Annotated in this window: 84 protein-coding genes (2 of these 84 cut by a window edge); 42 read left to right on the top strand and 42 right to left on the bottom strand. The window is 66.5% G+C overall.

Annotation, left to right across the window (positions count from 1 at the left end):
* Nucleotides 1-1,173: the 5' portion of a hypothetical protein gene (locus OXG33_13060; GenBank protein MCY4114847.1), read on the bottom strand. 1,014 nt of this gene lie to the left of the window's left edge; only the first 1,173 of its 2,187 coding nucleotides appear in the window; its start codon is at nucleotides 1,171-1,173; the stop codon falls past the left edge of the window.
* Between the two features lie 680 nt (nucleotides 1,174-1,853).
* Here OXG33_13060 and OXG33_13055 point away from each other — a divergent pair.
* From OXG33_13055 to OXG33_13045, 3 genes are all read left to right on the top strand, one after another.
* Nucleotides 1,854-4,715, top strand: a complete 2,862-nt coding sequence (locus OXG33_13055; protein ID MCY4114846.1) for a hypothetical protein — start codon at nucleotides 1,854-1,856, stop codon at nucleotides 4,713-4,715.
* 278 nt (nucleotides 4,716-4,993) lie between these two features.
* Entirely contained in the window at nucleotides 4,994-5,131 is a 138-nt protein-coding gene (locus OXG33_13050) for a hypothetical protein (protein ID MCY4114845.1), read from the top strand.
* Between the two features lie 605 nt (nucleotides 5,132-5,736).
* The gene (locus tag OXG33_13045; GenBank protein MCY4114844.1) at nucleotides 5,737-7,017 is read left to right on the top strand and encodes a hypothetical protein; all 1,281 of its coding nucleotides are present in this window, start codon (nucleotides 5,737-5,739) and stop codon (nucleotides 7,015-7,017) included.
* A gap of 641 nt (nucleotides 7,018-7,658) precedes the next feature.
* Here OXG33_13045 and OXG33_13040 read toward each other — a convergent pair.
* Nucleotides 7,659-8,054, bottom strand: a complete 396-nt coding sequence (locus tag OXG33_13040; GenBank protein ID MCY4114843.1) for a VOC family protein — start codon at nucleotides 8,052-8,054, stop codon at nucleotides 7,659-7,661.
* Entirely contained in the window at nucleotides 8,051-8,341 is a 291-nt protein-coding gene (locus tag OXG33_13035) for a helix-turn-helix domain-containing protein (protein ID MCY4114842.1), read from the bottom strand. The genes OXG33_13040 and OXG33_13035 overlap by 4 nt, the downstream gene beginning before the upstream one ends.
* A gap of 706 nt (nucleotides 8,342-9,047) precedes the next feature.
* Here OXG33_13035 and OXG33_13030 point away from each other — a divergent pair.
* On the top strand, nucleotides 9,048-10,886 hold the full coding sequence (locus tag OXG33_13030) for a serine protease (GenBank protein MCY4114841.1): 1,839 nt from the start codon (nucleotides 9,048-9,050) through the stop codon (nucleotides 10,884-10,886).
* 239 nt (nucleotides 10,887-11,125) lie between these two features.
* On the top strand, nucleotides 11,126-11,923 hold the full coding sequence (locus OXG33_13025) for a hypothetical protein (GenBank protein ID MCY4114840.1): 798 nt from the start codon (nucleotides 11,126-11,128) through the stop codon (nucleotides 11,921-11,923).
* 126 nt (nucleotides 11,924-12,049) lie between these two features.
* On the opposite strand, the gene OXG33_13020 is transcribed toward OXG33_13025, so the two are convergent.
* Genes OXG33_13020 through OXG33_13010 form a run of 3 tightly spaced genes read right to left on the bottom strand, consistent with a single transcriptional unit; the run spans nucleotide 12,050 to nucleotide 18,247 of the window.
* Complete coding sequence (locus OXG33_13020) at nucleotides 12,050-15,241, bottom strand: helicase-related protein (GenBank protein MCY4114839.1); 3,192 nt, start codon at nucleotides 15,239-15,241, stop codon at nucleotides 12,050-12,052.
* Entirely contained in the window at nucleotides 15,238-17,040 is a 1,803-nt protein-coding gene (locus OXG33_13015; protein MCY4114838.1) for a hypothetical protein, read from the bottom strand. The genes OXG33_13020 and OXG33_13015 overlap by 4 nt, the downstream gene beginning before the upstream one ends.
* Entirely contained in the window at nucleotides 17,027-18,247 is a 1,221-nt protein-coding gene (locus OXG33_13010; protein ID MCY4114837.1) for a DUF6361 family protein, read from the bottom strand. The genes OXG33_13015 and OXG33_13010 overlap by 14 nt, the downstream gene beginning before the upstream one ends.
* Before the next feature lie 155 nt (nucleotides 18,248-18,402).
* On the opposite strand from OXG33_13010, the gene OXG33_13005 reads away from it, so the two are divergent.
* Together OXG33_13005 and OXG33_13000 are read left to right on the top strand one after the other, a co-directional pair.
* A complete protein-coding gene (locus OXG33_13005) occupies nucleotides 18,403-22,044 on the top strand; it encodes a TM0106 family RecB-like putative nuclease (protein MCY4114836.1) in 3,642 nt (1,213 codons plus the stop codon).
* A 76-nt stretch (nucleotides 22,045-22,120) separates the two neighbouring features.
* The gene (locus OXG33_13000) at nucleotides 22,121-22,543 is read left to right on the top strand and encodes a hypothetical protein (GenBank protein ID MCY4114835.1); all 423 of its coding nucleotides are present in this window, start codon (nucleotides 22,121-22,123) and stop codon (nucleotides 22,541-22,543) included.
* On the opposite strand, the gene OXG33_12995 is transcribed toward OXG33_13000, so the two are convergent.
* A complete protein-coding gene (locus tag OXG33_12995) occupies nucleotides 22,544-23,578 on the bottom strand; it encodes a D-2-hydroxyacid dehydrogenase (GenBank protein ID MCY4114834.1) in 1,035 nt (344 codons plus the stop codon).
* Between the two features lie 512 nt (nucleotides 23,579-24,090).
* On the opposite strand from OXG33_12995, the gene OXG33_12990 reads away from it, so the two are divergent.
* Entirely contained in the window at nucleotides 24,091-25,068 is a 978-nt protein-coding gene (locus OXG33_12990; GenBank protein MCY4114833.1) for an amidohydrolase family protein, read from the top strand.
* 163 nt (nucleotides 25,069-25,231) lie between these two features.
* Here the strand turns inward: OXG33_12990 and OXG33_12985 are convergent, their stop codons facing one another.
* The gene (locus OXG33_12985; protein MCY4114832.1) at nucleotides 25,232-25,519 is read right to left on the bottom strand and encodes a DUF1330 domain-containing protein; all 288 of its coding nucleotides are present in this window, start codon (nucleotides 25,517-25,519) and stop codon (nucleotides 25,232-25,234) included.
* 68 nt (nucleotides 25,520-25,587) lie between these two features.
* On the bottom strand, nucleotides 25,588-27,414 hold the full coding sequence (locus tag OXG33_12980; protein ID MCY4114831.1) for a hypothetical protein: 1,827 nt from the start codon (nucleotides 27,412-27,414) through the stop codon (nucleotides 25,588-25,590).
* Nucleotides 27,415-27,416: 2 nt separating this feature from the next.
* On the opposite strand from OXG33_12980, the gene OXG33_12975 reads away from it, so the two are divergent.
* From OXG33_12975 to OXG33_12955, 5 genes are all read left to right on the top strand, one after another.
* Nucleotides 27,417-27,980, top strand: a complete 564-nt coding sequence (locus tag OXG33_12975; protein ID MCY4114830.1) for a GNAT family N-acetyltransferase — start codon at nucleotides 27,417-27,419, stop codon at nucleotides 27,978-27,980.
* Nucleotides 27,981-28,038: 58 nt separating this feature from the next.
* Nucleotides 28,039-28,902 (top strand): phytanoyl-CoA dioxygenase family protein, encoded by an 864-nt coding sequence (locus tag OXG33_12970; GenBank protein MCY4114829.1) that lies wholly within the window; start codon nucleotides 28,039-28,041, stop codon nucleotides 28,900-28,902.
* Between the two features lie 187 nt (nucleotides 28,903-29,089).
* A complete protein-coding gene (locus OXG33_12965) occupies nucleotides 29,090-31,558 on the top strand; it encodes an FAD-dependent oxidoreductase (GenBank protein MCY4114828.1) in 2,469 nt (822 codons plus the stop codon).
* Nucleotides 31,559-31,631: 73 nt separating this feature from the next.
* On the top strand, nucleotides 31,632-32,873 hold the full coding sequence (locus tag OXG33_12960) for an aminomethyl transferase family protein (GenBank protein MCY4114827.1): 1,242 nt from the start codon (nucleotides 31,632-31,634) through the stop codon (nucleotides 32,871-32,873).
* A 449-nt stretch (nucleotides 32,874-33,322) separates the two neighbouring features.
* Complete coding sequence (locus tag OXG33_12955) at nucleotides 33,323-42,748, top strand: SwmB domain-containing protein (protein ID MCY4114826.1); 9,426 nt, start codon at nucleotides 33,323-33,325, stop codon at nucleotides 42,746-42,748.
* A 124-nt stretch (nucleotides 42,749-42,872) separates the two neighbouring features.
* On the opposite strand, the gene OXG33_12950 is transcribed toward OXG33_12955, so the two are convergent.
* Nucleotides 42,873-43,562, bottom strand: coding sequence for a peptidylprolyl isomerase (locus tag OXG33_12950; GenBank protein ID MCY4114825.1), 690 nt, complete (start codon nucleotides 43,560-43,562; stop codon nucleotides 42,873-42,875).
* Between the two features lie 90 nt (nucleotides 43,563-43,652).
* The gene (locus OXG33_12945; protein ID MCY4114824.1) at nucleotides 43,653-44,393 is read right to left on the bottom strand and encodes a hypothetical protein; all 741 of its coding nucleotides are present in this window, start codon (nucleotides 44,391-44,393) and stop codon (nucleotides 43,653-43,655) included.
* 274 nt (nucleotides 44,394-44,667) lie between these two features.
* Between OXG33_12945 and OXG33_12940 the strand changes: the two genes are divergently transcribed.
* Together OXG33_12940 and OXG33_12935 are read left to right on the top strand one after the other, a co-directional pair.
* A complete protein-coding gene (locus tag OXG33_12940; GenBank protein ID MCY4114823.1) occupies nucleotides 44,668-45,195 on the top strand; it encodes a c-type cytochrome in 528 nt (175 codons plus the stop codon).
* Between the two features lie 77 nt (nucleotides 45,196-45,272).
* The gene (locus tag OXG33_12935; GenBank protein ID MCY4114822.1) at nucleotides 45,273-45,800 is read left to right on the top strand and encodes a cytochrome c; all 528 of its coding nucleotides are present in this window, start codon (nucleotides 45,273-45,275) and stop codon (nucleotides 45,798-45,800) included.
* 118 nt (nucleotides 45,801-45,918) lie between these two features.
* Here OXG33_12935 and OXG33_12930 read toward each other — a convergent pair whose 3' ends face one another.
* Both OXG33_12930 and OXG33_12925 read right to left on the bottom strand, forming a co-directional pair.
* The gene (locus OXG33_12930) at nucleotides 45,919-47,109 is read right to left on the bottom strand and encodes an ABC transporter substrate-binding protein (GenBank protein MCY4114821.1); all 1,191 of its coding nucleotides are present in this window, start codon (nucleotides 47,107-47,109) and stop codon (nucleotides 45,919-45,921) included.
* Nucleotides 47,110-47,379: 270 nt separating this feature from the next.
* Nucleotides 47,380-48,366 carry a DUF4268 domain-containing protein gene (locus OXG33_12925; protein MCY4114820.1) on the bottom strand — a complete coding sequence of 329 codons (987 nt, stop codon included), beginning with the start codon at nucleotides 48,364-48,366 and terminating at the stop codon, nucleotides 47,380-47,382.
* Between the two features lie 141 nt (nucleotides 48,367-48,507).
* On the opposite strand from OXG33_12925, the gene OXG33_12920 reads away from it, so the two are divergent.
* The 5 genes from OXG33_12920 (at nucleotide 48,508) to OXG33_12900 (ending at nucleotide 54,600) form a co-directional block, all read left to right on the top strand.
* Nucleotides 48,508-49,713: a Gfo/Idh/MocA family oxidoreductase gene (locus OXG33_12920; protein ID MCY4114819.1), complete on the top strand. Its 1,206-nt coding sequence runs from the start codon at nucleotides 48,508-48,510 to the stop codon at nucleotides 49,711-49,713.
* Nucleotides 49,710-50,681, top strand: a complete 972-nt coding sequence (locus OXG33_12915) for a sugar phosphate isomerase/epimerase (protein ID MCY4114818.1) — start codon at nucleotides 49,710-49,712, stop codon at nucleotides 50,679-50,681. Before OXG33_12920 ends, OXG33_12915 begins: the two co-directional genes overlap by 4 nt.
* The gene (locus OXG33_12910) at nucleotides 50,678-51,475 is read left to right on the top strand and encodes a sugar phosphate isomerase/epimerase (protein MCY4114817.1); all 798 of its coding nucleotides are present in this window, start codon (nucleotides 50,678-50,680) and stop codon (nucleotides 51,473-51,475) included. Before OXG33_12915 ends, OXG33_12910 begins: the two co-directional genes overlap by 4 nt.
* 276 nt (nucleotides 51,476-51,751) lie before the next feature.
* On the top strand, nucleotides 51,752-52,864 hold the full coding sequence (locus OXG33_12905) for a Gfo/Idh/MocA family oxidoreductase (protein ID MCY4114816.1): 1,113 nt from the start codon (nucleotides 51,752-51,754) through the stop codon (nucleotides 52,862-52,864).
* Between the two features lie 209 nt (nucleotides 52,865-53,073).
* Nucleotides 53,074-54,600 carry an LpqB family beta-propeller domain-containing protein gene (locus tag OXG33_12900; protein ID MCY4114815.1) on the top strand — a complete coding sequence of 509 codons (1,527 nt, stop codon included), beginning with the start codon at nucleotides 53,074-53,076 and terminating at the stop codon, nucleotides 54,598-54,600.
* A 1-nt stretch (nucleotide 54,601) separates the two neighbouring features.
* Here OXG33_12900 and OXG33_12895 read toward each other — a convergent pair whose 3' ends face one another.
* The 4 genes from OXG33_12895 to OXG33_12880 all read right to left on the bottom strand — a co-directional run bounded on the left by OXG33_12895 (nucleotide 54,602) and on the right by OXG33_12880 (nucleotide 59,001).
* Complete coding sequence (locus OXG33_12895; GenBank protein MCY4114814.1) at nucleotides 54,602-55,492, bottom strand: class I SAM-dependent methyltransferase; 891 nt, start codon at nucleotides 55,490-55,492, stop codon at nucleotides 54,602-54,604.
* Between the two features lie 189 nt (nucleotides 55,493-55,681).
* A complete protein-coding gene (locus OXG33_12890) occupies nucleotides 55,682-56,419 on the bottom strand; it encodes a decarboxylase (GenBank protein ID MCY4114813.1) in 738 nt (245 codons plus the stop codon).
* Nucleotides 56,420-56,601: 182 nt separating this feature from the next.
* Nucleotides 56,602-57,705, bottom strand: coding sequence for a Xaa-Pro peptidase family protein (locus tag OXG33_12885; protein ID MCY4114812.1), 1,104 nt, complete (start codon nucleotides 57,703-57,705; stop codon nucleotides 56,602-56,604).
* A gap of 288 nt (nucleotides 57,706-57,993) precedes the next feature.
* A complete protein-coding gene (locus OXG33_12880; protein ID MCY4114811.1) occupies nucleotides 57,994-59,001 on the bottom strand; it encodes an aldo/keto reductase in 1,008 nt (335 codons plus the stop codon).
* Between the two features lie 385 nt (nucleotides 59,002-59,386).
* Here OXG33_12880 and OXG33_12875 point away from each other — a divergent pair, with 385 nt between their 5' ends.
* Nucleotides 59,387-60,487: a phytanoyl-CoA dioxygenase family protein gene (locus OXG33_12875; GenBank protein MCY4114810.1), complete on the top strand. Its 1,101-nt coding sequence runs from the start codon at nucleotides 59,387-59,389 to the stop codon at nucleotides 60,485-60,487.
* Between the two features lie 248 nt (nucleotides 60,488-60,735).
* A complete protein-coding gene (locus OXG33_12870; protein MCY4114809.1) occupies nucleotides 60,736-61,827 on the top strand; it encodes a sialidase family protein in 1,092 nt (363 codons plus the stop codon).
* Between the two features lie 326 nt (nucleotides 61,828-62,153).
* Here the strand turns inward: OXG33_12870 and OXG33_12865 are convergent, their stop codons facing one another.
* The 3 genes from OXG33_12865 to OXG33_12855 form a co-directional block, all read right to left on the bottom strand.
* Nucleotides 62,154-62,756 carry a hypothetical protein gene (locus OXG33_12865; protein MCY4114808.1) on the bottom strand — a complete coding sequence of 201 codons (603 nt, stop codon included), beginning with the start codon at nucleotides 62,754-62,756 and terminating at the stop codon, nucleotides 62,154-62,156.
* A 12-nt stretch (nucleotides 62,757-62,768) separates the two neighbouring features.
* Entirely contained in the window at nucleotides 62,769-63,248 is a 480-nt protein-coding gene (locus OXG33_12860; protein ID MCY4114807.1) for an NUDIX domain-containing protein, read from the bottom strand.
* A 61-nt stretch (nucleotides 63,249-63,309) separates the two neighbouring features.
* On the bottom strand, nucleotides 63,310-63,909 hold the full coding sequence (locus OXG33_12855) for a hypothetical protein (GenBank protein ID MCY4114806.1): 600 nt from the start codon (nucleotides 63,907-63,909) through the stop codon (nucleotides 63,310-63,312).
* Nucleotides 63,910-64,088: 179 nt separating this feature from the next.
* Here OXG33_12855 and OXG33_12850 point away from each other — a divergent pair, with 179 nt between their 5' ends.
* From OXG33_12850 to OXG33_12840, 3 genes are all read left to right on the top strand, one after another.
* Nucleotides 64,089-65,312: a Xaa-Pro peptidase family protein gene (locus OXG33_12850; GenBank protein ID MCY4114805.1), complete on the top strand. Its 1,224-nt coding sequence runs from the start codon at nucleotides 64,089-64,091 to the stop codon at nucleotides 65,310-65,312.
* 66 nt (nucleotides 65,313-65,378) lie between these two features.
* The gene (locus OXG33_12845; protein ID MCY4114804.1) at nucleotides 65,379-66,434 is read left to right on the top strand and encodes a Gfo/Idh/MocA family oxidoreductase; all 1,056 of its coding nucleotides are present in this window, start codon (nucleotides 65,379-65,381) and stop codon (nucleotides 66,432-66,434) included.
* Between the two features lie 35 nt (nucleotides 66,435-66,469).
* Nucleotides 66,470-67,096 (top strand): GNAT family N-acetyltransferase, encoded by a 627-nt coding sequence (locus OXG33_12840; GenBank protein MCY4114803.1) that lies wholly within the window; start codon nucleotides 66,470-66,472, stop codon nucleotides 67,094-67,096.
* 83 nt (nucleotides 67,097-67,179) lie between these two features.
* On the opposite strand, the gene OXG33_12835 is transcribed toward OXG33_12840, so the two are convergent.
* Entirely contained in the window at nucleotides 67,180-68,055 is an 876-nt protein-coding gene (locus tag OXG33_12835; GenBank protein ID MCY4114802.1) for a DUF3179 domain-containing (seleno)protein, read from the bottom strand.
* A gap of 211 nt (nucleotides 68,056-68,266) precedes the next feature.
* Nucleotides 68,267-69,838 (bottom strand): AAA family ATPase, encoded by a 1,572-nt coding sequence (locus OXG33_12830; protein MCY4114801.1) that lies wholly within the window; start codon nucleotides 69,836-69,838, stop codon nucleotides 68,267-68,269.
* 218 nt (nucleotides 69,839-70,056) lie between these two features.
* Here OXG33_12830 and OXG33_12825 point away from each other — a divergent pair, with 218 nt between their 5' ends.
* The 3 genes from OXG33_12825 to OXG33_12815 are packed head-to-tail and all read left to right on the top strand — an operon-like array spanning nucleotide 70,057 to nucleotide 71,803.
* Nucleotides 70,057-70,383, top strand: a complete 327-nt coding sequence (locus OXG33_12825; protein ID MCY4114800.1) for a rhodanese-like domain-containing protein — start codon at nucleotides 70,057-70,059, stop codon at nucleotides 70,381-70,383.
* Between the two features lie 44 nt (nucleotides 70,384-70,427).
* Nucleotides 70,428-71,267: a molybdopterin-synthase adenylyltransferase MoeB gene (gene moeB, locus OXG33_12820; protein MCY4114799.1), complete on the top strand. Its 840-nt coding sequence runs from the start codon at nucleotides 70,428-70,430 to the stop codon at nucleotides 71,265-71,267.
* 47 nt (nucleotides 71,268-71,314) lie between these two features.
* Nucleotides 71,315-71,803, top strand: a complete 489-nt coding sequence (locus OXG33_12815; GenBank protein ID MCY4114798.1) for a VOC family protein — start codon at nucleotides 71,315-71,317, stop codon at nucleotides 71,801-71,803.
* Between the two features lie 338 nt (nucleotides 71,804-72,141).
* Here the strand turns inward: OXG33_12815 and OXG33_12810 are convergent, their stop codons facing one another.
* From OXG33_12810 to OXG33_12800, 3 genes are all read right to left on the bottom strand, one after another.
* The gene (locus tag OXG33_12810; GenBank protein MCY4114797.1) at nucleotides 72,142-73,188 is read right to left on the bottom strand and encodes a Gfo/Idh/MocA family oxidoreductase; all 1,047 of its coding nucleotides are present in this window, start codon (nucleotides 73,186-73,188) and stop codon (nucleotides 72,142-72,144) included.
* Between the two features lie 51 nt (nucleotides 73,189-73,239).
* Nucleotides 73,240-73,881, bottom strand: coding sequence for an alpha/beta hydrolase (locus OXG33_12805; protein MCY4114796.1), 642 nt, complete (start codon nucleotides 73,879-73,881; stop codon nucleotides 73,240-73,242).
* 403 nt (nucleotides 73,882-74,284) lie between these two features.
* Nucleotides 74,285-75,373 (bottom strand): hypothetical protein, encoded by a 1,089-nt coding sequence (locus OXG33_12800; GenBank protein MCY4114795.1) that lies wholly within the window; start codon nucleotides 75,371-75,373, stop codon nucleotides 74,285-74,287.
* A gap of 143 nt (nucleotides 75,374-75,516) precedes the next feature.
* Between OXG33_12800 and OXG33_12795 the strand changes: the two genes are divergently transcribed.
* From OXG33_12795 to OXG33_12780, 4 genes are all read left to right on the top strand, one after another.
* Complete coding sequence (locus tag OXG33_12795) at nucleotides 75,517-76,566, top strand: GDSL-type esterase/lipase family protein (GenBank protein ID MCY4114794.1); 1,050 nt, start codon at nucleotides 75,517-75,519, stop codon at nucleotides 76,564-76,566.
* A gap of 295 nt (nucleotides 76,567-76,861) precedes the next feature.
* Nucleotides 76,862-77,719, top strand: coding sequence for a dihydrodipicolinate synthase family protein (locus OXG33_12790; GenBank protein ID MCY4114793.1), 858 nt, complete (start codon nucleotides 76,862-76,864; stop codon nucleotides 77,717-77,719).
* Nucleotides 77,716-78,603, top strand: coding sequence for a dihydrodipicolinate synthase family protein (locus tag OXG33_12785; protein MCY4114792.1), 888 nt, complete (start codon nucleotides 77,716-77,718; stop codon nucleotides 78,601-78,603). Before OXG33_12790 ends, OXG33_12785 begins: the two co-directional genes overlap by 4 nt.
* A 17-nt stretch (nucleotides 78,604-78,620) precedes the next feature.
* Nucleotides 78,621-79,508, top strand: coding sequence for a dihydrodipicolinate synthase family protein (locus OXG33_12780; GenBank protein ID MCY4114791.1), 888 nt, complete (start codon nucleotides 78,621-78,623; stop codon nucleotides 79,506-79,508).
* 35 nt (nucleotides 79,509-79,543) lie between these two features.
* Here the strand turns inward: OXG33_12780 and OXG33_12775 are convergent, their stop codons facing one another.
* Together OXG33_12775 and OXG33_12770 are read right to left on the bottom strand one after the other, a co-directional pair.
* Nucleotides 79,544-80,776 (bottom strand): MFS transporter, encoded by a 1,233-nt coding sequence (locus OXG33_12775; protein MCY4114790.1) that lies wholly within the window; start codon nucleotides 80,774-80,776, stop codon nucleotides 79,544-79,546.
* A 526-nt stretch (nucleotides 80,777-81,302) separates the two neighbouring features.
* Complete coding sequence (locus tag OXG33_12770) at nucleotides 81,303-82,808, bottom strand: MFS transporter (GenBank protein ID MCY4114789.1); 1,506 nt, start codon at nucleotides 82,806-82,808, stop codon at nucleotides 81,303-81,305.
* A gap of 279 nt (nucleotides 82,809-83,087) precedes the next feature.
* On the opposite strand from OXG33_12770, the gene OXG33_12765 reads away from it, so the two are divergent.
* Together OXG33_12765 and OXG33_12760 are read left to right on the top strand one after the other, a co-directional pair.
* Nucleotides 83,088-84,923 (top strand): family 10 glycosylhydrolase, encoded by a 1,836-nt coding sequence (locus OXG33_12765; protein ID MCY4114788.1) that lies wholly within the window; start codon nucleotides 83,088-83,090, stop codon nucleotides 84,921-84,923.
* Between the two features lie 13 nt (nucleotides 84,924-84,936).
* Nucleotides 84,937-86,703 carry a family 10 glycosylhydrolase gene (locus OXG33_12760; GenBank protein ID MCY4114787.1) on the top strand — a complete coding sequence of 589 codons (1,767 nt, stop codon included), beginning with the start codon at nucleotides 84,937-84,939 and terminating at the stop codon, nucleotides 86,701-86,703.
* Nucleotides 86,704-86,717: 14 nt separating this feature from the next.
* Here the strand turns inward: OXG33_12760 and OXG33_12755 are convergent, their stop codons facing one another.
* The 9 genes from OXG33_12755 to OXG33_12715 form a co-directional block, all read right to left on the bottom strand.
* Nucleotides 86,718-87,950 carry a pentapeptide repeat-containing protein gene (locus OXG33_12755; GenBank protein ID MCY4114786.1) on the bottom strand — a complete coding sequence of 411 codons (1,233 nt, stop codon included), beginning with the start codon at nucleotides 87,948-87,950 and terminating at the stop codon, nucleotides 86,718-86,720.
* A 60-nt stretch (nucleotides 87,951-88,010) separates the two neighbouring features.
* Nucleotides 88,011-89,036, bottom strand: a complete 1,026-nt coding sequence (locus OXG33_12750) for a Gfo/Idh/MocA family oxidoreductase (GenBank protein ID MCY4114785.1) — start codon at nucleotides 89,034-89,036, stop codon at nucleotides 88,011-88,013.
* Nucleotides 89,037-89,078: 42 nt separating this feature from the next.
* Nucleotides 89,079-89,690 (bottom strand): ureidoglycolate lyase, encoded by a 612-nt coding sequence (locus OXG33_12745; GenBank protein MCY4114784.1) that lies wholly within the window; start codon nucleotides 89,688-89,690, stop codon nucleotides 89,079-89,081.
* 59 nt (nucleotides 89,691-89,749) lie between these two features.
* Nucleotides 89,750-90,877, bottom strand: coding sequence for a Gfo/Idh/MocA family oxidoreductase (locus OXG33_12740; protein MCY4114783.1), 1,128 nt, complete (start codon nucleotides 90,875-90,877; stop codon nucleotides 89,750-89,752).
* Nucleotides 90,878-91,024: 147 nt separating this feature from the next.
* Nucleotides 91,025-92,020, bottom strand: coding sequence for a sugar phosphate isomerase/epimerase (locus OXG33_12735; GenBank protein ID MCY4114782.1), 996 nt, complete (start codon nucleotides 92,018-92,020; stop codon nucleotides 91,025-91,027).
* 33 nt (nucleotides 92,021-92,053) lie between these two features.
* Nucleotides 92,054-93,253 carry a sialidase family protein gene (locus tag OXG33_12730; protein ID MCY4114781.1) on the bottom strand — a complete coding sequence of 400 codons (1,200 nt, stop codon included), beginning with the start codon at nucleotides 93,251-93,253 and terminating at the stop codon, nucleotides 92,054-92,056.
* A gap of 97 nt (nucleotides 93,254-93,350) precedes the next feature.
* Nucleotides 93,351-94,517, bottom strand: a complete 1,167-nt coding sequence (locus OXG33_12725) for a sialidase family protein (GenBank protein MCY4114780.1) — start codon at nucleotides 94,515-94,517, stop codon at nucleotides 93,351-93,353.
* A 54-nt stretch (nucleotides 94,518-94,571) separates the two neighbouring features.
* On the bottom strand, nucleotides 94,572-95,768 hold the full coding sequence (locus OXG33_12720; GenBank protein ID MCY4114779.1) for a sialidase family protein: 1,197 nt from the start codon (nucleotides 95,766-95,768) through the stop codon (nucleotides 94,572-94,574).
* 12 nt (nucleotides 95,769-95,780) lie between these two features.
* Nucleotides 95,781-96,989: a sialidase family protein gene (locus OXG33_12715; GenBank protein ID MCY4114778.1), complete on the bottom strand. Its 1,209-nt coding sequence runs from the start codon at nucleotides 96,987-96,989 to the stop codon at nucleotides 95,781-95,783.
* 248 nt (nucleotides 96,990-97,237) lie between these two features.
* Here OXG33_12715 and OXG33_12710 point away from each other — a divergent pair, with 248 nt between their 5' ends.
* Nucleotides 97,238-98,206: an ABC transporter permease gene (locus tag OXG33_12710; GenBank protein MCY4114777.1), complete on the top strand. Its 969-nt coding sequence runs from the start codon at nucleotides 97,238-97,240 to the stop codon at nucleotides 98,204-98,206.
* A 73-nt stretch (nucleotides 98,207-98,279) separates the two neighbouring features.
* Nucleotides 98,280-99,197, top strand: coding sequence for an ABC transporter permease (locus OXG33_12705; protein MCY4114776.1), 918 nt, complete (start codon nucleotides 98,280-98,282; stop codon nucleotides 99,195-99,197).
* 137 nt (nucleotides 99,198-99,334) lie between these two features.
* Here the strand turns inward: OXG33_12705 and OXG33_12700 are convergent, their stop codons facing one another.
* On the bottom strand, nucleotides 99,335-100,273 hold the full coding sequence (locus tag OXG33_12700; GenBank protein MCY4114775.1) for a dihydrodipicolinate synthase family protein: 939 nt from the start codon (nucleotides 100,271-100,273) through the stop codon (nucleotides 99,335-99,337).
* Between the two features lie 111 nt (nucleotides 100,274-100,384).
* On the opposite strand from OXG33_12700, the gene OXG33_12695 reads away from it, so the two are divergent.
* Nucleotides 100,385-101,989, top strand: coding sequence for a sialidase family protein (locus OXG33_12695; protein ID MCY4114774.1), 1,605 nt, complete (start codon nucleotides 100,385-100,387; stop codon nucleotides 101,987-101,989).
* Nucleotides 101,990-102,031: 42 nt separating this feature from the next.
* Here OXG33_12695 and OXG33_12690 read toward each other — a convergent pair whose 3' ends face one another.
* On the bottom strand, nucleotides 102,032-103,843 hold the full coding sequence (locus OXG33_12690) for an ABC transporter substrate-binding protein (GenBank protein MCY4114773.1): 1,812 nt from the start codon (nucleotides 103,841-103,843) through the stop codon (nucleotides 102,032-102,034).
* A gap of 213 nt (nucleotides 103,844-104,056) precedes the next feature.
* On the opposite strand from OXG33_12690, the gene OXG33_12685 reads away from it, so the two are divergent.
* Both OXG33_12685 and OXG33_12680 read left to right on the top strand, forming a co-directional pair.
* Nucleotides 104,057-106,642: a family 78 glycoside hydrolase catalytic domain gene (locus OXG33_12685; protein MCY4114772.1), complete on the top strand. Its 2,586-nt coding sequence runs from the start codon at nucleotides 104,057-104,059 to the stop codon at nucleotides 106,640-106,642.
* 11 nt (nucleotides 106,643-106,653) lie between these two features.
* Nucleotides 106,654-108,306: a sulfatase-like hydrolase/transferase gene (locus tag OXG33_12680; GenBank protein ID MCY4114771.1), complete on the top strand. Its 1,653-nt coding sequence runs from the start codon at nucleotides 106,654-106,656 to the stop codon at nucleotides 108,304-108,306.
* A gap of 8 nt (nucleotides 108,307-108,314) precedes the next feature.
* Here the strand turns inward: OXG33_12680 and OXG33_12675 are convergent, their stop codons facing one another.
* Nucleotides 108,315-109,346, bottom strand: a complete 1,032-nt coding sequence (locus OXG33_12675) for a Gfo/Idh/MocA family oxidoreductase (GenBank protein ID MCY4114770.1) — start codon at nucleotides 109,344-109,346, stop codon at nucleotides 108,315-108,317.
* 72 nt (nucleotides 109,347-109,418) lie between these two features.
* On the bottom strand, nucleotides 109,419-110,360 hold the full coding sequence (locus OXG33_12670; GenBank protein ID MCY4114769.1) for a D-2-hydroxyacid dehydrogenase: 942 nt from the start codon (nucleotides 110,358-110,360) through the stop codon (nucleotides 109,419-109,421).
* A gap of 287 nt (nucleotides 110,361-110,647) precedes the next feature.
* On the opposite strand from OXG33_12670, the gene OXG33_12665 reads away from it, so the two are divergent.
* Nucleotides 110,648-111,472, top strand: a complete 825-nt coding sequence (locus tag OXG33_12665; GenBank protein ID MCY4114768.1) for an aldolase/citrate lyase family protein — start codon at nucleotides 110,648-110,650, stop codon at nucleotides 111,470-111,472.
* A gap of 3 nt (nucleotides 111,473-111,475) precedes the next feature.
* Here the strand turns inward: OXG33_12665 and OXG33_12660 are convergent, their stop codons facing one another.
* The gene (locus tag OXG33_12660; protein MCY4114767.1) at nucleotides 111,476-112,318 is read right to left on the bottom strand and encodes an amidohydrolase family protein; all 843 of its coding nucleotides are present in this window, start codon (nucleotides 112,316-112,318) and stop codon (nucleotides 111,476-111,478) included.
* Nucleotides 112,315-113,265 carry an NAD(P)-binding domain-containing protein gene (locus tag OXG33_12655; protein MCY4114766.1) on the bottom strand — a complete coding sequence of 317 codons (951 nt, stop codon included), beginning with the start codon at nucleotides 113,263-113,265 and terminating at the stop codon, nucleotides 112,315-112,317. Before OXG33_12655 ends, OXG33_12660 begins: the two co-directional genes overlap by 4 nt.
* Nucleotides 113,266-113,391: 126 nt before the next feature.
* Here OXG33_12655 and OXG33_12650 point away from each other — a divergent pair, with 126 nt between their 5' ends.
* Nucleotides 113,392-114,549, top strand: a complete 1,158-nt coding sequence (locus tag OXG33_12650; GenBank protein MCY4114765.1) for a mandelate racemase/muconate lactonizing enzyme family protein — start codon at nucleotides 113,392-113,394, stop codon at nucleotides 114,547-114,549.
* Nucleotides 114,546-115,343, top strand: partial view of a dihydrodipicolinate synthase family protein gene (locus tag OXG33_12645; GenBank protein MCY4114764.1) — the 5' portion only. 114 nt of this gene lie beyond the right edge of the window; only the first 798 of its 912 coding nucleotides appear in the window; it begins with the start codon at nucleotides 114,546-114,548; the stop codon falls past the right edge of the window. Before OXG33_12650 ends, OXG33_12645 begins: the two co-directional genes overlap by 4 nt.

Here is a 115,343-nt window from a genome sequence, read left to right as displayed (position 1 = left end):
GGCGCCGAGCCGGTCAATCGCGGCCCGCGGTCCGGGATTCACCGCCGAGGAATAGAATCTGGAGTTTAACCCATCAAGCACGTGCCGTTCGTCGGGGCTGATGCCATCGTGGAGCCACGGGCGTTTTAGGAGCACCTCCACGGTCGCGGGGAAAATGAAGGCGAAGTCGTAGAGAATCCGCGCGGCCAGATGCTCGAAATCGGTGAGGCCGTCCTGAACCCAGGGGAGGCTGGCAATCTCGACGGCGCGGTGCAGGCCGTCCAGAGTGGCGGCGGTCAGGGGACGGGGCAGGCTGATGGGGGCGATGTCGGGTGCGTTGGGGTGGCGTAGCCGACGCAGATCGATCTCGTAGAGGAGGTACGCAAACAGATCGGGAAAGTCACGAGCCATGCGCACCAGGCGGTCGACGGCGTGGCGCTCGACGAGGGTCAGGCCATCCCGCGCCCAGGGCAGCTCGGCGATGGCCGGGAGGACGTCGGGCGGCGGCGCATAGAGGGGCTGTTTCACCCGGTCCGGGATGATCACGTCGCTGAGCTGCTTGACCTTGTCGGGGACGTTCTGGAGGTTGACGCGGCCGACGGTGGTGCCGGGCGCAGGCACGTTCCAGATGACGAACACGGTGCGCTGGGCGCGCAGAATTTGGAGGCCCTGGGGATGGCCGTCGACCTCGCGTTCCTCGTAGCGGATGGGGAGGCCGTAGAGGTTGAGCCAATCCGGCTCGCTGAGGAACCGCTCCTTGATGGCCGGGTTCTGGTCCAGCAGCGCCAGATGGTTGCGGATGATGGCGCCGAAGGTCGCGCCCTGGTCCTCCGCAAGGACCTGGTGGGGCGGGACGTTGGGCAGCTCGACGTCGGGATAGCGGTTGGCCAGCGCGTCGAGGGTGTTGTAGTAGTTCATGCGCTGCTTGCCGGGGTGCCACTGGAGGATCACCTTCTGGAAGGCCTGGAGGGTGAAGGGCCCGTCGATCCAGCGCTGGCTGATGGGATAGCCGATGGCCTGGAGGTCGCGCGCCTGGACGAAGTCCCAGAGCGGCACGTCGTCGGCATTGGTGACGGCGAAGCCGTCGTCGGGATCCTCGGTATCGCCGCCGGTGATGGTGAAGAGGCAGCCGCCGTCGAGGGCAATGCCCGCGCAGTCGAGGGCGGCGGCCGCCGGGGCCAGGACGGTCAGCATGGCGACCACCAGCGGCGTGAGGCCCAGGCGCGTGGCGGCGCGCCGCGTGCCCAGCGGTAGACGCGGCGTCACCGTGCAACTCCGTTCACCGTGGGTGCCGAACCAACGGCGGTGGGCGTCCACAGATGATATGGTCTGGAAGAGATGATCACTTAACATCACATACTATATGGGTCATAACTCGCCAACAGCTCACTTGACAGGGCCATAAACCACTAAGATATCATTTATCTCTATCCCGAATTCAAGAAGATTCGGGCGGAATGGGCGCGACCGAAGCACGGCGGACTGACGGTGCGGGCGATGCGGCTATCCGCGCGAATGACGGCGCGGGAGGCCAACACCCGGCCGCCGGGCGCCAATTGGAACATTCGTCGCGATCCTTGCGCGCGTGCGTGCCGGATCAAGGTCCGACCACGACGATTGAGACTCGGCCGTTGAACCACCCCCGGGTTCCGAAGCGGTGCTACGCGCCAAGGCGAGGGCTTCGAGCCAAAGCCTGCTGGCTGCTGCTGGTGGCGGTCACCGCGCTTGCCCTGGCGGCCCAGCCGGCGCCCGCCATCGCGCAGGACCCAAGCGACGAGGAGACCTGCGAGGGCGAAAGCTTCAATACCACGCCGACGGTGGTGACGGTGACGGCCGTGCCCATCGAGGCCACGTCCACGACCGACGACTATTTCGTGCTGTTCGTCACGCATGACGTGGACGGTGACGTCGTGCATCAGCCAGTTCTCGTGAAGCGCGGAGAGGCAGGCACGACCACGCTCGCCGAGAACGTGGCGGCCCTGCCGAAGGAGCGCTACCGGGTCGAGAAGTACAGCATCTCCGACCCGGCGGACGTGGACGGCGACTGCGTCGATGACCTCACCGAACTCGACGATCTGGGAACGAAGAACCCGGTGAATCCGGCCCCCGTCATCCAGAGCAGCGACGGAGCAGTCGCCATTCCTGATGACAGCGAGTTCACCGCGCTTGCGTTCAGTGAGAAGTTCCTAAAATTCGTGATTACCGAAACTGACAACAATCACTTAGGCATCTATTTCATAGACAGCAAGACGCACCAGGTGCACACTGCTTTCCTAGATGCTGTGGACCTATCTTTGGGCGACGTAGTGCTTGGTGACATAGAATATAATGATTCGCTGATAGCCACGGACGGCAGCCACGGGCTCTATCTCTACCGGATTCGAACGGGTTCGTTGGGACCGAACCAGTATCCCCTTAGTGTTGCACAGCAGGTCCACGCACTACTCGCTGCAAGCGTTCCACTTGTGACAAACAACTTGGGATTTCATATTCAGAACAATAGTCTGAGGTACTTTCAGTCCGATTTGACCGCCTTGAGGGGGTCACGCATCCCTCTCCTATTCGACGAAGACGTCTACGAGGATCGCGACTTTCTACCCTTGAATACTGGCTTGAGCTACGGCCGTCTTCGAGTAATCGATCTGGATGAGCGTCCCCATCCCCGTGAAATCATTGTTCTTGAAGCTCTGCCCAACAATCTGCCGCGCGTCGCCGGCATCATCACCACGCTACCCCAAACGCCGCTTTCGCATGTCAACCTGCGGGCGGTGCAGGACGGCGTGCCGAACGCCTTCATTCGCAACATCCTCGACCGGCCCCGCATCAGAAGGCTCGACGGCCACTATGTCCGCTTGACGGTTGCACCAGGCGGCTGGAGCTTGCAAGAGGCCACCCGCGCTGAGGTCGATGCACACTACGCCGCTTCCCGGCCCGCCCGCACCCAGACGCCGAAACGCGACCTATCCGTGAAGACGATCACTGCGTTGAGCGACATCGGCTTCGCCGATTTCGATGCGTTCGGCGTCAAGGCGGCCAACGTGGCCGAAGTTCGGAAGCTCGGCTTCCCTGCCGGCACCGTTCCCAACGGGTTCGCGATCCCGTTCTATTTCTACGACGAATTCATGAGCAAGACCCCCCTGGGTGAGGCGACGCTCTTCGGCAAGAGGAGCGGCCCCGAGGACGAGAAATTCACGCTGGCAGCCGACGTGAAGCTTATCGATGCCGTCAAGGCGATCCTGGCCCACACCAAATTCCAGACGGACTTTGACGTCCAGGACGAGATGCTCGATGACCTGCGCGATGCGATCAAGGACGCCGACTCTCCGCAATGGATCATCGACGCCCTCACCGCGATGCATGCGACCTTTCCCGAAGGGCAATCGCTCCGCTACCGGTCCAGCACCAACAACGAGGACCTGCCCGGGTTCAACGGCGCGGGGCTCTACGACTCCTATACGCAGCATCCCGACGAGACCGAGGAGGACGGCATCGACAAGTCCCTCAAGCAGGTCTTCGCCAGCCTGTGGAACTTTCGCGCCTTCGGCGAGCGCGAGTTCCATCGCATCGATCACCTGGCGGCCGCGATGGGGGTGCTGGTGCATCCCAACTACACCGACGAGATGGCCAACGGGGTGGCTGTCAGCTTTGATCCCTCCACTGGCACCTACGCGAACTACTACGTGAACACGCAGCTTGGCGAGGATCTGGTGACCAATCCCGAGGCGCAGTCGGTACCCGAGGAAGGGGCGCTCGGATCGGGCGGCTCCTACCGTGTACTTGCCACGTCGAACCTGGTGCTGCCTGGGGAACTCCTGCTGAGCGAGGCCCAGCTGTCGCAGCTGCGCCGCCATCTCGAAGCGATTCATGACCACTTCGAGGGGCTATATAACCCCGCGCCCGGCGACCCCTTCGCCATGGAGATCGAGTTCAAGATCACGAGCGAGAACGTCCTCGCAATCAAGCAAGCTCGTCCGTGGGTCTTCGGGCATGAGTCCGGCGGCAGTGACGGCGGCGACGGCAGTGACGACGGCGGGGGCGACGACGGCGGGGGCAACGGCGGCGGGGGCGGCGACGGCAGTGGCGGCGGTGGTAGCGGCGGCGGTGGCGGCGGCGGCGGTGGCGGCGCACCAGGTCCCGCACCTGCCCCGGTCACCCGACAGGTGGTTGTTGGCGGCACCCCATCGGCCACCGCCACGGAGCTGTCCGGCAACCGCCTCTTGATACAGCGCCATGACGTGCCGGACGCCGACTTCGAACTGGCCATCGGCGCCATCTCCGCCGACTGCGCGCGCATCGGCCTGGCCGGCGTCATTCGTGACGGTTTCTTGGGCCAGACCTATGTCGTCGTCCGGCGCGACGCCGACGGTCAGATCGTCCGCCACTGGGTCGCGCCCGACAGCCCGCTGGTCTATCAGATTCCGTGGCCGGTGGTGAACACGCAGTACACCCTTCCGGTGGACGTGGTGTCGGCAATCCCCATGGACGACCAATGCCCGCAGCCGAATCTGCTGGTACGGCGCTTCGACGGCGGCGATGACCGCATCTTCGCCTACGACGCGGTTCTGCGGCAGTGGCGCCACGTGCCGGATATCCCGACGTTCCAGGCTCTGGGCTTCTACTGGTGCAACGTGACGGCGGCGGACGCGGCGTTCTTCGAGCGGATCACGCACGGCCCAGCGCATCCCATCAGCGCCACGCCAGCCCGCGACGACTATCCCAACTGCCTGACGTCATGACGCCCATCGCTCGTCGACCAGTGCCTGCTGGAGTGCCCAAGCCAGGGACAACGCGGCAAGCGAGAACCCACCACACCAAAACTGTGATAGCTCCTGAGTGTCTTCGTCGTGCACTTAGTCGCTTCCTCTCGAAGCGGTCCGACACGAAACCGCGAGTCCGTGCTGACCTGTTGCCCGTCGGCGGCGACGGGAATGCTACCCGGAAGCGGCTCGATGGCCGGCTGCCCAGCCGACGGCCGACCTGGACTTACGTGCAGTGACCGTTGGGACGATCGAACGTGGCATCGTCCAACAGCACGGCCACCACGTACACGGACACGAACGTGACGTCAGGCGTGCGGCACTTGCACCGTGTCAAAGCCATCAACGCGAATGGTCTGAGCGGGTGGTCCAACTACGTCAACCCGACGCCGTAGAGCGGGATGGCGAGCGGCCCTCCCCGAAGAGCCCAGCGCGGCAGTTTTCTCCGCCGAGGCGCCCGGGGCGCTCACGTTGTGGCGACTGTGGAGCACCGCCGATAGTTCAAATGCCGCAGAGACCTGACGTGCCGCCGCAACTGCTGCCATAAAGATCCTGGTGGGCTGACGGTGCTGTCCCAGCGGCGTGGCAGGCTGCGTGTGTCCCCGTGGGTCGGAGCATGCTGCCTCGTTCTGCGATTCGGCTGCCCACCAGCGCGCCCGAGTGGATTCGGTCGCCGAGATGGCTCGACAGCTCACCACGGGCGCGGTCGGCCCAGCCGCCGTGACCCCGACCGCGTCGGTCGTGATCGCACAGGCGACTGCCGACCTGGTGAACTTCCTTGCACGCTCTGGTCCTTTGCGGTTGGTCTGTGGCGCACTGCGCGACGGCACCGGTCGAGGGGAGCGGGGGTGCGTTGTCGCCGACTCGAGCGCGCGGCACACGCGCCGCCGGTGGCCCTGTGCGAGGGCATTGCCCACGCTGGTCGGGGACCACGTGTCGGAAATCTCCGCGGCCATGGCGCGACGGAGCCGAATGTCGGCCGAAGCAGCAGGCCGTACTGATGCGCCTAGCTGTTGTCGGGCTGGCGCTCCTGCTCTCCGTTTCCCTCATGGCGGCCACGTGCGACGCCCCGGCTGCAGTCCCGGAGGCGGTTGATCGGACGCCGACGACAGCTGCGCCTGAGTCACCCTCGCTCACCCCGACGCCCGACTCGAACGCGGTGCCGACCCGAACGCTCACGCCAAATCCCGCGGCGGCCACGACGCCCCAGCCAACACCCATACTCGCGCGGGTCGCGCCGACCGCAACGCCCACAGCACCCTCGCCCACGTCCGATCCAATAGCGGCGCCGACAGTCTCGCCCACACTAACCCCCACACCGAATCCAACGGTCACGCCCTCACCAACGCGGACGCCAGCACCCACGCCGACTCCCACGCCCACACCGACAGTCACGCCCAGGCCGATACCTGACCCGACTGCAACACGAACGGCCACGCCCACATCCGCCCCCACCAGTGACCGGGACGTCCTAGTCGCCATCTACCACGCAACCGACGGACCGAATTGGCTGAACAGCACCAACTGGCTGAGCGAGGCGCCGCTCGGCGACTGGCACGGGGTCACAACGGACGCCGACGGTCGCGTCACGCGGCTGGTGCTCGGAAACAACCAGTTGCGTGGAGAGATCCCGGCGGAGTTGAGCCGCCTGGCCAGCGTGGAACTGCTGGAGCTGCATAGGAACCAGCTCAGGGGGACCATCCCGCCCGAGCTGGGCGAACTCGACAACCTGGCGGAGCTGTATCTCCAGTTGAACGAATTGCGCGGGCCGATCCCGCGAGAGCTGGGCCGCCTGACGCATCTCACAGACCTGTGGCTCAATGAAAACCAGTTGAGTGGGCCAATTCCGTCCGAGCTGGGCAACCTCGCCAACCTGCGGCACCTACGGCTCCACGACAACCAGCTCAGTGGGAGCATTCCGCCCGAGCTGGGCGGTCTCGCCAAACTGCAAGGGCTTGCTCTCAGGGGGAACCAACTGAGCGGAGAGATCCCGCCCGCGCTCGGACGCCTCACCAATCTGGATGTGCTGGGACTCAGCGGGAACCAATTGGTCGGGGCAATCCCGGCCGAACTGGGCAGTCTTTCCAAGCTGGCAAGGCTGTTGCTCCACGATAACCAGCTGAGCGGGACGATCCCTGTCGAGCTGGGCAATCTCGACAACCTGTTTGAGTTGCGGCTCGGCGGCACGAACCAACTCACGGGATGCGTTCCCAATGCCTTGGAAGAAGTTCCAACCAACGACCTCGACCAACTCGGTCTGCCGTTTTGCGGGGATGGCTGAAGCTTGGACTATCCCGTTGCCGGTCAGGTCGCCCATGGGGCGCATGGGTAGTCCCGACAAAGTGAGCCAAGCTGGTCGGGGATCACGCGTTGGGACAGCCCGCGAACACTGCACGCCGCACCGTGGATCAAGGAAAAGGAGGCTGCGACACCCGCGTCGGGTTTTGGCGCAAGGAGTGGTGAAACACGAACTCTGGGAACGGGTGCCGAGCCGGACTGCCAGTCGGGCCTGCGTCAGGCTTCCGCAGATCGCACTGTCCCCCCACACGACCATGGCGGATCCTCTCCCAAATCCAGTGCTGACGGATACAATAGAAGCGTCGCCAATTGGCGACGAATGTGTCACTTTTTGCCGGACGTAGTGCCCTAGCCTTTGCGTCAGAGTTGGCACCGGCTAGTGCAGTAACAGAAGGAAAGACCAGGGAGGCACGCGGCAGGCGAACGAAACCTTGAGGGGCTAGTGGCCTCCGGGCTGTGCGGGTTCGAGTCCCGCCCTCGGCACCCTGATTCGCCGGTCAGTTCAGCTAGACAGGCGCTCGACCATCGGGCATCCGTCAAGTCGCGCCTTCCATGCTCGGGTGCGCCCCGTTGCGATCGGCGACCGGCCGCCTGCCACAGGGCTGGTGGGACTGCTCAAGATCGTCACGGCTGAGGTTTCTCCTCCATGATCTGGATCAGGTTGCCGCACGTATCGTCGAATATCGCCGTAACGACTGTCCCGAGGTCGGTTGGCGGCTGTACGAAGCGCACACCCTTTGCCACGAGACGATCGTATTCGGCTTGCACGTCGTCGACTGCGAAGGACGTACTGGGGATACCGTCCGCCACAAGCGCCTGCACGAACGGACGGACCGCGGGATGGGCATCGGGCTCGAGCAGAAACTCGGTCCCCTCCGGGTCTTCCGCGGATACCACCGTGATCCAGGCGTACTCGCCCAAGGGAATGTTGTGCTTGACCTGGAAGCCAAGCGTCTCCGTGTAGAAGCGAAGCGCCTTCTGCTGGTCGTCTACGAATACGCCGGCCAAGTGAATCCTCATCGTTCAAGTCCCCCTTCGTCGGTCGAGATCGGCCAACGTTCCGCGATGGCCTTCAGCGGGTCGCCCACAAACCAATGGAGCTTCGATCTCCCCGCGCGCCTCGTGCGAATCAGCCCGGCGGCCTCCAGGACGTCCAGGTGTTGCGTGATCGCCTGGCGTGACGAGTTGATGCCGTGCTTCATGGTCAGGCGTGCGCAAATCTCGAAGAGTGACTGACCCGACCGTTCAACGAGTTCATCCAGGATGGCTCGCCGGGTTGGGTCAGCGATCGCGCGATACACGTCCACACGACTAGTCCAAGGCAAGTGTTCGCTTGCATGTCAATTGACCACGATATGCAAGAGCGAGCTTGCATGTCAACCGTTCAACGTCACAAGCCACAGTCTTGAGGGGCTAGCGGCCTCCGGGCTGTGCGGGTTCGAGTCCCGCCGTCGGTACCGCGATTCGCCGGTTCGGACCTGCTCATCCGGCCAAATCGCGAACCCGGCGAGAACACGGCAGCCATGCCGGCTGTTCCCGGTCGCCTGGTGAGGACCCTGACAAAGCCGAGGGCTCTTGCGCCGTCGTGCGCGCCGGCGCTCGCCGTATCCCGCTAGAATTCGCCCTCCTCGCCGAGCGTCAGGGGCACATGCGCACCGGTAGGCAGGTACCGGAGCCGCTTGATAAGTTTGGTCGCCGTCGCGGCTTGATAGTTTGGGTTGCAATGACACGGAGGCGGAGGGTTGCGGCGGTGCGCTCCAGGCGTCCTGGAAGCGACGGGATCACGGCCCGAGGGAGTCTGCGAACGGCGTGATCGCTCAATTCACTGGCCGCGACTTGAGGACGCTCGCACCAATGTCGTGGAAGCGAGTTCTCATCACGGCGCCGCTGCTCGCGCTGACGCTGTGGGCAGTTGGCGGGCCGTCGCCCAGCCGCGGCGCCGAGTCTGGCTTCACGACCGCGGAAGTTTCGGGCGTCCAATTCTTCGAGCCGCTGCAACACAACGTGGTGGACGTGGCCGGCACATTCGCAGACGGCACGGCATTTCGCGCCGACTTCCTGGCGAACTACACCCAGACCGGCGGCATCGAACGCTGGGGCTACCCAACCTCCGCCATCGTGGAAGAGCGACCGGGCACCCTCACCCAGTACTACCAGCGCGGCGTCGTTGACTGGCAGCCGCCGCCGGCCGGTGGCGCGCCCACCTTCCAGCGACGGCTCGCCTGGGACTATCTGGGCGGCGGTCTCGGCGGCTCCATCGACCAGGGCGTCGAGCTGCACCTGACCAACCCGAACCCCGGTGAGCTGCTCGGCCCCTGGGGCCACAAGGTCTCGAACCAGTCGGTGGAAGGCGAGGACATCGGCTTTGCCGACTTCTTCCACCGGCTGGGCGGCGTGGCCTCGTTCGGCTTTCCCAAGACCGATGCGCGCGCGGACGATCATCCGGAGGCCGACCTGCACATCCCCGGCCGCCCGCCCGACAGCCGCATTCGCCAGTACTTCCAGGCCGCCGTGCTCGAATATCACCCCGAATCGGCCGCGTCGCCGGTCAAGCTGCGATTGCTGGGCGATACCTTGCGCGACAGCCGCTATCCGCGCCGCGCCTGGCAGCAATACCTGGCCTTTGGCCCGGAAGCGCCGCTGGCGGTCGGCGACCAACTTGACCTCGGGCTGGAAAGCCGCCGTGGACCTCACGGCGACACCGCCGAAGACGTGGCGAAGTTCCTGGAACTAGCCCTGCTGCGCGTCAGGACCGACCAAGCGTGCGGGACGGGATTCTTCGTGACCGAGAGCGGTTATGCCCTGATCCCGTGGCGCCTTGCGGTGGACGCGGCCACGATGTCGGTCGCAAGCCCGCGCGGCTACACGGCCAATGCCCAGATCGTCGCTGGCCACCAGGGGCACGACCTTGCGCTGATCAAGGTTGACGGCGACGGTCATATTCCGGTGCAGTTGGGCGAGTCAGCGGGCCTGGCGCATGGGACTGAGCTCGTGGCCACCGGATTTGACGCCACGAAACCCGAGACGGGCCGAGGTGTCGAATGTCAAGCGGAGCCGACGGCGACGTCGATATGGGCATTGACCGTGCAGGCCGGCCAGCAGCTGACCTTCACTCCGACGATCAACGCCGGCAAGAGTGGCAGCCCGGTCGCCACCACAACCGGACGCGTGGTGGGCATTGCCGGCAGCACATCGCCTGAACGTTCGCAGGCCGACTCCGCTCTCACCGCCGAAGCGGCTCAGGCGCTGGTGGACGCCTGGCTGGATGACATTGCCAGTGGCGCGGCGGCTTCGCGCCCGGCGCGGCCGCTGTTCGACCGAATCACCCTGATCGAGCGTGAGGGTGCGGCCTGTCCGAGGGACATAGTCGCTTCAGGGCGAGCTGGCGGTGCGATGGCGTTTTGGGTCGAGGGTGGGCCAATCGAGCTCACGGCGACAATATGGAAGAATCCTGCCGCATTGTCTGGATTTCTCATAGAACTCGGCAATACTTCCGCGCGGCCATATGAGCCGCATGATGTAATAAGCTTTACAGAATATACTAGTTTGCGAACTGGTATATATGCAAATCTCAGGTGGACACGTTATGGATTTGGCTACGATGCCGAGTGGCAGTCAATAAGACGTGAAGTACATCCGATTCTAGAAAGAGAAGACAGATTCCACGTGAGATTTGTCTACGACAGAGGATCCGTTGCACTGTACATCAATGGAGAGGTGGTGCATCTCGAAGCAGGTCTTCCGTATGATGACGATGTATCCCTAAGTCTGGGATGTACCGGCTCCAGCGAGGTCCAGAATATCTACTTCTACGATATACGCGTAACGGGACAGCTCATTCCAAGCACCTAGCCCGAGCGTTGCGAGAGGTTTCATGCAGTCGTCACGGCGGCGAGTGCGGGTCGCGGTTAGACCGGAGATGCATCAGATCGAGCGGTCAGATCGTGCGGTCAGGCAGATGTCCGGGCGGCACGACTTTGACCTCCGCCCTCGGTACCCTGGAAATGGCGGGCCAGATTCGGTCGCCGCAGGCGTGGGACATCCAACATGCGGGCCGAACGGAGAGTTGAACTGACTGGCGGACGCCTCCAATGAAGATTGTCTGCTGGAACATGGCCCACATGCGCAAGCCGTGGGATGCGCTGGTCGAAATGGACGATGTCGACATCGCGCTCTTGCAGGAAGCCTCGCGCGTTCCCGAACACCTCCGCACCTGCATCGACATCGACTACAGGCTCTGGCCCGAGCGCCAAGACGCCTGGCTCGGGTTTCCATCAGTGGTCGCGCGGCTCTCCGACCGAGTCACCGCCAGCTTCATCGCGACCCGGCAAATCGGCGGTCCCTACAGCCACGACTTCTACACCAGCGAGTGGGGCACGCTCGGCGCCGCCGTGGTGACCCCGGCCGACGGTGACGAGTCGGTCATCGTCGTTTCAATGGCTGCCGGCGGTGACAATTTCACACGTGAGTCAGACTCGCCGAGCCGCCGGGAGGCGATCGGCTCGGTGCATCGCCTGATCTCGGACTTGGCGCGTTTGGTCGGCCGTCGCAGCCGCGTCATTGCCGCCGGCGACCTGTCAATTTTCCGAGGTTGGAGCGGCCATCCGACGGAGATTTGGAATGAACGCGAAGCGCTTCACTTTCAGACGGCATTCGACCGGATGCGAGCCCTGGGCTTTCGCCACCTCATGCCCGAAGGACGGCGCGGCTACCGCGGCGATGTGGTGACCTTCAAACCAATCGGCAAGTCACCCGCGGAGGCGTGGGGACAGCTCGACTACGTCTTCGCCACCGAAAACATCGCCGACCGCGTCTCCGCCCGCGCCCTCAACAGCCCCGACGATTGGGGCCCAAGCGACCACTGCCGCATCGTGATTGACCTCGCCTGAGACTCGACGTTGGAGGCCACCGACATCATCTCCCGAGACTCCCGATTGAAGGACTCGTCGCGGAGCCAGCGTCAACACTCCCAGCGGCTCGATGGACGACCGCTGCAGTGCGGTTGCCAATTGGCTCTAATGTGTTGCGCGCGGAGCCGGCGGACGCAGGTCGATCCTGAGGTCCGCCATCCGGTCTGGATTCCCGTCGATGCCGCGACGCTCCAGGGCGGCCAGCATGTCTTCTTGCCTCGGCTGACCGAACGCCAGGCGATAGAGCGCCAGCGACTCCTGCAGCCGTGCCCATCGATCCTCGTCGCGACTTAGGCCAAGGGCCATGATTCGTCGGTGGAGTTGGGCATTTCCTGGAAATATCCAGCAAGGGGACAGGCCGCCGAGATCGTGGTCGCTCTCCGCAGAGGCAGTTTCGAAGACTGCGGTCCAGGGGTCCCTGACTCCGGGAGCCAGCGCTGCCGATCGGTGTGCGGCCGCGACATTCTTGCGGATGGCATGTCCTTTGTAGCGGTCCACCCGACCCTCACGCTGCTCGAAATCGACGGGGTTTCCAGGCAGGTCCCAGTGGACGACCGAATGACACCACCAATGGAAATCGATTCCCTCCTGGCCGACGGAGGTCGTCGCGAGAACAAATGGCCAGAACGGCGAGTTGAACGCCGCCCTTACCTCGGGGAGCCTCGCTTCATCTTGACTCTGTCGGGCGCTGCCAAACCGCATCGCACACCGGCTCGGGAACGCAATGCCCTCGCCGTCGAAGTTGTCGATGTCGGTCGCGCGGTAGACCGACTCTCGAACGGCGATTGCGCGCCGAGCCGTTGCGGCGAGCGCGATCAGCCCCTCGTCCGTGGTCGCGGCGACGCCGGCTTCCCCCGCGAGGTGGTGGATGTACTCATCGAGGACCGCTTGGAGACCCCCGTCGATGCAATAGCGAGCCACCCGGCGCCAATAGATGCCGTCGTCGTCGCGCATGCTGCCGGAGCCCGCGTACAGGCTGTCGAGCAGCAATATCGAAACGGGCCGGGCGAACACGCTCCGCAGCCCGGACGCGAGGATTGCCGCTGCGCGCCATTGCCCCAACTCGGTCACGCTGTCGTCCGGCCGCTTCAACCGGTTGAGCGCACGCCATGCGATGTTCCCCGGTGCTCCTAAACCGAGAAGCGCGCTGGTCGTGAGCAGGTCGGCTGGTCGTTCCGACTCCGGATTCTCGCCGTCAAGGGCAGTGAGTGCTTGCTCCACATGCGCGTCCAGCGCGCGGTGCTCCGGAGTGTCCCCCGCCAGTGCCTCAGTCAAGGTGCTCTGGTGGGCGCCGAGGAGCGCGGAGGCAAGCGAGCCGTCACGATCGGCGTGAGTCGGCGCGAACCAATGCCAGACAGCGCTCGCCGTGGAAGCCGTGTGGCCGGCCGGACCGACGACGGGTTGCACGCGCTCCTGGGCCCACTCGAGGAGACGCTCCACGCTCGGCGTCTCGGCGTGGTCACGCGCAGCGTCCAGCGGGTCGGTGCGGGACGCCAACGCCGGTTGCGGCCAGAACAACGCCAGCGCCGACATCGAGGCGGGCCGGCCCTCATACATCCGATAGTCGAGCCGTCTCGAAATCGCCGCTCGGGCCGCGGGCGTGTTCTCGATCTCGGATCCCCTGGCCCTCGTGAAGATCCGCCGCTGGACCTCGTAGCTCAGGAGGGAGGCGATGGCCGAAGGAGCGGCGACCCAGCTCGAGAAAATGAGCTTCTTGGTGATCGCGGTCGAATCGATCGACGCGTACGGACCGCCGAGTCGGTGATAGGGCAGGGAGGGCGGCATCCAGAGCAACTGCCACCAGCCTGGACTGAGCGTCTCCTCGGCTAGCGCTCGCATTCGAGCATTTGCCCACTCGACCGGCTGGAAGCGCTGAACGCTGGGTCGTGCGATCCGCTGCGCGCCGCGAAGCACCGGCAGCAATCCGGCCCGTTGATCCGGAACTTTCATCGCGTCGCGGACGTGCTCTCCGACGCGATAGCCGGTCAGGAAGTTGAGAAAGTAGGGGGCCGACTTCCAGTACTCGACGCTCAGCGGCGCTTTCACCGCGTCGGCGATCCGCCGCAACGTGACGTAGCCCAAGAAATCGTCCGCCTGGACTCCGAACCGACCCCGAGTCGGCGCCAACGTGGTGATCTGGCGGGCGCCCGTGGGCCGCTCGGTGCGAGCGATCCACCTCCGGAGCTGGACTTGCACGCGATCGCGGATCACCGCCGTCGGCTCGCCTGAGAGCGCCGCTTGGCGCAGCGCGTCGAGATCGGCGCGAAGGTGATCCACCGGCCCGTCCCAGGCAGCGAGGAATTGGAGTGTCTTCAGAAAATCTTCGTAGTGCCCGCCGCCCTCCGCAGTCTCCTCGGCATAGGTGAATGGCTTATACGGCGTTGCCGAGAGCAACAGCACACGCGCGTCGGATTGGGTGAACAAGTCATTGGCCAATTCGGCCGCTTCGCTGCCGGTTTTCACGTCGAGCAGGTCCCGAAAGCGCTGAAACTCGTCCAGGATCACGAGATCCGGCTCCAGCGCATGCACCGCGGCTCGCGCGAGCATCCGGCGCAAGCTGCCGACGATCCAGCGAGCGGCCTTGTGCTGGTCAGCGGTCAGCGCCCGCCGTCCCACGACTTCATCGACCAGCGCGAGGAGCGACTCCCGCTCGCAGCTCCGGTCGAACTCCTCCAGGAACGCCCGGCGGATGCTGGATTCGAAGCGCTTGGCCCGGGCGTACGCGACGTACGACTTGACGAATCGACGCCGGCTGGCCACGAATCCTTGGAAGATCCGCTGCGCCGCCGTAGCCCGCGCCCGCCGCAAACCCAGGTGGCTGCGAAGGAGCACATAGAGCACGGCGCGCTCCGCGGCCGTTCCCATCTGCCAGCCAAACTGAAACGACGTGGCCGGTGTGAAGGCCACGAACGTGGTCGGTTTTCCTTCGCCGCCCGTCGTCGGTTTCAGCACGTCCGGCTGCGTGATCAGCAGACTCAGCCGCGTGGCGAAGGTCGTGGTCTCCGAGTCGGACGCGGTCACGTTGAGCTTGCGGATGTTCTGAGCGGCGATGTCTGCGTTGGAGCACACGTAGACGATGTCGATGCGACGCACGCCGTCGACCTGCTGAAGGTGATCGAGGGTCAGGGCGATGACTTCCCGCGCGACATGCGTCTTGCCCAGCCCCGTCTCGTCGGCCACGAGAAATCGTCGCGACGAGTCCTGATCGAGATAGAGCCGCCGGAACGCATGCTCGGCGGTGGCCCGCTGGAAGTCGCTCAGCGTACCGGCCGGGCCACTACGGGCCTTGAGCGTCATGGGTCCGCTGCGCGCATCGCGCGCCGCGCCTTCAGGGCCGGCAGCCAGACGTCGTCCCAGCCTCGAGGCAAGACGGACGGGACGGATTGTGATCGGCGGAGGTGCTCGACAATCTCCTCCAGGTGATCGATGGAATCGGGCCTCTCGGACAGGGCGCGCGCGAGCAATTCCAGGACGCCCTGTGCGGCGCCGGCCGACCAACTCCCCTGTCCATCGCCCGTCGCGGCGATGGGAACGCCACCGTCCGCAGCGAAGCCGATGAGCAGGGCGAGTAGCCGCATGAACTTCTCCGGCGTGTCGATCTGCCGGGCCAGGATGGTCTGGAAGCGCTCGTCCGGCGCACCGTGGAGCCGCGAACAGACCACGGCCGAGCATTGCAGCGGCTTGCCCTCGACCGTCCGGCTAGCCGTGAGCCGAAGAAACGCGGTGATATCCGCGAGCTCGCGGGGCGGCAGTTCGACGTCAACCGGCTCGGCGGGAGCGATTGGAAAAGCCTCGTCGTCGCGGTTGTGGGGAGCGATGGTGAGCCTGGAGTCCTCGGGTATCGGCGGCAGCAAGCCATTGGCGGTAATCCGGGCAACCCATCCGTCGTCCTCTTTCGTGACGGTGGTGCGAAAGCCAACGCGGGATGCGATGCCAAACAGCAGATCCGTGAGCCCCCGTTCGGCCTCGCCGGCTTCGTCGCCTTCCGCCGCGGCGGAGGCCACGTAGGGCATCAGCATGGCGCGAAACGGCGCGTCGTCACCCACAATCGCATTGACCCCGAACTTCGCAACCGATCCGACGAGTTCACAGAGGAACTCGACGTTGTCGCTGAGGCCGGCGTGGGTCGCATTGGCGGAGCCGACGAAGAGATGCGCCAGCCGGGCGCGCTCCACCACGAAGAGCTTGGCGTGCAGGTTGGTCGACAAGGTCTGGAACCCGTCGTCCTCGACATCATCCCCGGAAAGACTCGCCGTCGGATCGATCTCGTAGACATCCACGTGTTCGAGCGCATCCGAGGGGAGGGCATTGAGCTCCTCGCCGCACGAGACGAGAATGGACGTCTGTCCGGCCCTGGGCCGCAAGATCCGCCGTAGCGCACCGGCGCCGAGGAACGGCGAGATCGCGAGTCTTCGATAGCCGCTGAAGTGCTCCTCAACCGGAAACGGGGGCGCGTTCCGAAGTCCGATGGGGTGGAAGTGGGCCTCGCGCACGCCCGACGGCAACTCCCATTCAACCCGCACCAATTCGTCGGCGAAAGCATCGAGCAACTCGCGTCGGTCCGGCAAAATCGGCAAGATGGCCAGCTCGGGCAGCGCGCGAACGAACCGCGCAAGGGATTCGCTGTTGGCGCTGGTTCGCTGCCGCGGCTGCCCGTCAAGCCGGAGGATGGTGTCCCAATTGCGACTCGTCGTGAGGTTGCGGGAGAGCACCAGGAGCCGGTACGACAGCTCCTGGGTCGGACCGCGGAATCGGAGCACCCAGGTCTTCGGATGAAAGATGTGGCCTCGCCGAGGGGGCGCCGCCGCGTGGATGCTGCTCTCGAGCAGAGCCACCAGGTCGGACGGCCACTTCCCGGCGTGGATGGCGCCAGCCTGGCAGAAGATGTCCATGCGGCCGCTCATCGCGCGCAGCGCCTGCATGATCTCGACGGGATCCGACTGCTCGTCGAATTGAAAGCCCGCGAACGCGAGCGGGACCATGAGGGCAACTTCGAGATCGAGAGTGAACGTTGTCGCGACCGCGTGATCCAGGGAGTGCCGCGGGGGCGGTCGCAGGGCGTCGAGCAAGAGTTCGCGGCTATCAGGCGCCAGCACCACTTCTCTCCCGCCCGTCGGCCATGTCATTGAGGAGTCGCGCCACGACTCGCCAGCGGAAGGTCAGACGCCAGGACCCAGAGGCGCCGCCCCACTGGCGCATGAGCCGGTCATTGCTGAGCCGCGCCTGACCGCGCTTGTGCTGCTGTTCCCGTTTCCAAATCAACGCCCGCGCGTTGCCATCGTCCGCGAGCCCCGCGCCGCGCGTGCCGCGCGCCAGGCCAACCCAGTCGGACACGAATGACCGCGTGAGCGCCGCGGCGGGATTGCCTCTCGCTGCAACCAGCGCCCACAGCCCGTTCAGATCCCAGTCGCCGATGTCGCTGTCGTCGTGCTCGGCACGCCACGCGTCAAGCTCGGCGACAAACTCCTCCCGACGACCATCGAACTTGGAGAGCCCGAGATTCTCGGCGCGCTCGGCGAGGAGCACGTTGTAGAGCAGCGCGGCCCCGTGCATGGACAGGGCGAAGCGGCGCGCTTCGTCAAGTGCGTCGCGGACGCGACCGCTCACCGCATCAGCGTCCGGATCCTCCCAGGCGTACCTGCTGCTGTCCGAAATGCGGCTCCGACGGGCGACCAGGAATTCGAGCAGGGTCTCGGGCACGGCATTGACGATCTGCTCGGCGAGCCAGGTCGCCTCGTCGCGGGTGAGGGCGAAGTCGCATCGCTCGAAGTTGAAGAATCGAGCCGGAGGCTGGGGCAGCGTGGGCGCCCAGAGGGCGTTGGAGTGCCCGAGAAACTCGGTGGCGTCGTCCGCTAGGCGTGTGTGCTGCGGCAGGCCCACGACCTGGCCCGGCGTCACTTCGCGGCGCAATATCCCGAAGCGTCGCAGGGTGTTCCAATAGATGCCGGAGGGGAGGTCTCGGACAGCTGGGCCAAAGTAGCGACCGATCAAGCCCTCGTGATCGCCGCCGTTGCGCAGCGCGCCGATGAGCTGACGTTCATTCCACTCGACCCACTGGGTGAGCTTCGTGCCGCTGTGTCCGCGACGCGCGCCCTCGCGATACAGCCAGGGAATGAATAGGAGGTATCGGGCGCGCGTGAGCAGCATCGAGGTCCCGGGAAACAGCGTGTTGCTAAGCGCATCGCGAATCCCGCCGATGCCCAGCTCGTCGCGACTCTCGGGCTGCATGAAAAACTTGATGATCTCGCGGGCTCTTCGCTGTTCAGCCTCGGAATGATCGAGCCACGCGAGCATGGCTGGCATGAATGGGCCTTCACGATCAGCTAGGCCCGAGAACTATCGATGACGGACCGACTACGCTGCAAGCGCCACCGGCCGCTCGAGCCCAATGCGTGTTCAGCCACTGTGCAAAGCCCCACGCGCGCCCTCTTCACCGGTTGAGATGAGGGTTTCGCCGCTTGCGTCTGGCGAAGTATGTTGACGGGGCGCTCGCGCTGATCGCACGTGTGGCCGTCGCCCAGCCGGCGGCCACGGGACGGGCTGGTGAATCCGCGATGCAACTGATTGACGACCGCCTGGTCTACTCGGCCACCGATCTGGTGGCGTTTCTGGAGTGCCGGCACCTGGCGAACCTAGAGCGGGCGGCGGCGCTGCGCCATCTCAAACGCCCGTTTCAGGACGACCCGGTGCTCGACCGCATGGCCCGGCGGGGCCGCGAGTACGAGGAGCGTTTCCTCGAAGGGCTGCGGGCCCAGAGTCTCAGGATCGAGGAAATCCGACCGCCCGATACCGTTTCGGGTTCCGCGGCCGTTGGACCTCAGCACAACGCCACGCTGCGAGCGATGCGTGACGGCGTCGACGTGATCTACCAGGCCGTGCTGCTCGGCGACCGGCGACTGGGGTATGCCGACTTCTTGCGGCGCGTGGAAACGCCGAGCGACCTCGGGTCGTGGAGCTACGAAGTCTGGGACACGAAGCTGGCGCGCCATCCAACGGCTCCGGCCGTGCTCCAGATCGGTATGTACTCCAACCTGCTGGGCGCGATGCAGGGGCGGCAGCCGGAGCGGATGCACCTGGCGCTGGGCGGCGTTGCGCGGCGAACAGAAAGCCTGCGGGTGGCCGACTTCGCGGCCTACGGCCGCCTGGTCGCCCGCGAGTTCGAAGCGATGCTGGACGAGCTTGAACCGGCGGTTCCGGTCGTCTCGAAGCCCGAGCCTGTCGGTCATTGCGACTTCTGCCGCTGGAGCCAGACATGCCGTGACCAATGGCGTCAGGAGGACGACCTGGCGCTGGTGGCCAACCTGACCTCCCGCCAGCGGCGCGCGCTTCACGCCATCGACGTCACCACTCGACGCGGGCTGGCCAACCCCTCGCCGCCGCTGCCGGACCGGCTGGACGGCGTTAGCCCGGAGTCGCTGGAACGGGCGCAGGCCCAGGCGGCCATTCAAGTTCGCGGCGACGGGCGCGTCATCTCCGAACGCATCCCGCCCGAACGCGACCGCGACGGCACGCTGGTGCCGGACCGCGGTCTCTGGGCGCTGCCGGAGCCGTCGCCGGGGGACCTGTTCCTGGACCTGGAGGGCGATCCCTTCTTCGGCTCCGAGGAGATCGACGGTGTCGACTACCTCTTCGGCGTCATCGAGCCGGGATGGCCCGACGCCGCGGGCGATCCAACGTTCCACGCGTTCTGGTCGATTGCGGACGGCACGGTGACGCCGGCGGCCGAACGGCAGGCGTTCGAGGATTGCGTTGACCTCATCATGGACCGATGGGCCGATCACCCCGGCATGCACGTCTATCACTACGCACCCTATGAAACCGGCGCCATGAAGCGGCTGGCGGGGCGCTACGCCACCCGCGAGGCGCACGTGGACCAGCTCCTGCGGGGGAAGGTGTTCGTCGACCTCTATCGCGTGGTGCGGCAGGGCATCCGGGCGTCCGTCGAGAGCTACTCCATCAAGCGTCTGGAGCCGCTCTACGGGTTCAAACGGGAAGTCGACCTGCGCGACGCGGGCGAAAGCATCGTGGAGTTCGAGCACTGGCTCGAGCCCGGCGAAGAGACTGATCGGGACGGGCTGCTGGAGCAGATCAGGGCCTATAACCGTGACGACTGCCTGTCCACCTACCACCTGCGCGAGTGGCTGGAAGGGCAGCGCGCCGCGCTGGTGAACGAGGTTGGCGCCGAGGCCCCGCCGCGTCCCATGGACATGCCGGTGGAGGAGACCGAGGACTCGGACGTGCAACAGGCGGTGCAGGAACTCGTGGCCGAGCTCACTGCGGACTTGCCCGTGGACCTGACGGACGGCAGGACGCTCGAAGATCCGGCCCAACGCGGGCGGTGGCTGCTGGCGCAACTGCTCGACTGGCACCGGCGCGAGGACAAGGCGTTCTGGTGGCGCTATTTCCACCTGCGGGACGTAGTCACCGACGAAGAACGCGTGGACGAGTCCGATGCGCTGGGCCAGCTCAGCTACGCGGGCAGCCGGGCCGATCCCCGGCCGCGGTCGCGGTCTACGATCTACCGCTTTCGCTTCCCGCCGCAGGACCACAAGTTTGAGGTCGGCGACCGTCCGCACGATCAGCACGGGGTGCCGGTCGGGGAAGTGGTCGCCGTGGACGATCATGCCCGCGTGATTGAACTAAGGGTGGCGTCGAGCCGCGCGACGCCCGTAATGACATCGCTGATCCCCTACGAATATGTCGATCCAGGGCCAAAACCGCCGAGCTTGTGGAATCTGGCAGCCTGGGTGATCGATCTCGGCATCGACGCTCCCGCGCCTTATCGGGCGGCGCGCGACTTGTTGCTACGGCGTCCACCACGGCTTGGACAGGCTGAGGGAGCGCCGCTGGCGGGTGACGGCGAAGACGCCCAGGACGCGGCCCGGCGGCTGGTCCTGACGCTGGACGAGAGCTACCTGGCGATCCAGGGGCCGCCAGGATCCGGCAAGAGCACGGTTGGCGCCGAGATGATCGTGGACCTGGTGGCAGCCGGGAAACGCGTGGGCGTGACGGCCAACAGCCACAAGGTCATCGGCGAGTTGCTGGAGAAAACGGCGCGGGTGGCGGCCGAGCGCGGCGTCCCTGTCAGGATCGGCCAGCGGACCCGATTTCGGTCATCCGAGCCTGAATTCGCCGATGCGCAGCCCCTCGCGAACACCGGGGCCGCGTGCAGAGCGCTCGCCACGGGATCGCTTGACGTTGTCGGCGGGACCTCCTGGCTCTGGGCGCGCGCGGAAGCCGAGGGCCTGGTCGACGTGCTCTGCATCGATGAGGCCGGACAAATGTCGCTGGCCGACGCCTTGGCCTCGGCGCGTTGCGCCGACAGCCTGGTGCTGCTGGGCGATCCACAGCAGCTGGATCAGCCGCTGCAGGGCGTGCACCCACCGGGCGCGGAGCGGTCGGTGCTGGCCCACGTACTCGATGGCGCCCGGGTCATGCCCGAGCAATTCGGGCTGTTTCTCGACGGCACCTGGCGCCTGCATCCCAGCATCTGCGACTTCACCTCGGAGGTCTTCTACGAGGACAGCCTGCGCTCGCACGACGGTCGCGAGAACCTGGACCTGGCCGGTTCGCCGCCGTTCCGCGGCACGGGGCTGCGCTTCGTGGAGGTGGAGCATGAGCGCCGCGTCAGCGACTCGGAGGAAGAGGCGGCGGCCATTGCCGAAAGCGTCGACCGGTTGCTCCGGTCGCGCCCCGCCTGGACCGATGCCGAGGGAGCGACTCACACGCTGACTGAAGAAGACGTGCTCATCATCACGCCCTACAACCGGCAGATCCGCGCGCTCGAGTCCCGCCCCGAGCTCCGCACGTTGCGCATCGGCACGGTCGATAAGTTCCAGGGCCAGGAAGCGCCGATCGCCATTTACTCGATGGCGACGAGCTCAGCGGAGGAGGCCCCGCGCGGCATGGAGTTTCTCTACAGCCTCAACCGCCTCAACGTCGCCACCAGCCGGGCCAAGTGCCTCGCAGTGGTCGTGGCCAGTCCGGGCCTGCTGGCCGTGCGCTGCCGCACGCCCCGTCAGATGCACCTGGCCAACGCCCTGGCGCGGCTGTTCGAGATGGCGAGCGATGAAATACAAGACTCGCTGAGACTGCCCTAGTGGCCGGTTGCTCGATTCACTCCGATGCCGGGCGTTCGCGGCCAAGACCGGCGGGCTGCCGGAAAGGCCAGTTGTCATGACCGCAAGGGTCACCGAACAAACCGGCCAGATCCGGGGCGTCAACGTGCGCTGGATTCACGTCGTGGTAGAGGGACACACCGTCGAACAGGTCTTGCAGTACGACGTCGCCGAGGCGGAGGCGGTCTACGGGCGACCGTTCGACGACGAGCTGGACACTCACATCCAGATGGGCATGTTCGCCATGGACCGCATCTCGGCCGACGGAACCATGCACAAGGTCGCATCCGCCACCAGCTACGTCCTCGACGGCAAGTGCATCCGGACGGCCAAGATCCAGCATTGCAGCGACATCGAGCCCATGAGCGCCGGCTGGCAAATCACCCGAGCGGACGGCAGCGAGGATCAACGCGAACCTTGGAGCTGCGTTCCCGGATCGCCGCCGATTTCGCATAAGGACCTGACGGCGGACGAGGACTGATCAATACCCCGCCCGCAGGTCTACCCGGTTCCGTAGCGGCTCGCCGCGGTCGAAACGGCGGAGGTTGTCCGCGAAGATCGCGTAGATGCGGTCGAGCATGGTGTCCGACCAACCGGCGTAGTGCGCGGTGAGGATGACGTTGGGCAGCGCCCAGAGAGGCGAATTCGGCGGCAGTGGCTCGGGCGTGGTGACGTCCAGGCCCGCCCCGGCGATGACGCCGTCGCGCAGCGCGTCGATCAGCGCGTCCTGGTCCACCGTTTCGCCGCGTCCCAGGTTGATGAAGCAGGCGGTGGAGCGCATGCGAGCGAACTGCTCCCGGCCGAACATGCCCACGGTTGCGTCCGTCAGGGGCGCGGCGTTGACCACCACGTCGGACTCGCGCAGCAGCTCGTCCAGCCGGTCGGGTCCCAACACCTCGTACACGAGCGCCGACGCATCGCCGCGGTCCGAGTCGGCCAGCGGGTCGAGCGCCGGGTCCGCCAGCGGCGGGTGCGTCGCGGGCGAACTGCCCGGCGAGCGACGCAGCGCGATCACGCGCATGCCAATGCCGCGCGCGCGGCGCGCCAACGCCTGACCCACGTCGCCGAACCCCACGATGCCGAGCGTCTTGCCGGTCAGCTCGAAAAGGTCGTCGCGGGGCTCGGGTTCGTAGCGCCGCGCCGCCTGTGAGTGCAGCGCGCCGGGCAGGCGGCGGGCCAAGGCGAACATCAGCGATAGCGCGTGCTCGGCGATCTGGACGCCGAACGCCCCGCTGGTGTTGGTGACGACGACGTCCGTCGACGTGAGATCGACCGACAGCAGCACGTCTACTCCCGCGCCCACGGTCTGAATCCAGCGCAGGTCGCGCGCCGCTCGCAGCGCCGTCGGGGAGAGGTAGTTGCCAAAGAGGATCGTCGTGCCGGGCATCGCCTGGGGCAGCGCTTCCGGGGAAAGCTCCCGCACGATCTCGAGCGACCGGTGCGGCAGCGCGGCGCGAACGCGGTCCACTAGCGTCACGTCGGGGTCGTAGGTGAGAACGATGCGGTGGTCGGGCACGGCGGCAGCTCGGCAGACAAGACTCTCAGGCGCCGACGTGGCGCCTGTCTAGGGAGCAGGGTAGCGCCGGCTTGGCGCGGACCGTGCGCAGGCGACGAGCGCAGCGCCTGATATCCAGCCCGTTAGATTCCTCGCCTACGGCTCGGAGTGACGAATCGAGAATGTCTTCGGTGGCCCACGCTGCACGCAGCGTGGGGCCGTCCGCTCCCCTCACCCTATCCCTCTCCCGCCGTGGGGAGAGGGGACCGGACCACTCGCAATCGCGGGGCCCAGGCGGCGCGCAGCCTGGGCCACCGGGCACAGCCCCTCCGTCATTCCGGCGGAGGCCGGAATCCAGTCCAGTCGAAACTGGGGAGACTGGATGCGCGGCTGACGGGCGGTTCGCGAACCGCCCCTACCTCCTCGTGCAAGCGTCGCCGTCATGAGGGCCAATCCCCGCCGATCTGAGTACCCTGCGCACATAGCCGCGAGGGGCGGCGCCGCCGCGCGCATGCCCGGGAAACGAGGCACGAGTGATCATCGACACCCAGGTCCACATCTTCGAAAAGGCGCACGGCGTCGAGCGCAGCATCCGGATGCACTACACCTGGCACGAAATGTCGGCCGAGCTGCTGCTGGACGAGATGAACTACGCCGGCGTGGACAAGTGCTTCCTCATCAGCTACACGGCGGAGGACATCTGGCCGGACCTTGGCGACACCTGGAACGATCCGTCCATCAACCAAATCACCAAGGAATACTTTACCGACGCCCTCGCCGCCGCCGACCATGACCGCTTCATCTGGTTCACCGACCACATCAACCCCGACCGGCCTGGATACCTCGACCGGATCCGGGAGGACCTCGACGCGGGGGCCGTGGGGCTCAAAATCTTTCCCGCCTATACCGGCCACTGGCCGTCCGATCCCGGCCTGTGCAAGGTCTACGAGCTGTGCGCCGAGCGCGACGTGCCGATCATCATGGCCTGGGAGCGCTGGAACGATCCGCGGCTGCGCGCCTGCGTGTCGGACTACAAGGAGTTTCTCGGCCTCTTCGATCCCGTGGCGCGCGACTTCCCCACGGTCAAATTCCTGCTGACGCATTGGGGTTGCTTCACCTGGGGCGACCAGTGGCTGGCCAACTGCCGTCCGCCGTTTCCGTCGTTGGAGCCATTCGTGGCGCTGCTGAACCGGCACGAGCACCTCTACACCGACATCGCCGCCATCACGATCTTCTTCGGCGACGAGATCGCGTGGAAGAACGGTGGTCTACAAGGCCCGGAGTGGGAATACCCCTACGCCAATGGCCTTGCGCTGCTCGAGGGTCTGGTTCGGGGCGCGGGCGTCGAGCGCGTCATGTGGGGCACGGATTGGCCGTGGACCGAGGGCCGCTGCACCTACAAGCAGAACCTCACCATGGTCACCACGCACGCCGACTTCCTGTCGGACGAGGAGAAGCGGCTCGTCCACGGCGTCAACGCGGCGAAGTTCGCCGGGCTGTCGATCGACTGAGCATCGCCGGCCCGGTGTTCGACAAGCGATAAAGGCTAGGAAACCTCTGGACACGTACACGGCCTTGGCATGCATGGATCCCAATCCGTTCGCCCTGAGATTGTCGAAGGATTACCGAACGGATTGGGGTCGAGCCTTCCGACCAATTCAGACCCTGCCTACGTCAGACGCCCTCGGCGACCACCACGCTGGCGCTGGCGGAGCTGACGCGAAGGTCCTTGATCGCCAGAAACTCGGCCGAGTTCAGCCACGCCTTCGCCTGGTCCACGCTGTCGAACTCGATGACGACGAGGCGGTCGGGAGCCCAGTCACCGTCGATGACCTCCGTGGCGCCGCCGCGCACGAGATATCTGCCGCCGTGAGCCGCCACGGTCGCCCCGACCTTCTGGCGAAACTCGGCAAAGGCAGCGTCGTCCGTAATCTCGTCATTCACGATCACGTATCCGGCCATCAGGGCCTGTCCTTTCGTCTGGCGGTGGGGGACGTTTCCACCACGTTCAATGCAACCACGTCATCCAGCTAACGCGAGCCATCCACGTGCACCGTCACCACGTCGACGCCGTGATACTTCCGATGGTGCACCGAGGATGCATAGTGCCGCAAAAGGCGGAAGGATATCTCGGCTGCCTCGGGAACCTGGGGCTGCTCGCTCAAGTAGGCCAGCCGGTCCTGGAGGTTTTCCTCGTCGAAGACCGCCAGGAACTCCAACTCCATCGCCTCGCCGGGGCGAGCCACGACGATCAATCGCGGCACCCGATCGGCCCCGTAGTCGGAGTCAGCCTGCAGCAGACTCGACAGCGTCTCCTCGCCCGCGGCGCGCAGGCGCTCAGTCGACGCGGTGTTCCAGCCGATCTTCGACGCGAGATCGAGCAGGAAGGTGTCTATGGTGGGCAGCGACGCGGTGCTCAGAGGGACCTCCAGTCGGCTGTGTCGCCGGCTGGAGGCTTCGAGGAACAGCGTCATCAGCACGGCGGCCACAACGCCGACCGTCATTCCGTTACTAAGTGACGCGACCCAGGTCTCGCCCAGAAGGTCCGCGAGGACGTTTCGACTCTCCAGGCCGACGCCGAGGGCGAGGGAAATGCCGACCACCAGGGCCTTTCGGTGATCGAGTCCGTCCTGCACGACCGTCCGCATGCCTTCCACAAAAAGCAGCCCCATGATCATCAGCAGGAAGGCCCCCATGACGGGGCTGGGAATGGTGAGCAGCACGGCTGCCACCTTGGGCAAGAACGCCAACGCGGCGAGGACGCCTCCCATGGCAAACCCGACGCGGCGCGCCGCGACCCCGGTGAACGTGATGAGCGAGACGGTGGACGGCGAATAGATGATCGTGGGCAGCGTGCCGGCAAGTCCCGACAGCAACGCGCCGAGCCCGTTGGTGTTGAGCACGCCTTGGACCAGGCGAAAGTCGGTGGCGGGAGGCTCGCGCCGCGATACCTGCTGAATGACCACGCCGTCGCCGCTGGCCTTGACGGCGGATACCAGACTCACGATCAGAAACGCCGGCAGGAACGTCCAGAACTCCACGCCCGGTGTCAGGTCCAGGCCCAGCCAGGCGGCAATATCCGGCAGGTCGAACCAGGGCGCGTCGAGGACCGGCTGTGGGTCGTAGAGGCCGAACGGGACGGCGACCGCGCAACCCGAGACAATGCCGATGAGCGGGGCCCACAGGCGCCAGACTCCAGCGGCTCGCATGGCCAGCATCACGGCCACCGCCAAGGTCACGACGGCCACGGCGGGACCCGCGGACGGCGGCACGCCTTCGATCGGCTCGCCGATCCTCCCAATCGCGATTGACATAACCATGACGGCGATCAGCATGAGCGCCGTGCCCGCGACGACTGGCGTGATGATGCGCCGCAGCAGCGGGAGCCAGGCCGCCAGCGCGAACTGCACCAGCGACGCGACCACAATGAGGCTGGCGAGCGTCGGGAGTCCGGCGTCCGGCAGCGCCAGGACCAGGATCGCCAGGGCGACGAAGTGGGGTCCGGCGCCACTCATCAACACGTGCCCCGCTCCGAGCCGCCCGACCCGAGCCGCCTGCAGAGCGGTCGTCGCTCCGGCGATGATCAGCGCGGCAAACACGGCCCAGGACAGGTAGGCGTCGCCCTGGCCGGCGGCCCGGGCGGTGATGGTCACAAACAGCACCGTGTTTGCGAGGGTGAGCACGACCCCCTGAAGGGCGACGCTCGTCGCGAGGAGCGGGGGACACGGATCGTTCGGCTCGTAGCGGATGTACTCGTTGACGCGCGCTATCGTCAGACTCGCAATGCGTGCGGGATGATGAACGCCTTGATAGTACGGCCCATCGGTAGTCCGTTGAGCAGAGCGCCGGCAATACACCAATGAGCCGCGACCCAAACGACCGCGTCGAGTTGACCACCGAGAGACTGCTTCTGCGGCCGTTCGAAGTCGGTGACGTCGACGACGTGCTGGCCTACGCGTCGGATCCCGAGCTTGCGCGCTTCCTCGACCTGCCCCAGCCCTACACGCGTGACGATGCCGAGGAATACATCGCGCGGCGGATTCTTGATGATTGGGCGAACGAGGCAATGTTCGCGATCGTCTGGGAGCGGCGCGTTGTCGGCAGCATCGGGCTGCATATCAACGTGCGACACGATACGGCCGAGCTCGGCTACGCGCTGGCACGTCACATGTGGGGCCGCGGAATCGTGCCGGAGGCCGGGCGGGCCCTCATCGACTGGGGCTTCGAGCGATATGCCCTGCACAAGGTCTTCGCGGAGTCGGATGTGAGGAACCGGCAATCGTGGCGCGTCATGGAGAAGCTGGGCATGACGCGCGAGGGATTGCTGCGGGGCCGTCACAAGGCGCGAGACGGACACGTGGACTTTGTCTACTACGGCGTCCTGCGCGAGGAGTGGGAACGGGCGCGGGGGGACTCGGCCTAGCGGCGCCCGATCCCTGTGCTAGCTTCGCGCGACCGGCGCGTTGCCAGGAGGCCCGACCGTGGACGCCGACTGCCTGAGACACGCGCTGACCGCGGCGGAGCACGACGCCTTCGAACGCGACGGATTTCTGCGCGTCGAGGGCGCGCTCACGCGGGATCACACCGCCCAACTCGTCGAAGTGATCGACCGTCTCCATCGAGACGGTCGGCTCGTCGCCCCAGCGACCTATGCCGGCGTCACCAACCGGGTGCAGCACCTGAACGCGGTGGGGCTTGATCCGGCGTTCGTGGACCTCATCGACCACCCGACGACCTTCCCGAAAGTGTGGGGAATCTTGGGCTGGAACATCTTCCTGCTCAACACCCATCTCATGCTCACGCCGCCGGAGCCGCGCGATGGACCGCGAGGACCGGGGGGCTGGCACCAAGACAACGGTCGCAGGACCCTCGACATGCCCGAGATCGAGGTGCCGGCGCGGCTGTCGTTGAAAGTCGGCTACTTCCTCACCGATGTCACCAAGCCGGACATGGGCAACTTCTGGGTGGTGCCGGGGAGTCACCGGCGCCGAAGCGTCGGCGTCCAGCCCGGAGCCGGCGGTCTCGTTCCAGGGTCGGAGCCGGTTCTCCTGCGTGCCGGTGACGCATTGATCTTCGATGCGCGCGTGTGGCATAGCGGGAGCCCGAACTACTCGAAGCTAACGCGCAAGGTCTTGTTCTTCGCCTTTGCCTACCGCTGGTTGCACTCGGACAACGTGCTGCCGCAAGGGCACGCAGCGCGTGACACGACAGACCCGATCCGACGACAACTGCTTGACATAATCGACAGTGGCGCCGGCCGCATGGAGGTCACCGACGAGACCGTTCCCCTGCGGGCGTGGCTCACGGAGCATCAGCCCGAGCTTGCCGCGCGGTATGAATATTAGGGAGGGTCTGAATGATCCCCTTACCCCTGGAAGGGGGAAGGTTGGGATGGGGGTCAACGGCTGGTGTTCCGGGTGGGGTTGGTCGGCCATCCCTTCGCGGATGGCGGCGGGCGCCCCATCGCGCGGGACCGTTCAGACTTTTCATAGGGAACGTCTGCGCAACCGGCGCCTGATTCTGTAGACGGACATGCCTGACGCCTCGCTGCCGAGACACGCCCGAGCGGTCATCGTTGGCGCCGGTATCGCCGGCTGCAGCGTGGCCTATCACCTCACGCAGCTTGGCTGGCGGGACATCGCGGTCGTGGACCAGGGCCCGCTATTCGAGACCGGCGGCTCCACCTCCCACGCGCCGGGGCTGGTCTTTCAGATCAACGCCTCCAAGACCATGACCAGCTTCGCGCAACACACCGTCGATCTGTGGACGCGCATGGAGCTCGACGGCATTCCCTGCGCGAAGACCGTGGGAAGCCTGGAGGTGGCCTGGACGCCCGAGCGACTCGCCGACCTGAAACGAAAGGTTGGATATGGCCTGAGCTGGGACGTGGAGGCCCACCTGCTCAGCGCCGCCGAGGCGCGCAGACTCTTCCCGCTCCTTTCGGAGCGCGTGCTGGGGGCCATGTACGTCCCGTCGGACATCCAGACGCGGGCGACCCGGCCGGCCGAGGCGATGGCGCGCGAGGCGGAGCGAAACGGAGCGGTGTTCTTCGGCAACGTCAAGGTGACCGGATTCAAGATAGCCAACGGCCGCATTGCCGGGGTGCATACCAGCCGGGGCGACATCGAGACGGACCTCGTGGTCTCCGCCGTCGGCATCTGGGCGCCGCGGCTCGGCGGACTGGCCGGCGTGCCGATTCCGCTCTCGCCCATGCAGCACCTCTATGCGGTTTCGACTCCGCTGCCGGAGTTGGCCGGCAGCACTGAGGAGATTTCGCTGCCGATCGTGCGCCACCAGGACAAAGCCCTGTACTTCCGGCAAGAAAGGGCGGCCATGGGCATCGGCTCATACCTCCACGATCCGCTGCTGGTCGAAGCGGAGGACATCCGCGAACACGGGCACGGCCCCATCCCGCCGGCCGAAATGCCGTTCGCGCCCGAGCACTTCGAGCTCGGGCTGGCGGCGGCGGGCGAGGTGATTCCCAGCCTGGAAGGCGCGGGCTTGACGCGGGAGCTCAACGGCATGTTCTCGTTCACCACCGACGGCTTTCCCGTGCTCGGCGAATCGCCCCAGGTGCCCGGCTTCTGGTCGGCGCAGGCCGTGTGGATCACCCATGCCGGAGGCGTGGGCAAGGCGGTGGCCGAGTGGATAGTGAACGGCGAGCCGACCATCGACCTGCGGGAGTGCGACATCCGGCGTTTCCATCCCCATGCGGTGAGCCGCCCCTATGTGCGGCAGCGCGCCGCGCAGCAGTACCGCGAGGTCTACGACATCATTCACCCGCGCCAGCAGATGGAGAGCCCCCGCAACATCCGCTTGACGCCCTTCGTTGCGCGGCAACGGGAGCTGGGCGCCGTGTTCTTCGAGAGCGCCGGTTGGGAGCGCCCGCAGTGGTACGACGCCAACCGGGACCTGCTCGACTCAGTTGACGTCGCCGGCGCATCGCGCACCGGCTGGGCGGCGCGTGAATGGTCGCCCACCGCGGCGGCCGAGCATGCGGCCACCCGTGAGCGCGCGGCCCTATTCGACCTCAGCCCGTTCGCAAAGTTCGAGCTGACCGGCCCGGGGGCGCTCGGGGCCCTGCAGCGCCTCGCGTCCAACCAGATGGACAAGCCGGTTGGGTCGATCACCTACACGCCCATGCTCACGCCGAGTGGCGGCATCAAGTGCGACCTCACGGTCACGCGGCTCGGCCCGGAGCGCTTCCTGGTCGTCACCTCTGGCGCCACGGGACCGCATGACCTGGACTGGATCCGGTCGCATCTGCCGGAGGGCGGCTCGGTGCGCGTGGCAGATGTCTCCTCGGAGCGCTGCTGCGTGGGTCTGTGGGGGCCGAGAGCCCGAGACGTGCTCCAACGCGTTTGCGAGGACGACGCCAGCGACGCCGGGTTTCCCTACATGACCGCGAAGCCAATCACCGTGGGCGGAGTTTCGTCGCTGGCGCTGCGCATCTCATACGTGGGAGAACTTGGGTGGGAGATCTACGCGCCTGTCGAGCATGGGTTGCGGCTGTGGGACGCGCTCTGGGACGCGGGCCGGCCGTTCGGCCTGATCGCGGCGGGCGGCGGCGCCTTCGACTCGCTGCGGCTGGAGAAGGGCTATCGGCTGTGGGGCAGCGACATCCATACGGAGTACACCCCATACGAGGCGGGCCTGGGATTCGCGGTGCGAATGCGGAAGGGCGAGTTCATCGGCAAGCAGGCGCTCAGCGATCGACGCGCGCAGGGCATCACCCGCTGCCTGTGCTGCGTCACGCTAGACGACCCCAACCGCGTGGCCATGGGCAAGGAGCCCCTCATGGACGGCGATTGCGTGCTGGGCTACGTGACCAGCGCGAACTACGGTAACTCCATCGGCCGCGGCATCGCGTATGGCTATCTCCCCATCACCCATGCCGTGGCGGGAACGAGGGTGGACATCCTCTACTTTGGCGAGCGGCTGCCCGCGACCGTGGCGAACGATCCGCTCTACGATCCGGACGGCAGCAGGGTGAGGGCGTGAGCCACACTGGCACCCTGGCGGTTGGCGGAGTCCAGAATCGGTGCAATGTCCGGCGGAGACTGGAGGTCCCGAAGTGACGCAATCGCTGGTGATCGACGGACTCAAGCGGCGTCGGGTGCCGATCAACCTGCGGCAGAGCGGGAACAGCGATGCCCGAATCCTCATTTCCACCCGGATCAGGAAATCTCCGTGGTGGCACCTATCGAAGGCCGCCGGATGCTGGGCTTACACCACCTACAACCACCTCTACCACCCGCGCGCGTACGTCAGACCCGAGGACGGCGGGCTCCTCGAGGAATACCGCTACCTGACGCAGCACGTCAGCATGTGGGACGTGGCCGTCGAGCGTCAGATCCAGGTCAAGGGCCCGGACGCCGCCGACTTCGTCAACCTGTTGATCACGCGCGACGTTCACGCCCTCCTGCCGCCGATGCAGGCGCGCTACGTGATTCTGTGCAACCAGCACGGCGGCGTCATCAACGACCCGGTGCTGCTGCGAGTCGCCGACGACGAGTTCTGGTTCAGCATTTCGGACTCCGACGTCCTCCTCTGGGCGCAGGGCGTCAACGCCAACGCCGGCTACGACGTCGCGATCAATGAGATCGACGTTGCGCCGGTGCAGATCCAGGGACCCAAGTCGGCGCCGCTGTTGGAGAAGATGTTCGGCCCGCACGTGCGGCAAATCCCGTACTACGGCCTGCTGCACGAGACGCTGAACGGCCACGCGGTCACGATTTCACGCACCGGCTTCTCCGCCGAGATCGGCTTCGAGATCTACCTGCACGACGCCATGCTCCACGCCGACGACGTCTGGCCGTACATCCTGGAACAGGGCAAGGAGTTCAACCTGCGCGTCATCGCCCCCAGCCACATCCGGCGCTTGGAGGCTGGAATCCTGTCTTACGGCCAGGACTTGGATATCGAAAACAACCCCTACGAAGTGCGGCTCGGATGGCAGGTGGACCTGACCAAGGACAATTTCATCGGCAAGGACGCGCTGGCCAGGATCAAGGCGGAGGGCGTGACGCAGCGCCTGGTCGGATTGAAGGTCGGCGGCGAGCCGATCACCTGGTACAACGAGGACTTCTACCTGGTCAAGGACGCCGACGCCGGACGCGACGTGGGCTACGTCACCAGCGCGTTCTGGTCGCCAAACGTCGGGGCCAACATCGCGCTGGCGGTCATGCCGCCCACCCACTGGAAGCGAGGCACCCGGGCAAAGGTGGGGCTCCCGAAGGATGGTCTCGTGGACGCCGAGGTCGTGCGCGTGCCCTTCCTCGATCCGACCAAGGAGCGACCCAAGACCGTCCTCTAGAGCGGTCCCAGCCACGAATCGACGGGGTCGGCGCCAAGGCCGGGCGGACTCAGAGTGTCGCCCTAGGTCCGCGAGGTGACAGGCGTCAAGGTCTTGAGGTCTGTCACTGACGGTGCTAATCAACCTGCGACGGTCATACCAATTCGACCACTCCGACCGTACTCAGACTAGTCGGATACAGCCGGTCGTATCACATCTATCAATTGACGGTACTTATGCACCCAGGATAGGCTGGCTTCCCGAGGCTGCGGACTCAAGCACATGGGCCGGTAGGCGCAGCCAGGGAGGCACTTCCTGTCGGAGTGGGCAACGGGAGTCCCGTTCTGCGCCCGCGGCCATCTCGGGGCGCCCGCCCCTGCCTCTCGAAACTCTCTAGCTGCTCAAAGGGCCCCATGCTGAGCGCCGCACCCCATCCCGGGCGCGCCGCTCAGTCGTTACGCCGTCTTCTCATGCCGGCGGCCATTGCCGGGCTGGCATTGCTGGCCGCCCTGTGGAGCGTCGCGCCGCAAGCTGCCGCTAGCAGCCACTGCGGCTCGCAGGCCAGCGCCGCGCTGATCCGCGACTGCCGCACGCTCATCGACCTCAAGGACTCTTTGGATCCCAATGGTGTACTCAATTGGTCGGAGACCCTGGACATGGAGCATTGGGACGGGATTCTCGCCTCGCAAGACAGCGGAGTTTCGACGGTTCAGCTCTACCCCACGGTCGAACCGTTTACCGAGTCCAACCTGCTGACCCTCGGTGGGACGGTCCCCGCTGGATTGGGCAGTCTGCCGAACTTGCAGCTTCTGTATCTGTGGGGGGTTGGACTGACCGGGTCCATTCCGTCCGAGCTGGGCAACTTGTCCAATCTGGAAGAGCTGCGCCTGGACCAGAACTCGCTCACCGGCAGCATCCCCACGGGGCTCGGCAACCTGATCAATCTGAGCCGTCTGAGCCTGACCCTCAACCAGTTGAGCGGCGGAATCCCCAGCGACTTCGGCAGCTTGAGTTCGTTGGAGCACCTTTCGCTGGATCGGAACTACCTCGGCCTGCAATCCCACCCGGTTTCAGGCAGCCCGCCACCGGCCTCCGTCAGCAACCCGATCCCGAACAGCTTGGGGAACCTGAGTTCGCTGACGGGGCTGGTGCTCGACGACAACAACTTCTCCGGGTCGATCCCGGCCGCGCTGGGCAACCTCGGGGCGCTGACTCAGCTTGGCCTCGCCACCAACAACTTCACCGGGAGCATTCCCGCGGCCTTGGGGAGTCTCTCGAAGCTGGAGTCGCTGAACGCCTCTAGCAACAAGCTGAGCGGTTCGATTCCATCGCAGCTGGGGAATCTTTCGGCGCTCGAACATCTCGACCTGTCGCATAACGGATTGCAAAACCCGATCCCGTCGCAGCTCGGCAGCCTGGGCAATCTGGAGGAACTGTTCCTGAGCGAGAACCAGTTGAGTGGCTCAATCCCGCCGCAACTGGGCAACCTCACCAAGCTCCGGCAGTTGGCCTTGGATTCGAACCGGCTGAACGACTCGATTCCGGCGGACCTGGGCGACCTGGAAAACCTCGAATACCTGAGCCTGGCGCGCAACGAGCTGAGCGACGCGATTCCGCCGGAGCTGGGCAATCTCTTGAATCTCGAGAGTCTCAGCCTCGATGACAACGGGTTGAGCGGGAGTATTCCCGCCGAGCTGGGCAACCTGTCGACATCGGTCGATGACGACAACAAGCCCCTCGAGCACATCAACCTTTCGTGCAACCTCTTGACCGGGAACGCTCCCAGCGAGTTGGGGGACCTCTCCAGCCTTCGGATTCTGCTGCTCGACAACAACAAGCTGAATACCGAGGCGGCGGATCGGCCCGCGAGCTTCAGCAATATCGAAATCGTGCGGTGGACCAGCGGCAACGTCTGCCCCCGCGGTCAGCCCGATGCGGAACCGCCGTCGAGCGACGACGTCCCGCCCACGTTCGAAGCGGCGGAGTTGTCGCGCGACGGTCTCACCATCGTCCTGACCTACAACGAGTCGTTGGACAGCTCCAACGGGCCCGCGACCACCGACTTCACGGTCAAGGTTGACGGCCGCGAGGTCACGGTCTCGTCGGTGAGCGTGCGAGTCCGGGAGGTCAGCGTTGGGCTGGGCGTCGCGGTTACGGAGCACCAGGGCGTGACCGTGGCCTATGCGGATCCAACGTCGAGCGACGACGCCAACGCGATTCAGGACCGCGCCGGAAACGACGCGGCCGACCTGCTGGAGACCGCGGTCACGAACGAGTCGACGGTCGACGACCAGGTCGCCCCCACCTTTGAAAGCGCGGCGATTTCGACCGACGGAAACACCATCACCCTCACCTACAACGAGGTTTTGAATAGCGGTGCCGGGCCACGCACCACGGACGTCGTGGTCACGGTGGAGGGCGAGACGCGCGGCGTCTCGAGCGTCAATGTCAGCGGCCGTGAGGTCCAGCTGCGCTTGTCCAGCGCGGTGACGGAGCGGCAATCGGTCGTGGTCAGCTACTTCGATCCCACCTCGGGCGATGATCCCAACGCGATCCAGGACCGCGCCGGCAACGACGCGGCCGATCTAATTGATCACGCGATCACCAACACGTCGACGGCCCAGGACAACCGCCCGCCCGGGTTCTTGCGAGCGGCGATGTCCACCAATGGCCTCGGCATCACGCTCGTCTTCGACGAAGTGCTGGACGAAGTTGCCGGTCCCGCGACCAGCGACTTTTCGGTCGAGGTCGACGGCGACGCGTCCGAGCCCTCACAGGTGGAGCTCGACGGCCGCACGGTTGTCCTGACGCTGGCCACGGAGGTGCGGGCGCTGCAAGACGTCGCCGTGAGCTACACCGATCCAACCGGCAACGACGACGCCAATGCGATTCAAGACGCTGCCGGCAATGACGCCGCCAGCCTCGTCGATCAGGTGGTCACGAACACCTCGACCGTGCTCGACCAGGCGCCGCCGGTCTTTCAGAGCGTGGCGATGTCGACCGATGGCGCCACCATCACCCTGACCTACGACGAGGTGTTGGACAGGGCGAACGGCCCGGCCACCGCCAACTTCCAGCTCATGGTGCAGGGCGAGCGCCGCGACGTTGCCATGGTCACCGTGAGCGGGAAGACGGTTGAGCTGAAGCTCGCCGGCACGATTACGACTGGCCTGACGGTCACGGTGACCTACAACGATCCGACGGGCGGCATCGATGACCTCAACGCGATTCAAGACCGCTCCGGCAACGACGCCGACAGCCTGATCGACGAACCGGTCACGAATGTGTCCACGGCCACTGACAGCACGGCGCCCAATTTCGTGCGCGCGGTGATGTCCAGCAACGGCCTGTCCATCACGCTGACCTATGACGAGGTGCTGGACGGGAGCAACGGGCCGGCGATCTCGGACTTCACGGTCACCGTGGATGGCGTGGGAGCGGAACCCTCGCACGCGACGCTGAGCGGCCGGACGGTGGTGCTGGGGTTGAGCACGGGCGTGCTGTCGCTCCAGGACGTCACGGTGAGCTACACCGATCCGACCGGTGACGATGATTCCAACGCGATTCAGGACATTGCCGGCAACGACGCGGCGAACTTGGTCAACCAGGCGGTCGCGAACGCCTCGACGGTGCTCGACGAAGCGGCGCCGGTGTTTCAAAACGCGACGACGTCAAGCGACGGCGCCAAGATCATCCTGACCTACGACGAGATTCTGGACGCCATGAACAAGCCCACGACGGCGGATTTCACGGTCGAGGTGCAGGAGGAAGATCGAGACATTTCCATGGTGACCGTGGTCGGCAAGACGGTTGAATTGGGGCTGGGCGCGGCGGTCACGTCGGGCCAGTCGGTCACGGTGGCCTATACCGACCCGACGGCAAATGTCGACGACGCGAATACCATCCAGGACCGGGCGGGCAATGACGCAGCCGACCTGACGGCGCAGATCGTCACCAACGTGTCGGGGACTGCCGACAACACGGCGCCGACGTTTGTGCGGGCGGTGCTTGCCAGCGATGGCTGGACGCTAACGCTGACCTACGACGAAGTGCTGGATGACACGAACGAGCCCGCGACCGGCGACTTTGCCGTGACGATTGACGGGGATTCGAGTGAGATATCCAGCGTCGACGTGCAGGGCCGGGAAGTCTTGCTGTTCCTGGTGAATCTGGTGCCGTCACTGAAGGAAGTAAAGGTCTCCTATACCGATCCGAGCGCGACCGACGACACGAACGCGATCCAGGATCCGGCCGGCAACGACGCCGCGAGTCTCGTCAGCCAGGCAGTCACTAACTCGTCGACGGTGCTCGATGAGACGGCGCCGCAGTTTGTCAGTGCCACGACATCCACCGACGGCGTCAAGATCACCCTGACCTACGACGAGATCTTGGATAGCGCGAATAAGCCGGTAACCGGGAACTTCCAGGTCACGGTGCACGACGAACCGCGCGACATTTCCTCCGTGAGCGTCACCGGAAAGACGGTTGAGCTGGGGCTCGGCGGTGCGATCACCACGGGCCAACCGGTCCAGATGGCCTACACCGATCCGACGTCGGGCGTCGACGACGCCAACGCGATTCAGGACCGAGCCGGGAATGACGCGGCCGATCTGTCCCTGACTTCGGTGACCAATGCCTCGACGGCTACGGACAACACGGCGCCGACGTTTGTGCGGGCGGCCATGTCGAGCGACGGCCTCACGCTCACTCTCACCTACGACGAGGTGCTCGACGCCACGAACCGGGCGTCGACCAGCGACTTTGCCGTCACCGTGGCCGGCCAGTCGGTGATCGTTGCTTCGATTGCCGGCAGCGGCCGGGACGTCGAATTGCAGCTGGGAAGCACGGTGACGGCAGGCCAAGACGTGAGAGTGACCTACTCCGATCCCACCGCGAATGACGACACCAACGCGATTCAGGACCCGTCGGGCAATGACGCGGCCACGCTGACCAACCAATCGGTCACCAATTCATCGGCGGTACCCGATGTGACTCCGCCCGAGTTCGTGCGCGACGAGATGTCCAGCGACGGGCTGACCCTGACGCTGACCTACAACGAAACTTTGGACGGCAGCAACGGACCGACGCCTGCCGACTTCGTGGTGTCGGCGGAAGGCGAGCGGCGGGAAGTCTCGACGGTCACGGTCAACGGAACTGACGTCAAGCTGCGGATGGCCAGTGTCATCACCTCGGCCCTGGTCGTCGCGGTGACCTATACGGATCCGACCGCCGGCGTCAACGACGCCAAGGCCATCCAAGACTTGGCCGGCAATGACGCGGCCAGCTTGAGCCTGTCGAACGTGAGTGGCTCCACCGTCGAGGACACGACGCCGCCGGGCTTCGTGCGGGCGGTGCTTTCGAGCGACGGCGGCACGATCACGCTCACCTTCGACGAGGTGTTGGACGCCGATAGCGGACCGGCGAACAGCGACTTCACGGTCAAGGTTGACGGTGTGTCGGTGACGCTCTCGACAATCTCCGCGCCAACCGTGCGCGGTCGGACGGTGGTGGTGGGCTTGGAGAGCGCGGTGACCGCGGGTCAGGAGGTCACCGTGACCTACACCGATCCCTCGACCGGCGACGATAGCGCCGCAATCCAGGATCCGGCCGGCAATGACGCGGCCACGCTCAGCGACCAGACAGTCACGAACGCGTCCACCGTCCCCGACGACCGGGCTCCGGAATTCGTGAGCGCGGCTACGTCGACCGACGGCCTCAAAATCATCCTGACCTTCGACGAAGTCCTCGACAGCCAGCGCGGACCGCGAACGGCCAGCTTCGGCGTCAAGGTGCAAGGGGAACAACGGGCAGCCTCGGCGGTGACGGTGAACGGGAAGACGGTTGAGCTCGGTCTCGGGGCCGCAATCACGACCGGCCAGACGGTCTCCGTGGCCTACACCGATCCCACCGCCGGCGTGGACGATGCCAACGCGATTCAGGACCGGGCAGGCAACGACGCGGCCAGTCTCAGCGAGACCGCGACCAACGCCTCCACCGTCGCCGACACGACGCCGCCGGGCTTCGTGCGGGCGGTGCTTTCAAGCGACGGCGGCACGATCGTCCTGACCTACGACGAGGTGCTCGACAGCACAAACACCCCGTCGTCCAACGACTTCGCGGTCAGGGTGGATGAAGCATCCGCGGATCTTGCGTCCAGTTCGCCGGTGTCGGTCCGTGGTCGCACGGTGATGCTGGGACTGGCCAACGCGGTCACCGCCGACCAGGACGTGACGGTGGGCTACACCGATCCCACCGACGGCGTCGACGACACCAACGCGATACAGGACCCCGCAGGCAATGACGCGGCCAGTCTGACCGACCAAGCGGTCACGAACGCGTCCACGGTTCCCGATGAGCGGGCGCCTGAATTCGTGAGCGCGGCAACGACGAGCGACGGGCTCAAGATCGTCCTGACGTTCGACGAGGACCTGGATTCCCAGCGCGGGCCGAGGACCAGCGACTTCGCGGTCACGGTGCAGGGCGAACGGCGGACAGTCTCGGCGGTCGCCATTACCGGAAAGACTGTGACCCTGGACCTCGGGAGCGCGATCTCGGTCAACGAAACGGTCGCCGTGATCTACACCGATCCCACCGCCGGCGTGGACGACGCCAACGCGATTCAGGACTCGGTCGGAAACGACGCGGCCAGCCTCACCGAGCCGGTCACGAACAACTCCACGGTTGAAGACACGCAGGCGCCCACGCTCGATCGCGCCGAGACATCGACGGACGGTGGGCGAATCATCCTGACGTTCAGCGAGGTGCTGGACAGCACCAGCGTCCCGTTGTCGAGCGATTTTACGGTGACGGTGGATGACGAAGCGGTGGATCTCTCGTCGAGTTCGCCGGTCACGGTGCGCGGACGCACGGTGATTCTGGGGCTGGATACCGTCGTGACCGCCGGCCAGAGCATCACCTTCACCTACACCGATCTGACCGACGGCGATGACTCAGGCGTGATACAGGATCCGGCCGGCAACGACGTCGCAACGATCACCGATCACACGGTGAGCAATCGGGTCGGGCAAGAGCCATCTTCCCCCTCGACGCCGGGGACGCCCAGCACGCCCGGCACACCGAGCAACACACCGTCGGGCGCGTCAACGCCGGGCGCGCCGACGTTGGACACACAGTCCCCCCTCGGCCTGCTGTTGACCGTGCCCGAGGGACCGTTTGAGGTGGGCCATACGCTGTCGTACACCGTGACCGTCAGCAACACCCGAACCCAGCCCCTCACCGGCGTGACCTGGCGCGACACGACGGCGGATCCGAATGCCGCGTGGCAATCGCTGGGCAACCTGGCCGCCGGTGCATCGACGACGGCGTCGGGGAGCTTCGGGCCGCTTCGCGCCGAACATATACCCCACATCATCCTGACGGTCAGGGCCGATAGCGATCAGACCGAGGAGCAAGCGGCAAGCGAGCAGGTGAACGTCGTGGCGGCCTCGACGGAGTCGACCACCACCCAAGGCGAGTCGACAACCCTGCAGCCACAGCAGATCGTTGACTTGGCGGCGCAGCAGCCAGGATTGACGCCTACCCTTCCGCGGCTGCCCTCCACCCTCGTGCTGCGGGTCGTGCGCGTGCGGTATGAGGTGCCGGACGTGCACCTGGCGCACAACATCCCCGACCTGCTGCTGACGCTGGCGGATGGGTCCGAGACCACCTGCAATTTCCTGACGCACTACGAAAGCACCGGCGGGCTGGCCCGGTGGGGCTACACGACATCCGAGGTCCTGGAAGAGCGACCCGGCTTCCTGACGCAGTACTACCAGCGCGGGGTGGTGGATTGTCATGAGCGCGACGGCGCCTGGCTGATGGAGCGTCGGCTGGCCTGGGACCACTTCGGCGGCGGGATCGACGGTTCCGAAGACCTGGGCTTCGAACCGAACCTGCTGAGCGATCAGCCCGGACAACTGCTCGGTCCCTGGGGGCACCGGGTGTCGGACTACGCCGTGGACGGCACCTACACCGGGTTCCTGAGCTTCTTCACGACGCTTGGCGGCGTGCCCTCGTTCGGCTATCCCAAGACCGAGGCGAGCTACGACAACGATCCACGGCGGCGCCTGGGCATCGCGGCAGCCACGGAGGGCTTCATCCGGCAGTACTTCCAGGCGGCCGTCATGGAGTTCCATCCGGACACCTTGACGCCGGTGATGCTGCGGTTGCTGGGCGACGACCTGCGGGATCGGCGCTATCCCAACGAGTCCTACAAGTTGTATTCCAGCTTCGCCTCCGCGCCGCCGCTTGAGGTGGGCCAGATATTCATCGTGGAAAACGTGGTGGCGAATCCGGTGAGGGCCCCGCCGCTCGGGTCGCCGATCACCTCCCCGCCGCCCGGTCCGGCGAGGCCGTCCGCGCGCACGATTCGTGTGGACCGCGTGCAGTTCAGCGCGCCGGATGCCCACCTGGCCCATAACATCCCCGACCTGAGCCTGAAGCTGCCCGATGGGTCGGAGCAGCGGTGCGACTTTCTGGGCTACTACGAGGCCACGCAGGGCGTCGCCCGCTGGGGCCACGCCATTTCCGAGGTGCTCGAGGAATACCCCGGCGTCCTCACGCAGTACTACCAGGGTGGGGTCGTGGACTGCCACGAGACTGACGGCGGGCGACTGGTCGAGCGACGCCTGGCGTGGGACTTCATCGGCGGCGGCGCCGAGGGCGCACCCGATCTTGGGGTCGAGCCGCACCTGCTGAGCAATCAGCCCGGCGAGCTGCACGGACCCTGGGGGCACCGTGTGTCGGACTACGCGGTGGACGGGACCTTCACCGGATTCTTCGCCTTCTTCACCGCGCTGGGCGGCGTGAATAGCTTCGGCAATCCGAAGACCGAGGCGCGCTACGACGACGACCCGCGGGCGGTCCTGGGCATCGCGGGCACCGATGCTGCGGTGATCCGGCAGTACTTCCAGGCCGCCGTGCTGGAGCTGCATCCGAACGACCCGACACAGCCGGTCAAGATGTACTTGCTCGGCCACGACGTGCGCAACCGGCTGTATCCAAGTCAGCTCCATACCACCATCGCCAGCTTCGGGCCCGCCACGGCGTTGAGCGTCGGTCAGGTCTACACCCCCGAGCGGCTTCGGCTGGCGGCTGCCACGGCGCCCCCGCGACCGTCCACCACCGCGCCGGGCCCGGCGCCGGCCTCAAAGCTCGGGCTGCGGGTGGGTCGCGTCCTGCACAGCAGCCCCGACCGGCACCTCTCGCACAACATCCCCGACTTAACCCTGACGCTGGCCGACGGGGGCGAGCATGAGTGCGGCTTCCTGAGCTACTACGAGGCTACGAACGGGCTCGAGCGTTGGGGCCACGCGATTTCCGAGGTCCTGGTGGAGCAGTCCGGAACGCTGACCCAGTACTACCAGCGTGGCGTGGTGGACTGCCACGTGCGCGACGGCCAGTACGTGGTCGAGCGTCGCCTCGCCTGGGACTACCTCGGCGGCGGTGCGGAGGGCGCTCCCGACCTTGGCGTGGAGCCGCACCTTCTGAGCCACCAATCCGGCGAGTTGCTGGGCCCGTGGGGGCACCGGGTGTCGAACTATGCCGTTGACGGGACGCCCATCGGATTCTTGGACTTCTTCACCGCCATGGGCGGCGTGGAAACCTTCGGCTATCCGAAAACCGAGGCGCGCTACGACAACGATCCGCGGGCGGTACTTCGCATCCCCGACGCTGCGCCTGGCGTGATTCGACAGTACTTCCAGGCGGCGGTGCTCGAATATCACCCCGATGATGCCGCGCACCCGGTGAAGCTCTACCTCCTGGGGCATGACCTGCGCGACGAGCGCTACCCCGCGTATCAGGCGTTCGTGGCGTTCGGGCCGTTCGGACCGCTCACGCAGGGTCAGAAATACTTCCCGATCAGCACGTCGAAAGTGATCGCGCCCGCCGGTTGAAACCGAGCCGTTGTGGGGCGCGACATGACCTGCGCGCGACGCTCGAAGCTACTGCCTGGGCGCAGGCGCCGAGACAGGCCGCGGCGAAGCTGGATTCGACGCCGGTCGGGCGGTTCCTAGACCCCTAGCAGGCGGACCAGGTGGCCGAGCAGCCGTCGTCGAACTTGGCCCCGACGGTCACCGACAAGATCTTGATTTCCTGTTGTGGCACGGACCCCTCACCGTCCGATCCCTCGGCCACCGGCACCGCCTCGATCTTCTCCAAGGTAGCGACCGATGGTTTGTGATCGTCCTTGAGCTGGCCGAAAAGCGTGAAGTCTGCGGGCAGGCGGTCTTGCGCCGTGAGGTCATCCAGAATGATGAAGAACTGGGAGCCGTTGGAGTCAGGCGTGCCCTTGTTGGCCATGGCCAGCCCACCGCGGATGTAGGGCCGCTGCGGCGGCTCGATCTCGAAGCTGTAGCCCGGTCCGCCCGTGCCGGTGCCGCTGGGATCGCCGCCCTGAACCATGAATCCTGGAATCAGGCGATGGAAGGTTACGCCGTCGAAGTAGCCCTCGTTGGCGAGGAAGATGAAGTTGTTGACGGCCAGCGGCGCCTCTTCGTGGAACAACGCGAAGCTCATGCGCCCGTGGTTGGTGGCAATGATCACCCAAGGCTCGCCCTTGGGAATATTGTCCATCGCCGGGTAGGCGTCGTAGGGCCCCCCGTCCGACGATTGAGTCGATCCCGTCGATCCAGCTGGTTCCGTTGCGCCTTCGCCGCAAGCGGCCAAGAGCGCGACGAACGCCAACGCGACCAAGACTGCCCGCCACATCACGCACCAACCTCCGCGTGTTCACCGCGACGGGCATTGTCCCAAAGCGGCGCCCCGGCGGAAAGCCGACCGTCGGACGGTGGCGCGGCCCTAGCCGGAAGCCTCCTCGGCGGGGACAAGCTCGCGCCGACCCTGATACAGCCCCAGCCCGATGACGAACAGGGCAAGGGCGCCGATCATCTGGAAGACGTTGTTCACTAGCAGCAGCGTGACGGTGTCAAGGCCGGGAGCGAGCAGCGCGATCAAGAAGTTGATGATGGCGCCCACTCCGATGATGACCAGCACGTAGGACGCGAGCTTGAAGGCATTCAGGCTGCGGAACCGTCCGGCCAGCCCAATCCCGGTCAGGGCCGATGCGACGGGATAGAGCCACAAGAACCCCATGAGCAATCCGGCAATGTCGATCTGAACGTCCAAGGCGAATTGCGCGAGCTGCGCTTGCGCTTCGGCGGTCTCGGACGAATCCAGGCTGCGCTGCATCAGGTAAATCACCATGTGCCGCTGGGCCAGGCCAAGAACGAACACGCCCCAGCCGAACAGACTGGTGACGACCCCAAGTCGCAAGGCCGTGCTCGCCAAGGACCGCTCACCGTTGCCGAGACGGTAGAGGGCGGTGAAGCCGTAGGCGTAGAACAGCATGCCGAGGACGATCAGCATGGTCATCACGTGACCCAACGCGGCTTGCTCACCCAGGGGAACGATCGCCGCGGCGAAGTCCGTCTGGTCCACCGGGCTGACAAAAGGACCGCCGGGAAAGAACAAGCCCGCCACGATTGTGAGGATGACGCCCGCCATCAGGGCGAGACCCGTGCCTTTGCTTCCGATCAGCATGCTTGAATTCACGGTCCTCATCGCCCTTTCCAGTGCACACGACGCCGCCATTGCGCAGGCACACGCTAACAGGTCAATTCGGATTCTCGCAATCCGGTGAAACGAAGCAATATAAAGATAAATTTACAATTGAGCGCAATATGCAAGGAGTGCAACTCAGTTGCTATTGTGACGACTTCACGGGCGATGGTAGTCTCAAGAAAGGCGTGAGCTTCTTGCTCCGCACTAACCCCGCATGACCAGAGCAACGTCCTTCACGATTCGCGGCTCTGCCGTGACTGTCGGCGTGCATGCGACGCTAGGCATTGCGATGGCGAAGATCGGAGCGGGAGGCAGTCGGGCGGTCGCCTCAATGCTCGTCGCGGCGATCGTGCTGCTCGTGGTGACTGGATGCGGCGACACAGGCGAGCCGCCGCATGTCACCCGGGAATCAACCCCCGTGACAACCGAAGCCTCCCACGTCGTGGCGGTCGCGACCGCGCAGCCTGCATTGTCCGAGACAGCAATTGCGGGCGAGGATCTGTTCAACGCCAATTGCGCCCTCTGTCACGGCGAAAGCGCCGCGGGCACCACGCAGGGCCCGACGCTCATCGACCGGATCTACCACCCGGGCCATCACTCGGACTTCAGCTTTCGCCGGGCGGTGGCTCAAGGAGTCCGGCAACACCACTGGACGTTCGGCGACATGCTTCCGGTCGCGACCGTCACGGCGAACGAAGTCGAGCAGATTATCTGCTATGTCCGGGAACTCCAGCGCGAGGCCGGCATATTCGACGGCGATGCCTTCGAGACTGTCTGCTGAGGCAGAGCACGCGGACGAATCCCAGGTCTTGACGTTCGATGCAGCGACCTAGATTGCCCCGAAGGATGCGGGTGCCGGTGGCACGACGGATTCGCTCGGTCGTCGTGCCGCTGAAGCTCGGCGCGGGCGCTCTTGCCGCATTCGCGCTCGTCTCGTCCTTGCTCGCCGCCTGCGGGCCTGACGATCGCGGGGTTTCAGCCAGCGCCCTCGTCACGGCGCCGGTGCCTCCCACGGGTCAAGTTATATTCGCGGCGAACTGCGCCACCTGCCACGGAGCCGACGGCGAAGGCCAAGCCAACTGGCACGTTGCCAACGACGACGGCACCCTGCCGGCTCCGCCGCTCAATGGCGACGGTCACACCTGGCACCACCCGGACGGCCTCTTGTACCGAATTGTCAGCCAGGGTGGCGCGCAGTTCGAGAGCCCCAGCGATCCCGGCTTCAAGAGCGCAATGCCGGCATTTGGAGACCGCCTTAGCCATGGGGAAATCATCGCCGTGCTGACTTATATCAAGAGCCTGTGGGGCAACAAGGTAAGAATGGACTTTTCCATCCGCGAATCGCAGGAGTTGCTGAGCGAGCGAGACCCGTTTCCGCCTCGGTGAGCCTTGCGTAGCTCCTCCGTCAATCCCGCGAGGGCGGGAATCACGCGAAGGGCTGTCGCGCCAGCCCGAGACGTGTGGCGCGCAATCCACCGAGCGCTGCTAACGGGGCACGGAGGGGCTATGGAGCGGCGGGCGGTCCCAAGACGCGGAAGCCCAGATTCTCCGCCGTGCGCTCGGCCACCGGCAGCACCTCGATGACCACGTGGGACACGCCGACGACGTCGCCGTTGGCGTCGAAGCTGTAGTCGTCGCCAATGGCCCCACTCCAGGCCAGGTTGTAAAGGCAGTCCCGGAAGCCGTCGGCGTCCTGGTCGTCGTTGGTCTGCCGCAGGCATTCAGCGGCAATGTAAACGCCGTCGTAGGCCGAGCCTTGGAACCAGGGCCACGGGGCGACGCCGTAGCGGGCGTTGAAGCTGGCCAGGAATTCCCGGCCAATGTCAGTTTCCAGGTCGGGATTGGGGACGACGGCCTTGAGTCCGGTGGCCGCTTCCCCGGCGATGTCGAGGGAGTTGGCCCCGGTTGGAACCACCTCGGAGTAGATCGGGCCCTCGTAGCCCACCTCCCTGAGTTGCTTGATGATGGTGCCGCCGGAGACCTCGCCTTGCGCGGCGATCAGGACGGCGTCGGGGGTCGCGTTGAGGAGCTTGGTCAACTGGGTTCGGAAGTCGATGGCCTCGGTGGGGTAGCTCTCCGCCGCCACTACCACGCCGCCTAGCTGCTCGAATTGTGTGACGGCAGAGCGACGCGCGCCCTCGGCGTAGTCGGTGGCCTCGGTGATCGTGGCGATCGTGCGCGCCCCGTCGGCCCACACCGTGTTGCCGATGTCGGCGCCCACCTTCAGCGAGTTTATGGCGGTGCGGAAGATGTAGTCGCCGGCGTCTGAGATGTCAGGGCTGGTGGACGAGGCCGAGAAAAGGACGACGCCCTCCTGCTCGGCCAGGGGCGCGGCGCCCAGCGTGGCCCCGCTGCACGTGGCGCCCAGGATGATCTTGACGCCCTCCACGTCGGTCAGCCGCTGGTACGCAACGATGGCGTCGGCCGACGTGCACTTGGAGTCCTCGATGATGAGCTTGAGTGGGCGTCCGTTGATGCCGCCCGCGGCGTTGATCTCCTCCACCGCGATCAGCTTGGACTGGGAAAAAGGAATGCCATAGGACTCGCCAACGCCAGTCAGCGAGTCCAGCGCGCCAATCACGAAGGGCTCCTGCGAGCTGTCCGCCCGCGCCGACGCGTCGCTGGCCGCGGCAGCCGTCGCGGCCGGCTCGGCGTCTGAAGCCGGCGTCGCCGCTTCCCCGCACGCAACCAACATCAGAGTCGCCAGGCCAAGTAAGGCAAGGGCCTTGAAGCATACGGACTTCAAGTCAGTTCGCCTCCGCCCACGTTGAGCCCAATACGTGAAGCCCATGGTATGGCGTCTCAATAGCCTCCCTGCGTGGCCTGAACGCCCGGGCAGTGGGCGATTTTGAGTCCGTCATTCCGGCGAAAGCCGGAATCCAGTCCTCGCGCAAGCTGAAGCCGCCCAGGGTACTCCGTGCCATCCGAAGCTGCCTCGGCTATGCAAGAGTCTCCGAGGGCCGGCTTACCCGGCCAACTCACGTACCTTCGGAACGAGGACGCTGAACATGCGCTCGACTTCAGTCTTCAGCCAGGTCTGGTAGTCGGGCCACTTATCGCGGTCTTCTAGCTCCGCATCCGTCCGAACCATGACCCTCTTGATGCTCTCGGATTCCCACGGTTGCCAGTGGTATGGCTGCCCGGCGTCGCGGTGAATCAGGTCCGCTGACTCGGCTAGCCCGTCGAACCTCGCTTGACGATCACGTCCAAAGAACTCTAGGGCAACCCGCAATTCGCCAATCGAGGAAGTCTCTCTGGCGGAGTTCCAAGTTGTGAAGAACGAAACAACCCTGATTCCTGACACTCCTAGGTTGTGTGTCATGTACGCCTGCGGCCTTGGCCGCCGGCAGGGAATGGCCCCGTCCGACTGCATGAGCTCTGAGAAGCCCGACCAAAACTCAAGCTGCATCGCCTGCGTTTCGCTTAATTCACCGCCCGAGCCAGTTCCGGCTTGCACTGTTTTTGCCCAGTCATTCGGCTGCACGACAACGTTAAACCGAGGCGCGGGCCGCGAGTCGTCGATCCTCAACAGCTCGATCTCGATCCCAAAGTAGGCGTAATCCCGCGTGGTGCTGGCGTTCAACAGGTCGAGGGCAGCGCGATGCTCATCGCGAAACTCTTCGGCAATCCAGACCACTGTCCGTGCGTTGAGACCTGCCGCATAGGTAAGCAGCTTGCCGAGGTGATCGTGATCGGTGCGCTCATACTGGTTCTCGATCACGACCCAAGAATCGTCGTCGCTTCCACCGTCCAGACTGCGGCAGAGAATGTCGGCGCTGAAGCCGCCGACTGCTTGCTCGGTTCCGCGCGGTTCCAGCGTGAGACCAAGTGCCTCGCCCAAGCGCGCCAGGTTCTCGGGTTGCGCCAACCAAGGCGTGAAGTGCTGTGCCTCCTCCGCCCACACCGTTCGCAGGTTCACAGATTCAAGCTTCGAAATCGCAAAGTCAGTCATGTTTGAATCTCCCGAACGTCAGAAGTCGCGTCCACAGGCGCCCCGACCTGTGACATTGCGACACTCTATCTCCCCAGCGCACGGGCTAACGCGCCGCCATTCCGCTAGAGTGCGGCTGTTGGGCGGGCGAGATTCCGATCCATGAACGTTGAAGCGGGCGTGGCGACCGAGGCGGGCCGCGGCTTGGTCGACGGAATCCCCGAAATCGGCGTCGGCATCATCGGCACGGGCTTCATGTGCCAGGCGCATGTGAATGCCTTTCGCACGTTGCCCTACATGGCTTATCCGCCGCCGGCGCGGCCCAGGCTGCGAGGCGTCGCCTCGCGTTCGCTTGCGGGCGCCGAGGCGGCCGCCGGTCGCTACGGATTCGAGCGCGCCCACGCCGACTGGCGGGAGATGCTGGCCGACCCATCGATCCAACTGGTCGACAACTGCGGCCCCAACAACATTCACGCCGAAGTGAGCATCGCCGCCCTCGACGCGGGCAAGCACGTGCTGTGCGAGAAGCCCATGGGCCGCAATGCGGTGGAGTCCCGGCAAATGCTCGATGCGGCCCGGCGCGCCCCCGGCAAGCACATGGTGGCGTTCAACTACCGCTTCGTGCCCGCCGTGCGCAAGGCGCGCCTGCTGCTGGAGCAGGGAGCGCTGGGCCAAATTCACCACTTCCGCGCGCGCTACTGCCAGGACTGGCTGGCCGACCCGGAACATCCGCGAGTGTGGCGGCTGCGGCAGGCGCTCTCCGGCAGCGGCGTCCTCGGCGACCTGGGATCGCACATCGTCGACCTGGCGCGTTTCCTCGTCGGGGAGCCGACGGTGGTGAATGCGCGCCTCAAGACGTTCGTGTCGGAGCGACCGCTGCCGGAGAACCCGGCTGAGCAGGGGCCGGTGGACGTGGACGACGCGTTCGTGGCGTTGGTCGAGTTCAAGAACGGCGCCATCGGCACGCTCGAAGCCACGCGCTTTGCCGTGGGCCATCGCAACGCCAACATCTTCGAAATCAACGGCTCGAAGGGCTCGCTCCGATTCAACCTGGAGCGGCTCAATGAGCTCGAGGTCCACCTGCGTCCCGACCCGTCGAACCCCCAGCCGGGATTCCGCAGCGAGCTGATCACCGAGCCCGAGGACCCGTTCATCGAGTGGTGGTGGCCGGTGGGACATATCATCGGCTGGGAGCACACCTTCGTGCATGAAATCCATCACCTGCTGGACGCCGTCGTGAACGACACCGACGTGGCGCCCTACGGCGCGACGTTCGAGGATGGCTGGCGCTGCGACGTGATCCTCGATGGCATCACCAGGTCCGCCGCGGGCGGCGGAGTTCCCATCGTGATCGAGTACGCCCCATGAGGATCGGCGTGGTGACGGTCTTGCTGCGCGATCTGCCGTTGACGGAGGCCCTGGATTACCTGTCCTCGATCGGCGTGCAGGACCTGGAAATCGGCTGCGGGGCCTATCCCGGCAACGAGCACTGCAACGCCCAAGAGCTGCTGGCCAGCGACGAGAAGCGCGCGGAGTTCCAGGAGGCCATCGAGTCGCGTGGGCTCAACCTGAGCGCGCTGGCCATGCACGGCAATCCGATCCATCCCAACGCGGAGATTGCGGAACGGCATATCGCCGAGGAACGCGACGCGATCCTGCTGGCGGAGAAGTTTGGTGTGGAAACGGTGGTCGGCTTCTCGGGCTGTCCCGGTGACCACGAGGGCGCGAAATATCCCAACTGGGTCACCAATGCCTGGCCAACGGACTTTCCGGCGATCCTGGAGTGGCAGTGGGAGACCAAGGTGATCCCCTACTGGCGCGAGTCGGCGGCGTTCGCCCGCGATCACGGCATCCACAAGATCGCGCTGGAGATGCATCCGGGCTTCGTGGTCTATAACACCGAGACGCTGCTGCGGCTGCGCGACGCGGTTGGACCCGAAATCGGCGCCAACCTGGACCCGAGCCACCTGTTCTGGCAGGGGATCGACGTGCCGGAAGCGGTTCTGGATATCGGACGCGCGGGCGCGCTGCACCACTTCCACGCCAAGGACACGCGCATCGAGCCCACCATCGCGCGGAAGCATGGCGTGCTGGACACCAAGTCGTTGGCCGATACGTCGGAGCGCGCCTGGATCTTCCGCACCGTCGGCTACGGCCACGGCGCGGAGGTGTGGCGCGACATCGTGACCGCGCTGCGCACGGTGAACTACGACGGGCCGTTGAGCATCGAGCACGAGGACGCGCTGATGTCGCCACGGGAGGGCCTGGAGAAGGCGGTGCGGTTCCTGCGCGAGATCATCATCGAGCAGCCCACCAGCGACGCGTACTGGGCATGACCGTGACGCTCGCCGCGGCCCTCTACACGATCCGACGTGAAGTCACATCGCCCGCGGAATTCGCCGCTGGACTGGAACGGCTGCGCGATATTGGCTATCACGGCGTCGAGGCGGCCGGCGTGCCGCTGCTGGAAGGGCCCGACCCGGCGATTTCGGCGCGCGAGCTGAAGCGCATGCTGGACGATGCCGGCCTGGCCTGCGTCGGCGCCCACGCCCGGTGGCGCGAGATCCGTGGCAACACCTCAGCAGTGGTCGATCGGCTCTATGCGCTCGACTGCTCCATCATCAGCATTCCCGCCTTCGTCGACGAGTTCGACAAGTTCGACCCCAACAGCTACGCGGCATTCGCCGGCGAGGCGGCGCTGGTGGCGCAAATCCTCGGCGAGCACGGCATGCGCCTGGGCTATCACAATCACGCCCACGAGTTCCTGCGCTTCGGCCCCGACCGCCGCACGATGTTCGACCTTCTGATCGACGAACCAAGTCTGGCCATCGAGATCGACGTCTATTGGGCGGCGTTTGCCGGCGTCGACCCGGGCAGCCTGATCGAGCGCCTTTCCGGGCGGGTGCCGCTGCTGCACTGCAAGGACCTGGAGATGGTCCGCGACGCCGAGGCCGGCGCGCGCCCCTTCTTTGCGCCGGTCGGCGAGGGCAACCTGGACTGGGAGCGCATCCTGGCCGCCAGCCATGCTGCCGGGACCGAGGCGTGGGTCGTCGAGCAGGACCAGTGCTTGCGCGACCCGTTCGACTGTCTGCGCTCCAGTTACGAGTTCCTGCGAGCGCGCGTTCCTTAGGGCGTTCGCCGCCAGCATCGACTCTTCGGCCTGTCCCGCCTGGTTCCATCTCCCTTGATGGAGACGATCGCATAACCTCGCCAACGGAGAGTCTGGAGAGCGGTCTTCTTCCCTCTCCCTGGGGAGAGGGCCAGGGTGAGGGGACGGCCCTTCAACTCCCCGCCCGGAACGTGCGAGAACCGGGCGCTTCACCGTGGCTTGCGGGAAACCACGTTGCCGCCTCGCCCCGCACACATGACACTAGGGCCTGTCCGAATCTGATGAGGAGCACGTGCCATGGCGGGTGAGATTGGCGTTGGCATCGTGGGCGCGGGAGGGGTCGCCAGGGGCGCGCACGTTCCCGGCTACCTGAGCATGCCGGACCGCTGCCGCATTGTGGCCATTGCCGATATCGAGATCGAACGGGCCGAGGCATTGGCGGCGCAGTTCGACATCCCGCACGTCTTCGACCGCTGGGAGCAAATGCTCGGCGTGGACGAGATTGACGCCGTGAGCGTGTGCACCCATTCGGACTACCACGCGCCGGTGACCATTGCCGCGCTGGAGTCCGGTCGCCACGTGATGACCGAGAAGCCGATGGCGGTGGACCTGGCTTCGGCTCGCGCCATGGTTGCGGCCGCGCACAGGGCCAAGCGCATCCTGGCGGTGGACTTCCAGACGCGCTTTATCCGGCAGGCCCAGACCATGAAGCGTTTCATCGACGCCGGCGAGCTGGGCGAAATCTACTTTGCCCGCGCGCGCTACGTGCGGCGACGGGGCATCCCGGGTCGCCAGGCGTTCCACACTAGGGAGCAGAGCGGCGGCGGCGCGCTGATGGACATTGGCGTGCACATTCTCGACACCGGCTTGTGGCTCATGGGATTCCCCACCGCGGTGTCGGCGTCCGGATCGATCTTCCACAAGCTCATCACCCAGGAGGAATTGTTCAACCCCATGGGCGATTGGGACCGGTCGGCGACCGACGTCGATGAGAGTGCCGTGGGGCTGATCAAGTTCGCCAACGGCGCCGCCATGACGCTCGAATGCGCCTGGGGAATGAACGTGGGGGAGAACGACTTTGGCATCGACCTGGCGGGCGACAAGGGCGGCGGCGAGGTGCAGTTCGACGAGGCGCGGCACGCCAGGGCCGGCACGCATCCGGTGCGCGTGTTCAAGGACACCGGCGAGATGCTGGTCGACCTGATTCCGAGCTCGGACCGCGCGATTGGGTCATACCCGCCGCGTGACCCGCCCAAGCCGCACACGCTGTCGATACAGAACTTCGTCAACGCCATCATCGAGGGCACCGAGCCGCTGGTGACCGGCGATCAGGGCCTCATCACCAGCACCATCATCGACGCGCTCTACCGCTCGGCGGAGACCGGCCAGCAGATTGACATAAAGCTCTAGCCCGAATCGCCGTCAACGGATCGGTCCCGGACTGCGGGCGCGTGAATGTGAGATTGCGGTCAATGCGCTGCGAATCCGCCGCGGCGGCGGAGTTGACCTTCGGATTCGAACCGACGCACCATGCGTGTTCGGCGTACGTGGGGCGGGGGTTGGATAGGGTGGAAATGTACTTGTCGCGTGATCGATTGCGCCGGTGCCGGATGGTCGCGGTGGCAGCGGTCGCCGGAGTGATGGCGCTGATGGCGGTGTCGTCCACGTCGCTGGCGCTGGACTGCGTAGGCGCCGAACTCAACGATGGCTGCTTGTTCACGAATACCGGCGGCGACACGCCCTATCCTGACGACGGATTTGCCGTGACGAACGCCGACGGCGTGCCCTTGTGGGACTTCGTGCGCGCGCGCAGCGCGGATTCCATTGGCTATCCGATCAGCCAGCGGTGGGTGAACGGCCCGTTCACCTTGCAGGCATTCCAGAAGGTCATCCTCCAGTGGGATCCCGGCAAGGAGCGGATCAACTACTACAACACGCTGGATGTGCTGGCCAACCGTTACCCCAACGTCGAGCTACCCAACGTGCCGCCACACCAGGTGCTGGAAGCCGACCAGGGCGCAACTTTCGGCGCCATCATTCGGAACCATCTGGCGCTGCTGGAGCAGAACCCGGCGATCAAGGAGCGATTTCTGGCCGAGCCGGATTGGTTGAACCTCTACGGGCTGCCGATCCGGTATGAAGAGCGCGAGGTCAACGGGAATCCGCAGGGCTTGCAGATGCTGCGGTCACAGCGGACGGTGTTCGTGATCTGGAACGTGCCGGCCCCGGGTGTGACGGAGGGCCGGGTGAATCTGCAGAACGTGCCGGACAAGGTGAAGCGGCTGAGCGACGTGATCATTCCCGATGCCGCGAAGCGCCCGGTCGGCGCCCTGCTCGCCTTCGGCTCGCCCGTTTACGGAAAGACCAGGATTCACGTCATGCGCCCCGACGGCTCCAGCGTGACGCAGTTGACCCATGCCGACGCGCGGGACGGGGCCCCACGGTGGTCGCCCGACGGGAGCCGCATTGCATTCGGCTCCGACCGCGACGGGGACTATGAAATCTATGTGATGGACGCCAACGGCACGAACCTGACGCAGTTGACCCACAACGGTGAGATCGACTGGTCCCCCCGCTGGTCGCCCGACGGGAGCCGCCTCGTGTTCTTCTCCAACCGTGATGGGGACTATGAGATCTTCGTGATGCGCGCGGATGGGTCCGAGGTGACGCAGCTGACCTTCAACGGCGCCTTGGACGCGGTGCCCAGTTGGTCGCCCGACGGGCGTCAAATTGCCTTCCACTCGAACCGCGATGGGGACCCTGAAATCTACGTGATGGGCGTGGACGGCTCGGACGTGACGCAGTTGACCCATAACGACGTGGCGGACCTGGACGCGGATTGGTCGCCCGACGGGAGCCGCCTCGCATTCGTCTCGGAAGTCAACGGGGTTCGGAAAGTCCACGTGATGGGCGTGGACGGCTCGGACGTGAAACGGGTGAGCCGTCACGGCGGGGCAGACGGAAACCCCGCTTGGTCGCCCGACGGGCGGTACATCGCATTCCATTCGAAAGTCGTCTTTAGCCACGAGATCTTCGTGATGGGCTCGGATGGCTCGGATCTGACGCAGTTGACCCAAAACGAGGGCTACGTCGGTTGGCCACATTGGACGCCCGTGCCCGTTGCATTCCCGGTGACTCCCTGGTGAGCTAGCGCGTCCTTTTGGGAGGGGCGTCGCGTGAGGTTCGACCTTCCGGCGCCCTGAACAGGCTGTACCCAAACCGGAGCGTCTCCGGGTAGCGACCGGTGGAGTCGAAGGCGAGCAGCGCCCGCCGCACGTCGGCGTCGAAGCGCTCGGCCTCACTGCCGAGTACACGGCGCGAAAGTCGTGAAGTGGAGTTGAGGTTCCCCAGAATCGAGTCCAGCGTCCAGACGTATGGATGCGGGAACTCGAACGTGCCGACGTGCTCGAACCCGTGGCCCGTCAACACTGCGCCTTCATGATCGGCGCCGCGAGTCTGCGGTGAGGCTCGGGCGCTCGTGGCTTGCCCGGCGGCGCCGCGATCCGTCCAACGCCGAACGGCCGCCCGCAGCACGTCATGCCACGGCTCCCGGCCCACCATCAGACTGAAGCACCCCAGCGTCACCAGGCAGCGGCCGGGCGCGAGCCAAGCCATGGCCCGTTCGGCGATCACCGGCTGATCCAACCGGTGAAAGGCCTCGCCGATGGTGATTAGCTCGAAGGAGCCCGGTGCGGTCTCGATCTCCTCGGCACGTCCAACCATCCAGCGAATGTTTGCCAGGCCCTTCCGCTTGGACCTCGACTGCCCAACCTCGATCATCTCCGGCTCCTGGTCGACGGCCCAGACCTCGCGGAAGTACTCCGCCAGCGGAATCGCCACGCGTCCTGGTCCACAGGCCAAATCCAGCAAGCGGCCTTTGTCCGTGATATCGGCGCGCCCCCTAAGATCGTCGAGCAGCTCGTCCGGGTAGGGAGGCCGGTATCGCGCATAAACCTCGGCAGTACCGGCGAAGACGTCGGCGGAGAGATTCGAACCAATGGACCGATCTGGATCTCGTTCCAAACCCGATTGGCTCATGCTCGGCTCCACCCACGGGCGCGCGTAGGCGGCCATCTTGGCATCGCAAATCGGGCGTACGCACTTGTGCGGCAAATCGGCGGTGTCGGCCAATCCAAAGTTGGATTATGAAATGGCCGATGCGCGGGAGTCATCACTGCTGGGGCTATGAAGCGCTTCCACTCGCTCCGGCGTTGCGGACCAACGCGGTTAGCTGGGCGAGGCGACGAGCAAGCGCCCTCGTCCTGGCGCGGTGGCCGGGGCGCCGGCGAGCTGGGCGGCGCGCCACAGGGTGGCCTGGTTGGCGGTGACGATGGGTTTGGAGATTGCCGCTTCGAGGTCGTCGATGATGGCGGCCGTGCGCAGGCCCGTGCAGCTGATGAAGATGGCCTGGGCCTCCGGCGTGTCGACGCCGGCAGCGACAAGATCGCGCGTCTCGCCGGGTTCGATGGCCTCGATGTCGCCGCGCCGGTTCAGGCCGATCATGTTGACCACGGCGAATCCGCTGGATTCCAGGTAGGCGCGCAGACGCTCGTTGAGCGCGTCGAGGTGCGGTGAGAGCACGGCGACCCGGCGCACGCCAAGCTCACGCAGCGCGGCGGCCGCGGCCGTGGAGGTTGTAGTGGCCGGGACGCCCGCGGCAGTGTGCATGTCGGCCGCAATGGCCGCGTCGCCGTCGGGGCCAAGGACGTAGCTGCCCGAGGTGCAGCCGTAGGCCACAGCTTGGGCGCCGCGCTGGACGAGGCGCCGCGCCGCGCGGCCAATGGCGGGATCGCTGGCGATGCCTTCCACGTGCCCCAGCGTGATGCCCTCGGGTCCAAGCTCGGGCGCGGAGTCCACCGGCTCGATGTCGAGCTCGAGGCCCGGCGGAACGAACTGCTCCAACTCGACGAGATGCCCAGCCTGCACCGCCTCGGGCCAGACGATGCCTATGCGGTGGTGGGCCATGGGCACTAGTGGTGGTTCCAACGGGTCCGATGCAGGATGCCAGAAGACGGTGTATTCAATTCACCCCCGTTCGCCCTGAGCGAAGTCGAAGGACGCCGTTCATGGTTCGACAGGCTCACCACGAACGGCGGTGCGGCCATGCCCGCACGCGCAGGGGTACACGCTACGCCTGTCCATACGCACTAGCGCTCGATGAGGGCGCGCTCGCCGTGCGTGAGCACCTCGCAGCCGTCCTTGGTGATGACGCTGGTCTCGCTGAACGCGACGCCGAACTGTCCGAGCCGCCGTACGGCGATGGGGTGGTGGAAGACCATGCCGGGCTCCAGCACGGTGGACTGATCGCGCTGGATGAACCCCGTGGCGTCGGCCCAGTTCGGCGGAAATCCCGCGCCGATGCCGTAGCCGAAATTGCCGTGGAAGACCAGGTCGTCGCCGGCGGTGGCCAGCTCGCGCCAGCCGGTCTCGGCCACGTCCCTGGCCACCGCTCCAGGTCGCAGGACGCTTAGCACGGCATTGAGGGCGGCGATGCAGGCATCCGCCGTGCGTCGGACCTCGTCGGAGGGCGAGCCGATGGTCAGCGTGCGCATTTGCGGCGCGGTGTAGCGCTGATGGCAGGCGCCGATCTCGAGCAGGACGTTGTCGCCGCGTTCGAGCGTGCGGCGCTTGTGGGTGGAGTGCAGGATGCCCGAGCGGCGGCCGCTGGTGACGATGGGCGACAGGCAGGGATACTCGCCGCCGGCGCGCGCCATGGCGGCATAGGCCGCGCCGGCGATCTCGCCGTCCGTCACGCCGGCAGCCGCCGTCTTGACCGCTGCCTCGGTGGCCGCCCGGGTGGCGAGCGCCGCCCAGCGGATGTGCTCGATCTCGGCGGGTGACTTCAGGCGCTTGAGTTCGATGAACAACTCCCCGGCGCTGACGAACTCGGCGTGGGGAAGAGTTTGCTCCAGCCCTGCCCGAAATGCCGGCGTCTGTCCCCAGCTGGCGTCGTCGACGCCGATGCGGCCGCGATCCAGCCCGTGCTCGGCCAGCATCGATGCGGCATAGGCCGGACGATCGCTCCCGGGCGGATAGCCGCGCAGATCGTCGAACCACGCGCTGATCCAGGCGCTGCCGAACTCCGGCGGATCCATCGCGATGGACGGTTCGCCGTGTCGCGGCACCACCAGACAGGCGGCGCCGTCCACGGCGAAAGTCTGAAATCCCGAAAGATAGAAAACGTTGGCCGGGTTCATCACCAGCAGGGCGTCCAGTCCGGCGGCGTCCACGGCGGCGTAGGCGCGTCGCATTCGGCCGCGGTACTCGTCGACGGAAAACGCCAACTCTTTGCTGACATCCCCAGGTCACCGGCTGGAAACCGATCGCCCTCAAGGCTGGAATGCAGGCGCATGGCTAGCTGCTCCAAGGATTCCGGCACAGCCGCGTAGGGGCGGGTTTCAAACCCGCCCGCACCCTAGGCGCCAAGCACTCTCGATCAGTCAGCCAGGCAATTGGGGAACTGGATTCCGGCTTCCGCCGGAATGACGAAGAAGCTTGCGGGAACGACCAGGTGTTGCGCATCGATTGACTCCGCCGCATCAGCGGTACTCGTGCGGACCCCAAGGGGCGTTGTAGTAGGTGGCGATCGCCCGGCCTGGCGGCGCCACCGCGTCCAGCCGCTCGCGGTCGGCGTCGGTCACCGCCACGTTGATCGCGCCCAGATTCTCCGCCCACTGCTCCGGCGTGCGCGGTCCCACGATGGGGCTCGTGATCCCCAGCTGCCGCATGTTCCACGCCAGGGCCAACTGGCCGGGCGTGCAGCCCTTGTCGTTGGCGATGGCCGTCAGCTCGTCCACCACCTTAAACGCGGCGTCGGTGAAGAGGCCTCGCTGGCGCTGCGTTTCGACGCTGCGTTCATAGCGAGATCCCGCTGGAGGCGTCGCGCCGCGGGCATACCGCCCTGTGAGGAAGCCACCCGCCAGCGGCGCCCAGGGAATGATCCCGATGCCGAAGTTCAGTGCCATCGGCACCAGCTCGCGCTCGATGCGCCGGTCAAGCAGGTGATACGGCGGCTGGTCGCAAATGATGCGATTGAGTCCCAGCTCGCGTGAGACCCAGAGCGACTCCACCACTTGCCAGGCCGGGTACGTGCTCGTTCCGACGTAGCGCACCTTGCCGGCGCGAATCAGGTCGTCGAGCGCGCGCAGCGTCTCGTCCAGTGGCACGTCCGTCACGGGTCGGTGCACCTGGTAGAGGTCGATGTAGTCGGTCTGCAGGCGCCGCAGGGATCCCTCGCACTGCTCGATGATGTGGCGTCGGCTGTTGCCCTGCGCGTTCGGATCGTCGTCGTCCATGGGGAAGTGGACCTTGGTGGCCAGCACCACGCGCGAGCGGCGGCCCGACCCGCCGAGCGCCTTCCCGACCATGGTCTCGCTGGTGCCGCGGCCATAGGAGTTGGCGGTATCGAAGAAGTTGACGCCCGCATCCAGGGCGCAGTCGACGATGGCCTGCGTCTGGTCCTGATCGGTCACCTGGCCGAAGTTCCAACAGCCCAGACACAGCGGGCTGACCTTGACCCCCGTGCGACCGAGATTGCGGTACTCCATGGCCCTGTCTCCCCGTGCGCGCCGTTGCCGCTAGGGCGAGTGTGTCACGCCGTCCAGAGACGCGCAGGGCGCTGCGCTGTCCTGCCGATCTTCGGGTCGCCGCGGCTTCCCGACATCCAACCGCTGCGAGCAACATCTGTTGCGGCGTCAGTCGGACGCCATCGAGTTCATTCAGACGGCGGGCGACCCGAGGCGGGCGCTTGCCAGGTCGGTGAATTTCATCCGCGACACTCTCGAAATCCTGGACTGACGACCACCGGCGACGACGCGGCCACCGCCGGTCACGAGACTTGCGGCACCGACGCCAGCGACACATTCTTAGAGTCGGAAATCATCTGATCCGTTCGGATGCGTATTGTTGCCAAAACAAGAAGGATGGGATCCGATGCCGACGCCTTCCCCCAGCGTGCCGCAAGTTGCGCCCTTGACGGCCAGTCAGATCGCCCAGTTCAAGCGCGATGGCGTTCTCGTGCTTCCGGCGGTGCTCGACCCAGATCTTTGCCGCCGCGCCCGGGACGACATGTGGGAGACGATTGCGGCCGACCTGCCCCGCATGAAGCGAGACGATCCCTCGACGTGGGGCCCGATCACTGAAGAGGAGACCGCCGGCTTCAGCGCCCGTCGTCCCGCGGACGGCGGCGAGCCGCTCTTGAGCGGCAAGGGCCACCGGTTGACGATTCGCAATGGGTCTGAAGATCTCGCGCTCGACCTTGGTCCGCGGGCGGTGTGGCAGATCGCCGAGCAACTGCTCGGGGAGGGGACGGTGGTATGGCCCGCCGGTCTGGACCAGTCGGGGTTTGCGACGGGCCCATGCTTTATGGACGACGGCGCCATGGAGAGCCTCGCGAGTCACTTGGGCCGGCAGATTGAGAACTATCGGGATGCCGCGAGTTACACGACGGACGATCTGCGGGTGCCCAAGACCGGACCGGTGTGGATGAACGGACAAGGGACACGCGGCCTGTATTGCACGCTGCCGAACAGCCCCTCGCCAGGGCCGAACTGGCGCGGCTCCCATTCCGACGGCCCGTGCTATGGCAGGACCCGCCTACAGTTCGCCGCCTACATCGACGACCTTCCGCCCGCCTCCGGCGGCTTCACCGTGTGGCCGGGCAGCCACACGCGGATCTGGGAGAAGCAGTGGAAGGCCTTTCACGAACACGGACTGACGCACACGGGCGAGCGTGAAAAGATGCGCGAGGCGGGAGGCTACGAATATCGCCCCGACCCCCTATTCGAGCAGATCAAGGCCGATACCCAGCCTTTCGAGACACATGGGCCGGCTGGCACCTTGGTCTTGTGGCACACGAAGATTCTGCACATCCCCGGACAGAACCAATCCAGCGACGTCATCCGCCAGGCCACGATCTACGGCTATCTCAAAACGCTCGAGTCGCTCTCCGATGCGCTGGCGATGGACGATGACGGCGGCGGCATCTGGCGCGACTGGTCCGATGAGGTGCGCGCGATCGACGAGCGAAGCTAGACGGAGGGCGAACACTCGTGGAGGAGAAAGGCCGCGAAGCACGCCCCGGATAGCGGCATTGTGGTGTGCCAAGCCGGTGACCTGACATCCCGGCCGCCGCGGGAGCTGGATTGAGCTGTCGCCATGCCCAGGTAGGTGGCGCCGTGGGTCAGTCGATGGCGCCCATGGTGGGTGACCACTCCCGTCGTGCCGAGCGCTACCTCGAACCGCGTAAAGTGGACCCCACTCGTTGCTGGCGGAGTCGCCACATGGCAATCACCAAGCCCAACGGCCGGCGCGAGGCGCTCGGCCGGGGCTCCTATTCGTTTCCCGGTCTCACCGTGCAGGTCGAGCGCACCGAGACCCTAATCCCCGCGCATGAGAATCAGTGCCCCTGCGGCTTCCTCTTCCAGCTGGCCAATGGCGAGCTGGTGGTGGGCGGGCCTCGTACGGTCGAGCCCGAGCTCACCTGGCGCCGGTCGCGTGACGGCGGCGAGACGTGGTACGCCGCGCCTGCCTGGCCCAGCTTCTACGTGCACCAATTCGACGACGGCGAGCTGCTGCACGTGGGAACGCCGGGCGAACCGTGGCTGACGCGCGGCGACGCGCCGGGCGCCTATCGCTTTTCGATCCATCGCTCCCACGACAACGGCCAGACGCACGCCCCGGAATCGGCGCTGATCTCGGGTGTTCCGGAGCTGGCGGAGGAAGACAGCGAGAAGTGGGGGCGGCACCTCTACGCCTACGTGGATCACGGCCTCGTGGCGCTGCGCGACGGGAGCCTCCTGGCCACCGTGCTCGGAAAGTTCGCCGGCGACGTCAAGCATCGGACGTTTGTCATTCGCTCGGACGATCGGGGAGCGACCTGGAGCTATCGCGCGAGCGTGGCCTTTGACCTCAACCCGACCCACACGCACCACATCGAGGGATTCACCGAGCCCGACTTGCTGGCGCTGCCGAACGGCGACCTGCTGTGTTTCATGCGCACCGGCGGGCGATACGAGGGGCGGCACACCGCGCTCGCGATGAGCCGCTCCGCGGACGACGGCCACTCGTGGAGCGCTCCCGAGCCCGTCGCCGACCGCGGCGTCTTGCCCAAGGCCTGCCGCATGTCGAACGGCGTGCTCGCCGTGATCTATGGCAGGCCTGGCGACTGGCTCGCCTTCAGCCGCGACGACGGCCACAGCTGGATGGGGCACACCTGCCTCAACCTGGGCACGCAGGCGTGGGACTGCGGCAATTACGACTGGGTCATCGAGGTGGCGCCCGACACGCTGCTGGCGGCCTATGCCGAAACCGACCGCAACGACCCGCGGCGCAGTGCCATTCTGGGCGCCTGGATCACGGTGAAGCCGACCTAATCGGCCCTGGTCGCCGGCGCTCTCCGTGGTTGTGCCTCGGGGTCAGGTGGTGCTAGCGCCGCCTCATGGGCAAACCGTGATCGTCTCGACGATGCGAGCTGAGCGAGGTCATGCTGCCAATGTACTCGGTGCGGTTGTCGTTAGCGGGACCGTTCAGCGCGTCGCCGATTATGTTCGCGAATCGTCGAAGGCGACTGGCGATCGTTCGGGCGAGATTCGCAAAGACACGCGTCATGAGGGGCTCCTCAACTGTGCACAATGCTCCTGCAAGCTACCACGGACTCTCGAGGTGACCCGCGCGAGCTGTTTGAGATCTCCTCGGCTGGCTAGCGGGCGGCGCCGTGCCGATAGGCCGGATCGATGACCTGTCGCACGCGGCCGGGGAGCCGGCTCACGATGCGGGGCGCCGCGTTGCGCATTCGCTTGGCGACGTGGCGACGCAGGTAGACCATGCTGACCACCATGGCGAGCAGCGACCCGAGCGCGGCCATGGCGCCTAGCGCGCCGCCAAACATCAGGCCCGCCAGGGCGCCGTTCGCGGCGCCAAGCGGCACCACGTCGACGCGGGTATAGAACGACTTGAAGCCGAAGCCCCAGTCCACGCCCCATCCTTGGGAAACGTCCATGCCGGCGACCATCCCGGCGGTTGCGGCCACCGCCAGGCCGACGCCGAGCGCCCAGGTCACCCCGGCAACGTTCTTGAACAGCAGCCCCCACACGAGGCCGAAGCCAATGAAGCTGAAGACCGGGATATGCACGGTCATGGAGAGGTTGTAGAGACCGCCCTCGTCAATGACCTGTGGGGCGGTGAAGACCAGCGGCATCCAGATCGCCGCGATAATGGCCCCAAGCACGAGCCCGACCTTGAACCCGCCCCAGCCGCGCAGCCAGTCGGTGACAGTCTTGTTCTCGGCAAGGTCGTAGAGCACGTCGGCGACTGCCTACGGCCCGAACGTGAACATGCGCTGGGTTCCAGGTGAGTGCAGCGCCGCCGCGAGGTTGTCACGGATGTCGGGAAGCAGCGGCGTCGGATGCCCCATCTCATCGAGAGACACCCAGCGAACCGCGGTTTGCATCGGGTCGGGCCGAGCCGGCATGCGCGGCGTGGCGCCCGTGGCAAGGTCGCAGCGAAAAATCAATCGGATGGCCGGAAGCCCGCCTTCAGTCGGACCGCGCCCCGTGGGCTGATACTCGTCGGCAAACAGTAACTCGCGCACGGTCACGTCGCAGTCGATTTCCTCACGCACTTCGCGGATCAGACCATCGTGAATCGTCTCGCCGCCTTGCACGCCGCCGCCCGGCAGGTTGAAGTGCACGAAGCCGGCGTCGTCGAACTCGACGAGGACGATCTTTCTGTCGCGTGCAATCACGGCGCTTGTGCGGACCGTGTGCGAGCTATGAAGCAGCAACTCTTTCAGCATGCGGATGTCGGCGAAGGCGAATTCGTGACGATCGCAAGCCGTACGTAGTCCGCTCGGACAACTATCCCTCGCCGCCGTAGCGGTAGCCCGGGTCAATCACCTGACGGGCCCGCACAGGGAACCGGGCCACGAGGCGGGGCCCCGCGTGGCGCATGCGCTTGGCGACGAAGCGGCGAATGAACAACGTGCTGGCAACCGTGGCGGCAAACGCCCCGAGGATGGTCGCGGCGGCGCCCGCACCGGCATGGATGAGCGCCTTGACCACGCCGACGGCAAGCCCCTGTGGCTCGACATCGATGGGGTTGTAGAACGTTTTTACGTTGAATCCCCAGTCCAGGGACCAGCCCAGGCTGGCGGCCAGTCCCTCGGACATGCCGGCGCAGATGCCGAAGACCAGGCCGCAGCCAAACAGCCAGGTCACTCCGGCGGCCAGGCGGAACAAGAGACCCCAAATCACGCCGGCGGCGATAAAGGCGGCGATGGGAACCGGCGTGGCCATCGCGAACCCATACCACTCGCCCACGAAGAACAGCGGCGAGGCATATGAAATCGCCAGCCAGATGATCGTGACGATGCCTCCGATTGCGAGCCCAACCCTGAACCCTCCACGGCCGCGCAGCCAGTCGGTGAGCATCTTGTTCTCGGCAAGGTCGTAGGGCACTGGCGCACACCTCACACTCTGAGCCGACGGATGGGCATCGGCGCCGAAACCTAGCCGCTATCGTGCCACGTCAGGCCGGGACGCTGCGATTCCTGCGGCACAACGCAGTCCTCAACGCGTTTTTGCGGCGGCTGTGCGATCTTCGGGTCGTGCAGCCAGCTGCTCAGGAAAAAGGGCCCATGCCGCTGTTCGGTGAGCTCAAGCGTCCGGCGGATGCCGGCGACATCCGGTCGCTGACCTTTGACGAAACCGAGTTTCAGCGGCGGCACGAGGCGCTGCGGACCGCCATGGCGGAAGAGGGTCTGGATGCGCTGGTGTGCACCTTTGCGCCGAGCGTCTGCTATGTGAGCGGCTACGAAACGCTGGCGTCGTTCGTGCCCGCATTCCTCATCGTCGGAATCGACCGCGATCCCACGCTGCTGGTGGACGACTTCGAGGTCTTCAACGCTTTGGTCTCGAGTTGGGTCGAGGACGTGGTCACGTATCCGTGGTCGGAAGACCCCGCCGCCGCGCTCGTCGACGTGCTGAGACATCGCGGCTGGGCCAAGGCAAGGCTGGGCTGGGAGCACCATCAGCACGGCGGGGCGCACCAGGGCTTTCTGCACGCCTCGGAGTCGGTGGGTGCCTCGTGGAGCTACGTCCACTGGCTGGTGGACGGAGTGCGGGCGCGGAAGAGCGCGGCCGAGATCGCCGCCATTCGGTCCGCCGGGGCGATCACGCCGCGCGGGTTTGATGCCGCCAGGGCCGAGTTGCACCCGGACGCGCCCGACACCAACGTGGCGGCGGCGGCCTATCAGGCGCTGGTGGGCGCCGGCAGCGAGCGCATGTCGATTCAGCCCATCATCACGGCCGGTCGGAACTCCGGCATTCCGCACACGACGTTCGGGCGCTCGCGGCTCACGCCTGGCCATCCGGCGATTCTGGAGTGGGGCGCGTGCGTCAAGCGCTACACCGCGCCCATGATCCGCACGGGCGTGATCGGCGAGCTGGCCGATCCGGTTTGGGACGCGATGTATGCGGCCTGCGTCGCGGCGGTGGAACGAACGATCGCCGGCATGCGCCCCGGCGTGTCCACGCTCGAGCTCGGCGAGCACGCAACCGAGCCACTGAGCGAGCTGCCACCAGGCGTATTCAGGGACGGCAATCGCGGGTATTCGGTGGGCCTGAGCTTCGAACCGGACTGGATGGATGTGCCCGGCCTGCAGATCTGCCCGCGCAGCGGCCGCACCGAGCGGTCGGTCGCCACCTACCCGACGCTCGAGGCGGGCCATGTGTTTCACGTCCGGGCGGTGGCGCGCGACGTGGGCCGCGCGGGCGTGGGCATCAGCGAGACGGTGGCCGTTACCGCCGATGGCTGCGAAGTGCTGACCGACTATCCCCGCGACCCGATAAGCCTTGGCTAGCCAGGGCGTGTCCGTGCGCTATGTTGCCGGTGGCGGTGCGGACGGAGTCCAGGAGTGACGAGCGCCATGCGGGTGGCACGGATCGGGGTCGTGGGCACGGGCTGGTGGGCCACCGAGGCGCACATTCCGGGGCTCATCGAGCATCCGCTGGCCGAGGTTCCGGCGCTCTGCGACCTGGATGCGGAGCGCGCGGCGCGGGCGGCCGAGCACTACGGCGTGGCCGCGGTCTACGACGACCTCGACCGCATGCTGGCGCGGGAGCCGCTGGACGGACTGGTCGTCGCCAGCAGCAACGCCACGCATTTCGAGCTGGCGCACCGGGCCATCGACGCGGGGCTGCATGTGCTGATCGAGAAGCCAATGACCGAGATTGCGCCCGAGGGCCGGGTGCTGCTGGAAGCGGCCGAGCGCGCCGGCACCGAAGTCTTGGTCGGCCACACGTTTCACTACACGCGGCTGGCGCGCCGCGCCCGCGAGTTGATTACCGGCGGTGCGATCGGCGAGGTCGAATTGGTCCATAGCCTATTTGCAAGCTCGGCCATCCAGCTCGTGCGGCAGCCGGACGTGCTCGAGGGCTGGGACTTTCCGGTGCACGGCCCCACGGGCCAAAACTTCAGCGCCCACGGGCAGGGGCAGAATCAGCTCACGCATTCGGCGGCGCTGGCGGCCTTCGTGATTGACGACGGGCCGGAGTCGGTCCATGGGTATATGTCGAATCTCGAAGTGCCCGTCGACGCGGTGGACGCGCTGAGCGTGCGCTTCACCGGCGGCGCGTTGGGCACGGTGGCTAGCATCGGGACGAAACCCGGCGACGACACCCCTCACAACGAGCTGCGCATCTTTGGCTCGCGGGGCTGGATGGAAGTCGATATGGAGCGGACGCCGCGGCTGACGCTGCACCGCTATGGCGGCGGCGGCGAGGAAATGCGCGAGGAGGATGCCTCGCTGCACTACCCGCTGCGGGAGCCGGCGAAGAACCTGGCCGACGTGGTGTTGGGCCGGGCGCCAAACCTGTCGCCGGGCTCGATTGCGCAGTGGTCGGTGGAGATGGTCGACGCGGCCTATCGTTCGGCGGCCAGCGGCGATCCGGTCACGATCGCCGATCTCTACCGTTCCGCATAGCTTCGGTCATGCCGGACCGATCGCAGTCGCATGAAATGACTACGCACCGAGAATCAACGAGCGATGTGCCGGCGGTGATTCGCCCCACGTTGCTGGACGACATCCCGAGCATCGCGGCGCTCATTGCGGCCAACCGGTTTCGGTCGGATGGGTCGGGAGCCTTGCTGCCGGTCAGTCCGCAGCAGATTCTCCGGATGCTTGGGGATGAGGACTTGGGTCGATTCTTCACGGCCGTCGCGCCCTCCGGCGAAGTCGTCGGGTGCGTCTCCGTCGCCGTCTACGGCATGCCGTCGAACCACCAAGAGGTCATCGCCTGGCTGGCGAACAGGCTGCCGGCGGATGACTTTGGGATTCAGCACGATGCCAACGACGACCTGGGCCAGATGGCGGAGCTGCGCTCCCTGGCGGTGAGCGACGCCTTTCGTGGTCGGCAGCTGGGCTTGCAGTTAATCGAAACGGCAAAGGCCGAGGCCAGGTCCCGGGGGTTCGGTCAGCTCTATTCGCTCGTGAACCGGGACGTGGTGGGGCTGTTCGAGCGGGCCGGCTTCTGTCGGGCGACCCGGCCGCCGGCGAAGCTCATCATCGACTGCGCGGTTTGTCCGCTGCTCGACCATTGCGTTGAGATTCCGGTGGTTGCGGAGGTGATTCGGAGTCGAACTTAAACGCCGAACGTGCAAAAAAACTCCCGCCCACTCGGTGTGCGATTGCTCGGGCCGCACCGCCGAATCGGTGACTCTAGGCGGAATCAGGCCCCGATGAACGTGGAGTTCGGGTAAAAGTCGCGCCAGGCCCAGTCGAACGACGATGTCCACGGCACCGGGCTCAGGGCTTGGCCTGCAAGCGGACCGCTGAGCGCCAGGCCGTTCGCCGCGCTCCATAGAGTGCTCGTCTCGCGGTCCCGCAAGCCGCCATTGCCCGCCGGCTCGAACTCCAGCAGGCGATTCGCCACTCGCCGCAGATAAGCGCGCACGGTGCCGGTGGTCGCGTCGACCCAGACCAACACCGGCTCATCGCCCACCGTCAGCTGCACCAGGCCGGCGGCCCGCGCGTGGCCGAAGTCGACGGCTGCGGCGGCGTCCCCCAAGGCCAGGCCGATCACCCAGTTCTCCCGCGGCGTCGCAAGAATGAGCCGCGGTCCGTCGAGCCCGTTGCTCAGCACCAGGGCGTCGGGGTGCCGGGTGCGGAACCCCTCCCAGGTATCCAGGGTCGACGGAATCTGGTCGAGCGCCGCGCCCCGCAACTCGCCGACCAGGGCTCGGCCGATCGGTTGGCTCCAGATGCTGCCCGTGGCGTGGTCGAACCACGTCATGGCCGTCTTATACAGCGCGCCCTGATTGCCGAAGACCAGGGTCTGGCCCTCGAACTGCCGGTCGTGCACGAGACCGGTGTAGCAGAGCGGTCACCAGGTGACGAGCACCGGCGTGCCGCCGACGACGTCGTTGACCATCTCGCGCCGGTTGAGCGTCGCGACGGGATAAGCCCGCGCCTCGCCGTCGATGACCAGCCCAATGACCAGCTCGTCCGGCTGGAGCGGCGCCTCGGCGGCGGCCACGAATTGCGGCATGTAAATGGGTGGGATGGCGTCGCGGCTGAGGCGCTGGTCGTAGGCCGAGTCGAACATCATGCGCTCGTGCGGATCGGGCAGGTCGGCGGGCGGCCGCGCGATCTGGGGTGCTTCCGTCGAGCTTCGTATCGCCCACACCAGCGCGAGGGCGCCCAGGACAACGAGGGCCACTCCGAACGCAAGCGATCCTGCGATTCCTAGGCGACGCCCCATGCCAATTCAGGCCAAGGCCCGCCGCCGTCTACGCGGCTGGTGGCTGTAGCCGGACTCAGCGCAGCGCGACGTGCAGTGCCTGCGCGATGTCGTCCACCGGAATGAAGGTGATGTCGTCGTGGATTCGGGGCGGGAGATCGTCCAGGTCGCGTTCGTTGCCGCGCGGCAGCAGGATCCGGCGCACGCCGGCGCGATGGGCCGCGAGCATTTTGGGCGCGATGGCGACAGTGGGCTCGATCCGACCATCGACCGACAGGCTGCCGGTGGAGGCGAGTTCCGGGTCCACCGGGCGATCGCGTCCGAGGGACACAATGGCGATGGATACGGCAAGGCCGATCGAGCCGGAGTCATCGGCGAGCCGGCTTGCCGGAACATGCACCTGCATGTCGAATTCCTGCATGAAGCGCGCCGACACGTCGAGGTCCGACAGGCGCGAGCGGATGGCCGCCGTGACGACGGCCAACTCTGCGGAGACGTTGGCGCCGTGACTGTCCAGCATGGAGATTCGACCCTGCCCCGAAACCAACGCATGGCCGAGCCCTGGCATCAGCACGGCCATCACGGCGCCATGCCGGCCGCCGCGCTCGTCAACTACCAGCGCGGCGGTACGACCGCGGCGCTGCGCGCGGCGGTCGGGACGCTCCGGGACAGGCGGCCGGCCGGCAAGATCGAAGAGATGCTCGCTCTCAATCACGCCCTGGTCCCCACCGCGCAGCGCCCGGTCGACCAATGACCGGCGAACGACGCGCCGCAGAAGCTCGTCCAGGTGAGCGACGCCAGCCTCGTCGGTATAGCTCCGGATGAGCACCAGAAGGGCGTTGCCGTCAAACGTCAGCGCGTCGGGCGTCAACCCATGGTCGGCGAGTGCCGCGGGAATCAGGGTTCGCCGGGCCAACTCGGCTTTCTGATCGATCAGAAAACCGGGGAACTCCGCGAGATCGAGTCTCGACAGGTCGTCCGTCGCGAGCGATTGGGTCCAGCGGCAAGTCACAACCAGGAGAAGGCGCGACAGGTCGAACGGAACGCCGAAGAACGGGTCGACGACGGTGGCGCGGCGGTGGGGGTCGGTCAGCCGCGCCAGGAGCGTGCTGGCCTGGGCGCCCCAACGTTCGGCCGCGCGATCGAGTCCGGCCAGCACGACCACGGCCTCCGCGGATTGCGCCCGCTCAACGGCGCCCATGAGCGCGCCCGGCTGGCCGTCGCGCCGCCAGATTTCCTCGGCCGTGCCGAGTTGCGCCAGGTCGATGACCTCGCAGGGACGGTCCAGGGCGCGCGCCATGGATCGCGCGACGGCTGTCTTGCCAACGCCGTTGGGTCCGTGTAGGCAGAGGAGTCGCAGCGGAGCGTGCGAGGTTTGAGCAGCGGCGGCTTGGGCGTCGTGCGCCGTTACGTGCTCGACAACGGTGGTCACGGCTTGCGGGGGCGCGAAGTGCTCGGACTCCAGGGCGTTTTGCACCGGGGCGATCGCGAGCGGTCGTGCGTGGCCGGGCGTCCACGGCAGACCGATGGCTCGCGCGACACTCGCGGAATTCGTCTTGGAATCGTCCAAGCGCGTGGACAGGGCTTCAGCCGCCTCGTCCGGCAAATTGGCCTCGGCAAGGCGGTCCCGCAGGTCGGCTGGGTTCAAGGTGGACTCCGCCCGGGCGGTATGCACCCTGAATCATAGCCGCGTCTGGCCGAGACGCTTGGTGAGAAAAGCCGCATGCGGCTCTCCCGCAGGTCGGTCGCACGCCGAATCCACCGCCTCCGCCGTGCGGGGATTGACTCGCGGCGGGCGCGGCGCGAAGATCGCAACAAGAGGCGGGTGTTTCCCCGGCGGTGAGGTTTAGCGTGGCTGCAGCACAGATGCCTTCCAACGAAGTCGACGTCCACGAGGCCAAGAAGCTGGTCGAGCAGGACGAGGTCCGCGTGATCGACGTTCGGACACAGTTCCCGTTTCCGGCCATGCCCGGGGCGGAGTACGTGCCGCTCGAAGACATCCTGGCGCGTCCAACCGAGGCGATCCCGACCGACAAGCCGATCCTATTCATTTGCAATGTCGGCCAGACCAGCGGAGTCGCCACGCAGATGGCGACCGCCCTGGGTCTGAACCAGGCCTACAACATGCAGGGCGGCATGGAGGCCTGGGAAGCCGCCGGCTACGACACCGAGGAGCCGCCCGCCGGCCACTAGGGCCGGCACGGCGCATGTGAGGTCTAAGGAACGAGGGTAGGCGCGTGTTCAACGTCGAGCAGGTTCAGCGATACAGCCGGCACATGCTGCTGCCGGAGGTTGGGGTCGCCGGTCAAATGAAGCTCTTGGACGCCAGCGTCGTCGCCATTGGCGCCGGGGGCCTGGGCTCGCCGGTGCTCTACTACCTGGCCGCCGCCGGCGTGGGCAAGCTCGGCGTGGTGGATTTCGACGTCGTCGACCGCTCCAACTTGCAGCGGCAGATCCTGCACCGCGAGGACCGCGTGGGGCTGCCCAAGACCGGGTCGGCGGCCGAGACGCTCACCGGGCTCAACTCGGACGTGGAAGTGGTCGAGCACAACGAGCCGCTGACCTCCGAAAACGCGATGGAAGTTCTGGGCGGCTACGACGTGATCGTGAACGGCTGCGACAACTTCCCCACCCGCTACCTCGTCAACGACGCCGCCTACATGCTGGGCAAGCCGGTGGTGGACGGCAGCGTGCTGCGGTTCGAGGGGATGTCGACCATCTTCGTGCCGGGCGAAGGTTGCTACCGCTGCCTCTACCCAACGCCGCCGCCACCCGAAATGGCGCCGAGCTGCTCCGAGGCCGGCGTGCTGGGCGTGCTGCCGGGCCTGGTGGGGCTGATCCAGGCGACCGAGACGATCAAGGTGATCCTGGGAACGGGCGACACACTGGCCGGCCGCCTGCTGCTGTTCGACGCGCTGGCCATGGAGTTCCGCGAGCTGAAGCTGCGGCGGGACCCCGACTGCCCGCTGTGCGGCGACTCCCCCACGGTCACCGAGCTGATCGACTACGAGGAGTTCTGCGGCTTCGCCGGCGGCGACCGCGCCTCGCAGCCGGTCGAGGCAGGCGTCGCGGGGTAGGAGCGCGTTCCCATGCTGCACGCAGCATGGGCCACCGAACATCTGCAATGACCTTGCCTGACGCCTCGCTGCCGAGCACGACGATTGACCGCGGCATCTACGTGATGCCGCAGTTCGTCACGTTCGAGGTGTCGGACATGACCGCGGCGCGGCACTGGTACGTGAATGGGCTCGGGTTCGTGGAGCTGGCTGTGCTTCCGGGACCGAACGGCGATCCGGTGCTGGTCCACCTGCGCCGGTTTCGGTATCAGGACATTCTGCTGGTGCCGGGACGCGATCCCGAGGACAAGGCGTCGGGCGTGCGGGTCTCGTTCGCCGCCGGGGACGAGGACCTGGACGCGAGGGCGGCCCTTGCCTCCGGCGAGACGGGCGGCGTCGTCGAAGGGCCGAACCGCACGCCGTGGAACACGCGTGATTTGCACTTTCGGGATGCCGACGGGCATCTGGTGGTCTTCACGGCGCCAGACTTGAACGCCGACATGGATTCGGAGTTTGCCCGGCGCGTGAGTGATTCGGTGCAAACGGCCGAGGAATAGGTCAAGCGGACTGCGGGTGCGGGCCGGTGCGCCGTTAGCGCCGACAATCCCAAGGATGTTCGGTGGCCCGCGCTAGGTGCAGCGTGGGACCGGCCGTCTCCCTCACCCCCGTATCGCGGTACGGGGCAGGCTCTAACCCTCTCCCGCGGTGGGGAGAGGGGACCGGACCGGACGCTGCCGAGGCTCCCAGGCTGCCCGCAGCCTGGGCCACCGGGCACGGCCTCCGTTCGTCCCCGTATCAAGTACGGGGCAGGCTCCGAGCGAAGACGCAGGGCGCCGTTCGTGGTTCGACGCGCTCACCACTAACGGTGCTGGCTCACCGCGAACGGCGGCGGTTGCTACACGTGATAGATGTAGAGATCGCGGTCGGTCAGCGGCAGGTCGACCCATGCTCCGCCTTGGCGATGGCTCTCGGCGATGGCAAAGCAGGCCTCGGTGACGTGGTGCGCCTGCTCGATGTGATTGAGCGTCGGCCGTCCCGTCTCGTGGGCCTCGATGAGGTCCTCCAGGCAAGAGACGACCGAGCTTGACTTCTCGACCTCGGGCAGCGGCTCCGCGTGCCACTCGCGGTGGCGCGACGAGTCGGTGGGCTGGTTGACGCGCAGAGACAAACCCTCGGCGTTGTTCAGGGTGCGCACGACGCCCTCGGTCCCGACGATCTCGAACTCGTGCTGGCCGGCGGAGATGCACCACGCCTCCACCCCGTTCTCGAACTCCAGGTGATAGGTCGCCATCGGATCGTCGTCGAGCCTGCCGTCCACGATCTCAAGATCGCGGGGATGCAGCTCACCGCGCACGCGCGTGATGCGGGGATCGCCCAGCAGATAGGACAGTGCGTCGACCGAATGGATGTGGCCATGCAGCAGACTCCGTGCTGGGTATTGGATCGCGGCCTTGGGCTCGCCGATGCGTCCCTGAACGATCAAGTCGCGGGCCGCGCCGAACGTCTTCGAGAACCGGTTCAGCACGCCTGAGTTGAACACGGTGCCGTGCGCCTGGCAGGCCGCCAGCACGTCGTCGGCCTCGCGGGGCGAGCAGGCGATGGCCTTTTCGAGATACATCATGGGCACGCCGGCATTCGCCACCCGCACGGCCAAGTCCGAGTGCACGTCGGCCCGCGTGCAGATGGCGACAAGGTCGGGCTGCTCCTTGGCGATCATCTCGTCGAGGTCTTCGTAAACCGTGGGCACTCCCCAGCGCTCGCCGAAGTTGGCGCGCTTCTCGGGCAGCAGGTCGCACCCCGTCACCAGATCGAGCTGCGCGGCAGCCTGACAGGCCCCCGGCAAGCCATAGGGCAGCATGAAGTCGCGCGACGGCGGGATCTCGTCGTCGATGGTGTTGCCCATGCGGCCCAGGCCGAGAATGGCGGCGCGGTAGGTTTTCATGTTGATCTCCTGCTCAGGTCGGCGTGCTCGCTGTCCGGTATGGTGCCAGGCTCAATCCGGCGTTGCGCGGTCCAGTGACTGGATGAATCCTGCCGTCTCCGCGACGGTCGTCGCGAGATGACCAGCCGTCGTGTGGCCGGACCGTTTGCGCGGGACGAACGAGTGGTCGCCATCGGCTAGCCAGTGGATGCGAATTGCGTCCGAGAGGTCGTAGCCGCCGACCTCGGCACTTGAACCGAACGCGTCGCGCTCTCCCTGCACGATGAGCGTGGGCGTGCGCAGGTCGGCCAGGTGCTCGGTGCGGAGTCTCTCCGGCTTTCCCGGCGGATGGAACGGGTAGCCCAGGCACACGAGGCCCCGTGCGCCGACCGCGTCGGCGATGAGGCTGGCCATGCGGCCGCCCATGGAGCGTCCCCCAATCACTAGGCTCTCGGCGCCGCCCAAGGCGTCGATGACCTCGCGCCAGGTCTCGAGAAGCACGGCTTGGCGATCGGGCGGCCTGCGGCTACCGCCGTCGCGTCGCTGGCGCATGTAGGGAAACTCGAAGCGAACGACGCGTACTCCGGCGGCGGACACTCCGGTGGCGATGGCCTCCATGGTCGTGCTGTCCATGGGCGACCCGGCGCCGTGGGCCAACACGAAGCGGTCCGGCGCGTCGGCAGGTCCGTTAGTGAGGAACACACGCTCGGTCATGCCAGGACCAGAACAAGCGAATTCAATCTGTGCTGCTTCTGTGCGCTATCCGAGGATCAGCCTGCGAGGTGAATCGAACCGGACTGGCACCCTGTCGCCTCTGGAGTAGTTGCTCTGAAACCAGTTTCGTAACGCTGCGTTTCCCATGATGCGGGGCGTTCCATTCTGATTCGCCGTACGGTTAATCTGCCCCGCAATCTGGCCGCTGCCTGAGAGCACAAGTGTCACGGGGCCCTCGTCGCCTACATGGTGAGCGAATGCGCGAATGACATTGAAGAACCCGCGACAGTAGTAGGTCTTCTCCAGCCTGAGATAGAAAACCGGATTGCCACTCATGCTCGTCTCCCGCTGCTTGGTGCGCATCGGGTGTCCAATCACTGACGAGCCCAATGGCACTGGCGTTTCACATACCCAAGTGGCTCACACGAATCTCGGCCGACGTCAGAGCGTCCCGAAACTCGTCGAGCGGCAGGCGGCCGTCGGTCATGACGATCGACGACGGAATCGGCGTGTGGCCGCCGGAGCCGACGCTGAGTCGAAGCGGTCCTTGCCGGGGCGGGGTGTCCACGCCGCGGGCGCGGGTCTCCGGGAAACCCCAGAGGTTGACGATCTCCGCGGCATCGGCGGGCAGGTCGACAACGGCCTCGTGGGTGCGCTCCATGATCCCGCGGATGCCCTCCCAGAACTGCGCCACGTAGCGCGGACCGTGCGAGTCGGTGTATCGCCAGACAAATAGCCGAATGTTCTCCGCCAGGGGGATGTTCTGCTCGACCACTTCAGATTGCAGTAGCACGGGGCCTTCGGCCGGGTTGATCAAATCGAACCGCCGCTCGATGGGGTGCGAGAGTCCCATCGCGCGCCCAATCTGAATCGGAAAGCTCGCGGCGCAATAGCACCAGTCGCCGCCGAATGCCTCCATCTCCACTGTCGCGGGGTCGAACTCGAGTCCACGGCTCTCGGCCTGGGCCAGCAGGTCCAATCCCCAGGCCTTGGCCTGCATCCAACCGCGAATCTCGGTTTGTTGCAACCCGCCCGCGGGCAGCTTGGGAGCGGCATCGCGGGAAGCCCGGTCCAGCCTTAGCTCGTCGGCGGTGAGCACCCCGTCGGCGAGCCCGCGGTTGCGAACGGCCGCCCGCTGGTCGTCTTCGACGCCCTGCAAGAAGTCGCCGCCGAGCGCCCGTTCCTTGGCCTCGGCGCCGCCTTCGACGCGCGACGCCATGGACCGCCGACCGAGGCGCGCGTCAGCGTACTCGATGATCTCGTCGGCGGCTTCGAAGTGCGTGGGGAGAAAGTAGATCGCCTCGTCGTCGTCGGCAGTATCGATCACGCGTTGGTAGTCCCGCTGCAACTGCACCTCGAGCGGATAGGCCAGCGGGATGCGCTCAGTGAATTGGTTCCACTTGCGGTCCATGCGCTCGCGGCTGTCGGGAGGCAACGCGAGCCAGGTCAGGGAGTGAACCGAGAGCCAAATCTTGCGCAATTGGATGGCCATGGGTGCGGCCTTCAACTCGGATCGACGCATCGCGGAATCGCGAAGGCGATCGCCGTCCGCGGCGATTATGCCCCGCAGGTCGGGCGGCAAGGTCCGATTTGGATCGCCGTTTCGTGTAGGGGCGTCCCTTGTGGGCGCTCCTCGTGGCCACCGGCGCTTACTATGCCTCCGGCTGCTTCCAGGGTGTCGTCGACATGCAATGGATCGCGCTGCCGTCGCCGGACGTCGAGATGCGGGGACTAGTCGGTGCGCCGCGGGCGCTGCTCCATCGGATTCCGGAGGAGCATCGGGATAGCCTGCCGGCCGGCACCTGGGAGCGCGCGGAGATGACTTCGGGCGTGCGGCTGGTCTTTCAGACGGACAGCCCGCGCGTGGCGCTGCACCTCGAGTACCTGCAACGACCGAGCCGCGCCAGCAAGGTCGACGCCTACGTCGACGGGCGGTTCGCGGGCACGGACGGCGGTGACGACGCCGGTCCATGCACCGCCGATCTGCTCCAGGGCATGACGGGCACTCATGACGTCGAGCTGCACATGCCGCCCTACTCGAAAGTTCGGCTCAAGTCGTTGGGTCTAGCGCCCGGCGCGAGCCTTTCGGCTCCGACCAGACGGCCTTCAAGGTTCATCACATTCCACGGCGACTCGATTACGCACGGTGCCGTGACCACGCGGTCGGGTCTGGCCTATCCGTCACGGGTGGCTCGGGCGCTGGGCGCCGATTTCATCAACCTGGGCTTCGGTGGATCGGCCAGGGGCGAGCCCGGCATGGCGCGAATCGTGGCCGACCTGCCGGCCGACGCCATTTCGCTCTACTACGGCATCAATACCTACGCCATCGGCCATCCCGGACCGGAGGAGTTCGGCCGCATCTACGCCGACTTCCTCGAAGTCGTGCGTGCCTCGCACGCGGAGACGCCCATCATCGTCATCACGCCCACGTGGTACGTCCCGGAGCTGCACCAGCGAAACGCATCCGGCGCGAGTGTGGAGGAGTACCGGGAGGTCATTCGCCATGCGGTGTCCGCGCGGGTTGCGGCCGGCGATGCCAACATCGCGGTTCTGGAGGGTTGCAGTCTCATCGGCCCCGGCGACGAGTCGCACCTGGCGGACCTGGTGCATCCGAATTATGAGGGGTTCGCGGAGATTGCCGGGGGGCTCACGCGGATGATCGGGCAGGCGTGGGGGATCGCCTAGATTCCCGCCTTCGAAGAACCTTGCGTAGCCCGTCCGTCATTCCGGCGGAAGCCGGAATCCAGTCCGGTCGAATCTCCAGGCACGCCGGACGCTGGGCGTGCGGGCAGGTTTGAAACCTGCCCGTACGGCGTTTCGAAATGGGGAAGTGCCGGATGGACTTCGTCGGGGGGACCGTCCAGACCGGCGCTGAATCACCCATTCGGATATCGTGGCGCTCAGGACAGCCCGCCACGGAGCTTGAGCCATCAAGTCGAAGGATGAGTTCGACGCGCGGCTGGTCGGGCCGTGCAACTCCGTGCCGACGATCTTTCACGAGGACGGCACCGTCGACTACCCGTCCATCCGCAACTTGATCGACTTCAGCATCGACGGCGGCTGCGACGTCATCATGCTCACTTGGGGCGACAGCCTGATCTCGCTGCTCACCGACGATGAGGTGGCCGAGCTGCACCGGGTCGTCATCGATCAGGTCGGCGAGCGCGCGGTCACCATCGCCTGCGACAATATTTGGGGCCGCAACAAGGCGGTCGAGTTTGGGCGCTACGTGCGCGAGCTGGGCTTCGACGTCTACATGGTGCGCCCCGCGGAGTGGGCCAAGGGCACGGCGGAGTCGCTGGCGGAGTTTTATACCGCCTGCGGGCGCGAGTCGCCGGTGATGTTCGTGGGCGACGTGCCGCTGCGCACGCTCGAGCTGCTCGCCGACGATCCGAACATGTGGGCCTTCAAGGAAGACCTAGGCCTGGACTACGCCCACGAAATCATCATGCGCTGGGGCGACCGCTGGCCGATGGTCGGCGGCGGCGGGATGAAGCGACACCACCTGCTGTGGGCGCACGGCCACTGCGACACGTGGCTCGACGGCTTCTGCCGTACCTTCCCGGCCGTCTCCCAGGACTATTGGCGCGCGCTACAACGCGGCGACATCGCGGCGGCCTGGGCGCAAGCGATGCAATACGAAGTGCCGCTGCGCGCCATGGCGCAGCGCGTGCGCTATGGACCCGACGGCTTCGTCAAGCATGCGATGGTGGAGGCTGCGGGCGTGGCTCCCCGCTGGCGGCGGTCGCCGGCGGTCAACCCGACGGAGGAAGAGATGGACGAGTTGCGAGAGTTCCTGGCCGGGCTCGGTCCGCAGACACAGCCGGTGCCGGCATGAAGTCGCCCGACGAGATCCGCGGCCTCATGGAAGGACCGTGCCTCTCGCTACCAACGGTGTTCAAACGCGACGGCGATGTCGATCATGAGGGCATGCGCAACGTCATCGACGTGGCGCTGGACGCCGGTTGCCAGATCGTGATGCTGACCTGGGGCGACAGTCTGGTTTCGCTGCTCACCGACACCGAGCTGGCCCAGGTGCATCGCAACGTGATCGAGCACGTCGGCAACCGAGCCGTCACCATCGGCTGCGACAATCAGTGGGCGCTGCCCAAGGCCATCGAGTTCGGTCGCTACGTCGACGCGCTCGGGTACGACCTCTACATGGTTCGCCCGGCAGACTGGGCCAAGGGCACGCCGGAGACCCTGGCCGAGCACTTTCGGGCCATCGCCCAGGTGACCCGGGTGATGCTGGTGGGCATGGTGCCGCTGCGCACCTGCGAGCTGATCGAAAACGTGCCCAACGTGCTGGCGTTCAAGGAAGACCTGGCCATCGACTACGCGCACGAGGTGCAGATGCGCTGGGGCGACCGCTGGGCCATGGTCACCGGCGGCGCGCACAAGCGGCATGTGCTGTTCCATCCCCACGGCCCGCGCGCGTGGCTGGACATCTTCATCCGCTTTCACCCGCAGCCGACGGTCGACTACTGGAACGCGCTCAAGCGCGACGACACCCGCACGGCCTGGGAAATCGCCATGCGCTACGAGCAGAAGCTCTGGGACCTCGCCGCGCAGGTCCGCTACGAAAAGGACGGGCTGTTCGCCCACGCGCTGCTGGAGGTCTACGATGTCGCGCCGCGCTGGCGCCGATCACCCGCACCCGATCCGACCGATGAAGAACTCGACGAGCTGCGCGACTGGCTGCGCGGCATTGGCCTGATGTAGCCGCCCGGAGGTTCCCGATGCGTGACCACGACGAAGTCCGCGCCCTGCTCGACGGCCCGATTAACTCGCTGCCCACGATCTTCACCGAGTCCGGTGAGATCGACTGGGACGGCACGCGGGCGGTGATCGACAAGTCGCTGGAAGGCAACTGCAACGTCATCATGCTCACCTGGGGCGACAGCCTCATCTCGCTGCTGACGGACGACGAGGTGGCCGAGCTGCACCGCGTGGTGATCGACCACGTGGACGGCCGCGCGCTCACCATCGCCTGCGACAACCAGTGGGGCCTCAACAAGGCGATCGAGTTTGGGCGCTTCGTGCGCGAGTTGGGATATGACCTCTACATGGTGCGCCCGGCCGACTGGGCCAAGGGCACGCCGGAATCCCTGGCGGACTACTACAAGGCTTGCGGCCAAGTCGCCCCGGTGATGTTCGTGGGCGACGTACCGATCCGCACGCTGGAGCTCGTCGCCGACGACCCGAACATGTGGGCCTTCAAAGAAGACCTGGGCCTGGACTACGCCCACGAAGTGCTGATGCGCTGGGGCGACCGCTGGCCGATGGCCGGCGGCGGCGGCATCAAGCGCCACTACGTGCTGTGGCCCCACGGCAACTGCAACTCCTGGCTGGACGTGTTCATCTACTGCAATCTGCTGCCCCAGAAACTCTATTGGGACGCCATCAAGCGCGACGACCTGCCCGAAGCCTGGCGACTGGCGCGGCACTACGAGCAGCCGATCTGGGACCTGTGGCCGGTGTTCCCCGCCGGCGGCGACGGCCTGGTGCACACCATGATCGAGGTCTGCGGCGTGGCCCCCCGCTGGCGCCGCTCACCCGCCCCGAACGCGACCGAGGAAGAGATGGAGCAGGTGCGGGACATGCTGCGGGGGTTGGAGCTGCTGTAGGGGGCAGCGAGAGCCGTGCCATCGGGTGAGGCCCATCAGCCAACGTCAGGCGCCGCGGTGCGCCGCCGACTGAGGATCAGCAGAATCACGACAACCGGGGCAAGCACCAGGGCCGAGCCTAAGAATCCCGCGCGAAGCGAGATCCCAAGAGCGACGGCGCCGAGCGCCGGACCGGCAATGAGCTGGCCAGCCGCATTGGCCTGCGCGCCCACCGATAGCATCGTGGCTCGAACCCGCGACGGAATCATTCGATTCTGTAGCACGCTGAGCAATGGGCCGCTGACAGCGAACAGCGGCCCGCGCAGCCACAGCATCGCCAGGGCGAGCCCAAGATTCGTGGCGAGCGCGAACCCGACCAGGCTGCCGATGTAGATCGCCTGCGCGGTCACCAGCACGGTGCCTGTCACGCGGTCGTTTGACGTATCGAACTTGCGGCGCGCGACTTCGGTGGCCGCGAGCGAGAGCCCCCGCCCCACATAGCCGCTGAGGCCAAACCAGGCTACGGGGTCCAGCGGGCCCAGCGGCGGCAGCGTGATGGTTTCGAGCAAGAACGGTGTGACCAAGCGGTCGGGGATTTCGCTGGACGCACCAAACAAGAACGGCACGGCCACGATAAGGAGCAACGTGCGCTGGCCTCGAACGAGACGTAACGCTGTCCGCAGCGTCGCGCCCATCGTCTTGAACGTCTGGCGCCGGTGCGCCGGCACTCGCGTGAACCCCCGTTCCGGCATCGTGAACGCGAGGAATGCCGCAAGGCCCACAAACATTGCGCCACCCACGACAACCGGCAGGGCCCGCGACACGCTTGAGAGCGCAACAGCCAGCGAAATACCCACGAGGCCACCAATCAGATACGCCTGCGTACCGCGCAGAAGCGCTGCGCTGAGTCGCTCCTGCCCGACCTCGTCGGCGATCCAGGCCGTGGTTGCGCCGCTGATGAAGGTAAATCCGAGCCCCCATACCACTTGGGCGGCGAGGACGCCCGCGAACAGCGGGATGGACCCTTCCACCATGAAGCCGGCGCCCATGAGGACGAATCCGATCAAGATCGACAAGCGCCGGCTGTAGACATCGGCAACGACGCCGGTCGGCACCTCGAACGCCAACGTTGTCGCTTCGAGCAGGGTGCCGACTAACACGAGCTGCAGGGCATTCAGGCCGACGGATTCGACCTGATATACGAGGTTGGTGGTCACTACGGTGGTGAACGCCAGACCCTGGACACCGGCCATCGCAATGGAGAGTGGATAGGCAGGCAGACGCTTCATTGAATGCCACCCGTCGTTGCGACCGAGAGCTTGGGCATGCGCAGATGAAAGACGCTCGGTAGACGACGCTGGCTTGACAATGTGTGCGGCAGGTCACGGTCGCCGCTGCGTGAATGCCGCGACAGGTCGGAAAGCATGGACACGGATGGACTCCAATCCCTGATTCATGAGGTGTTGGACAGGAGCCCGGGGCGCAGTGCGGCCGCGTGCGTTAGTTTCTGGCGCCTCGACCAATGGTCGCGATCGAGGACCGGTGAACCGACGGTCTGCTCACCGCCTGCGCATTGCGCTGCGGTAAGGACGGTTGCTAGCGGGCGACCTTTCGCGTCGCAAGGCTCGCCAACAATTGGAAACTGCTCACGAGGGATGCCATGTCGTTGCGACTCCCTGCAATTCGAAGTCCAAGCCTGAGCTTGGAGCCATCTGGGCCAATGGTGCCAGCGGTGTTCGTCAGCGGCAACACCTGGTCAGCATGGTTGACAGCGCCGATGACAAGCGGCCCAGGCTGCAGGGGCGCAATTGCTGCTCAGGATCGTCGAATTCCCTTGGGGACCGGCGGGCGATACATCAGCCCGATCACGGCGGCGGTGAGCATGAAGGCCGCTTGGACGAGGAAGGCGACGCGCCAGCCGTCGAGGAAGGCGCCGGTAGTGGCGGGATCCGAGGCAACGGCGTTGACGCTGGCCTCGGCTCCGGCGGCGGCCATGACGGCCGTGACGATGGCGGTGATCAGGGCGAGAGCCACGATGCCGGCGATGGTGCCGGCGAGATTCATGAACGCCACGGCGACGGTGTAGACCCTCTCCGGCACGGCGCCGAGCATGGCGTTGGTGCTGGGCGACGTCACCAGCGAGAGACTGGCGCTGTTGACGACCAGCACCAGCACGACCACGGCCAGCGGCGTGTCCGAACCGAAGCTTGCCAGCGCGAGGACGCTGATCAGACCCACCAGCGGCCCGGCAATCAGAAACGGACGCGGCGTCCAGCGATCCGAGAACCGTCCGGCGAGCGTGGCGACCAGCGTGTAGACGGCGAATCCCGGCACGAGGATGAACCCCAAGTCGCGCGCGCTGAAGCCCAGCACGCCCTGGATGTAGAACGGCACCAGGAACCCGCCGCCCGACAGGCCCATCAGCAGCACGATCCGGGCGCCCAGCGGTGTGACGACAGCGCGTCGGCGCAGCAGGCGCAGATCGAACAGGGGATTGGGCGTGCGCAGCTCCCACCACACGTAGGCGCCGCCCAAGACCGCGGCGGCTGCGATAGAGCTCCAGACCAGCGGCTCGGTCCAACCGACTACCGGACCCATGGTGAGGCCCAGCACCAGCGTGACGGCGATTCCCGCGATGGCGCTCGAGCCGAACCAATCGAACCGGCCCGGCCCGTTGGTGGATTCGGGCGACCGACCGGCTTCCAACACCAGCCAGGCGCCGACCGCCCCGACGACCGCGGGCAGCGCCAAGGCGTGATAGGCCCAGCGCCAGCCGCCCGCCTCGACGACGATGCCGCCGACCGCCGGCGCCACCAGGGCGCTGAATCCAACCGTGGCGGAGGAGAGCCCGAGCACCTTGCCGCGCTCTTCCTCCGGGAAGAGGGTGACGGCGATGGCGATGCCGTTGGCGCCCACGATGGCCGTCGCCGCGCCTTGCAGCAGCCGTGCCGCGACCAGGGATTCGAGCGACGGCGCCCAGCCGGCCATGAGCGAGGCGCCCGCGAACAGCGCCATGCCGCCGATGAAGAACGCGCGGCGGCCCAACCGGTCGGCCAAGTAACCCGCGGGCATGACCACGGCGGCGGTCGTGAGCGACACGGCGATGGCGACCCATTGCACCTCGGCCAGGGTGGCGCCGAAGTCCGCCGCGATGCTGGGCAGCGTGACCGTGGCGATGTTGTGCACGATCACGCTGAGGAAGGTGCCGATGAGGATGACGCTCAGGCCGCGCCATTTGGGATCGCGCACGAGCCGCAGCCAGCCGCCGGGGTCGCCCTCGGATGCCGCCGCGTCGTTCATCGACGGTGAAGGTTCAGGCATGGACGACGCTGGCAGAGGCGGCTCGCATTCGGGGCATATATCCGGTGGAAGCGTGGCTCGGATTCACCCTCACCCTAACCCTCTCCCGTCAAGGGAGAGGGGACCGGTCCTGCCGACGAAAAAGAGGGGGCCGGATCGCGCGACCGGAGACCTTCGCGCAACACTAGCCGGGCGAGTCAAAGACCCGCCCCTACTAGTCTCGACGCGCCAGGCGATTGATGGTGCGATGGGGCGCGGCGTAAGGTACACCAACGTTCACCGTTCAGGAGGCGCGGATGGGTGGCCGACGCCGATGAGCATTCCCAATCCCGCGCCAAGCCGATGGCGCCTGGCGTGACCGACCGCATCGGCGACGCCTGGCTCAGCGGCACGCCGCGGTATCTGACCGACCTGGACCGCGCCGAGCCGGCGTCCGCGATCCGCTCCACTCCCGAACCGCGGCACTGGCGGGCGATGTCCTATCGCACGGACTCGCTGAGCGGCACGATGCTGGCCGCCGGACTGGAGACGGCGGCGCCCACGGTGCGCTATCCGCTCGACGCGCGCGGCCTGCACGCCATCTCGATCGGCACCGTGCCGATCCGGACGCCCGCCGAGGGACTGACACTAGGTATGCCGCTGAAGCTAAGCGGCGACGACGCGTTCTCATTTCTGACGATGGAGCCCTACCGGCGGCCGGATCACGGCGTGGACGTCGTGGAGATGTATTGGAAAATCGCGAACCTCACCGGCCAAGCATTGGACATCGGACAGGCGAGCGCGCGGGTCGGCGAGGGCGACGGAGCCGGGGCGTTCGCCTGCGCGGCGGCGCGGGTGGTTTACATAAAACTCGTGCCACTCACTGACGCCGAAATCGCGGACTGGAGCGCCGATCAGGCCCGCGCCGATACGCGTCGCCTGTTCGCGCACAACGACGCCCATTTCGCGCACTACCTCTTCCGGCTCACGTCGGCGGCCGACGTGCGGCGCGAGATCGAGCAGTACCACGAGAGCGACTTCTCGCGCATGTATTGGGAAGCCGGCGGCGGCGACCTCATGTCTTACTTCAGTTCAATTGGGCGGCGGCACACGCTGGACGGCCTGGAGGACTACGGCCGCCGCGGCGATCGCCTGCACGCCGAGAGTTGGCGGGTGTTCCGCGACGAGGGCGTCGATCCGTTCGACGTGGCGCTGGAGCAGACGCACGCCGTCGGGCTGGAGTTTCACGCCGGCTATCGGGTGGCCGGATTCCAATATCCGCCGCCGTTGGACCATCACAACCACGGCGACACGTATTTCAAACGGCATCCCGAGTTCTACGGCGAAGACCGGGCAGGCAACCAGACGCCGCGCATCTCGTACAGCTATCCGGAAGTCCGCGAGTTCGTGCTGTCGTTGCTGCGCGAAATGGCGGAGCGGCCCATCGACGGAGTGTGCCTGCTCTACAACCGCCGCCCGCCGGTGGTCGAATACGAACCGCCGTTGGTAGAGGGCTTCACGCGCGAGTTCGGGTGCGATCCCCGGACGCTGCCCGAGGACGACCCGGACTGGCTGGCCTTTCGCGCGGGCACGCTCACGCAATTCATGCGCGACGTGCGCGCGGCGATGGACGAGGCGTCGCGGGATCGTCCGCGGCGGATTGCGGTTTCGGCCATCGTCGCCGCGTCCGAGGCCGAGAACCTGATGCAGGGCCTCGACCTGGCGACATGGGTGCGCGAGGGTCTCGTGGATACGCTGATTCCCTACAGCGCCCGCACCAACTTCCGCCCGTTCTTCAATGAACCCGGCGGCATGGTGTGGACCGATTCCAAGCAGCTCGGATTCCTGGTGGATACGGTGGCGGGCTCGCCGTGCGTGGTCGCGCCAAACGTGATGCCGCGGTCGATGCCGCCGGAGGACTATCGGCGGCAGGCCGCCGCCATCTATGCGGCGGGCGCCGAGCATTTGTTCTTCTGGGATTCGGCGGGCGGCGGGTGCCGCGCGAACTTCGGGCATGAATGGAACGCGCTGCGCCGGTTGGGCCACCAGGATGAAATCCAGGCGTGGATCGAAGCCGGCGAGCCCGACTTGCCGCGTTCGTCAATGCCGCTGCGTGAATGGGCCGGATGGGATCTTTCGTACGTGACCCCGGGATAGGAAGGTGAGCGCCATGTCCGATGCCATAACCGACCGTGGATTCCGCGCCGCACCGCGCTACGTCGCCGACTTCGACCGCTGCACGCCCGCCAGCGCGCTGGCAACGGAGGCCACCCGGGGCCACTGGCAGACGCTGCCGTTCGAGGCCGAGGGAGTTTCCGGGACCATGCTCTTCGCCGGTCCGGAAACACTGGCCCCGGACGTGACCTATCCCCTGCGGGTCGACGGCTGGCACGCGATCTCGGTGGGCGTCCATCCGACCGCGGGAGGCGAGAGCGACTTCGCGCTGGTCCAGGCGATGCTCAGCGGCGACTCCGCCTACTCGACGCTGACCTGGAGCACGGAGGGCCACCACCTGCGCCGCAAGGAGCTGCAAGAGATCTTTTGGAAGGTCGCCAATCTCACGGGCCAAGAAGTGGTGTTCTCGCAGCTGCACCGGCACATCGATTCGGGCGATGGGCTCGCGTCGGTGCAGTCCGGCTCGGCGCGCATCGCCTACCTGAAGCTGGTGTCGCTGGCTGACGATGAGGTGCAGGAACTGGTCGGTGAGCGCACCTCGGGCCGGGACCGCCGCCTCTGGGCGCATAACGACGCGCACGGTCCGCACTACACCTACCGCATGACGACCGCCGACGAGGTCAGGCGCGAGATCGAGCCGTATCGCGACACCGATTTCAGCCGCATGTATTGGGAGTCGGGCGCGGGTGACCTGATGCGCTACTTCACCAAGATCGGTCGCACGGCCACGGCGCATGGGGTTGAGATGTTTCCGCGCGTGGGCGACCGACTGCTGGCCGAGAGCTGGCGGAGCTTTCACGAGCAGGGCATCGACCCGTTTCAGGTGGCGCTGGAGCACACCCACGAGCTGGGGATGGAGTTCCACGCCGCCTACCGGCTCGCCGCCTGGACCTACCCGCCGCCGATGAACCAGGAGTATCTGGACGGGTATTTCCAGGACCATCCGCAGTGGCGCTGCCTCGACCGCGACGGTCGCGAGCTGCCGCGCATGTCCTATGCCTTTCCCGAGGTGCAGGACTACTGTCTGGCCGCACTGCGCGAGATGGCCGAGTTCGACCTCGACGGCATCTGCCTGCTGTTCAACCGCCGTCCGCCGTATTTGATGTACGAGGAGCCGCTGATCGAGGGATTCGCCGCGAGCCACGGCGCCGACCCGCGGGAACTGCCCGAGGACGATCCCGAGTGGTTGGCCTATCGTGCCGGCGTGCTCACGGGATTCATGCGCCGGGTGCGGCAGGAGATGGACGCCGTCGCACGCGAACAGGGACGGCGCCGCATCGAGGTCTCGGCCTGCGTACAGGGCCTGATGGCGGAAAACGTGCTCTTTGGTTGCGATATCGCCACCTGGGCGCGGGAGGGGCTGATCGACGCGCTGATTCCCTACAGCGCCGCGCCGCTGGCGATGCCCACCGACGAAGACACGTGGTCAGCGCCGGAGCAGCTGACGCCCTTCGTCGAGGCCACCCGGGGCACCGACTGCACCCTGGCGCCGAACGTGATGCCGCGTCACATGAGCGCGGAGGACTTCCGGCGCAAGGCGCACCTGATCTACGGCACCGGGGCCGAGCATCTGTTCTTCTGGGACTGCGCGGGTCCCGGCGGGCGCGCCAATTCGCAGCCGATGTGGAATGCGTTGCGACGGCTGGGTCACCGCGGGGAGATTGCCGAGTGGGTGGCGGCCGGAGAGCCGGCGCTGGGCGATTGGACGGTGCCATTGCACGACCTCGACGGCTGGGACATGACGGTCATCGCGCCGGGATAGCGGCGGCAGGAGCGCTAGGGCGCGCTGTCCCTCTGCTGCCGCATCCGCTCGCTGAAGAGCGCTCCCTCGAGGTTTGTGCCTTCGAGCACGGCGCCGGTCAAGTCCGCGCCGATCAGTTCGGCGCCAGAGAGGTTGGCGTTGGTGAGGTCGGCGTTGTGCAGCAGCGCGCCGTCCAGATTCGATTCCGAGAGATCGGCGTCGGTGAACTGGGCGCTGCGCAAGTCGGCGTTCGTAAACGAGGCGCGGATCAATTCGGCTCGACTGAAATCGGCGTTCTGGAGATTCGACCGGCGAAATCCCACGGCAAACGTCTGCGTGTCGGCCACGTTGGCGTGCGAGAAGTCGCCATCGTCGAAGACCGAGGCGCGTATGGTGGCCCCGCGAAAGTCGGCGCTGGCGCCGTATTCCTCGTACCCGGAAAAGTCGGACGCCATGAGCAGGGTGCCCGACACGGTGACGTCGGTGAACACCGCGCCGCTGAAGTCGGTGCGGCGAATCTCGGACCCATACACCCGCATGCCGCTCAACTGCGCCTGGGAGAAGTTGGAGGCGTAGACGTCGGTGTTGATGATCATCGCGTCGCGCAAGGCGCCGCCCGACATGTCGACGCGGATCATGGTGGAGTTCGTGAGTTCGACATTGCTGAGATTGGCGCCCGGGAGATGGGTGCTATAGAACCGTGCGCGGCTAAGCTCGGCGCCGTCCATGTCGACATTGGCCGCGACGGCGTAGTCCAGCTCGATCCAGGCGGCCTTGACGGCGCGCAGGCTCGCATCGCTGAAGTCGGCGTTCTGCAGATTTGCGCCGGTCATGGTGGCGCCGTCGAACTGAGCGGCGAGTAGCTGAGCGTCGCGAAAGGTGGCCCCGTAGACGTTGGACTCGGAAAGGTCGGCACCGTCCAGCGTGGCATCGACAAAGTCGGCGAAACGGAGGTCCGCGCCGTTGAGTTTGGCTCCCGACAGGTCCGCGCCGGAAAAGATGGCGTCGCGCAGAAACGCGCCGGAGAGGTCCGCGTCGACCAGGTCGGTGTTGGAACAGTTGGTGGGCTGGTCGCGCCAAATCGCCGTGAATTCGGACTGAATGGTGCAGGCGCCCACAACGGCGAACGGCTGGCTGATCACCAGTCCAACGGCAACGGCCGCAATACCGAGAACCGCCAGCGAGAATGTCAGATAGGCGGCAATGAATGCGGCGGAGCGGCGAACGGGCAGCGAAGTCCTCCCGGGCGGCAGCGCCGCACCCGTCAATGGTAGCGAGACTCCGCCCGTCGTATCGGAAGAGTGCTCACCGACGACTTGCCGGAGGCGCTACCAAGGCTCGCGTTCGAGCGGTTCCAGCAGCACGTCGCGGCCGGTGACGCTCGACCGCTCGGCGGCGAACAGGATCTCCATGATGTGGCGGCCGTAGGCGCTGCTGGCCGGCGGACGGTCGTTTGTGTCGATCGCTGTGACGAAGTCTCGGTATTGCTCGGCAAAGTCATTGATGGGCTCGATGTCCAGCTTCTGCCATTCGCCGTCCTGGCCCACCCGCACCATGCCGCCCGGATACTCGGCGGTGTCGAAGTGCACCTGCAGCCGACCCTGAGTGCCGTGGACGTCGATAGTGGCGGTGTCTTGGGCCCCGCGCGAGCTGGCCACCGAAACCACGACGCCGGCCACGCCGTTCGCATACCGGATGAGCGCGGTGGCGAGGTCGTCGCCGTGCATGTAGTGCATGTGGGTTCCGAGGACGGCCTTCACGGATACGGCCTTGCGACCGACGAGGTGCGTGACCCAGTCGACCATGTGCACGCCGTTGCCCATCCAATTGCCGCCGCCCATGGAGCGGGTCAGATAACACCGGTCGAGGCGCTCATAAGGGAACTTGGCGCTGACGAGGGCCAGCACCTGGATGACCGGCCCCAGCGCGTTGGTATCCAGAAAGGCCCGCGCGGTGCGCAGCGCCGGTCGGTATTGCCCGGTGAGGCCAATCTGCAGCAGCCGGCCGCTACGGGCTTCCGCCTCGATCATGCGGTCGCATTCATCCATGGTGACGGCCATGGGCTTCTCGACCAGCACGTGCTTGCCGGCGTCCAGGGCTTCGACGGTGACCCCGGCGTGCAGGTGATGGGGCAACAGAATGCCCACGGCTTCTACGTCCGGGTCGGCCAGCAGGTCGCGGTGGTTGGCGTAGACCTTGGGAATGCCGAAGGTCTTCCGATGCTCCTCGCGCCGCTCGGCAACCGGCTCCGCGCCCGCGACGCAGCGGGCGAGTCCCTCGGCTTCGAGCAGGGCGAGGCCCTGCAGATGCCTTGCCGCGATGCCGCCTAGCCCGATGAGACCGATCTGCAGCATGCGAGTGCTCCCGGATTCCGGTGTGGGCGAGTGTACGGACCGCTACGCGTGTGGGGGGTGTCGTTCGGGGCCTGCCGCGAGCGCGCCGCTGGGCGTGTGCTTGTGGCCCTCGCCAGACGGCACGTCGAACGCGAGGTCGAACACAAAGCCAAGGTCAGTGTCCAGGTTCACCCGCACCGTGTCGTCGCTAACGTTAGCCGTGGCGGGGTCGACGCGCTGGGTCACGTAGGCGAAGTCGGCGAACTGCGTGAGGGGATAGGCATAGCGCAGCCACACGCCGCGGTGGAGCACCGCGCCCCGTCCCGGTTCCAGCAGGAAGGCCTGGGCGGCATCGACGTCCGGGCCGCCCGCAGCGTTATTGGGAGCCACCACGATCGCGCTGATGCCGGCAACGGGGATGAGCGTAACCGTGCTTTGCGGGTGCTTCTGGAGGAACTCGCATCGGTTGCCCCGGTAGTAGTAGCGCAGGCTGCACATGTGGGCGGCCTTGGGAAACTCCAGCTGCTTGTGCACCCAGAGAAAGCCCAGATTGCCCGGCGAGCGGTTCAAGCTCGGGGCGTCCGCGGTTTCGGGCGCGATGACGGCGCCGAACGGGCGGAATGCCGTTGCTTCCAGCGGACGGACGGAGAGCGGGCGCACGTCGACGTCGGACATCGGTGGCTCCTCCGGCCGGCAACGCTCCGGCACCTTGCCACAGATGGGGCGTCGGGCGCTTAGTCCGAATCCTCGATTGACGCCGGCCGGACGGGGCGGCCTTCGGCGGCGGACCGGCAGAGGGCGATGTGCGTGCGCATGGTGCGCAGCACCTGAAGACCATTCGCCCACGGCTCGCGGCCGGCATCGATCGCCTGTAGGAAGTCGGCGCGGGTGGCCAGGAAGGAATCCGGCATGAGGGAGTGGCGCAGCGGCAGCTCGACCACGAGCCCGCGCGGGGTGTGCGGTCCGTAGCGCAGCGTCGGACGCCGCATCGTCGCGGGCGGCGGCGCTCCGGCGTCCTGGCGACCGTCGACGCTGGCGCGCTCTCCGACGGCCACGAAGTCCATCTGGCGACGGTGCCGCGTGGCGAAGTCGAAGAGGACCGTGGCGTTGGCGCCGTCGGCGAAGCTGAGCGTGCCGCTGAACACCGAGCCCACCCCGTCGACTCGGCGGCTCCAGTGGGCGTAGACCTCCTCCGGCTCCTGCTCGAACCAGGTCAGCAGGGTGTCGGCGGCGTGGACCACGTTGTCGTACGCGGCATCGAAGGCGTTGGTGTGCTGGCGTCCAACGGCGGAGTGGTAGAGATACGAGGCCGAGATCAGCGGTCCCGTCACGCCGGCTTGGATCAGCGCCCGGATGCCATGGGGCACCGGCGCGAAGCGAGTGTTGTGGTCCACGGCGAGCGAGACGCCGCCGGTCTGGGCCGCATCGACCATGGCGCGGCACTGGGCGTAGGTGGCGGCGAACGGCTTGGCCATGAGCACGTGAATGCCGCGACGCGCGGCCTCCTCGACCGCGGTCACGCGCGTCGGTGAGAGGCCCACGTCCCAGCGAATGTTGACGTCCACCACGTCGAGCTCTACCTCGTCGAGCATCTCCCGAAAGTCCTCGAACACCCGCGCGATTCCCCATCGGCGCTGCATGGCCGCGCGCGCGTCGGGTTCGGGGTCGGCGGCGGCCACGGGGGTGATTCCGGCTTCGCGGTAGGCCGGGAGTACCGAGTTGTGCACGACGCGACCGGCGCCGATAAGCCCGATGCGGAGTCCCTGCGGAATTGGCGTGCCGAGCGAGGCCGGCGTCAGCGGAACGGACGTGACTTCTTCAAGGGATGCGGGGGGCGGCGTTTCCGGCTCCTGGAGGATCATTCGATTTCCTCTAGCAAGGGTTTGAACAGGTCCTCGCGATGGCGGCGTCAACTGCCCTCCGTGACGCGGTCGCCGAACGGCCGCGCTCCGAACGTCGGCCGCTGACCCACATCCTAGCCTTCCCCCTCTCAAGGGGAAGGGACCCGATCAGAGGTTTGCCAACAGTGGTCGCACGTAGGCGGCGGCTTCCCGCACGCCGTCGGCGTAGCTCTGATAGGGATCCTCGTTCTCGAGGCTCAGCGCGCCGCTGTAGCCGGCGTACCGCAGCGCCTGGAAGAACGCGGTCCACACGTCGTCACCGTGCCCGCGGCCGACGGTGCGGTGCATCCAGGCGCGCGGCTCAGGCGCCCCGAATGGCCGTCCGTCCAGCACGCCCGCCGTGGCGAGTTCGTCGACGATCAGCTCCGTGTCCTTGACGTGCACGTGTGCCACCGATTTGCCCAGGGCGCGCACCACCGCGACCGGGTCCATGCCTTGCCAAAACAGGTGGCTGGGGTCGACGTTGGCCGAGATGACGGGTCCCACCGCCTCGTGCAGACGCTTGAACGTCGGCACGTTGTACACCAGGTGCATGGGGTGCAGCTCCAGCGCCACATGCTCGATCCCACGGCTGGTCGCGTAGCCCGCCAGGTCGCGCCAGAGGCCCACGGCGGCCTGCCAGTGGCGCTCGCGCAGCGCGACCGACTCCTCGGGCCAGGGAAAGCTGACCCAGTTGACCGTGCTGGCCGCCGGCCCGTCGCCACCCGTGCCAGACATGCTGACGACGGTGCGGACGTCGAGCAGGCTGGCCAGCTCGATAGTGCGCCGGATAAGCCGCCGGGCGCGCCCGCCGATTCGTGGGTGCAGCGGCATTCCCGCGGCGTTGAGCGCCGCAATCGCGAGACCGCGATCCGCGACCATTGCGCCGAACTCCCGTCGCAGCTGCGCGTTTGCCACGAGAAGCTCGGCCGCCGCCGGCTGCCCGGCCTGCGTGATCTCGACGACTTCGGCGCCGATTTCGGCCGCCAGGTCCAGAGACGCCTCGAACTCGGCCTGGGTGACCGTGGAGCGTTCCCAGCGAGGCTTGGCTGCCGCGGCGCTCGCCTCCACGTCGATCCGGCCATGCGACGCCGTAAACAGGCGAACCAACAGGCCCAGCCGCATGGCCAACGCTCCGCTCGGTGTAGCAGGGGCGGGCTAGGACGCCGGGCTCTGCACGTCGATCACGGCGCGGCAGATTCGCTGCGACGGCAGGCCAATGGTTCCCAGCTCGCGGGTGAAGTCCGAGTCCGAGTAGATCACGTGCAACCGGTCGTCCCGGTACATCTTGGATGTGTAGGAGCAGCCGCCGCGCGTGTGGAAGGCGAAGGGCGTCTCCCAGTGCTCGCCGTTGCCGTCCAGGCTCAGCATCACGTGCGTGACCTGCGGGTGACCGTAGGCGCCGCGGCCGGAGGCGCAGGCGAGTATGCCGTTGGGGAGCAGCGTGAGCCGCGGCTTGACGGCCTGCCAGCCGGTGTTGGTGGGCTCGGACCAGGTGCGGCCGCCGTCGGTGGAGCGCGACTGGAACATCGGCGAGTAGCTGCCGGTCCGCATCACGCAGAGAATGTCGCCGTTGGCCGTGACGGAGAGATCGGCCTCGTCGAAGCCCTCGTCCACGGCGCGATCGGCGTGGCCGTAGACCGGATTGACCTCGCCGGCGTCGAACTTGTGCACGAAGTCCCAGGTGTAGCCCTGGTCGCTCGAACGAACGATGAAGACGCCAATGCGCGTCTTACGGATGCGCCCCCGGGTGTCGGTGGACCACTCGTCGGCCGGCAGCAGGTCCACCCACTCGAGGGCCGTCAGGTAGTCGCCGTTGTCCAGCTCGATGAGCGAGCTGTAGGACTGATACGAGGCGCGCGCGAACGGCAGATCGCGCACCTTGAAGGTGTGCTTTTCCAGCGGCTCGCTGGCCTTGGACCAGCGCCGCCAGAGGAATGTCGGGCTCTCGACTTGCCCCACCTCGTGATAGGAACCCGATGTGCGGTCCTTCCAGCGCTCGGCCAGCTCCACCGTGTCGTGGTCGATATACACGATGGTGTCGTCGCGCGGGTATCCCAAGACGCCGGACGCGAACTCGATGCCCTTGCGGCCAGTTTCCGGGTGGATGTAGACCATCGGGTGATCGTCGGGCGCTTCATGCCAGGTGGCGCCGGCGTCGTCAGAGACGGCGAGCTCCAGCGGCTCGTGGCCGCCGTGGCGCCCGTGGTGATAGCTCAAAAACATGTGGCCGCCTTCGAGCTCCACCAGGCCCGGGAAATTGATGACCGAGTCGGTGGTCTCGAACCAGGTGTCGATGCGCTCGACGCTGATCGATGCGGAGCGGCCGTTTCGTTCGTAGGTGGCTTGCCGCAGCATGGATGCGACTCCAAGTGTCGGGCGCCGAAATGCTAGCCCCGGGGCTCGGTGCGTGTCGAACCGTCGGAGGCGCTGACTGCCTTCGTCGCGCCGCCGCTCAGCTGTCGTGGACGCGCACGTCGATGACGGCGCGTCGGATGCGCTGCGAGGGCAGGTTGTGCGTGCCGAAGGGCCGCGTGAAATCGGAGTCGGAGAAGACGACGTGCAGCTTCCCGTCCCGGACTAGCGTGGAGGTGTAGGAGCAACCCGGACCGGTGTGGAAGCAGAACGGCGCTTCCCAATGGTTGCCGGTTCCGTCGAGGCTGATCATCACGTGGGTGACCTGCGGGTGGCCGTAGCCGCCGCGGCCGGCGGCGCAGGTGAGCACGCCGTTGGGCAATAGATTGAGCCGCGGCTTGACGCCCTGCCAGCCGACCGGATGCGGCGTTACCCAGGTGTGCCCGCCGTCGGTCGAGCGCGTCTGCCACATGGGGGAGTACGAGCCGGTGCGGTTGACGCAGAGGATGTCGCCGTTGGCAGCGACGACCAGGTCGGCCTCGGTGAGCCCCTCGTCGACGGGACGGTCGCCCCCGCCGTAGACCAGGTTCAGCTCTTCGGGTCGAAAGGCGGTGACGAAATCCCACGTCCGGCCGCGGTCGCGCGACCGGACGATGAAGGTCGTCATGGTGATTTCCCAGCGGTGCCGGCCGTCGTCGCGGATCTGGTCGGTCTTTCTCGGAGGGCCAACCTGGGCCTCCATGGCGGCGAGCAGGCTGCCGTCGTCGAGGTCCAGAATCTTGGCGTAGGTCTGGTAGGAGGCGGTCTCCCACGGCAGCCCGGCGATCTTGAACTCGAGGCTGTCGATGGGGTCGCCGTTGGAGCGCCAGGTGCGCAGGCGAAAGGTCGGGTCGTCCTCTTGCATGACGAGGTGGAACGGGCCGACGTGCTTGTCCCATGTGCGCCGATTGGCCTCGACCGTGTTGTGCTCCAACCGCATGATCGTGCCGTCGCGGAGATAGCCCAGGCTGCCGCCGCCGAACTCCATGCCCAGCGGCGAATCGCCCCACGATTCGCCGTCGTCGGTCGAAAAGGCGTCGCGATGGGGCTCCTCGTCGGCGATGGCGTGCTGCGAGCGGCTGAACCGCATGAACAGGCAGTCGTCGGCAAGCTCGATGACATGGGGAAAGTTGAGGATGACCTCGGTGTCTTCCTGCCAGGTGTCGATGCGCTCGACGCTCAGCGTTGCGGTGCGCTGGCTGTCGGTGTAAGTGGCGGACTCGATCATGGGGATAAACCTCCTGCGCGGCGGCGTGCCGGCGTGTTTCCGTGGCGCCGCCGGTCAGTCATCGAGAACGGAGACGTCCAACACGACCCGGCGAATGGTCTGCGACGGCAGCTGGTTGGTGCCCATGTCACGCGTGAAGTCGGAGTGGGAGTAGACCACGTGCAGCCGGTCGTCGCGCTGCATGGTCGAGGTGTAGGAGCAGCCGGGACCGGTGTGGAAGGCGAACGGCGCCTCCCAGTGGCGGCCGGTGCCATCCAGGCTGAGGGTCACGTGGGTCACCTGCGGGTGGCCGTAGGCCCCGCGTCCGGCGGCGCAGGCCAGCACGCCGTTGGGTAGCAGCTCCAAGCGCGGCTTGACGCCTTGCCACCCGGCATTGACGGGCGTCGACCAGGTACGCCCGCCGTCTTCGGAGCGCGACATGTGCATGGGGGAGTACGACCCGGTGCGGAACATGCACAGGAGATCGTCGTTCGCGAGCCTGACCAGGTCGGCCTCGTTGAAGCCTTCGTCCAACCGGCGGTCGGCGGGGCCGTAGGTCGGCTTGAGCGCGTAGGCGTCGAACGCGTGGACGAAGTCCCAGCTCCGGCCGCGGTCGCTGGAGCGCACGATGAAGACGCTGGTGATCGTCTTGCGCACGCGGTTGGGCAGGGTCTGCCATTCGGCTTCCGGCACGATCCTGACCCACTCCAATGCCGTGAGGAAGTCGCCGTCGTCGAGCTCGAGCAGGCGCGAATAGCACTGGTAGGACGCTCGATCCCAGGGGATGCCGCGCACCTTGAAGGGGAAGCTCTCGATTGGCGTGCCGTCGGCGGTCCAGCGATGGAAGCGAAACGTGGGGTCTTCCTCCTGAAACTGCTCGTGATAGGTCCCGTGGGCGCGGTCGTAGCCCACGCTCAGCGCGTGCTCGGTGCTGTGGTTGATGCGCACGAACGAGCCGTCGCGCAGGTGGCCGGTTACCCCCGAGTCATGGGTCTCGTTGATGAGGCCGGTGCGCGCATCGCGGGAGAGCAGGGGAAAGTCGTTGGGCAAGCGGCGCCAGGTTTCGCCGGCGTCATCGGAAAGAAAGGCCCACGTTGGTTCCTCGCCGCCGTGGCGGCCGTGGTGGATGGTAATGAAGAGCCGGTCGCCGTCGAGCTCGACGACGCCGGGGAAGTTGATGATCGACTCGTGGTCTTCCAGCCAGGTGTCGATGCGCTCGACGCCGATGCGCACCGAGCGCGTGCCGTCGGTGTAAATCGCGCTGCGGATCATGCGTGCCTCCGATCAAACATCCTGGGCCTCGACGTTGATGACCGCTCGCCGGATGCGTTGTGAGGGCAGCTGATTGGTGCCCATCTCGCGGGTGAAGTCGGAGTGCGAGAAGACGACGTGCAGCTGGCCGTCCTTGACGAATGTCGTCGTGTAGGAGCACCCGGGTCCGGTGTGGAAGGCGAAGGGCGTCTCCCAATGGTTGCCGGTGCCGTCGAGGCTCAGGGTCACGTGCGTGACTTGCGGATGCCCATAGCCGCCACGACCCGAGATGGCCGCGAGCACGCCGTTCGACAGGAGGTGGAGCCGCGGCTTCACGGCGGGCCAGCCCATGTTCTCCGGCTCGGTCCAAGTGTCGCCGCCGTCGGTGGAGCGCGTCTGGAATATCGGCGAGTAGGAGCCGCTGCGCATGATCAGCACCAGGTCGCCGTTGGTCGCGATCTCCAGGTCGGCTTCGTCGAATCCTTCGTCGACGGGCCGGTCGTGCGGGCCGTAGACCTGCTCGTGCTCCCAGGGATGGAGCGCCTCCGTGACCTCCCAGGTTTCGCCGTTGTCGTGCGAGCGGACAATGCCCACCGAGAAGCGCATGTTGAAATGCGGGCGGCCCCGGCGGTCCACGCCGGGGAGGCGCGGCGGCGCGCCGGCCAGCACCCCCATGGCCGTGAGCAGCTCGCCGTTGCCGAGCTCGAGAATCCTGGCGTAGTTCTCGTAGGACCCCGTCTCCCAGGGTGTGTTCTGAAGGGTGATGAGGCGGTTCTCCAACGGCTCGCCGGCGCCGCTCCAGCGCCGCCAGCGAAACGTGGGGTCGGGCGTTTGCATGATGGCGTGCATCGGGCCTTCGCGCCGGCTCCACGCGCGCTTTTCGAGGTCGGCCTGGTGGACGTCAATGTGGGTGATGGTTCCGTCCCGCATATAGCCGCGGTTGCCGCCGGCAAAGGTGAGATAGTTCTCGCCGGTCAGCGGGTGGGCGTCCAGGAAGGGGCTGTCGAAACCCAGCAGCGTCCAGGAAGCGCCGCCGTCCTCGGACAGGAACGTGCGCAGCGGCTCGCCGTCGAAGTCGCCGTGGCGGGCGTGATTGGCGCTCAGCACCAGCCGATCCCCGTCGAGCACGACGATTCCCGGAAAGTTGACGATGGTGTCGGTGTACTCGAGAAACGTGTCGATGCGCTCGACCGAGATGGTGGCGCGCCGTCCGCCGCGGGCATAGGTCGCCGTGGTCAGCATGGGCCTGAGCTCCTTTGAGGCCCGCCGGGCCGCGAAACCGTCGTGACCCGAGTACACCACGTCGGCTCGCGCCGCGCGAATCTCCAGAGTCCGATTGGAATTGCGACCCAGCGAATCCTCGCGTCGCCGACCGTGCCGTTCGCCGTGTTGCCGGTCACAACGTGAATTGAGTAGCATGCGCGTGCCCGGAATTCTTGCGCACGGCGGACGCGCTACTCACGGAATACGCTTCGGCGTGAAGGGATGACATGACCCAATACATCATCCGTCGCGTTCTCATCTCGATTCCGCTGATGTTCTTGCTGTCCCTGACCTCGTTCATCGTCTTCCAGCTCGCACCGGGCGACCCGATTCAGGCGTTGATCGATCCCGAAGAGATGCTCTATATGGGCCCGCACGAGATCGACGAGCTTCTCGCCCAGTACGGACTCGACAAGCCGGTGCCCGTGCAGTACTTCCTCTGGCTGAAGGAAGCCATCCAAGGCAATCTGGGCTACTCCATCCAGACGCACAATGTGCCCGTGCTGGAACTGATCCTCGACCGGCTGCCGCCGACGATCAGCTTGATGACGGCCACGGTGGCGGTAGGCCTGGCCCTTGGCTTGCTGTTTGGTGTGATTTCCGCGCTTTACCAGTACTCGCGCCTGGACTACACGCTCACGATCAGCGCGTTCTTCATGCTGTCGGTGCCGGAGTTCTTCTTCGCCCTGATGGGAATGTTCATCTTCGCGGTGACGCTGGGGTGGTTCCCAACGTTCGGCATGTGGACGCCCGGTGGCGAAACCGGCATCAACTGGGACCTGCTGCACCACGCGGTGCTGCCGGTGTTCGCGCTGGCGATGAACGACATCGCCGGCCTGATGCGCTATGCGCGTGCGTCCGTGCTCGACACCATCTCCGCCGACTTTGTGACGACGGCCCGGGCCAAGGGACTCAGTGAGCGGCTGATTCTCTGGAAGCACGTGTTCCGCAACGCGCTGATCCCCATCGTCACGCTGATCGGTCTGCGGCTGCCGGTGCTGTTCGGCGGCGCGTTGATTGTCGAAACGATCTTTCGCTGGCCGGGAATCGGCTTGCTGGGCTACACGGCCCTCTTGCAGCGTGACTACCCGGTCATCATGGGCGTGCTGATCATCTCGTCAGTGATTACGCTGGCGGCAAATCTCCTTACGGACATTGCGTATGCGTGGGTCGACCCGCGCGTGCGCCACACGTGAGTCAGGAGCGAAGGGGCGCATGAGCACCGAGAGCCGAGCTACGGGCGCATCCGCCTCTCAGACTGGTGGGGGCATGTCTCAGGCGGCTGCGGATCTGGCGGCCGACGACAGCCTCATCCACCTTCCCCCGGAGCTGTCGCCGTTTCGACGGGCGATTCGCCGATTCCTCTCGCACAAGCTGGCCCTCGCGGGATTCATTTGTCTCATCATCATGGCGTTGCTGGCCGCCAGCCAGGCCGTCGTGTCGCCGTTCGATCCCGAGAAGCCGCACCTGTACAAAGTCAACCGACCCCCGGACACCGTGAACTGGATGGGGACCGATCAAGTCGGGCGCGACGTGTTCAGCCGCATTCTGCAGGGCGCGCGCGTGTCGCTGTCGGTGGGCATCGTGGCGGTTTCCATCTACGTCGTCATCGGATTCATCATCGGATCCATTGCGGGACTCGCCGGCGGATACATCGACGATGCGTTAATGCGGTTCACGGACTTTGTGATGACCTTCCCGACGTTCATTCTGATCATCATTCTGGCCGGTATTACTGGCCCGAATATTTTCAACATCATGGTAATCATCGGAATCTTCGGCTGGCCCGGCCTGGCGCGGTTGTTCCGCGGCAACATCCTGGTGATGCGCGAGCTGGAGTACGTCATGGCGTCGCGCGCCCTGGGCGCCGGTCAACGGCACATCATCGCGCGCCATATCCTGCCGAACATCGTCGGTCCGGTGACCGTGGCCATCACCCTGGGCGTGGCCGGCGCGATTCTCGCCGAGGCCGGACTGAGCTTCCTCGGGTTCGGCGTGACGGAGCCCGCCGCAAGCTGGGGCTCCATGATCAACAGCGCGCGCGGCATCGCCTTCCTGGCCGGATTCCCGTGGCTGTGGATCGCTCCGGGCGCCGCGATCAGCATTGCGGTCCTGTCCATCAACTTCATGGGTGACGGCCTGCGCGACGCCTTCGACGTGCGCGGGCGCAGCCAGTCGGGCGAGTAGCCGCTACCTTCAGCCGATCGTTCGCACGGACCTGACGGCTATCCGACCGAGGTCACGCGGCGTCTGACGCATTTGCCGCGCGAATGCCGTTCATTTTGGCGACGCGCCGATCATCCGTCGGACCGGGGCGACGTCGATTAGCCGGAGGACGCCCCCACCAGGCCCAGCCGCTCGAGCTCCGGCTTGACTCGCTCGAGGTCGGCCTCATCCGCCGACGTGTGCGGCAGCCGCAGGTGCCGCGACGCGATGCCATTCAGCTCCAGGCACGCGCGCCAGAGCGACTGCCACCCGCCGGGGAATGCCTTGCCAATGCGAACCACCTTGGGATGGCCGGACAAATCGAACAGCGGTGTCTCGATGTCCCGCACCACTCGCGCCGCGTCGGGCACGTCGCCGGATTGGAGCGCTTCCCAGAACCGGTTGCCCACCTGGGGCGCGAAGCTGGTGGACCAGTCCATGAAGCTGCGGCAGCCGTAGGTCCATTGCAGCATGTGGCGCCCAAGCTTGCCGCCGCTCATGAACTTCCAGTGGCCGTCGAACTCCTCGATGGTCTGCACGGCGTAGGCGTCGGTGCCGTCTTCCTTCATGCAGCAGATGTTCGGCTCGTCCACCAGCCGATGCAGCATTTCGTGCGGCGGAAAGCCGACGACCATCACGGGCATGACCGCGGCCACGGCCTTGTAGTGGGCCGCCATGCCGACGGGATCGCCCAGCTGACCGGATGGCGCGGCCATCACCACGTCCGCGCCGACCTCGCGCGCGAAGTGCGCGAACTCAACCGACTGCGTCGTGGCCCATAGGCCCGTAGCGGCGACGACCATCGCGCGTCCGGCCGTGCGCTCCACGACGAAACGCGTGATGTCCGCCACTTCCTGCTCGCGCATGTAGGCGAACTGGCTGTCGCCGATCGTGAGCAGCGCGACCTGGGTGCCGCCCGCGATTCCGGTCTCGATGATGTTGGCGACGCCGTCGTAGTCGATCGGGCCGTCGGCCAGGAAACTGGTTGGAATCGACATCACCGGGCCTTCGAGTTGCGTCTTGATCTCGTCTGGCGTCATTCGGTGCGGCTTGGCCATGCGCGGCTCTCCCGTCGGGCGATTCCGCAGCGTATCCCAAGGTCTCCCCGGCCCGCTGGTAGGCTTGCGCGCCGCTCGCCGGTCTTGCCTTTGAAAGAAAGGGACGACCCGATGCTCGCCACTCCCCGCTACCGCGCCGGCACCAGGCTCGGGCAGATCGTCGAGCTGCCCAACGGGCAGTTCTTCACGCTGACGGCCGAGGGAAAGCCTCCCTTCCAAGAGACGCTGGGGGGCGCGGCCTTCGACGATCCGTGGACGCCGGAGCGCCTGGTGATGCGACGCGGTCGCGGCATACCCATCGTCTGGTCCGAGTCGGAGATAGTGCACACCATGCCCGGCAGCGCGGGGCTCTGGACGCTTGGTCGAGCCCTCGTCGACCGCAACGGCGACCTGCACGGAATCGGCATGCGGTTCCTCAAGTGGCCCAAGGACATCGAGCGTCCGGGTCGCGACGAGATGCGTTGTGACGTCTTCCACGTCGCGTCACGAGACGGCGGCGCCACCTGGGAACCCCCGCACCGGGTCGACTACGGCCGTGAATACACCGGGGCGCTGCTGGGGTTCACGCAGCTTTCCACCGGACGGCTGCTGCTGCCGCTGCACTTCTACGATTTCGACCGCGAGGCCGGCAAGAACGTCGCCAAGTCGTGCTATTCGGACGACGGCGGGCGCACGTGGCACGCGGACTCAACGGAAATCCCGGTGCCCTCGGGCGGGCGCCACAGCCACTCGGGGGCGGTTGAGCCCACGGCCGCGGAGCTTGGCGACGGCCGGGTCTGGATGGTCATTCGCACCCAGTTCCGACGCCTCTACGAGTCGTTCTCGAGCGATGGCCGCACCTGGAGCCCGCCGCAGCCGACGCGCTTTCGAGCGCCAAACTCACCCTGCTCCGCCGCGCGCCTGGCCGACGGGCGCTTGATGCTCGTCTGGAACAACACGCAGGGCCCGCCCTTCGGCGGCGAGGCGCGCAACGTCCACGCGTCGCGGCATGTCATGAATGCCGCCATTTCAGATGACGACGGGGCCACCTGGCAGGGCTACCGCGAGTTCGCGCGGCAGATCGACCACGACAACGTGGACGACCAGGTGAGCTACCCGATCATCAACCCGCTATCCGACGGCCGCGTCCTGGTCCAGTTCGCGCACGTGATTGCCGGCTGGCGAAGAGTCGAGACAGACTACGTAGTCTTCGACCCCGACGTGCTGACCGAAACGACCGACGCCGACGACTTTACGCATGGGCTGCGCGGCTGGTCCACCAACGGCTGCGGCGGAGTCGGCGTGGCCCACGAGGACGGCGAGGCGATGCTGCGGCTACACCGCGTGGACGAGCGGCCCACGGCGGCTGTGCGGAACTTCCCCTTCGGTCCGAAAGGCGAGCTGCGTTTCGAGATTCGGCGCGCGGCGGACGCGCTTGGCGTTGACCTCGTGCTGGATGAAGCGTTCTGGCGTCCGAACGACCGACGGACGGATGGGGCCGTGGACGCGTCCCTGGGCATCGCAGAGCTGCCGGCGGGCATGTGGACGCCGGTAACCGTGGCCTGGGACATCGGCCGCGGCGAAGCGATTGTCAACGTCAACGGCTCCGAGCGCCGGTTGCCGATCCAAGGCGATGCGCCGGGGCTGTGCTACCTCACGCTGTACGGGCGTGCGTCGGGCCCTGAGCTTGCCGAAACCGACGTGCGCCGACTCTCGGTCGAGGTGACGCCCGAGTAGGCCAGACTCGCGCCTCGCGGCCGTCGACCGCCGCCGCTGGCGCTACCGCAATTCCCAATCTGGGTCGATCCACACTTGGTTGATCGGGGACCGAACCGGAGTGGCGTAGTGCTGCATCCAGAAGGCGCCATTAACTCGGCGGTGGTACACGTTGAGCAGTGAACCGCGCCATAGCAGACCGGCCACCATGTTGCCTTTGGAGTGCAACCGGGCGGCCAGCTCCAGCCAGAGCTCGCGCTTCTCTTCCTGCGTCTCCGCCGCGAACACCGCCGCGAACATCTCGTCGATCCACGGGCGGTTGATGTTCGAGTGGTTCCAGCCTCCGAGCTCGTAGACCCGGTCGCTGCACACGCGCAGGCATGCGTCCAGGGGATTCTGGGCGCCGCCCATGTTCGCCAAGACCATTTCGTGCACGCGCTCTTGGTACAGCTTCTCGATCACGGCTAAACCGCTGACCAGCAGGAACTCGATCCGGACACCGATCTCGTCCCAGTAGGTCTTGAGTGCCAGGTCCGCAGCCGACGGCGCGCCCCACTTAATCCACCTGATGACCTTCTCGGAGTCCCACTGGGCCTCTTCGAGCAGGGCCCGGGCCTCGTCGGGGTCGTAGGACAGGTCGCGGAAGGTGCCTTCCGGCGGATCCTGCAGCAGCGCGATGTGCTCGAAGATGTAGTCCGAGATGAGCAGCGTGCCGCCGTACAGCTCGTTGTTCATGGTCTCACGGTCGACCGCGCGCACCATGGCCTCGATCACCAGCGACTGCTGCTCGAGGGTCATGTCCGCAAAGACCTCGGCGGTCTGGTTGAAGAACACGTGTGCCCCGAACGGCGAGCGCTGCGGGAACGGTCGCAGGTGCGGCTGCGCCGCCAGACTCGTGAAGGCCTCGGTTTGCGTGGAACCAGCCGCGCGGTGGAAGTCGATCGGGTTGGGCTGCTCGTTGGCCTCGGTGGCCGCGTTCAGCGCCTCGCCGTCGCCGTAGCGCACGATGTAGTCATCCACATACGGCGCGCCGTAGGCGTAGCTCTTGTTCGCTGCCATGTCGGCGAACTTCTGGGTGACGTAGCGCTCCCAGATCATCGGGCCGTTGCCGAGCAAGCTCGTGGCCCGCGCCTCGGTCGCGATCGCCTTGTCCAGCCCCGCGTAGTGGTGGCGCGCCATGGGGAAGATCTTGCTTCCGGCGGCCCACCAGTACGGGTCCGGCTCCTCGAGCGCCACCTGGACCGTCATCTTGTCGATGACGGAGATGCCCTCGATGTCCTCGGCGCTGTCCGTCGGGTTGTCACCCCACGCCTTGGCGCCGGCGATGTCGCCCCAGTCGGTCTTGTGCTTGTTGTTCTTGTAGTTCGTGTCGAATGCCATCTCGATGCCGAACAGCACGTCACTGGCGGTCAAGGGCGCGCCGTCGTGCCAACCCACATCCGGGTTCAGATGGAAGTTGTAGACGCGGTTGCGCTCGACCTCGTCCCAGCTGTTGGCCACGCCGGGCGCCCACTGGCCGCTCAGCGCGGGAGTGGCGCCGTCACCCCAGGTGTCGCCATACCACAGGGGCATGAAGACGTAGTCGGTGACAAAGGCCTGCTTGCTGCTGACCTGACGCAGCGGCGTGAAGATGTCCTGCGTGTTCGCGCCGCTGGCGCTGGCTGTCAGCGTCTCACCGCTGAGCGGACCGTCCGGGATTGCTATTTCGGGATCGGAGTCTGGGGGAAAGACTATTTCCTTGGTCACGACCTTCTCGACGACCTGCGCCTCGTCACACGCCGCCAGCACTGCCGCGCCTGCCGCGCCGAAAAGTGCGGCGGACGCACCGCGCAACAGATTGCGGCGAGTTTGGACCTTGCCGCCAATTCCCGTCACAGGCAATCCATCAGCGGCCTCGTAAGCGGCCGGGAGCGCTCCAACGTCACACAGCCATGAGTCTTGTGTCTACCGGCCGCTGGCCAAATCGAATTGCGTTGCAGGTAGTCGAGGCATTTGGACGGACGCGAGCTAGCTTCGGACGACGTCATCGACTGTGACCGCCGCCGCTGGCGCTACCATGCGGCGATTGGGCGTTGCCGGGAGTGAGCCATGTATTCGACCACCCCACCGGAGCTGACGGCGGTTTCGCACTGGCCGGCCCGTTGGATCTGGACCGACGGCGAGCCCAAGCCGCGCAACTGCTATCTCATGGCCCGGCGGTCCTTCGAGCTGGAGGGCGACGCAACGCAAGCGGAGCTGCACGTCTCCGCGGCGGACCGCTATGTGCTGTGGGTCAACGGACGCTATCTGGGGCGCGGACCGGCGCGCAGCGATCCACGCCGCAAGAGTTACGACACCCATGACGTGGCGGCGCACCTGGCGTCGGGACGCAACGTCATCGCCGTGCAGGTCTATCACTACGGGATCGAAGGCAGCCGCGGCACGGGTTGGGGCAGCAGCAGCGGCTCGTCCTACTCGGTCGGCGAGCGGGCGGGACTCTGGGCGCAGCTCGATCTCACCCTGGCAGACGGCTCGGCACGGACCATTGGCACCGATTCGGACTGGGTGCTGCAACCCGCGCGGGGCTGGCGCACCGATGTCGAGCTCATCAACAGCCTCGTGGGCTTCATCGAGGTCTACGACGCCGGGGCCGACCCGGCGAATTGGATGGAATTGGACTTCGACGACGGCGATTGGGCGCGCGCGGTCGAGATCACCGGCAACGACGTGGAGTGGTTCGTTTTCGAGAAGCGCGAAATCCCGCAGATGGAAGAGCGGATGCTCTATCCGCGCGAGGTCGTGGACGTGGGCGAGACCATCGACCTGGGCCGGTCGGGCCAGATCGACATTCCCGAGTTGCTCTACAGCGAGCCGCACCTGCCGTTGGAGAACGCGATTGCGGACGAGGTGTCGGCGACGCTGACACCCGACGATTCGGCGGCAACGCTGCAAAGCGTGTTCGCCCCCGGTCACGGGATTCGCGCGCCGTACATGGTGGTGGACTTCGGCCGGCAGCTCTTCGGCTATCCCCGACTCGAGTTCGAGGCGCCTGCCGGGGCCATCCTGGACGTGACCTACGGCCAGCAACTGCTGGGCGGGCGCATTCCGGCCGCGCTGCGCTACGGCGACCGCGTCATCACCCGCGAGGGCCGCCAGACCTGGCAGGTCGGCGAGTATCGGCAGTTCCGCTATCTGCACGTCACCGTTCGAAGCCGGCACGAGGCAGTGCGGCTCCAGTCGATCGGTCTGAACGAATACCGCTATCCGGCCGACGTTCGTGGGCGGTTCGAGTGCTCGGACGAGGTGCTGACCAAGGTGTGGACGGCGTGCGTCGACACCATGGAGTCGCACATCGAGGATACGCTGGTCTGCGATTCCTACCGCGAGCGCGTGCCCTGGAGCGCCGGCGACGGCAGCCATGGGGGACGGTTCACCCACGTCGCCTGGGGCGATCTCCCCGTGGTGGACCGCTATTTCCGCTTGTTCACGCTGAGCGACCGCGGCGACGGGAACCTGATGATGGCCTTTCCGCCCAGCTTCTGGCCGACGCACGTGAACCAGCACTTCATGCTGCAGTGGAGCACGCGCATTCGCGAAATCTACCTCTACGGCGGTCGACGCTGGGTGCTGGATGAGTTGTATCCCAGCGTGCGGAAGCAGCTCGATTGGTTCGTCCCGCACCGCGACCGGACGACGGGGCTGCTGACGTGGGTGCACCCGCTCTATCACATTGATTGGACCCCCAACGACTTCCGCGGGGCGAGCATCATCACCAACTGCCTCTACGTGGCAAGCCTGGAGGACGCGGCGGCGTTGGCGGACGATGTTGGTCGGGACGACGACGCCGCGCGCTGGCGCGAGATCGCCCGACAGGTGCGCCCGACGGTCCGGGAGAAGTTCTGGAACGAGTCGCGCGGGCTATTCGTGGACGCGGTGCGCGACGGCGCGCAATCGCCGGTGGTGAGCGAGTTGGGCAACTCGCTGGCAGTCATGTACGGCGTCGCGACGCCGGAACAGACCGCGAGCATTGCGGACCATCTGGCGAACCCGCCGGAGGACATGGTGCCCACGTCCCCGCTGTTCTACGGCTACGTGGCGGATGCGCTGATGCTGGCTGGGCCACGGCCCGGCGGCAGCGAGCGCCTCAGCGAGCGCTACGCCTTCATGATGGGCGCGTCCGACCAGCCCACGATCTGGGAGGGCTGGGACAACTTCACGGCCGGCAACGGCATCGTGCGCGACGAGCAGATGGCCACCTGGGCCACCGAGCAACGCGTGCGACCGGCAGGCGTCCGCAGCCTGGTGCATAGCGGCGGGGTGCTCACCGGCACCGTGCTTTTGGCGCGCGTGCTGGGCGTGGACCCCACCGGTCCCGGGTTCTCGACCTGCGAGATTCGCCCACGGCCGGGCGGATTGGAGTGGGCGCGCGGCGTCCACCCCGCGCCGCAGGGTGATATCGAGGTCGCCTGGCAACGGAACGGTGGCGCCTTCGAGCTTCAGGTCACGGTGCCCGAGGGCGTATCCGCGGAGGTCGTGCTGCCGCGAACCGATGCGGGACAGATCGAGCTAGTGATCGACGGCGCCGCGTCGTCGTTGGACCGGCCACCGTCCGGCGTCGACGTTGGGACGGACACAGTGACCATCGCGGCCGTCGGCGCCGGCGCGCACGAATTCCATCTCCGAGCCACGGAGTAGCAGGAGCAGTCATGGCGAACCAGCAGCGTCCCAATTTCCTTTTCATCACCACGGACCAGCAACGCTGGGACGCCATGGGTCACAACAACCCGCACATCCGCACGCCGGCCATGGACTCGCTGGCGCGCGACGGGATGCGGTTTGACCGCGCCTATCCGACGAACGCCATCTGCATGCCGGCCCGCGCCAGCATGATCACGGGACGCAGCCAGCGCGGACACCAGGTCTTCGACCACGCGGTAAACATGAGCGAGTCGATTCCGGTGCTGGGCGATTCGCTGCGCGAGGCCGGCTACACCACGGCGCTAATTGGCAAGGCGCACTTCAAGACCGCCGACCTGGAGGACGTGCTGCCGGATGAGCCGCCGCCCGGGGCCCCGATCAGCGACGAGGACAGGCTGTGGTACGGGCCGTACTTCGGCTTCGACTACGCCGAGATTCACACCGGCCACGCCTACCCCGCCGGACATTGGCGCGTGTGGCTGGAGCGGAATCACCCCGAGGGCCTGCGGCTCTGGCGCCAGGACCAGGCCCTGGAGGAGCCGAGCGGCGCCTTCGTCAGCTGGAAGAACTCGATCCCCGCCGAATGGCACTACACCCATTGGACGGCCGACCGCACTATCGAATGGCTCCGCCGGCGCGACGACGATCAGCCGTTCTTCCTATGGATGTCATTCGCCGACCCGCACCAGCCGTTCGCTCCGCCGCGGCCCTACTGCGACATGTACGACCCGGCGGCGATGCCCGCGGCGGTGCCGCGGGAAGACGTGAGCCGCAAGCCGCCGGCCTATCAATGGGCGCGCGACGGCATGCCCTACGGCGGATACAACACGCACGTCGGGTGGTCGGGCGACCACTTCGGCGAGATCGTGGCGCACTACTACGGGCTCACGACATTCATTGACGACGTAATGGCCCGCGTGCTCGACGAGCTGGACCGGCTGGGCCTGCGCGATTCCACGCACGTGGTGTTTACCTCGGACCACGGCGAGGGGCTGAATGACCACGGCGTGGCGGCGAAGCCGATGATGTCGTATGAGGCCGTCAACCGCGTCCCCTTCCTCTGGCGGCATCCGCCGACGGTGGCCGCCGGCAGCAAGTACGACAGCGTGACGACGCACCTGGACTTCACGCCAACCGTGCTCGATCTCGCCGGGGCCGAACCCCTGCTCGGAATGGAAGGCCGTTCGTTCGCGCCGCTCCTGCGCGGCGAAACCGACACCCACCGCGACGCGGTGATCGTGGAGCGCATCACGGTTTTGGGCGGCGGCGGCCGGCGATTGCTGGACTCGAAGCAACCGAGGCGCGGTCCTGGCGTCGGCAGTTGGCCGGTCGATCACGACGGGCCGATCGAGATTCGGGTCAAGATGCTGGTGACCGACCAGTGGAAGCTGCTGCACTACGGCGGGCAGCCTTACGGCGAGCTCTACGACGTGGTCAACGACCCGGAGGACATCAACAACCTGTGGGACGACCCCGCGTACGCGGACGTGCGGCGCGAGCTGACCGACCGCCTATTGGCGGAACTGATCGACTCGGAGCTGGGCGACGCCGCGGCAATTCGGCACGCGCAGGCCCTCGGCGGCGCGTTGCGCGATCAGCGCCTCGTCGAGGGCCAGCCCGAAGCGCGCGCCTCGCTGGAGGGACGCACCCGCGGGATTTAGACACGGCGCTAGCTGTGGAGCTCCTCCACGTCGCTCTCGCCGCAGATGTCCATCAGCGTGTGTTGCACGGCCAGGTCGTGGGCGTAGTCGATCCACGGCTCCTTTTCGCCGCGAATGCACGCCGAGAACTCGTCAATGTCGGCCCGAAACGGCTCGAAGGGATCGGCGCCATGGATGTGCCAGCCGTCGGCGCCGGCGCCGGGGCCGCCGGTGTGGATCGCGGCTGAGGGCACGCGGTCGCCGGCGATCATGAATGGCGTCACGATGGCCTGGGCCTCCGAGCCGTAGACCTCGAAGCTGCGCGGGCGCCGGTTCTCGGTTTCGAGAAAGCTCAACTCGATCGAGGCCAGCGTCTCGGGATACTCCAGCACGACGATGTTCAGGTCGTAGTAGTCCTGCGCCTGGGACTCGGGGCGCACCTGACGCCTGAACGGGTGGACCGCGTTGGGAGTGCCGGCGACGGCCATGACCATGTCGAGCGCGTGACAGCCCAGGTTGTAGAAGGCGCCGCCGCGAAAGTATGGCCCGCCAAGCTGGCGCGGAAGCACGTCGGCGCTGAACGGCGAGCCCATGTGCGCCCGCACGAGGTGCACGGTGCCGAAGTCGCCGGCGCGGACCATGTCGATCACGCGGCGAAACGGCGGCAGCGGCCGGAAGTTGTAGCCGACCTGGAAGAGCAAGCCCTTCCGCTGGGCCGTGCCGATCAGCTCGTCGGCGTGGGCCTTGGTCCAGCCGCAGGCCTTTTCCATGAGCACGTGCTTGCCGGCGGCGAGCGCCCGGCGGGCGTAGGACGGGTTTTCGACCTCGGCCCCACCGATGACGACGCCCTCGATGGATGCGTCGCCGAGCACGTCGTCGATGTCGTCGATCCAGGTGATGTGCTGGTAGTCGGGGGTGGTCTCGCGGTCGGCGCGGAACTCGAGGCTGGGCTCGTAGATGCCGACGAGATCGATGTCGGGGGTGTCGCGCAGCCAGCGCGTCTTCGTGCGCGCGTGTCCGTGCTTGGCGCCGAGCATGGCCAGGCGGAGTTGGTCGCTCATGGGGAGGGTCCTTGCGGTGCGTTTGGCGGATTGTGTCGGCCAGCCCCGGCGGTGGCAACCGGGGCTGGGCGCTCAGTACCCCGCGTGCTTGTCGACCAGACTGAGGAGGGGCTCACCGGCTTGGAATCGGCGGATGTTGTCGGTGAAGAGATCCAGCCAGCGACGCTCTTCTTCCGTCGAGGTGGCCCGGTGGAACGACAGGTGAAAGGTGTCGATGTCCCACAGCGGCGAGTCGTCGGGAGGCGGCGAAATCTGCAGGCTGGCGCCGGCGAGGCGCCCGTCGCGCAGGGCGTCGGCCAGGGCGTCCAGGTCGTAGAGGGCGTCGCGCCCAGAGATATCGATCAGGAAAGCCGACGGCTTCATCAGCGCGAGTTCCGGGGCGCCGATCAGCTGCTGGGTCTCGGGCGTATTGGGCACGGCCACGGCGACGTAGTCGGACTCGCTGAGCAGGCGCGGGAGATCATCCCGATTCAACATCTCGTCGACGTGCGGGTGCTCGCCGCCGTCCGATCGACGCAGTGCGATCACGCGCATGCCAAAGGCCTGGGCCAGGCGCGCCAGTTCGCGCCCGATGCGGCCGAGGCCGGCGATACCGAGCGTCTTGCCGCGCAGCTCGGTGGGCGAGCCGTAGACGTAGTCGCGCGCGGCGCGGTGCTGCACGTCGTAGATCAAATTGCGGGCGAACCCGAGCATCGAGGCCAGGGCGTGCTCGGCGCCCGGCGTGTCGAACACGCCCTTGGAGCACGAAAAGGGAATGGGGCTGGCCACGAACTCGGGGAACAAGAACTTTTCGACGCCACCCGAGGCCGCGTGGACCCACCGCAGCCGCTCCGCCCGGGCGAGCATGGCCGCGTCGAAGTCCCCCACGAGCAGCACGTCGGCCGTCCGGATGTGCGGCGCGACCACATCCGCGTCCCCCACGGCGGCGAGACGCACGCCCGGTACGTCCTCCAGCGCCTCGGCCACACCGTGGGCATCGAAGGTGACGACGACTTGGAGCGGCGATTGGGTCATGCGGGGTCCTGCCGTGAGGCGGCGCGCCTGATCGTATCGCGCGGCGGCCGGGCAGTGCGCTCCCACAGGGCCAGGAGCAGCGGCTCACTCATGATTCCTCAGGCGTGCGTGCGTCTGGAGCAATCCTTCCCGGCACCCTCACCCTATCCCTCTCCCATCGAGGGAGAGGGCACCGGACTTCAGCGCAGAGGCAGGAATTTACCTATGGTCGACCGCAGTGGCCCACTGCCAAAGCACGGCCCTGCGATACATTGGCGCGGTTTGAGCCCCTGCCGCCGAGGAGCGCCATGAGCAGCTATGCCGTCCGTCCCGCCATCAACCATCAAATCAACCCCGTGACGCGCGCCTTGCGCGAAGGCCAAGTGGTCTTGGGGGCGTGCAGCATCTCGTTTGCGTCCCCGCCCGTGGCCCAGATCTTCGGCTCGGCCGGGTTTCACTTCTACTACATCGACATGGAGCACGGGCAGCCCGGCTATCCGGAGCTGGCGACGATCTGCATGGCGTCCAAGCTGACCGGAATGGTGCCCATTGCTGGCACCACCAGCGTCGAGGACCACCTGATCGCCCGACCGCTGGACGCCGGGGCGATGGGGGTGATCGTGCCCCACGTCGAGACGGCCGAGCAGGCGGCCATGGCGGTGCGCTACAGCAAGTATCCGCCGGAGGGCAAGCGGGGCGTGCTGACGGCGGGCGTGCATACGGAGTTTGCCGAGCCGGACTGCGGCGAGCTGACCGCGGGGCAGAACCGCGAGGTTTTGACTGCCGTCAAGGTGGAGAGCGGACTCGGCATCGAGAACATCGATGAGATTGCCGCGACGCCCGGCCTGGACGCCATCCTGATCGGCCGCACCGACCTTTCGGCCACCATCGGTATTCCGGGACAAATTCACCACCCGGACATCAGGGACTCCGTCGAGCGCATGCTGGAGGCGGTCAAGCGCCACGGCATCGCGGGCGGCCCGCACATCGGCTCGATCGAGGAGTCGCTCGAATGGGCCGACAAGGGCGCGACCTTCATGAGCTACGGCTACGACGGCGACATGCTCATGCAGGCGTCGAAGCAGTTTGTCGGCGGCGTGCGCGACCTGTTGGGCAGCCGGCTGCTGGACTGAGGGCTACTCCAAGCCCAGCAGGCTCAGGCTGTCACGGTGGATGATGGCCTCGATCTCCTCGGAGGGGATCCTGGGCAGCCCGGTGTCCTCGGTGACGGCGTTGATGTTCCGCAACGCATTGATCGTGCCGTCGACAGTGCTGAATGGCAGATCGCTGCCGAAGAGCACGTTGTCGATGGCGCCGAACTCGCTGAGCATGGCCAGCGCCTGGTAGAGCCACCACGGTTTGTTCTCGAGACCGGACACGTCGGTGAAGACGTTGGGGTGCTTGCGGGCGACGACCATGGCGTCGGCGAACCACGGCAGGCCGATGTGCGCCAGGATGATCCTGAGGTCCGGGAACTCCCGCGCCACGGGGTCGTAGAGCAGCGGGCTCGCCAGCTCCATGGGCGTGTTGGCCATGCCCTGGTAGGCGGCGTGGGTCAGGATCGGCAGCCCGAGCTCCTGGGCGCGGGCATGGACGCGTCCGGCCTTGGGGTCGTTTGGGTGATAGTGCTGATAGACAGGGCTCATCTTGATGCCGCGCAGGCCCAGGTCATTGACGCTGCGGTCGATTTCGTCGAGCGCATCCGGTTGATTCGGGTCAATTGACATAAAACCAATCAGCTTCTCGGGGTGCTGGCGCACGTAGCCGGCGATGTGGTCGTTGGGCGTGCTCATTTCCATGGCGATCGAGTTGATTCCGAACACGATCACGCGGTCCGCGGCCTTCTCCGCCTCCCAGTGCCGCTCGGGCGTGACGTTGATGTCCAGCACGTCCGGCGGATAGGTCAGCTCGATGGCCTGGCTGAACTGCGGGCCCCACTGCTCGGTGGTGCTCAGGTGGGTGTGGACGTCGACGATCACGGCGCTTTGGCCTCCCAGAGCAGCGGCTCGCCCGCGATCAACCGCCGCACGTTCTCGGCGACGCCGGCCGAAGTCTCGCGAACAAAGGCGTCGCACGCATTCGAGGCGTGCGGCGTGACGAACACCTCGTGGTCGAAGAGCGGGTCCGTGGGATCGACCGGTTCTTCCCAGAAGACGTCAATCCCGGCCGTGCTCAGCTTGCCGCTGCGCAGCGCGTCGATGAGCGCTTCGCGGTCGATCACGTGACCTCGCGCCACGTTTACGATCACGGCGTCGTCGTCCATGGCGGCAATGGAGTCGGCGTTGATCATGCCCTCGGTCTCCGGCGTGAGCGGCGTGGCCAGCGCAATGAAGCGACAGCCGCGCACGGCCTCATGCAGCTCGTCGGGCGAATGCACCGACACCAGGCCGAGCTCCTGCACATCCGCGTCGCGGGGCGTGCGGCGCACGCCGACGATTTCGCAGCCGAACGGCTGCAAGAGTCGCACGAGCTGGCTGCCGATGCCTCCCAGGCCGATGACGCAGACCCTCGAACCAAACAGCGAATGCCCGAACGGCACGTTCCAGTCCTGGGTGCGAATGCCCTCGAGCAGGCGCGGATAGCGGCGTCCGCCGCCGATGAGCAGGAAGAGCGCCATTTCCGCCACGGCTTGCGCCAGCCCGCCATCCGCCGAGGGCACGTTGGCGACGCGCACGCCTCGGGCGTTCGCCGCAGCCACATCGATGGCGTCGAGCCCAACTCCGGGCTGCTGCACCAGTTGCAACTTCGGCGACGCGTCTAGGACCCTGGCATCAATGACAGCCCGGGCCGGGAGCAGGACCGCGGCGTCACCCGCGTGCTCCGCGACATCGGCCTCGGGACAGGAACGCACCCGGTGATCGGGGAGCGCCGCCTGGATGCCGCCCGAGAGGTCCGGCATGTAGTCGTTGCAGAACAGCAGGTCCACGGGACGGTCCGCCTTTGCTCGCCCGCGGCCCAACGACAACGGGCGCCAAACTCCTGGGGCAGCATGCGATCATAGGCTGCCGGTTCCGCGGGTGCGAGCGCACCCAACCCTCGCGGGGGAGGCGACATGCGGATCACCGACGTCAAGCACTTTGCGCCCACGGTCGGAATGCGGCCGCAAATCATCGTCAAGGTCGAGACCGACGCCGGCATCTCGGGGCTCGGCGAATCCGGCACGGCGGGCCGTGAGCGGGCGGTCGGGGGCATGTTCGACCACTACCGCGAGTTCCTGATCGGCCAGGACCCACGGCGAATCGAAGACATCCACCAGGTGCTCTACCGCAGCCAGTATTTCGAAGGCGGCACCGTCATCACCGCCGCCGCCTCGGCGATCGACATCGCGATGTGGGACATCCTGGGCCAGCACCTCAACACGCCGATTTGGCAGCTCTTGGGCGGGGCGTCGCGAAACAAGGTGACGTGCTTCGCGGACGCCGTCGCCGGTGAGGGCGACACCATGCCCGAGTGCGCGGCGGACCTGGCGGCCAAGGGGTGGGGCACGGTTCGTTTTTCGCCCGTGGCACCGAGCGATGACGATCCCGACGCGCCCGAGGACATCTACGAGCCGTGGGAGTCGGTGGTGGCTTCGGCTGAGATGCTGCACGCCGTGCGCGCTCGAGTGGGACCACGACTGCGCATGGGGATCGACTTCCACCACCGGCTCAGCGTGGCCGACGCCGCCGAGTTCTGCCGGCTGGTCGACGACGTCAACCTGATGTTCTTGGAAGAGCCCATCCGGTCCGAGAGCCCCGACGCCTACGCCTCGCTGCGTGCCATGACCGACATCCCCTTCGCCATCGGCGAGGAGTTTTCCGGCATCTACGTCTTCGCGCCCTTCATCGAGCGTGGGCTGAGCAACTACGTGCGGCTGGACGTCTGCAACGTGGGCGGGTTCACGGCAGCGCGCAAGGTGGCCGGAATGGCGGAGGCGCACTACTTGGAGGTGATGCCGCACAACCCGCTGGGCCCCATATCGACGGCGGCGGCGGTGCACCTGTGCGCGGCCATCCCGAACTTCGCCTTGCTCGAATACAACTGGAACACGCGGGCGCGCCCGCCGGACCTGTTTCCGGAGGGTCTCGACATCGAGGGCGACGCATTTCCCTTGCCCGAGGCGCCGGGGCTGGGCGTCAAGCTCAACGAGGACGCGCTGGCGGACCATCCGACGATGTTCTGGGAAGCGCCCCACCTGCGCCGCCGCGACGGCTCATACACGAACTGGTGAGCGAGTCTCGACTGGGGCGGTTCTACTCGATCCTGCAAACGCCATTCGACGCCGACGGCGCGATCGACTGCGCGAGCCTGGTGCGGCTGCTGCGCCACCGCGAAACCTGCGGCTGCGACGCGCTGTTTCTGCTCGGCGTGGCGTCGGAGGTCATGTTCCTCAGCCGCTCCGAGCAGGAGGAAGTCGTCGGCCTCATCATGCGCGAGCTTGGCGGGCGGCGGCCGGTGCTGGTTGCGGCGTATGCGCCCGCCGCGGCCGCGGTGGTTGAGCTTGGCCGGCGCTGGACGGACCTTGGAGCGTCCGGAGTCGTGGTGTTGCCGCCCTACGCCGCGGCGCCCACGGATGATGCGGTGGTGCGCCACTACGCGGCGGTCACGGATGCGCTGGATGTCCCGGTGATCGTGCAGGACGAGCCCAATACCAGTGGCATCACTATGAGCGCCGCGCTGCTGGCGCGACTTGCCCGCGAGGTCGACGGTGTCGCAGCGTTCAAGGTCGAGGGGCAGCCGGTGACGCAGCGGCTGAGCGCGGTTCGGGCCTTGGTCGGAGATACGCGCCCGTTGTACTCGGCTGCGGGAACGTCCTTCGTGCAGGAGCTGGAGCGGGGATCGAGCGGCATGATGACGGGCTATCCCTATCCCGAGGTCATCGTCGAGACGCTGGAGCTGTTCCACAAAGGAGACGCGGCGGGCGCGAACGCTCTGTGGGACCGGCTGATGCCCTTGACGGCGATGGATGCGCGGCCCGGACTTATGTGGGCGGTGCGCAAGGAGATTCTCAAGCGGCGGGGGCTG

The organism is Chloroflexota bacterium (assembly GCA_026708035.1).
Classification (GTDB): Bacteria; Chloroflexota; UBA11872; order UBA11872; family UBA11872; genus JAJECS01.
This window is presented reverse-complemented; position numbering and strand designations above follow the sequence as displayed.

Coding starts and splice junctions, on each gene's coding strand:
- OXG33_12775 (MCY4114790.1), bottom strand. CDS start 80,776: ATGAAGCGTCTGCCTGCCTATCCACTCTCCATTGCGATGGCCGGTGTC.
- OXG33_12725 (MCY4114780.1), bottom strand. CDS start 94,517: ATGATCGAGTCCGCCACTTACACCGACAGCCAGCGCACCGCAACGCTG.
- OXG33_12915 (MCY4114818.1), top strand. CDS start 49,710: ATGAGGATCGGCGTGGTGACGGTCTTGCTGCGCGATCTGCCGTTGACG.
- OXG33_12950 (MCY4114825.1), bottom strand. CDS start 43,562: ATGTGGCGGGCAGTCTTGGTCGCGTTGGCGTTCGTCGCGCTCTTGGCC.
- OXG33_13040 (MCY4114843.1), bottom strand. CDS start 8,054: ATGAGGATTCACTTGGCCGGCGTATTCGTAGACGACCAGCAGAAGGCG.
- OXG33_13045 (MCY4114844.1), top strand. CDS start 5,737: ATGCGCCTAGCTGTTGTCGGGCTGGCGCTCCTGCTCTCCGTTTCCCTC.
- OXG33_12840 (MCY4114803.1), top strand. CDS start 66,470: ATGACTACGCACCGAGAATCAACGAGCGATGTGCCGGCGGTGATTCGC.
- OXG33_12880 (MCY4114811.1), bottom strand. CDS start 59,001: ATGGAGTACCGCAATCTCGGTCGCACGGGGGTCAAGGTCAGCCCGCTG.
- OXG33_12885 (MCY4114812.1), bottom strand. CDS start 57,705: ATGCGACGCGCCTACGCCGCCGTGGACGCCGCCGGACTGGACGCCCTG.
- OXG33_12945 (MCY4114824.1), bottom strand. CDS start 44,393: ATGCTGATCGGAAGCAAAGGCACGGGTCTCGCCCTGATGGCGGGCGTC.
- OXG33_12810 (MCY4114797.1), bottom strand. CDS start 73,188: ATGAAAACCTACCGCGCCGCCATTCTCGGCCTGGGCCGCATGGGCAAC.
- OXG33_12910 (MCY4114817.1), top strand. CDS start 50,678: ATGACCGTGACGCTCGCCGCGGCCCTCTACACGATCCGACGTGAAGTC.
- OXG33_12785 (MCY4114792.1), top strand. CDS start 77,716: ATGAAGTCGCCCGACGAGATCCGCGGCCTCATGGAAGGACCGTGCCTC.
- OXG33_12805 (MCY4114796.1), bottom strand. CDS start 73,881: ATGACCGAGCGTGTGTTCCTCACTAACGGACCTGCCGACGCGCCGGAC.
- OXG33_12860 (MCY4114807.1), bottom strand. CDS start 63,248: ATGCTGAAAGAGTTGCTGCTTCATAGCTCGCACACGGTCCGCACAAGC.
- OXG33_12760 (MCY4114787.1), top strand. CDS start 84,937: ATGTCCGATGCCATAACCGACCGTGGATTCCGCGCCGCACCGCGCTAC.
- OXG33_12675 (MCY4114770.1), bottom strand. CDS start 109,346: ATGAGCGACCAACTCCGCCTGGCCATGCTCGGCGCCAAGCACGGACAC.
- OXG33_12665 (MCY4114768.1), top strand. CDS start 110,648: ATGAGCAGCTATGCCGTCCGTCCCGCCATCAACCATCAAATCAACCCC.
- OXG33_13020 (MCY4114839.1), bottom strand. CDS start 15,241: ATGACGCTCAAGGCCCGTAGTGGCCCGGCCGGTACGCTGAGCGACTTC.
- OXG33_12825 (MCY4114800.1), top strand. CDS start 70,057: ATGCCTTCCAACGAAGTCGACGTCCACGAGGCCAAGAAGCTGGTCGAG.
- OXG33_13000 (MCY4114835.1), top strand. CDS start 22,121: ATGACCGCAAGGGTCACCGAACAAACCGGCCAGATCCGGGGCGTCAAC.
- OXG33_12730 (MCY4114781.1), bottom strand. CDS start 93,253: ATGCTGCGGCAAGCCACCTACGAACGAAACGGCCGCTCCGCATCGATC.
- OXG33_12905 (MCY4114816.1), top strand. CDS start 51,752: ATGGCGGGTGAGATTGGCGTTGGCATCGTGGGCGCGGGAGGGGTCGCC.
- OXG33_12975 (MCY4114830.1), top strand. CDS start 27,417: ATGAGCCGCGACCCAAACGACCGCGTCGAGTTGACCACCGAGAGACTG.
- OXG33_12895 (MCY4114814.1), bottom strand. CDS start 55,492: ATGAGCCAATCGGGTTTGGAACGAGATCCAGATCGGTCCATTGGTTCG.
- OXG33_12710 (MCY4114777.1), top strand. CDS start 97,238: ATGACCCAATACATCATCCGTCGCGTTCTCATCTCGATTCCGCTGATG.
- OXG33_12800 (MCY4114795.1), bottom strand. CDS start 75,373: ATGGCCATCCAATTGCGCAAGATTTGGCTCTCGGTTCACTCCCTGACC.
- OXG33_12720 (MCY4114779.1), bottom strand. CDS start 95,768: ATGATCCGCAGCGCGATTTACACCGACGGCACGCGCTCGGTGCGCATC.
- OXG33_13010 (MCY4114837.1), bottom strand. CDS start 18,247: ATGCCAGCCATGCTCGCGTGGCTCGATCATTCCGAGGCTGAACAGCGA.
- OXG33_12670 (MCY4114769.1), bottom strand. CDS start 110,360: ATGACCCAATCGCCGCTCCAAGTCGTCGTCACCTTCGATGCCCACGGT.
- OXG33_12890 (MCY4114813.1), bottom strand. CDS start 56,419: ATGGCCCACCACCGCATAGGCATCGTCTGGCCCGAGGCGGTGCAGGCT.
- OXG33_12875 (MCY4114810.1), top strand. CDS start 59,387: ATGCCGACGCCTTCCCCCAGCGTGCCGCAAGTTGCGCCCTTGACGGCC.
- OXG33_12680 (MCY4114771.1), top strand. CDS start 106,654: ATGGCGAACCAGCAGCGTCCCAATTTCCTTTTCATCACCACGGACCAG.
- OXG33_12780 (MCY4114791.1), top strand. CDS start 78,621: ATGCGTGACCACGACGAAGTCCGCGCCCTGCTCGACGGCCCGATTAAC.
- OXG33_12815 (MCY4114798.1), top strand. CDS start 71,315: ATGACCTTGCCTGACGCCTCGCTGCCGAGCACGACGATTGACCGCGGC.
- OXG33_12965 (MCY4114828.1), top strand. CDS start 29,090: ATGCCTGACGCCTCGCTGCCGAGACACGCCCGAGCGGTCATCGTTGGC.
- OXG33_12925 (MCY4114820.1), bottom strand. CDS start 48,366: ATGACTGACTTTGCGATTTCGAAGCTTGAATCTGTGAACCTGCGAACG.
- OXG33_12650 (MCY4114765.1), top strand. CDS start 113,392: ATGCGGATCACCGACGTCAAGCACTTTGCGCCCACGGTCGGAATGCGG.
- OXG33_12930 (MCY4114821.1), bottom strand. CDS start 47,109: ATGTTGGTTGCGTGCGGGGAAGCGGCGACGCCGGCTTCAGACGCCGAG.
- OXG33_12740 (MCY4114783.1), bottom strand. CDS start 90,877: ATGATCCTCCAGGAGCCGGAAACGCCGCCCCCCGCATCCCTTGAAGAA.
- OXG33_12750 (MCY4114785.1), bottom strand. CDS start 89,036: ATGCTGCAGATCGGTCTCATCGGGCTAGGCGGCATCGCGGCAAGGCAT.
- OXG33_12715 (MCY4114778.1), bottom strand. CDS start 96,989: ATGCTGACCACGGCGACCTATGCCCGCGGCGGACGGCGCGCCACCATC.
- OXG33_12955 (MCY4114826.1), top strand. CDS start 33,323: ATGCCGGCGGCCATTGCCGGGCTGGCATTGCTGGCCGCCCTGTGGAGC.
- OXG33_12845 (MCY4114804.1), top strand. CDS start 65,379: ATGCGGGTGGCACGGATCGGGGTCGTGGGCACGGGCTGGTGGGCCACC.
- OXG33_12870 (MCY4114809.1), top strand. CDS start 60,736: ATGGCAATCACCAAGCCCAACGGCCGGCGCGAGGCGCTCGGCCGGGGC.
- OXG33_12705 (MCY4114776.1), top strand. CDS start 98,280: ATGTCTCAGGCGGCTGCGGATCTGGCGGCCGACGACAGCCTCATCCAC.
- OXG33_13025 (MCY4114840.1), top strand. CDS start 11,126: ATGAAGATTGTCTGCTGGAACATGGCCCACATGCGCAAGCCGTGGGAT.
- OXG33_12985 (MCY4114832.1), bottom strand. CDS start 25,519: ATGGCCGGATACGTGATCGTGAATGACGAGATTACGGACGACGCTGCC.
- OXG33_12850 (MCY4114805.1), top strand. CDS start 64,089: ATGCCGCTGTTCGGTGAGCTCAAGCGTCCGGCGGATGCCGGCGACATC.
- OXG33_12695 (MCY4114774.1), top strand. CDS start 100,385: ATGCTCGCCACTCCCCGCTACCGCGCCGGCACCAGGCTCGGGCAGATC.
- OXG33_12735 (MCY4114782.1), bottom strand. CDS start 92,020: ATGCGGCTGGGCCTGTTGGTTCGCCTGTTTACGGCGTCGCATGGCCGG.
- OXG33_12770 (MCY4114789.1), bottom strand. CDS start 82,808: ATGCCTGAACCTTCACCGTCGATGAACGACGCGGCGGCATCCGAGGGC.
- OXG33_12920 (MCY4114819.1), top strand. CDS start 48,508: ATGAACGTTGAAGCGGGCGTGGCGACCGAGGCGGGCCGCGGCTTGGTC.
- OXG33_12745 (MCY4114784.1), bottom strand. CDS start 89,690: ATGTCCGACGTCGACGTGCGCCCGCTCTCCGTCCGTCCGCTGGAAGCA.
- OXG33_12700 (MCY4114775.1), bottom strand. CDS start 100,273: ATGGCCAAGCCGCACCGAATGACGCCAGACGAGATCAAGACGCAACTC.
- OXG33_12685 (MCY4114772.1), top strand. CDS start 104,057: ATGTATTCGACCACCCCACCGGAGCTGACGGCGGTTTCGCACTGGCCG.